Annotated in this window: 110 protein-coding genes (1 of these 110 running past the window's edge); 53 read left to right on the top strand and 57 right to left on the bottom strand. The window is 74.5% G+C overall.

What is annotated here, in order from left to right; translation table 11 throughout:
* Nucleotides 1-264: 264 nt before the first annotated feature.
* Together ACFHW0_RS11660 and ACFHW0_RS11665 are read left to right on the top strand one after the other, a co-directional pair.
* Nucleotides 265-627, top strand: coding sequence for an antibiotic biosynthesis monooxygenase (locus tag ACFHW0_RS11660; RefSeq protein ID WP_416607317.1), 363 nt, complete (start codon nt 265-267; stop codon nt 625-627).
* Nucleotides 628-733: 106 nt separating this feature from the next.
* A complete protein-coding gene (locus ACFHW0_RS11665; protein ID WP_416607318.1) occupies nt 734-1,366 on the top strand; it encodes a DsbA family oxidoreductase in 633 nt (210 codons plus the stop codon).
* Nucleotides 1,367-1,393: 27 nt separating this feature from the next.
* Here ACFHW0_RS11665 and ACFHW0_RS11670 read toward each other — a convergent pair whose 3' ends face one another.
* From ACFHW0_RS11670 to ACFHW0_RS11695, 6 genes are all read right to left on the bottom strand, one after another.
* Nucleotides 1,394-2,023: a transcriptional regulator gene (locus ACFHW0_RS11670; RefSeq protein ID WP_416607319.1), complete on the bottom strand. Its 630-nt coding sequence runs from the start codon at nt 2,021-2,023 to the stop codon at nt 1,394-1,396.
* Between the two features lie 77 nt (nt 2,024-2,100).
* A complete protein-coding gene (locus ACFHW0_RS11675) occupies nt 2,101-3,117 on the bottom strand; it encodes a branched-chain amino acid ABC transporter permease (RefSeq protein ID WP_121395353.1) in 1,017 nt (338 codons plus the stop codon).
* Nucleotides 3,114-3,995 (bottom strand): branched-chain amino acid ABC transporter permease, encoded by an 882-nt coding sequence (locus ACFHW0_RS11680; RefSeq protein ID WP_416607515.1) that lies wholly within the window; start codon nt 3,993-3,995, stop codon nt 3,114-3,116. The genes ACFHW0_RS11675 and ACFHW0_RS11680 overlap by 4 nt, the downstream gene beginning before the upstream one ends.
* Nucleotides 3,992-5,251: an ABC transporter substrate-binding protein gene (locus ACFHW0_RS11685; protein WP_416607320.1), complete on the bottom strand. Its 1,260-nt coding sequence runs from the start codon at nt 5,249-5,251 to the stop codon at nt 3,992-3,994. Before ACFHW0_RS11685 ends, ACFHW0_RS11680 begins: the two co-directional genes overlap by 4 nt.
* 40 nt (nt 5,252-5,291) lie before the next feature.
* Entirely contained in the window at nt 5,292-5,984 is a 693-nt protein-coding gene (locus tag ACFHW0_RS11690; RefSeq protein ID WP_416607321.1) for an ABC transporter ATP-binding protein, read from the bottom strand.
* On the bottom strand, nt 5,971-6,732 hold the full coding sequence (locus tag ACFHW0_RS11695; RefSeq protein ID WP_416607322.1) for an ABC transporter ATP-binding protein: 762 nt from the start codon (nt 6,730-6,732) through the stop codon (nt 5,971-5,973). The genes ACFHW0_RS11690 and ACFHW0_RS11695 overlap by 14 nt, the downstream gene beginning before the upstream one ends.
* Nucleotides 6,733-7,043: 311 nt before the next feature.
* Between ACFHW0_RS11695 and ACFHW0_RS11700 the strand changes: the two genes are divergently transcribed.
* Nucleotides 7,044-7,904: an SPFH domain-containing protein gene (locus ACFHW0_RS11700; protein ID WP_416607323.1), complete on the top strand. Its 861-nt coding sequence runs from the start codon at nt 7,044-7,046 to the stop codon at nt 7,902-7,904.
* Nucleotides 7,905-7,940: 36 nt separating this feature from the next.
* Here the strand turns inward: ACFHW0_RS11700 and ACFHW0_RS11705 are convergent, their stop codons facing one another.
* The 3 genes from ACFHW0_RS11705 to dnaE all read right to left on the bottom strand — a co-directional run bounded on the left by ACFHW0_RS11705 (nt 7,941) and on the right by dnaE (nt 13,502).
* Nucleotides 7,941-8,978: an aminotransferase class V-fold PLP-dependent enzyme gene (locus ACFHW0_RS11705; RefSeq protein ID WP_416607324.1), complete on the bottom strand. Its 1,038-nt coding sequence runs from the start codon at nt 8,976-8,978 to the stop codon at nt 7,941-7,943.
* Between the two features lie 74 nt (nt 8,979-9,052).
* A complete protein-coding gene (locus tag ACFHW0_RS11710; protein WP_416607325.1) occupies nt 9,053-9,964 on the bottom strand; it encodes a hypothetical protein in 912 nt (303 codons plus the stop codon).
* A 7-nt stretch (nt 9,965-9,971) separates the two neighbouring features.
* Nucleotides 9,972-13,502: a DNA polymerase III subunit alpha gene (dnaE, locus tag ACFHW0_RS11715; RefSeq protein WP_416607326.1), complete on the bottom strand. Its 3,531-nt coding sequence runs from the start codon at nt 13,500-13,502 to the stop codon at nt 9,972-9,974.
* A gap of 270 nt (nt 13,503-13,772) precedes the next feature.
* Here dnaE and ACFHW0_RS11720 point away from each other — a divergent pair, with 270 nt between their 5' ends.
* Both ACFHW0_RS11720 and ACFHW0_RS11725 read left to right on the top strand, forming a co-directional pair.
* The gene (locus ACFHW0_RS11720) at nt 13,773-14,333 is read left to right on the top strand and encodes an RNA polymerase sigma factor (protein ID WP_416607327.1); all 561 of its coding nucleotides are present in this window, start codon (nt 13,773-13,775) and stop codon (nt 14,331-14,333) included.
* A gap of 29 nt (nt 14,334-14,362) precedes the next feature.
* Nucleotides 14,363-15,016 (top strand): hypothetical protein, encoded by a 654-nt coding sequence (locus ACFHW0_RS11725; RefSeq protein WP_416607328.1) that lies wholly within the window; start codon nt 14,363-14,365, stop codon nt 15,014-15,016.
* A 9-nt stretch (nt 15,017-15,025) separates the two neighbouring features.
* On the opposite strand, the gene ACFHW0_RS11730 is transcribed toward ACFHW0_RS11725, so the two are convergent.
* Entirely contained in the window at nt 15,026-16,450 is a 1,425-nt protein-coding gene (locus tag ACFHW0_RS11730) for a serine/threonine-protein kinase (protein WP_416607329.1), read from the bottom strand.
* A gap of 194 nt (nt 16,451-16,644) precedes the next feature.
* Here ACFHW0_RS11730 and ACFHW0_RS11735 point away from each other — a divergent pair, with 194 nt between their 5' ends.
* The 7 genes from ACFHW0_RS11735 (at nt 16,645) to ACFHW0_RS11765 (ending at nt 22,873) form a co-directional block, all read left to right on the top strand.
* Complete coding sequence (locus ACFHW0_RS11735) at nt 16,645-17,256, top strand: hypothetical protein (RefSeq protein WP_416607330.1); 612 nt, start codon at nt 16,645-16,647, stop codon at nt 17,254-17,256.
* A 131-nt stretch (nt 17,257-17,387) separates the two neighbouring features.
* Nucleotides 17,388-17,729, top strand: coding sequence for a PadR family transcriptional regulator (locus ACFHW0_RS11740; protein ID WP_089001033.1), 342 nt, complete (start codon nt 17,388-17,390; stop codon nt 17,727-17,729).
* Nucleotides 17,726-18,673 carry a permease prefix domain 1-containing protein gene (locus ACFHW0_RS11745; RefSeq protein WP_416607331.1) on the top strand — a complete coding sequence of 316 codons (948 nt, stop codon included), beginning with the start codon at nt 17,726-17,728 and terminating at the stop codon, nt 18,671-18,673. The genes ACFHW0_RS11740 and ACFHW0_RS11745 overlap by 4 nt, the downstream gene beginning before the upstream one ends.
* Nucleotides 18,674-18,834: 161 nt before the next feature.
* A complete protein-coding gene (locus tag ACFHW0_RS11750) occupies nt 18,835-20,121 on the top strand; it encodes a sensor histidine kinase (RefSeq protein WP_416607332.1) in 1,287 nt (428 codons plus the stop codon).
* 23 nt (nt 20,122-20,144) lie between these two features.
* Nucleotides 20,145-20,837 carry a response regulator gene (locus tag ACFHW0_RS11755; protein ID WP_416607516.1) on the top strand — a complete coding sequence of 231 codons (693 nt, stop codon included), beginning with the start codon at nt 20,145-20,147 and terminating at the stop codon, nt 20,835-20,837.
* A gap of 81 nt (nt 20,838-20,918) precedes the next feature.
* Nucleotides 20,919-21,812, top strand: coding sequence for an ABC transporter ATP-binding protein (locus tag ACFHW0_RS11760; protein WP_416607333.1), 894 nt, complete (start codon nt 20,919-20,921; stop codon nt 21,810-21,812).
* The gene (locus tag ACFHW0_RS11765; RefSeq protein WP_416607334.1) at nt 21,809-22,873 is read left to right on the top strand and encodes an ABC transporter permease; all 1,065 of its coding nucleotides are present in this window, start codon (nt 21,809-21,811) and stop codon (nt 22,871-22,873) included. Before ACFHW0_RS11760 ends, ACFHW0_RS11765 begins: the two co-directional genes overlap by 4 nt.
* 129 nt (nt 22,874-23,002) lie before the next feature.
* On the opposite strand, the gene ACFHW0_RS11770 is transcribed toward ACFHW0_RS11765, so the two are convergent.
* From ACFHW0_RS11770 to pgsA, 8 genes are all read right to left on the bottom strand, one after another.
* Complete coding sequence (locus tag ACFHW0_RS11770; protein WP_416607335.1) at nt 23,003-23,689, bottom strand: DUF402 domain-containing protein; 687 nt, start codon at nt 23,687-23,689, stop codon at nt 23,003-23,005.
* 197 nt (nt 23,690-23,886) lie between these two features.
* Entirely contained in the window at nt 23,887-24,636 is a 750-nt protein-coding gene (locus ACFHW0_RS11775; protein WP_121395380.1) for a YebC/PmpR family DNA-binding transcriptional regulator, read from the bottom strand.
* Between the two features lie 308 nt (nt 24,637-24,944).
* Nucleotides 24,945-25,553: a pyridoxal 5'-phosphate synthase glutaminase subunit PdxT gene (gene pdxT, locus ACFHW0_RS11780; protein ID WP_357876945.1), complete on the bottom strand. Its 609-nt coding sequence runs from the start codon at nt 25,551-25,553 to the stop codon at nt 24,945-24,947.
* Nucleotides 25,554-25,623: 70 nt separating this feature from the next.
* Nucleotides 25,624-26,541, bottom strand: coding sequence for a pyridoxal 5'-phosphate synthase lyase subunit PdxS (pdxS, locus tag ACFHW0_RS11785; RefSeq protein WP_363896040.1), 918 nt, complete (start codon nt 26,539-26,541; stop codon nt 25,624-25,626).
* A gap of 197 nt (nt 26,542-26,738) precedes the next feature.
* A complete protein-coding gene (locus tag ACFHW0_RS11790; protein ID WP_416607517.1) occupies nt 26,739-27,233 on the bottom strand; it encodes a hypothetical protein in 495 nt (164 codons plus the stop codon).
* 12 nt (nt 27,234-27,245) lie between these two features.
* Entirely contained in the window at nt 27,246-28,406 is a 1,161-nt protein-coding gene (locus ACFHW0_RS11795; protein WP_121395392.1) for a glycosyltransferase family 4 protein, read from the bottom strand.
* A gap of 15 nt (nt 28,407-28,421) precedes the next feature.
* A complete protein-coding gene (locus tag ACFHW0_RS11800) occupies nt 28,422-29,354 on the bottom strand; it encodes a phosphatidylinositol mannoside acyltransferase (RefSeq protein ID WP_416607336.1) in 933 nt (310 codons plus the stop codon).
* A gap of 43 nt (nt 29,355-29,397) precedes the next feature.
* Nucleotides 29,398-30,030, bottom strand: coding sequence for a phosphatidylinositol phosphate synthase (gene pgsA, locus ACFHW0_RS11805; protein WP_416607337.1), 633 nt, complete (start codon nt 30,028-30,030; stop codon nt 29,398-29,400).
* A 252-nt stretch (nt 30,031-30,282) separates the two neighbouring features.
* Here pgsA and ACFHW0_RS11810 point away from each other — a divergent pair, with 252 nt between their 5' ends.
* Nucleotides 30,283-32,445, top strand: a complete 2,163-nt coding sequence (locus tag ACFHW0_RS11810; RefSeq protein ID WP_416607338.1) for an elongation factor G-like protein EF-G2 — start codon at nt 30,283-30,285, stop codon at nt 32,443-32,445.
* Nucleotides 32,446-32,654: 209 nt separating this feature from the next.
* Here the strand turns inward: ACFHW0_RS11810 and ACFHW0_RS11815 are convergent, their stop codons facing one another.
* On the bottom strand, nt 32,655-33,713 hold the full coding sequence (locus ACFHW0_RS11815) for an aldo/keto reductase (RefSeq protein WP_416607339.1): 1,059 nt from the start codon (nt 33,711-33,713) through the stop codon (nt 32,655-32,657).
* Between the two features lie 187 nt (nt 33,714-33,900).
* A complete protein-coding gene (locus ACFHW0_RS11820; protein ID WP_199729380.1) occupies nt 33,901-34,413 on the bottom strand; it encodes an HIT family protein in 513 nt (170 codons plus the stop codon).
* A gap of 223 nt (nt 34,414-34,636) precedes the next feature.
* Between ACFHW0_RS11820 and ACFHW0_RS11825 the strand changes: the two genes are divergently transcribed.
* Nucleotides 34,637-35,374, top strand: a complete 738-nt coding sequence (locus ACFHW0_RS11825) for a D-Ala-D-Ala carboxypeptidase family metallohydrolase (RefSeq protein ID WP_416607340.1) — start codon at nt 34,637-34,639, stop codon at nt 35,372-35,374.
* Between the two features lie 54 nt (nt 35,375-35,428).
* Here ACFHW0_RS11825 and thrS read toward each other — a convergent pair whose 3' ends face one another.
* Nucleotides 35,429-37,429: a threonine--tRNA ligase gene (gene thrS / locus ACFHW0_RS11830; protein WP_416607341.1), complete on the bottom strand. Its 2,001-nt coding sequence runs from the start codon at nt 37,427-37,429 to the stop codon at nt 35,429-35,431.
* Nucleotides 37,430-37,694: 265 nt separating this feature from the next.
* Between thrS and ACFHW0_RS11835 the strand changes: the two genes are divergently transcribed.
* Nucleotides 37,695-38,519 carry a YcnI family protein gene (locus tag ACFHW0_RS11835; protein ID WP_416607342.1) on the top strand — a complete coding sequence of 275 codons (825 nt, stop codon included), beginning with the start codon at nt 37,695-37,697 and terminating at the stop codon, nt 38,517-38,519.
* Nucleotides 38,520-38,616: 97 nt separating this feature from the next.
* Here ACFHW0_RS11835 and ACFHW0_RS11840 read toward each other — a convergent pair whose 3' ends face one another.
* Complete coding sequence (locus ACFHW0_RS11840) at nt 38,617-39,531, bottom strand: ADP-ribosylglycohydrolase family protein (protein ID WP_416607343.1); 915 nt, start codon at nt 39,529-39,531, stop codon at nt 38,617-38,619.
* Nucleotides 39,532-39,604: 73 nt separating this feature from the next.
* Between ACFHW0_RS11840 and ACFHW0_RS11845 the strand changes: the two genes are divergently transcribed.
* Nucleotides 39,605-40,294, top strand: coding sequence for a response regulator transcription factor (locus ACFHW0_RS11845; protein WP_416607344.1), 690 nt, complete (start codon nt 39,605-39,607; stop codon nt 40,292-40,294).
* Nucleotides 40,295-40,323: 29 nt separating this feature from the next.
* Complete coding sequence (locus ACFHW0_RS11850; RefSeq protein ID WP_416607345.1) at nt 40,324-41,712, top strand: HAMP domain-containing sensor histidine kinase; 1,389 nt, start codon at nt 40,324-40,326, stop codon at nt 41,710-41,712.
* Between the two features lie 234 nt (nt 41,713-41,946).
* On the opposite strand, the gene ACFHW0_RS11855 is transcribed toward ACFHW0_RS11850, so the two are convergent.
* Complete coding sequence (locus tag ACFHW0_RS11855) at nt 41,947-42,972, bottom strand: adenosine deaminase (protein WP_416607346.1); 1,026 nt, start codon at nt 42,970-42,972, stop codon at nt 41,947-41,949.
* Entirely contained in the window at nt 42,969-43,766 is a 798-nt protein-coding gene (locus tag ACFHW0_RS11860; protein ID WP_416607347.1) for a trans-aconitate 2-methyltransferase, read from the bottom strand. The genes ACFHW0_RS11855 and ACFHW0_RS11860 overlap by 4 nt, the downstream gene beginning before the upstream one ends.
* Before the next feature lie 85 nt (nt 43,767-43,851).
* Between ACFHW0_RS11860 and ACFHW0_RS11865 the strand changes: the two genes are divergently transcribed.
* The gene (locus tag ACFHW0_RS11865; protein WP_416607348.1) at nt 43,852-44,835 is read left to right on the top strand and encodes an aldo/keto reductase; all 984 of its coding nucleotides are present in this window, start codon (nt 43,852-43,854) and stop codon (nt 44,833-44,835) included.
* A gap of 40 nt (nt 44,836-44,875) precedes the next feature.
* A complete protein-coding gene (locus ACFHW0_RS11870) occupies nt 44,876-45,070 on the top strand; it encodes a hypothetical protein (protein WP_416607349.1) in 195 nt (64 codons plus the stop codon).
* Between the two features lie 180 nt (nt 45,071-45,250).
* Here the strand turns inward: ACFHW0_RS11870 and ACFHW0_RS11875 are convergent, their stop codons facing one another.
* The 7 genes from ACFHW0_RS11875 to ACFHW0_RS11905 all read right to left on the bottom strand — a co-directional run bounded on the left by ACFHW0_RS11875 (nt 45,251) and on the right by ACFHW0_RS11905 (nt 49,793).
* Nucleotides 45,251-45,454, bottom strand: a complete 204-nt coding sequence (locus tag ACFHW0_RS11875) for a cold-shock protein (protein WP_007075740.1) — start codon at nt 45,452-45,454, stop codon at nt 45,251-45,253.
* 291 nt (nt 45,455-45,745) lie between these two features.
* On the bottom strand, nt 45,746-46,018 hold the full coding sequence (locus tag ACFHW0_RS11880) for a DUF4235 domain-containing protein (RefSeq protein ID WP_416607350.1): 273 nt from the start codon (nt 46,016-46,018) through the stop codon (nt 45,746-45,748).
* Nucleotides 46,015-46,365, bottom strand: a complete 351-nt coding sequence (locus ACFHW0_RS11885) for a DUF3618 domain-containing protein (RefSeq protein ID WP_416607351.1) — start codon at nt 46,363-46,365, stop codon at nt 46,015-46,017. Before ACFHW0_RS11885 ends, ACFHW0_RS11880 begins: the two co-directional genes overlap by 4 nt.
* Nucleotides 46,362-46,796 (bottom strand): phage holin family protein, encoded by a 435-nt coding sequence (locus ACFHW0_RS11890; protein WP_121395423.1) that lies wholly within the window; start codon nt 46,794-46,796, stop codon nt 46,362-46,364. The genes ACFHW0_RS11885 and ACFHW0_RS11890 overlap by 4 nt, the downstream gene beginning before the upstream one ends.
* Nucleotides 46,797-47,266: 470 nt before the next feature.
* A complete protein-coding gene (locus tag ACFHW0_RS11895) occupies nt 47,267-48,463 on the bottom strand; it encodes a mechanosensitive ion channel family protein (RefSeq protein ID WP_416607352.1) in 1,197 nt (398 codons plus the stop codon).
* 82 nt (nt 48,464-48,545) lie between these two features.
* On the bottom strand, nt 48,546-49,367 hold the full coding sequence (locus tag ACFHW0_RS11900) for a DUF1206 domain-containing protein (protein WP_416607353.1): 822 nt from the start codon (nt 49,365-49,367) through the stop codon (nt 48,546-48,548).
* A 60-nt stretch (nt 49,368-49,427) separates the two neighbouring features.
* Complete coding sequence (locus tag ACFHW0_RS11905) at nt 49,428-49,793, bottom strand: hypothetical protein (RefSeq protein ID WP_416607354.1); 366 nt, start codon at nt 49,791-49,793, stop codon at nt 49,428-49,430.
* Nucleotides 49,794-49,883: 90 nt separating this feature from the next.
* Between ACFHW0_RS11905 and ACFHW0_RS11910 the strand changes: the two genes are divergently transcribed.
* Together ACFHW0_RS11910 and ACFHW0_RS11915 are read left to right on the top strand one after the other, a co-directional pair.
* Nucleotides 49,884-51,110: a cysteine desulfurase-like protein gene (locus ACFHW0_RS11910; protein WP_416607355.1), complete on the top strand. Its 1,227-nt coding sequence runs from the start codon at nt 49,884-49,886 to the stop codon at nt 51,108-51,110.
* The gene (locus ACFHW0_RS11915) at nt 51,107-51,394 is read left to right on the top strand and encodes a GNAT family N-acetyltransferase (RefSeq protein ID WP_416607356.1); all 288 of its coding nucleotides are present in this window, start codon (nt 51,107-51,109) and stop codon (nt 51,392-51,394) included. The genes ACFHW0_RS11910 and ACFHW0_RS11915 overlap by 4 nt, the downstream gene beginning before the upstream one ends.
* A gap of 5 nt (nt 51,395-51,399) precedes the next feature.
* On the opposite strand, the gene ACFHW0_RS11920 is transcribed toward ACFHW0_RS11915, so the two are convergent.
* Complete coding sequence (locus tag ACFHW0_RS11920; protein ID WP_416607357.1) at nt 51,400-52,896, bottom strand: glycoside hydrolase family 3 protein; 1,497 nt, start codon at nt 52,894-52,896, stop codon at nt 51,400-51,402.
* 178 nt (nt 52,897-53,074) lie between these two features.
* Between ACFHW0_RS11920 and ACFHW0_RS11925 the strand changes: the two genes are divergently transcribed.
* The 4 genes from ACFHW0_RS11925 (at nt 53,075) to ACFHW0_RS11940 (ending at nt 56,602) form a co-directional block, all read left to right on the top strand.
* Nucleotides 53,075-53,197, top strand: a complete 123-nt coding sequence (locus tag ACFHW0_RS11925; RefSeq protein WP_255474757.1) for a hypothetical protein — start codon at nt 53,075-53,077, stop codon at nt 53,195-53,197.
* A 96-nt stretch (nt 53,198-53,293) separates the two neighbouring features.
* Nucleotides 53,294-54,244, top strand: a complete 951-nt coding sequence (locus ACFHW0_RS11930) for a TIGR03557 family F420-dependent LLM class oxidoreductase (protein WP_416607358.1) — start codon at nt 53,294-53,296, stop codon at nt 54,242-54,244.
* Nucleotides 54,245-54,400: 156 nt separating this feature from the next.
* The gene (locus tag ACFHW0_RS11935; RefSeq protein WP_416607359.1) at nt 54,401-56,032 is read left to right on the top strand and encodes a RecQ family ATP-dependent DNA helicase; all 1,632 of its coding nucleotides are present in this window, start codon (nt 54,401-54,403) and stop codon (nt 56,030-56,032) included.
* Nucleotides 56,033-56,098: 66 nt separating this feature from the next.
* Nucleotides 56,099-56,602, top strand: a complete 504-nt coding sequence (locus tag ACFHW0_RS11940) for a hypothetical protein (RefSeq protein WP_121395439.1) — start codon at nt 56,099-56,101, stop codon at nt 56,600-56,602.
* A 133-nt stretch (nt 56,603-56,735) separates the two neighbouring features.
* Here the strand turns inward: ACFHW0_RS11940 and ACFHW0_RS11945 are convergent, their stop codons facing one another.
* Together ACFHW0_RS11945 and ACFHW0_RS11950 are read right to left on the bottom strand one after the other, a co-directional pair.
* On the bottom strand, nt 56,736-57,509 hold the full coding sequence (locus tag ACFHW0_RS11945) for an ABC transporter permease (RefSeq protein WP_416607360.1): 774 nt from the start codon (nt 57,507-57,509) through the stop codon (nt 56,736-56,738).
* Nucleotides 57,502-58,467: an ATP-binding cassette domain-containing protein gene (locus tag ACFHW0_RS11950; RefSeq protein ID WP_416607361.1), complete on the bottom strand. Its 966-nt coding sequence runs from the start codon at nt 58,465-58,467 to the stop codon at nt 57,502-57,504. The genes ACFHW0_RS11945 and ACFHW0_RS11950 overlap by 8 nt, the downstream gene beginning before the upstream one ends.
* 100 nt (nt 58,468-58,567) lie before the next feature.
* Here ACFHW0_RS11950 and ACFHW0_RS11955 point away from each other — a divergent pair, with 100 nt between their 5' ends.
* Nucleotides 58,568-59,326, top strand: coding sequence for a TetR/AcrR family transcriptional regulator (locus tag ACFHW0_RS11955; protein WP_416607362.1), 759 nt, complete (start codon nt 58,568-58,570; stop codon nt 59,324-59,326).
* Nucleotides 59,327-59,435: 109 nt separating this feature from the next.
* A complete protein-coding gene (locus ACFHW0_RS11960) occupies nt 59,436-60,416 on the top strand; it encodes a helix-turn-helix domain-containing protein (protein WP_416607363.1) in 981 nt (326 codons plus the stop codon).
* Nucleotides 60,417-60,634: 218 nt separating this feature from the next.
* On the opposite strand, the gene ACFHW0_RS11965 is transcribed toward ACFHW0_RS11960, so the two are convergent.
* Genes ACFHW0_RS11965 through ACFHW0_RS12000 form a run of 8 tightly spaced genes read right to left on the bottom strand, consistent with a single transcriptional unit; the run spans nt 60,635 to nt 69,283 of the window.
* On the bottom strand, nt 60,635-61,618 hold the full coding sequence (locus ACFHW0_RS11965) for a DNA topoisomerase IB (protein WP_416607364.1): 984 nt from the start codon (nt 61,616-61,618) through the stop codon (nt 60,635-60,637).
* Nucleotides 61,602-62,555, bottom strand: coding sequence for a glycosyltransferase family 9 protein (locus tag ACFHW0_RS11970; protein ID WP_416607365.1), 954 nt, complete (start codon nt 62,553-62,555; stop codon nt 61,602-61,604). The genes ACFHW0_RS11965 and ACFHW0_RS11970 overlap by 17 nt, the downstream gene beginning before the upstream one ends.
* Nucleotides 62,552-63,253, bottom strand: coding sequence for an SDR family oxidoreductase (locus ACFHW0_RS11975; protein WP_416607366.1), 702 nt, complete (start codon nt 63,251-63,253; stop codon nt 62,552-62,554). The genes ACFHW0_RS11970 and ACFHW0_RS11975 overlap by 4 nt, the downstream gene beginning before the upstream one ends.
* Entirely contained in the window at nt 63,250-64,827 is a 1,578-nt protein-coding gene (locus ACFHW0_RS11980; protein WP_416607367.1) for a PfkB family carbohydrate kinase, read from the bottom strand. Before ACFHW0_RS11980 ends, ACFHW0_RS11975 begins: the two co-directional genes overlap by 4 nt.
* A gap of 13 nt (nt 64,828-64,840) precedes the next feature.
* Nucleotides 64,841-65,479 carry a D-sedoheptulose-7-phosphate isomerase gene (locus tag ACFHW0_RS11985; RefSeq protein WP_416607518.1) on the bottom strand — a complete coding sequence of 213 codons (639 nt, stop codon included), beginning with the start codon at nt 65,477-65,479 and terminating at the stop codon, nt 64,841-64,843.
* The gene (locus tag ACFHW0_RS11990) at nt 65,476-66,693 is read right to left on the bottom strand and encodes a glycosyltransferase (RefSeq protein WP_416607368.1); all 1,218 of its coding nucleotides are present in this window, start codon (nt 66,691-66,693) and stop codon (nt 65,476-65,478) included. The genes ACFHW0_RS11985 and ACFHW0_RS11990 overlap by 4 nt, the downstream gene beginning before the upstream one ends.
* Nucleotides 66,678-67,655: a glycosyltransferase gene (locus ACFHW0_RS11995; RefSeq protein ID WP_416607369.1), complete on the bottom strand. Its 978-nt coding sequence runs from the start codon at nt 67,653-67,655 to the stop codon at nt 66,678-66,680. The genes ACFHW0_RS11990 and ACFHW0_RS11995 overlap by 16 nt, the downstream gene beginning before the upstream one ends.
* Complete coding sequence (locus ACFHW0_RS12000) at nt 67,652-69,283, bottom strand: HAD-IIIA family hydrolase (RefSeq protein WP_416607370.1); 1,632 nt, start codon at nt 69,281-69,283, stop codon at nt 67,652-67,654. The genes ACFHW0_RS11995 and ACFHW0_RS12000 overlap by 4 nt, the downstream gene beginning before the upstream one ends.
* Before the next feature lie 285 nt (nt 69,284-69,568).
* Between ACFHW0_RS12000 and ACFHW0_RS12005 the strand changes: the two genes are divergently transcribed.
* The 3 genes from ACFHW0_RS12005 (at nt 69,569) to ACFHW0_RS12015 (ending at nt 71,881) form a co-directional block, all read left to right on the top strand.
* Complete coding sequence (locus ACFHW0_RS12005) at nt 69,569-69,997, top strand: SRPBCC family protein (protein WP_416607371.1); 429 nt, start codon at nt 69,569-69,571, stop codon at nt 69,995-69,997.
* Nucleotides 69,994-70,995, top strand: a complete 1,002-nt coding sequence (locus ACFHW0_RS12010) for an SDR family oxidoreductase (RefSeq protein ID WP_416607372.1) — start codon at nt 69,994-69,996, stop codon at nt 70,993-70,995. The genes ACFHW0_RS12005 and ACFHW0_RS12010 overlap by 4 nt, the downstream gene beginning before the upstream one ends.
* 118 nt (nt 70,996-71,113) lie before the next feature.
* A complete protein-coding gene (locus ACFHW0_RS12015) occupies nt 71,114-71,881 on the top strand; it encodes a polyprenol monophosphomannose synthase (RefSeq protein ID WP_357878309.1) in 768 nt (255 codons plus the stop codon).
* Between the two features lie 623 nt (nt 71,882-72,504).
* Here the strand turns inward: ACFHW0_RS12015 and ACFHW0_RS12020 are convergent.
* A complete protein-coding gene (locus tag ACFHW0_RS12020) occupies nt 72,505-74,109 on the bottom strand; it encodes a phytoene desaturase family protein (RefSeq protein WP_416607373.1) in 1,605 nt (534 codons plus the stop codon).
* 70 nt (nt 74,110-74,179) lie between these two features.
* Here ACFHW0_RS12020 and ACFHW0_RS12025 point away from each other — a divergent pair, with 70 nt between their 5' ends.
* Nucleotides 74,180-75,613: an aldehyde dehydrogenase family protein gene (locus ACFHW0_RS12025; RefSeq protein ID WP_416607374.1), complete on the top strand. Its 1,434-nt coding sequence runs from the start codon at nt 74,180-74,182 to the stop codon at nt 75,611-75,613.
* Nucleotides 75,614-75,676: 63 nt separating this feature from the next.
* Here the strand turns inward: ACFHW0_RS12025 and ACFHW0_RS12030 are convergent, their stop codons facing one another.
* Nucleotides 75,677-76,078 (bottom strand): ChaB family protein, encoded by a 402-nt coding sequence (locus tag ACFHW0_RS12030; RefSeq protein ID WP_089001082.1) that lies wholly within the window; start codon nt 76,076-76,078, stop codon nt 75,677-75,679.
* Between the two features lie 160 nt (nt 76,079-76,238).
* On the opposite strand from ACFHW0_RS12030, the gene ACFHW0_RS12035 reads away from it, so the two are divergent.
* The 4 genes from ACFHW0_RS12035 (at nt 76,239) to ACFHW0_RS12050 (ending at nt 78,576) form a co-directional block, all read left to right on the top strand.
* On the top strand, nt 76,239-77,219 hold the full coding sequence (locus ACFHW0_RS12035; protein WP_416607375.1) for a YihY/virulence factor BrkB family protein: 981 nt from the start codon (nt 76,239-76,241) through the stop codon (nt 77,217-77,219).
* A 72-nt stretch (nt 77,220-77,291) separates the two neighbouring features.
* Nucleotides 77,292-77,708 (top strand): DUF2795 domain-containing protein, encoded by a 417-nt coding sequence (locus ACFHW0_RS12040; RefSeq protein WP_132235968.1) that lies wholly within the window; start codon nt 77,292-77,294, stop codon nt 77,706-77,708.
* Between the two features lie 52 nt (nt 77,709-77,760).
* On the top strand, nt 77,761-78,222 hold the full coding sequence (locus ACFHW0_RS12045; protein WP_121395469.1) for an SRPBCC family protein: 462 nt from the start codon (nt 77,761-77,763) through the stop codon (nt 78,220-78,222).
* Between the two features lie 93 nt (nt 78,223-78,315).
* Entirely contained in the window at nt 78,316-78,576 is a 261-nt protein-coding gene (locus ACFHW0_RS12050) for a hypothetical protein (protein WP_089003578.1), read from the top strand.
* A gap of 125 nt (nt 78,577-78,701) precedes the next feature.
* Here the strand turns inward: ACFHW0_RS12050 and ACFHW0_RS12055 are convergent, their stop codons facing one another.
* A complete protein-coding gene (locus ACFHW0_RS12055; protein WP_416607376.1) occupies nt 78,702-79,910 on the bottom strand; it encodes an MFS transporter in 1,209 nt (402 codons plus the stop codon).
* Between the two features lie 154 nt (nt 79,911-80,064).
* On the opposite strand from ACFHW0_RS12055, the gene ACFHW0_RS12060 reads away from it, so the two are divergent.
* Nucleotides 80,065-80,280, top strand: a complete 216-nt coding sequence (locus tag ACFHW0_RS12060) for a hypothetical protein (protein ID WP_416607377.1) — start codon at nt 80,065-80,067, stop codon at nt 80,278-80,280.
* Nucleotides 80,281-80,321: 41 nt separating this feature from the next.
* On the opposite strand, the gene ACFHW0_RS12065 is transcribed toward ACFHW0_RS12060, so the two are convergent.
* Nucleotides 80,322-80,885, bottom strand: coding sequence for a TetR/AcrR family transcriptional regulator (locus ACFHW0_RS12065; RefSeq protein ID WP_416607378.1), 564 nt, complete (start codon nt 80,883-80,885; stop codon nt 80,322-80,324).
* Nucleotides 80,886-80,959: 74 nt separating this feature from the next.
* Between ACFHW0_RS12065 and ACFHW0_RS12070 the strand changes: the two genes are divergently transcribed.
* Nucleotides 80,960-82,729 carry an ABC transporter ATP-binding protein gene (locus tag ACFHW0_RS12070; RefSeq protein WP_416607379.1) on the top strand — a complete coding sequence of 590 codons (1,770 nt, stop codon included), beginning with the start codon at nt 80,960-80,962 and terminating at the stop codon, nt 82,727-82,729.
* Nucleotides 82,730-82,878: 149 nt separating this feature from the next.
* Here the strand turns inward: ACFHW0_RS12070 and ACFHW0_RS12075 are convergent, their stop codons facing one another.
* On the bottom strand, nt 82,879-83,328 hold the full coding sequence (locus ACFHW0_RS12075) for a hypothetical protein (RefSeq protein WP_416607380.1): 450 nt from the start codon (nt 83,326-83,328) through the stop codon (nt 82,879-82,881).
* A 162-nt stretch (nt 83,329-83,490) separates the two neighbouring features.
* Here ACFHW0_RS12075 and ACFHW0_RS12080 point away from each other — a divergent pair, with 162 nt between their 5' ends.
* A complete protein-coding gene (locus ACFHW0_RS12080; RefSeq protein ID WP_416607381.1) occupies nt 83,491-83,868 on the top strand; it encodes a DUF6401 family natural product biosynthesis protein in 378 nt (125 codons plus the stop codon).
* A 138-nt stretch (nt 83,869-84,006) separates the two neighbouring features.
* On the opposite strand, the gene ACFHW0_RS12085 is transcribed toward ACFHW0_RS12080, so the two are convergent.
* Nucleotides 84,007-84,873: a mechanosensitive ion channel family protein gene (locus tag ACFHW0_RS12085; RefSeq protein WP_121395479.1), complete on the bottom strand. Its 867-nt coding sequence runs from the start codon at nt 84,871-84,873 to the stop codon at nt 84,007-84,009.
* A gap of 189 nt (nt 84,874-85,062) precedes the next feature.
* Here ACFHW0_RS12085 and ACFHW0_RS12090 point away from each other — a divergent pair, with 189 nt between their 5' ends.
* The 3 genes from ACFHW0_RS12090 (at nt 85,063) to ACFHW0_RS12100 (ending at nt 89,303) form a co-directional block, all read left to right on the top strand.
* Nucleotides 85,063-87,189, top strand: a complete 2,127-nt coding sequence (locus tag ACFHW0_RS12090; protein WP_416607382.1) for a SpoIIE family protein phosphatase — start codon at nt 85,063-85,065, stop codon at nt 87,187-87,189.
* Nucleotides 87,190-87,230: 41 nt separating this feature from the next.
* On the top strand, nt 87,231-87,908 hold the full coding sequence (locus tag ACFHW0_RS12095; protein ID WP_416607383.1) for an HAD family hydrolase: 678 nt from the start codon (nt 87,231-87,233) through the stop codon (nt 87,906-87,908).
* A 105-nt stretch (nt 87,909-88,013) separates the two neighbouring features.
* A complete protein-coding gene (locus ACFHW0_RS12100; protein WP_416607384.1) occupies nt 88,014-89,303 on the top strand; it encodes a cation:proton antiporter in 1,290 nt (429 codons plus the stop codon).
* 37 nt (nt 89,304-89,340) lie between these two features.
* Here ACFHW0_RS12100 and ACFHW0_RS12105 read toward each other — a convergent pair whose 3' ends face one another.
* Nucleotides 89,341-90,279: an NAD(P)/FAD-dependent oxidoreductase gene (locus tag ACFHW0_RS12105; RefSeq protein WP_416607519.1), complete on the bottom strand. Its 939-nt coding sequence runs from the start codon at nt 90,277-90,279 to the stop codon at nt 89,341-89,343.
* A 165-nt stretch (nt 90,280-90,444) separates the two neighbouring features.
* On the opposite strand from ACFHW0_RS12105, the gene ACFHW0_RS12110 reads away from it, so the two are divergent.
* Nucleotides 90,445-90,660 (top strand): DUF3072 domain-containing protein, encoded by a 216-nt coding sequence (locus tag ACFHW0_RS12110; protein ID WP_089001095.1) that lies wholly within the window; start codon nt 90,445-90,447, stop codon nt 90,658-90,660.
* On the opposite strand, the gene ACFHW0_RS12115 is transcribed toward ACFHW0_RS12110, so the two are convergent.
* Nucleotides 90,654-91,169, bottom strand: a complete 516-nt coding sequence (locus tag ACFHW0_RS12115; protein ID WP_416607385.1) for a metallophosphoesterase family protein — start codon at nt 91,167-91,169, stop codon at nt 90,654-90,656. The two genes, ACFHW0_RS12110 and ACFHW0_RS12115, sit on opposite strands and share 7 nt — an antisense overlap.
* 170 nt (nt 91,170-91,339) lie before the next feature.
* Between ACFHW0_RS12115 and ACFHW0_RS12120 the strand changes: the two genes are divergently transcribed.
* Nucleotides 91,340-92,719 carry a glycoside hydrolase family 6 protein gene (locus ACFHW0_RS12120; protein ID WP_416607386.1) on the top strand — a complete coding sequence of 460 codons (1,380 nt, stop codon included), beginning with the start codon at nt 91,340-91,342 and terminating at the stop codon, nt 92,717-92,719.
* 81 nt (nt 92,720-92,800) lie between these two features.
* On the opposite strand, the gene ACFHW0_RS12125 is transcribed toward ACFHW0_RS12120, so the two are convergent.
* The gene (locus ACFHW0_RS12125) at nt 92,801-93,028 is read right to left on the bottom strand and encodes a hypothetical protein (RefSeq protein ID WP_416607387.1); all 228 of its coding nucleotides are present in this window, start codon (nt 93,026-93,028) and stop codon (nt 92,801-92,803) included.
* Between the two features lie 208 nt (nt 93,029-93,236).
* Between ACFHW0_RS12125 and ACFHW0_RS12130 the strand changes: the two genes are divergently transcribed.
* The 4 genes from ACFHW0_RS12130 to ACFHW0_RS12145 all read left to right on the top strand — a co-directional run bounded on the left by ACFHW0_RS12130 (nt 93,237) and on the right by ACFHW0_RS12145 (nt 96,443).
* Nucleotides 93,237-94,040 (top strand): helix-turn-helix domain-containing protein, encoded by an 804-nt coding sequence (locus ACFHW0_RS12130; RefSeq protein WP_416607388.1) that lies wholly within the window; start codon nt 93,237-93,239, stop codon nt 94,038-94,040.
* A 141-nt stretch (nt 94,041-94,181) separates the two neighbouring features.
* A complete protein-coding gene (locus ACFHW0_RS12135) occupies nt 94,182-94,766 on the top strand; it encodes a general stress protein (RefSeq protein WP_366639114.1) in 585 nt (194 codons plus the stop codon).
* Between the two features lie 197 nt (nt 94,767-94,963).
* Entirely contained in the window at nt 94,964-95,446 is a 483-nt protein-coding gene (locus tag ACFHW0_RS12140) for a MarR family winged helix-turn-helix transcriptional regulator (RefSeq protein ID WP_121395498.1), read from the top strand.
* 10 nt (nt 95,447-95,456) lie between these two features.
* Complete coding sequence (locus ACFHW0_RS12145) at nt 95,457-96,443, top strand: pirin family protein (protein ID WP_416607389.1); 987 nt, start codon at nt 95,457-95,459, stop codon at nt 96,441-96,443.
* 69 nt (nt 96,444-96,512) lie between these two features.
* Here ACFHW0_RS12145 and ACFHW0_RS12150 read toward each other — a convergent pair whose 3' ends face one another.
* Complete coding sequence (locus tag ACFHW0_RS12150) at nt 96,513-96,641, bottom strand: hypothetical protein (protein WP_255421004.1); 129 nt, start codon at nt 96,639-96,641, stop codon at nt 96,513-96,515.
* Between the two features lie 141 nt (nt 96,642-96,782).
* Here ACFHW0_RS12150 and ACFHW0_RS12155 point away from each other — a divergent pair, with 141 nt between their 5' ends.
* Nucleotides 96,783-98,372 (top strand): phospholipase D-like domain-containing protein, encoded by a 1,590-nt coding sequence (locus ACFHW0_RS12155; protein WP_416607390.1) that lies wholly within the window; start codon nt 96,783-96,785, stop codon nt 98,370-98,372.
* A gap of 28 nt (nt 98,373-98,400) precedes the next feature.
* On the opposite strand, the gene ACFHW0_RS12160 is transcribed toward ACFHW0_RS12155, so the two are convergent.
* Nucleotides 98,401-99,132 (bottom strand): hypothetical protein, encoded by a 732-nt coding sequence (locus tag ACFHW0_RS12160; RefSeq protein ID WP_416607391.1) that lies wholly within the window; start codon nt 99,130-99,132, stop codon nt 98,401-98,403.
* Nucleotides 99,133-99,509: 377 nt separating this feature from the next.
* Here ACFHW0_RS12160 and ACFHW0_RS12165 point away from each other — a divergent pair, with 377 nt between their 5' ends.
* Entirely contained in the window at nt 99,510-100,337 is an 828-nt protein-coding gene (locus ACFHW0_RS12165) for a SigB/SigF/SigG family RNA polymerase sigma factor (RefSeq protein ID WP_416607392.1), read from the top strand.
* A 118-nt stretch (nt 100,338-100,455) separates the two neighbouring features.
* Here ACFHW0_RS12165 and ACFHW0_RS12170 read toward each other — a convergent pair whose 3' ends face one another.
* Genes ACFHW0_RS12170 through ACFHW0_RS12180 form a run of 3 tightly spaced genes read right to left on the bottom strand, consistent with a single transcriptional unit; the run spans nt 100,456 to nt 103,235 of the window.
* On the bottom strand, nt 100,456-101,046 hold the full coding sequence (locus ACFHW0_RS12170; protein ID WP_416607393.1) for a GNAT family N-acetyltransferase: 591 nt from the start codon (nt 101,044-101,046) through the stop codon (nt 100,456-100,458).
* The gene (locus tag ACFHW0_RS12175; protein WP_416607394.1) at nt 101,043-102,569 is read right to left on the bottom strand and encodes an APC family permease; all 1,527 of its coding nucleotides are present in this window, start codon (nt 102,567-102,569) and stop codon (nt 101,043-101,045) included. Before ACFHW0_RS12175 ends, ACFHW0_RS12170 begins: the two co-directional genes overlap by 4 nt.
* Nucleotides 102,570-102,608: 39 nt before the next feature.
* Nucleotides 102,609-103,235: a GOLPH3/VPS74 family protein gene (locus ACFHW0_RS12180; protein WP_366639099.1), complete on the bottom strand. Its 627-nt coding sequence runs from the start codon at nt 103,233-103,235 to the stop codon at nt 102,609-102,611.
* 141 nt (nt 103,236-103,376) lie between these two features.
* Between ACFHW0_RS12180 and ACFHW0_RS12185 the strand changes: the two genes are divergently transcribed.
* From ACFHW0_RS12185 to ACFHW0_RS12195, 3 genes are read left to right on the top strand one after another with little or no spacing between them, the layout of a single operon-like run.
* Nucleotides 103,377-104,219, top strand: a complete 843-nt coding sequence (locus tag ACFHW0_RS12185) for a helix-turn-helix domain-containing protein (RefSeq protein WP_416607395.1) — start codon at nt 103,377-103,379, stop codon at nt 104,217-104,219.
* 39 nt (nt 104,220-104,258) lie between these two features.
* Complete coding sequence (locus ACFHW0_RS12190) at nt 104,259-104,459, top strand: DUF397 domain-containing protein (RefSeq protein WP_416607396.1); 201 nt, start codon at nt 104,259-104,261, stop codon at nt 104,457-104,459.
* A 28-nt stretch (nt 104,460-104,487) separates the two neighbouring features.
* Nucleotides 104,488-107,148: an ATP-dependent RNA helicase gene (locus tag ACFHW0_RS12195; protein ID WP_416607520.1), complete on the top strand. Its 2,661-nt coding sequence runs from the start codon at nt 104,488-104,490 to the stop codon at nt 107,146-107,148.
* A gap of 66 nt (nt 107,149-107,214) precedes the next feature.
* Here ACFHW0_RS12195 and ACFHW0_RS12200 read toward each other — a convergent pair whose 3' ends face one another.
* The gene (locus ACFHW0_RS12200) at nt 107,215-107,940 is read right to left on the bottom strand and encodes a PP2C family protein-serine/threonine phosphatase (RefSeq protein ID WP_366639092.1); all 726 of its coding nucleotides are present in this window, start codon (nt 107,938-107,940) and stop codon (nt 107,215-107,217) included.
* Nucleotides 107,941-108,169: 229 nt separating this feature from the next.
* On the opposite strand from ACFHW0_RS12200, the gene ACFHW0_RS12205 reads away from it, so the two are divergent.
* Nucleotides 108,170-110,147, top strand: the 5' portion of a protein-coding gene (locus ACFHW0_RS12205; protein WP_416607397.1) for a glycoside hydrolase family 9 protein. The gene runs 635 nt beyond the window's last position; 1,978 of the gene's 2,613 nt are visible here — the first part of the coding sequence; its start codon is at nt 108,170-108,172; the stop codon falls past the right edge of the window.

Genomic DNA, 110,147 nt, shown 5'->3' on the forward strand with positions numbered 1-110,147 from the left:
CCCGACCACTACGCCCAGTGGGAGCAGCAGGCCGCCGACCTCGTCACCGAGCACTGGAACAACTGACAGCGACACCAGCCGACCGACAACAGCGCACACAGACCTTCCACCACAAGGGGGATCGCCGGCCGGCACCGTTGACTCGGTGCCGGCCGGCGGCACATCCACCGTCTTTCCGCGAAGGGCTTGACTTCAAGTTCGGATGAGGTTCGAGGATGTCAGTCGCGGTCCACGGCCTCTGAAAAGTCCGACACGGGAGCACGCATGAGCCCTGACAGCAGCTTCTACTCGATCATCGACTACACCGTCGACGGACCCGACACCCAGCGGGAACTGGTGGCCGCCTTCGCGGACGTCCAGGAGCGGTGGGTCCGCTTCTATCCCGGCTACCGGTCGGCCCGGTTCCACGTCAGCACTGACGGAACCCGCGTCTACAACATCGTGCGCTGGGCGAGCAGGGCGGACTACGACAACTTCGTGGCGACCTCCGACGCCGAGGGCCGGGCGGCAGCCATCGCCGAGGCGCTGGACGGCCTGTCCGGCAAGGCTGAACCCCGGATGAGCGGCATCCCCACCTACACGGTCGTCCGCGAGATCGGGCCCGGCCCGCAGAAGACCGACGCCTGACCTCCCCGCGTCGACGGCCCACCGACCGGTCGCGGCGCCGCGGGAACCGGATCCGACTCGCCCGAGCCGGCAGCGACCGCAGGTCGTGCCGCACGCGGAGGAACTCATGAAGATCGAGATGTACGCGGACGTGCTGTGCCCCTGGTGCTACATCGGCAAGAGACGCCTCGCCGCCGCCCTGACCGGCGTCCCGGACCGTCACCGGATACAGGTCGTCTGGCGCAGCTACGAGCTCGCCCCGCACGAGGGCAGGACCCCAGGCCGGACGGCGGCCGAGGCCATGGCGGACTGGTGGGCGGACGCGGCGCCCGCCAGGATCGCCCGCATCCGCACCCTCGGCGCGGCCGAGGGCCTGGAACTCAACCTGCACCTCGCGCGACCGGTGAACACGTTCGACGCCCACCGACTGGTTCACCTGGCCGCCGACCGCGGCCTCGCCGACGAGACGATGGAACGGCTGCTGCGCGCCTACCACACCGAGGGACTCGACATCGCCGCCCCGGACACCCTGCGACGGTTGGGCGTCGACGCCGGGCTGGACGTCGCCGACGTCCGCACCCTGCTGGCCGGTGACGCCTACGCGGACCGCGTGCGGGCCGACGAGCGCCGTGCCGTGGAGCGCGGGGTCACCGGCGTCCCCTCGCTGGTGATCGACGGTCGGCCTCCCGTCTCCGGAGTCCAGGCCCCCGATCGGCTCCGCCGCCTGCTCGGCGGCCGTCCGGCCGTACCCGCCGAGTAGCACCGGGGCAGGGACGGCGCGGAACGGTCAGGGCAGGAGCGGCGCGGAGCAGGCGGCGACGGCGGCGGGCAGCGTGGCCAGCCGGGTCGCCGGCGCGCCGAGCGGCTCGATCCAGCCCGGGCCGGCGCCGTACGCCCGGATCGCCGGGAAGTCGCGGGCGAAGCGCACCAGGCGGTACGCGCGCCCGGTGACCGGCGTCTGCGCCCAGACCACGACGATGCGCGGACGGACGCGACGGGCGGCACTGGCCAACGCCGTCCAGGGCAGCGCCGGCCCCAGCAGCAGGCTGCCCCGGGACCGCTCGCGCAGCGCGGCGGCCAGCGCGTGCAGGCCGAGGCAGTGCGTCTCCTGTTCGGCGCCGGCCAGCAGCACGCCGCCGGTGGGCAGCGGACGGCCCGGTACGCGCCGGAACACGTCCAGCCCGACGCGGAGGCCCTCGGCGAGGGCGTGCTCGACCGCGACCTCGATGGCGGTGTGCCCGGACAGCGCGGCCAGCATCGGCACGCAGACCTGTTCCCACAGCGCCGCCGCGCCCCACTCGTCGGCCACCTCGACGACGAGCGCGGCGACCCGGTTGGCGTCGAGGTCCTCGGCGGCCAGCGAGAACTGCTTGCGCGCGGTCTCGACGGCCCCGACCGGCATGGGATCTGTCAGCACCAGACGTACCCCCGGGGTAGACGTTCACTACCCGGGGGTTCGTCGGGAGAGGCGCGCATGGATGCGCCCGGGGGCGACTACCGCCGGCGGGACGCCGCCCAGCGCGTCGCCAGGGCCGCGGCGCTGCCCCAGATGCCGCGCCGGAACACCAGCACGACGAGGACGAAGATCCCGCCGGTGACCAGGCCGATCGCCTCGAACCCGGAGAACGACAGCCAGTCCTCCAGGCGGACCAGGATGCCCGCGCCGAGCACCCCGCCCCAGAGCGTGCCGATGCCGCCGAGCACCACCACGATGACCGCCTTGCCGGAGGTGGTCCAGTGCAGCACGTCGAGGGAGACGAAGCGGTGGCCGACGGCGAACAACCCGCCGCCGAGCCCGGCGATGAAGCCCGACAGCACGAACGCGGTCAGCTTGTAGCGGTGCACCGGGTAGCCGAGCGCGCGGGCGCGGGCCGGGTTGTCGCGGATGCCGACGAGCACCCGTCCGAAGGGCGAGTGCACGATCCGCCAGGCGGCGGCCAGCCCGAGCAGCACGATCGGCAGGATCGCGTAGTAGAAGTAGTAGTCGTCGGTCAGGTCCAGCCCGAACAGCTCGCGGGGCACCCCCTGCAGGCCGTTCTCGCCGCGGGTGACCGAGCGCCACTCGTTGGCGACGTAGTAGACCATCTGCGCGAACGCCAGGGTGACCATGGCGAAGTAGATGCCCGTCCGCTTCACCGCCAGGTAGCCGATCGGCACCGCGAGCACGGCCGCCGCGAGCGCCCCGGCCAGCACCGCCGCCGGGAACGGCAGGCCGAGGTGGATGGCCGTCAACCCGGTGACGTACGCGGAGGCGCCCCAGAACGCGGCGTGCCCGAAGGACATCAGCCCGGTGAAGCCGAGCAGCAGGTCCACGGCGACGGCGAACAGCGCCCAGCAGAGGATGTCCACCGCCACCGCCGGGTAGAGCCCGTTGGGCAGCCAGAACGCCACCAGCAGGCCGACGGCGAGCAGCGCGTACCGGACCCAGCCGGGGGCCCGGGTCACGGCGACCAGCCCGGACCTCGGCGCCGGGCGACCGGCGTCGGTCTCGGTGTCGACGGTGCTCGTCATGCCGGTGCCTCCTCACGGCCGAACAGCCCGGCCGGGCGCCAGAGCAGCACGACGGCCATCACGATGAAGACGATCGTCTGCGACACGATCGGGAAGTCCGACAGGTACGCCTCGCCCCACGCCTGCACGAGGCCGATGCCGAAGCCGGCGGCGACGGAGCCGAAGATCGAGCCCAACCCGCCGATCACCACCACCGCGAAGACCACGATGATCAGGTCGGCGCCCATCAGCGGGTTCACGGCCCGCATCGGCGCGGCGAGCACCCCGGCGAGCCCGGCGAGGCCGATGCCGAAGCCGAAGACCGGGTTGACCCAGCGCCCGACGTCGATGCCGAACGCCCGGGTCAGCTCGGGCCGCTCGGTCGACGCCCGGACCACCATGCCGATCCGGGTGCGGGTGAGCACCCACCAGACGCCGACGCAGACGGCGACCGCGAAGCCGAGGATGAAGACCCGGTAGGTGGGGAAGTCGAAGAGCCCGAAGTCGACCGATCCGCTGAGCGCGGACGGGGTCTCGTACGGGCTGGACTGCACGCCGTAGCGGAGCTTCACCAGGTCCTGGAGGATGAGCGTCAGGCCGAAGGTGAGCAGGAAGTTGTAGAGCGGGTCGAGCCGGGTGAGCCGGTGGATGAAGGCCCGCTCCAGTGCCATGCCCGCCAGGGCCAGCCCCACCGGCATGATCACCAACGCCGCCCAGAACGGCACGCCCGCCTCGGTGAGCAGCACGTACGCGCCGAAGGCGCCCAGCATGTAGAACGCGCCGTGGGCGAAGTTGACCACCCGCAGCATGCCGAAGATGACCGCGAGCCCGAGGGCGAGCAGGGCGTAGAACGCCCCGCTCACCAGCCCGTTGAACGTGTTCTGCAGGAAGCCCGTCACAGCTTGCATTCCGAGGACGGGGCGGCGAACGCCTCGGCCGCCGGGATGGTCTTGAGCACCTTGACGTAGTCCCACGGCTCGGTGACCTCGGACTGCGGCTTCACCTGGGCCAGGTACGCGTCGTGCACGACCCGGTGGTCCTCGGCGCGGATCCTGCCGTTGCGTAGGAAGACGTCCTCGACGGTCTTGCCCTCCAGCGCGTCGACGATGGTGTCGGCGTCGTCGGTGCCGACGGCCTGCGCGGCCTCCAGGTACTGGGTGGCGGCGGAGTAGTTGGCCGCGTGCGCGAAGGAGGGTCGGGTGCCGGTCTCGGACTGGAACCGGTCGGCGAACTCCCGGTTCTTCGCGTCGAAGTTCCAGTACCAGGCGTCGGTGTACGTGGTGCCGGCGAGCGCGGCCGGGGTCAACGAGTGGATGTCGGTGATGAACATCAGGCCGACTGCCAGCCCGACGCCCTTCTCCCGCAGCTTGAACTCGTTGTACTGCTTGACCACGTTGACCAGCTCGGCGCCGGCCTGCATGGTGCCGAGCACCTGCGGCTTCGGGTTGAGCGTCGGCGCCTTGAGCAGGAAGGTGGAGAAGTCGCCGGTGGTGTTCGGGAACGGCGCCCCGTCCTTGCCGACGACCTGCCCGCCGGCGGCGGTGATGGCGGTGGAGAAGCTCTTCTCCATGTCCTGGCCGAAGGCGTAGTTCGGGTAGAGGATGTACCAGTTCTTGCCGACCTGCTCGGTGGTGACCTTGCCCGTTCCGTTGGCCAGCATGTACGTGTCGTACGCGTAGTGGAACGTGTACCTGTTGCAGCTCTTCCCGGTCAGATCGGTGGTCGCGGCGCCGATGTTGAAGTAGAGCTTCTTCTTCTCCTTCGCCACGTCGGCCACCCGCAGCGCCGCCGACGAGGTGGGCACGTCGAGGATCAGGTCGACGCCCTGGCGGTCGTACATCTCCTGGGCCTTGGTGTTGGCGATGTCGGGCTTGTTCTGGTGGTCGGCGGTCTCCACGGTGATGTCCTTCGTCACCGCCTTGTCGCCGTGCTTCGCCTTGAAGTCGGCGATGGCCATCTCGACGGCCTTGACCGAGTTCCTGCCGGACAGCTCGGAGTACGCACCGGACTGGTCGTTCAGCACGCCCAGCACGATCTTGCCGCCGGTCAGCTTCTGGTCCCCGCCCGACTGCGGACCACCGCCGCCGCAGCCCGCGACCAGCACCATCGCCGCCGCCGAAGCGGCGGCCACACCCACCGTCCTACGCATGCCCATCCCTCCACCCCGCGCGCCGCGCGGGTTGTCGAATCGGAATTCAGATGCCGAGGTACGACAGCAGCTCCCGCTCCCGCGAGCGCACCTCTGAGTTGTCCATCGCCTCCACGACGCGTCCCTCGGCCAGCAGGTAGTGCCGGTCGGCGACGCCGGTGGCGAAGTGCAGGTTCTGTTCGACCAGCAGCACGGTCACCCCGTGCTGCTTGGCCTCGCGCAGGAGGTCGCCGACCTGCTGCACGAGCAGCGGCGAGAGCCCTTCGGTCGGTTCGTCGCAGAGCAGCAGCCGGGCGCCCATCCGCAGCACCCGGGCCAGCGCGAGCATCTGCTGCTCGCCGCCGGAGAGCATGGTGGCGGCCGAGTCCCGCCGCTGGTGCAGGGCGGGGAACGCCTCGTACACGCGCTCCAGCGACCACGGGTCGGGCCCGACGGTCGGCGGCAGGGTGAGGTTCTCCGTGACGCTCAGCGTGGCGTAGCTGCCCCGGTCGTCGGGGACCCAGCCGAGCCCCAGCCGCGCCCGCCGGTACGCGGCCAGCTTCCCGACGTCCCGCCCGTCCAGCTCGATCCTGCCGCGCTGGCCGGCGTGCAGCCCCATCACGCAGCGCAGCAGGGTGGACTTGCCGGCGCCGTTGCGCCCGACGAGGGTGACCACCTCGCCGGCGGCGACGTCCAGGCTGACCTCCCGCAGCACCTGCGCCTCGCCGTACCAGGCGGACAGGTTCTCAATGCGCAGCATCGGCGGCTCCCAGGTAGGCGGTGATCACGCGCTCGTCGGCGCGCACCTGCTCGTACGGGCCCTCGACGAGGACCCTGCCGGCCTGCAGGACGGTGACGGTGTCGGCGAGCCGCCCGACGACGCTCATGTTGTGCTCGACCAGCACCACCGTCCGGCCCCGCCGGACGCGCGCGACCAGCTCGACGGTGCGGTCGACGTCCTCCAGGCCCATCCCGGCGGTCGGCTCGTCGAGCAGCAGCACCTTCGGGTCCAGGGCGAGGGCGATGGCCAGCTCCAGCGCCCGCTTGCGCCCGTACGCCAGCGCCTCGGCGGGGGCCTCGGACAGCTCGGCCAGCCCGACCATGTCGAGCAGTTCGCCGGCCCGGTCGGTGTAGCGGCGCATCAGCTTCGCCGAGCGCCAGAACCGCCAGCCCAGCCCGCTCGGGCTCTGCAACGCCAACTCGACGTGCTCCCGCGCGCAGAGCTGCGGGAAGAGGCTGGTGATCTGGAACGACCGGGCCACGCCGAGCCGGGCGACCCGTTCCGGGGGCAGCCCGGTCACGTCGCGGCCGGCCAGCTCGATGCGCCCGCCGGTGGGCCGCAGGAAGCCGGTGAGCAGGTTGAACAGGGTGGTCTTCCCGGCGCCGTTCGGACCGACGAGCGCGTGGACGCTGTCCGCCGCGATGTCGAGGTCGACCCCGTCGACCGCCCGGAAGCCCCGGAAGTCACGGGTCAGCCCACGGGCCGACAGGAGCGCTTGCCCGGCCATCGCCTACTCCTTCGTAGGTCCGGCGACGACCGGATCGGTGACCAGGGTCACATGGCCGTCGTGTGCTGGAAACCTACGGCGGGGTCGTGATGTCGAACTATGTCGATGGCAGCCACATTCCGGGACGCCCGACCGTGCGGGAACTCCACCCCGCCGCCCGGCCACCCGCGCCCGCCGGCATCGACGGCGATGACTGTCGAGCCACGGCGTACCACGTCATGTGCGCGCGCCACGGCCGCGCCCCACGTGCGTCTCGCCTTGACCGGTGCTCCTAGGGTGATGGCCCCCTCCCGCGAAAGGTGCCGAGCGAAATGCCCTTCGGCTTCACTGTTGCGATCATCTTCGCCGTCGGCCTGGCGATCTCCGGCCTGCTGGCGCTCGCCGCCTCGAAGACGTCGACGAAGGGGACCGCCACCCTGGCCGCGGTCGCCTGCCTCGTCGGCGCGGTCGTGTTCACCGTCGGCTCCAGCGCCCACTCCGTGCCGATCCGCTCGGTCGGCATCGTCACCAGCTTCGGCAAGCCGACGGGCAAGGTCACCGGCTCCGGCCTGAAGTGGGTCGCCCCCTGGCAGAAGGTCGGCGAGTGGGACGCCGGCCGGCAGAAGTACGACCACATCGGCGGCGACCACTGCGTCCGGGTCCGCACCGGCACGCTCGCCGACGCCTGCGTCGAGGTGCTCGTCGAGTGGCAGGTCAAGCCGGAGAACGCGCCGAAGCAGTTCATGGACTACAAGGGCGACTTCGACAGCTTCCGGGGCCAGCGGGTGGGCGTGCAGCTCGACAGCGCCGTCAACGACGCCTTCGCCACGTACAACCCGCTGGAGAAGATCGACTCGAACACCGGCAGCCTGAACGTGGACCTGAAGCCCTTCGCCGAGAGCATCAAGACCAGCGCGGAGTCGCGGCTCGCCAGCGACGTCGACATCCTGTCGGTCACGATCACCCGGGTCAACCACGACGACAAGACCGAGGGCAACATCAAGGCCTTCCAGGACAAGCTCGCCCAGACCCGCAACCTGGAGCAGGACCGGAAGAACGCCGCCATCCAGAAGCAGATCACCGAGACCAACGCGAAGGTCGACAAGGTGTCCCGGTGCCTGGAGATCGCCGAACGCAACGGCAGCAACCCCGGCCTCTGCATCAACCCCGGGATCATCACCGGCGCCAAGTGACGGCCGGCCGACCCCGCCCCCGGGCGCGCCCCGGCGTCAGCCGGTGAGCGCGTCCAGGGCGAGGTCGACGTCGTCCTCAGTGGAGTAGACGTGGAAGGACGCCCGCACCCGGCCGGCCCGGACCGCCGCCCGGACGCCGGCCCGCTCCAGGCGCTCCGCCGCGTCGGGCACCTCCACCGCGACGATCGCGCTCTCCCCCGGCGGCCGGCCCAGCCCGGCGAGGAACCGGTTGGCCAGGGCGACGTCGTGCGCGCGCACGGCCGGCACGCCGATCTCGGCGACCAGTTCCAGTGCGGGGGCCGTGCCGACCCAGCTGAACCAGGCCGGCGAGATGTCGAAGCGGCGGGCGTCAGCGGCCAGACGCAGCGGCAGGCCGTAGTAGGAGGCGTGCGGGTCGTCCCCCGCGTACCAGCCGGCGGCGTCGGGGCGCAGCCGCTCCCGCAGCGCGGGCGCCAGGTAGGCGAACGCGGAGCCGCGCGGGGCCATCAGCCACTTGTACGCCCCGACCGCCACCACGTCGGCGAGGCTCCCGTCGAAGGGCAGCCAGCCGCACGCCTGGGTGGCGTCGACCGCGACGAACGCGCCGTGCGCCCGGGCCGCCGCGACCACCTCGGCGTACGGGGCGACCGCGCCGTCGGCCGACTGCACCAGACTGAACGCGACCAGGTCGGTGTCGGCGTCGATCGCGTCGACGAGCCCGGCCAGCGGCACGGTGCGCACCCGCACGCCCCGCTCGGCCTGCACCAGCCACGGGAAGAGGTTGGAGGTGAACTCCACCTCCGGCACCACGACGGTCGCGCCGGCGGGCAGGGCGGCGGCGACCGGGGCCAGCAACTGCGAGACCGTGCTGCCGACCGCGACGTCGGCGACCGGCACCCCGACCAGACCGGCGAAGGCGGCCCGCGACCGCTCGGTGGCCCGGCCCCAGCCCTCCCACGACGTGCGCCCGGCCCGCCAGTCGGCCAACGCCTCCTGCACCGCGTCCCACGCCGGCTCGGGCGGGAGCCCGTAGCTGGCGGTGTTCAGCCAACCCGGCTGCGGCTGCCACAACTTCTGCGCCTGTGTGATCTCCACCCCGCCGACGCTAGCCGCCCGCGCCGCGTACCTCCGATGGCCAATCCCGCGCTCGCGGCCCCCGGCTGGTGCGCTCAGGCCGCCGCCCGCAGGGCGTGCAGACCTCGGCGCACCTCGTCGAGTCCCCGGTCGAGGTCCCAGGAGGCGATCTCGTGCAGCGGATGGCGCTCGCCGAGGAGTCGGACCACCTCCAGGCCGACCAGGTAGCCGCAGCGGCGCGGCAGGTCGCCCCGGTGGGCGCTGTCGCGCGTGAGGAACCAGGCGGCGTACCGGTCGAGGTCGGTGGCGTCCACGTCGGCGGCGATCCGGTCCAGGATCTCCGGCCAGCGGCGCCGGCAGTCGGCGAGCCACTGCCGGTGCGTGGCGCCCATCCAGAGGTACTCGTCGTCCGGTCGTCGCGGGTCCAGCTCGGCCGTCACCCGGGCGGCCAGCCCTTCGGTGAGCAGCGCGTTGGCGACCCCGTGGTCCGGCCAGTCCCGGATGCGGGCCAGCCGGTCGTGCACCACGTGTGCCACCTCGTGCTGGACCAGCAGCCCGTCGTGCTCCGGCTCGCCGAGCCGCTCGACGGCGAGGAACAGGGCGAGCCGGCCCCGGAACTCGTCGGCCCAGCCGTTGGCCTGTTCCAGCCCGACCAGCAGGACGCAGTCGAGCGGGTCCCCGTCGCCCGGCCAGCCCATCGCCCGGCCCACCCCGGCGACGGTGGCGGGCAGCAGTGCGGCCAGCCGCTCCGCGCGCGCGGCGAACACCGCCTCCCGCCCGTGCAGCCGTTCCAGGACACCTTCGAGACCGCTCACCCCGGACCAGTCGCCCCGGCGGTCCAGGGCCGCGTACAGGTCGCGGTGGGGTGCCAGGTAGTGCGTCCGCCACAGCTCCGCCCACCGCTGCCGGGGGACGTGCGCGGCGCGGCGCGCGTACGCCAGGAAGTCCGGCACCAGGTCGCGGACCCGCAGCGGGCTCGCGGCGGCCTCCCCGGCGGGCACGGTCATGCCCCGGTCAGCTCACGTTGGCGGGGCCGAGAACGCTCTTCAGGTCGCCCATCAGCGCGGTGGTGGCCGCCACCCGGAACGGCCCCAGCCGCAGGGTGGTGGTCCGGCCGCCGTTGAGCAGCTTGACGTGCACCTCGGTGTCGCCCGGGTGCAGCACCAGGGTCTCCTTGAGTCGCTCCACCAGCGGCGGGGTGCACCGGTGCACCGGGATGGTCAGGGTGATCGGCTTGTTCGCCGGGTTGCTGCTGACGTCCGGCATGGACATGTCCATCGCCATGATCCGGGGGGTGTCGTCGCGCCGGTCCACCCGGCCCTTGACCACCACGATGGCGTCCTCGGCGATGTACTGCCCGATCACCTCGTAGGTGTTGGGGAAGAAGAGGGTCTCCACGCCGCCGGCGAGGTCCTCCAGGGTGGCCGACGCCCAGGCCCGGCCCTGCTTGGTGACCCGACGCTGCACCCCGGAGAGGATGCCGGCGAGGGTGACCACGGCCCCGTCCGGGACGGTGCCCTCCTCCGACAGGGCGGCGATGGTGCAGTCCGCCGCCGCGCCGAGCACGTGCTCCAGGCCGAAGAGCGGGTGGTCGGAGACGTAGAGGCCGAGCATCTCGCGTTCGAAGGCGAGCTTGTCGCGCTTGTCCCACTCCCCGTCGCCGATCACGGGCATCACCGTGGTGCTGTTGGTCTCCGCGTCGCCGAAGCCGGCGCCGAAGAGGTCGTACTGGCCGACGGCCTCCTTGCGCTTGACGTCGGCGTACGCGTCGATCGCCTCCGCGTGCACGGTGAGCAGCGCCTTGCGGGAGTGCCCGAGCGAGTCGAACGCCCCGGCCTTGATCAGCGATTCGATGGTCTTCTTGTTGCAGACCACGGCGTCGACCTTCGACAGGAAGTCGTAGAAGTCGGCGTACTCGCCCTTCTCGTCCCGGCAGCGCATGATCGCGGCGACGACGTTGGCGCCGACGTTGCGCACCGCGCCGAGGCCGAAGCGGATCTCCTTGCCGACCGGGGTGAACGGCCCCGCGGAGGTGTTCACGTCCGGCGGCAGCACCTGGATGCGCATCCGGCGGCACTCCGACAGGTAGAGCGCCATCTTGTCCTTGTCGTCGCCGACGGACGTGAGCAGCGCCGCCATGTACTCGGCCGGGTAGTGCGCCTTCAGGTACGCGGTCCAGTACGACACCAGCCCGTACGCCGCCGAGTGCGCCTTGTTGAAGGCGTAGCCGGCGAACGGGACCAGCACGTCCCAGACCTTCTGGATCGCCTCGTCGGAGTAGCCGCGCTCCCGGCACCCGTCCCGGAAGGGGATGAACTCCTTGTCGAGGATCTCCTTCTTCTTCTTGCCCATCGCCCGGCGCAGCAGGTCGGCCTGGCCGAGGGTGTAGCCGGCGAGGATCTGCGCGGCGCGCTGCACCTGCTCCTGGTAGACGATCAGGCCGTAGGTGGGCGCGAGGATCTCCCGCAGCGGCTCCTCCAGCTCCGGGTGGATCGGGGTGATCTCCTGGAGGCCGTTCTTGCGCAGCGCGTAGTTGGTGTGCGAGTCCACGCCCATCGGGCCGGGGCGGTACAGCGCGAGGACGGCGGAGATGTCCTCGAAGTTGTCGGGCTTCATCATCCGCAGCAGGGAGCGCATCGGACCGCCGTCGAGCTGGAACACGCCCAGGGTGTCGCCCCGGGCCAGCAGCTCGTACGCGGGCTTGTCGTCCAGCGGCAACGCCAGCAGGTCCAGCTCCTTGCCGTGGTTGAGCTGGATGTTCTTCACCGCGTCGTCGATGATCGTCAGGTTGCGCAGGCCGAGGAAGTCCATCTTCAACAGCCCGAGCGACTCGCACGTCGGGTAGTCGAACTGGGTGATGATGACCCCGTCGGAGTCCCGGCGCATCAGCGGGATGTGGTCGATGATCGGCTCGGCGGACATGATGACGCCGGCGGCGTGCACGCCGGTCTGCCGGATCAGCCCCTCGATGCCCCGGGCGGTGTCGATGACCTTCTTGACGTCCGACTCGGCCTCGTACATGCCCCGGAGCTCGCCGGCCTCGGCGTAGCGGGGGTGCTTGGGGTCGAAGATCCCCTCCAGGGGGATGTCCTTGCCCATCACGGCCGGCGGCATCGCCTTGGTGATCCGGTCGCCGACCGCGTACGGGTAGCCGAGCACCCGGGCCGAGTCCTTGATCGCGGCCTTCGCCTTGATGGTGCCGAAGGTGGCGATCTGGGCGACCTTGTCCTCGCCCCACTTGTCGGTGACGTACTTGATGACCTCGCCGCGCCGACGCTCGTCGAAGTCGATGTCGACATCCGGCATCGAGACGCGCTCGGGGTTGAGGAAGCGCTCGAAGATCAGCCCGTGCTGGATCGGGTCGAGGTCCGTGATGCCCAGCGCGTACGCCACCAGCGAGCCGGCGGCCGAACCACGGCCGGGGCCCACCGCGATGCCCTGGTTCTTGGCCCACTGGATGAAGTCGGCGACCACGAGGAAGTACGACGGGAAGCCCATCTGGGTGATGACGCCCAGCTCGTACTCGGCCTGCCGGACGTGCCCCTCCGGGATGCCGCCGGGGTAGCGCCGGGCCAGCCCGGCGAAGGTCTCCTTGCGGAACCAGGACTCCTCGGTCTCCCCCTCCGGGACGGGGAAGCGGGGCATCAGGTTGTGGAACTCGAACATCCCGGTGGGGTCGACCTTCTCGGCCACCAGCAGGGTGTTGCGGCAGCCCTCCAGCCAGAGGTCGGAGTTGTCGACGGCGCGCATCTCGTCGGCGGACTTGATGTAGTAGCCGCTGCCGTCGAACCGGAACCGGTTCGGGTCGGCGACGTTCGCCGCCGTCTGCACGCAGAGCAGCACGTCGTGCGCCTCGGCCTGGGACTCGTGCGTGTAGTGCGAGTCGTTGGTGACCACCGGCGGGATGTCCAGCTTGCGGGAGATGTCGTGCAGCTCCTGCCGGACCCGGCGCTCGATGCTGATGCCGTGGTCCATGACCTCCAGGAAGTAGTTCTCCTTGCCGAAGATCTCCTGGTAGCGCGCCGCGGCCTTGAGCGCCTCGTCGTACTGGCCCAGGCGCAGCCGGGTCTGCACCTCGCCGGAGGGGCAGCCGGTGGTCGCCATCAACCCGTCGGAGTTCGCGGCGAGCAGCTCCGCGTCCATCCGGGGCCACTTGACGAAGAACCCCTCGGTGTACGACCGGCTGGTGAGCTTGAAGAGGTTGTGCAGGCCGGTCTTGTTCTTCGCCCAGATGGTCATGTGCGTGTAGCCGCCGCTGCCGGAGACGTCGTCGCTCTTCTGCTCCGGCCGGCCCCAGCGCACCCGCTGCTTGTGGAACCGCGACTCGGGCGCCACGTACGCCTCGATGCCGAGGATCGGGGTGACGCCGGCGGCCATCGCCTGCTTGTAGAAGTCGTTCGCGCCGTGCATGTTGCCGTGGTCGGTCATCGCCACCGCCGGCATGCCCTGCCGCTTGACCTCGGCGAAGAGGTCCTTCAGCCGGGCCGCCCCGTCGAGCATCGAGTACTCCGTGTGCACGTGCAGATGCGCGAACGAATCGCCCATGCGTGGCGCCCCCCGGGTCGGATCATGGGATGGTCGAGCTCGGACGGCCTACCCTATCGCCGTCGCGAAACGCGGCTCCAGACGCCGCGCGGACAGGGTCTGGCCGGGGTGGCGGGGATCTCTCCGACCGCCCCGCCGCGCGCCGGCCGCCGGCACTCGCCGGAATCCCGCGACGACTTCCGGCAGTCGGTTCCCGGACTCGTGGCACCCCGTCCGGCGGCGGCGGCCGTATCCTGGGCGGACGGTATCCGGCGAGCATTGGACGACCTGATGCCCCTCCCGGACGGTGTCGAGGAGCTGGTCGAGTCGGCGGCGCGCGGCGATCCCGCGGCGCTCGACGCGCTGCTGGTCGCGGTGCGCCCGGAGGTGCTGCGGCTCTGCGCCCGCGTGCTGCCCCACCGCGAGGACGCCGAGGAGGCGTGCCAGGACGCGCTGCTCGCGCTGGCCCGGGGCATCGGCCGGTTCGAGGGCCGGTCGTCGTTCCACACCTGGCTGTACCGGCTGACGGCCAACCGGGCCCGCTCCACGTACCGCGTGCTGCGGCGGCGCTGGCTGGTGGAGGCCGGCGGCGTGCCACTGCCGGAACCGGTGGACCCGCGCCGGACGAGCGTGGTCGCCGGCACCCGGCTGGACCTGCTCGACGCGCTCGACGCGCTGCGCCCCGAACTCGCCGAGGCGGTGGCCCTGCGCGACGTACTCGGGCTGAGTTACCGGGAGATCGCCGGCCTGCTCGGCCTGCCCGAGGGCACCGTCAAGTCGCGGATCCACGAGGCCCGCCGGCAGCTGCGGCACCGGCTGTCCGGGGAGCCCGCCGGCGAGGGGCGGCGGTGACCGTGCCGGGCCGCCGGCGGAGGGCGGTGGTGACCGCGACGGGCGAACCGCCGGAGAGCGCCGGCGGGGACGACGTCCGCCGGGGCGCGTCGCGCGGCTCGGGCGGCTCACGGTTTCCCGCGCCGCGGCTCGCCAGGATCGCGGTGCTCGCCGTGGCCGTGGCCGTGCCGGTCGCGGGGTGCGGCGGCGGGGACGCGCCCGTCTCGCCGCTGCCCGTGCAGGCGACGGCCTCCCGCTCCCCCGGCCCGACCTCGCCCTCCCCGTCGGCCCTGCCGTCGTCGGCCCTCCCGCCGTCGTCGAGCACGCCGGGTCGTCCGCCGGCCGTCGTCCCCCCGGCCCGTCGGCCCCCGCCGGCTGCGCCCCCGACGACCGCCGCCGGACGTACGCCGACCGCGACGCGGTCGCCGAGCGGGCCGCCCGGCACCTGCTTCGGGGCGGTGCGTCACGACGTGGTGCTGGCCGAGACCGAACTGGCGCTGCTCCCCTCGCTCTGCTTCGCCACCGGCGGGATGCTGCGGATCATCGGCATCGGGCCGGGCGAGGTGACCGTGGACCGGGAGGACCTGGTCTCCCGCAGCTACGAGGCGGGGGTGGTCGACATCCGGTTCGTCCGCCCCGGCACGGTGGACGTGCTGATTCCGCAGGGCGGCACCACGCACACGGTCACCGTGGTGGTGCGGTGACCGGCGGGCTCACCGCACCCGCACCCCGGCCAGCAGGGTGTCGACGAAGTCGGCCCGGCTGCCCGCCGGGGGCGTGACCTGGACGTAGATCAGGCCGGCGCGGCCGGGCGCGAGCCCGGCGGCCTCGACGATCTCGGGCCGGCCCTGCTCGCAGGTGAACCGGGCCACCACCCAGTCGACGCCCGCCTGGCGGGTGCGGCGCACCGGCGTGGCGGCGCACGCCGCGTGCGGACGCTCGGCGACGAATCCCGCAGGGGTGGTCCGGGCGGCGAGGCCGGCCGACAGCCCGACGAAGGCGCCCGGCACGGTCGGGTCGGCCGCCCACCGGTGCGGGTCGGGCGACACCACCAGGGCCGGTTCGAGCCGGCCGTCGTCGCCGTACCGGCCGGCCCAGCCGGTGCCGGCGGCCCGCCAGCCGGGGGGTAGCCGCACCGTCACCGGCCCGCTCGTCCAGCTCGTGGTGTCCCGCCCGCCCGTCGCGCCGTCCCCGGCCGTGGATGCGGCCCCGGCGAGGGCCAGTACGCCCAGTGCCAGCACGCCGAGCCGCCGCCGGGCGACCGGCCGAACCCGTGCGCGCACCCGCCGGGGCGGTGCTCCGACCGGGCCGGCGGGCGGAACGGCGGGTGGGCCGGCGGGCGCGGTGACCGCGTGGCGCAGGGCGGCACGGAAGGCGGCGGCGTCCGGGTACCGGTCGGCGGGTCGGTGCGCGGTGGCCCGCCGCAGGACCGCGACCGCCCCGGCGGGAACGCCCCGGCGCGTCCCGGTCGCCGCGTCGACGTCAGCGTCGCCATCGGCGGCAACGGCGTCGGCGACCGGGCCGAGCAGCCGCAGGCCGAGCCGGCCCAGGCCGTACACGTCGGCGCGGGTGTCGACGACGGCGAGCGGGTCGTCCTGCTCGGGGGCCATGTAGCCGGGGGTGCCGGCCCGGGCGGTGAGACCGGAGGCGGCGGCGAGGGCCTTGGCCAGCCCGAGATCGGCGATCAGCACCCGCTCGCCGTCGGGGCCGGAGCGGAACAGGACGTTGCCGGGGGTCAGGTCGCGGTGCACCACGCCGTGGCGGTGCAGGACGGCGACCCCGGCGGCGATCTCGGCCAGCAGGGCCAGGGCGGCGGTCGGGGGCATCGGGCCGGCCGCCAGCCGGTCGTGCAGGCTGCCGCCGTCGGCCCAGGCCATGACCGAGTACGGCCGGCCGTCGGCCAGCTCGCCGGCGGCGTGGACGCGGATCAGCCGCTCGTCGTCGAGCCGGCGCAGCAGGCGGGCCTCGTCGAGGAAGCGCTCCCGTACGCGCAGGTCGTGGTGCCAGTTCTCGGCCAGCACCTTGATCGCCACCCGGGAGTCGAGCACCGGGTCGTGGCCGAGCCAGACCGTCGCGAACGACCCCGTGCCCAGCAGCCGCTCGATCCGGTAGGGCCCGATCCGCTCCGGACTGGTCACCGCACCACCCCCGACACCGGCACCGCCGGCCGCCGTTCCGCCTCGACAGTAGACGGCGCGCCGGTTCGGCGGCAGCCCTCGGCGGCGCGCCCAAGCCGGCCCGCAGCGCGTGGGTCGGGAACCCGACGAACCGATCCGGTCGGCGGGGAGACCAAGAGGACAAGGACATCCGCACCACCGAGAAGGAGATCCCCGTGCACCGTCTCTCGTACACCCTCGTCACCGCCCTGCTGGCCACGGCCGGGCTCGTGCCGATCGCCCTGGCGGCCCCGGCCGCCGCCGCGCCCGGGCCGGCCGTCGCCGCCGGGCACCCGACCGACCGCCCCGGCGTCGAACCCGGCCCTGCCGCCGCCGGGCGGGACGAGGTCGAGGTCATCAGCGTCCGGGGCGCCGGGCCGTTCCGGATCGGGGCCGACCTGGCACGCCTGTCGGCGGCCGGCCTCATCGACTGGGTGGCGCCCGACTGCGACGGCACGGTCCACACCGGCGTCACCGGGGCCTGGGCGGGGAAGATCCTGCTGACCTTCCTCGACGGGCGGCTGGTGGGGGTGGGCACCGCCGCCGCGCCGCCGCGCACCCCCGCCGGCGCGACGGTGGGCATGTCCTTCGCCGCCCTGGAGGAGATCTACGGCCCGCGGGGCTCGATGGTCCGCAACGACGCGGGCGACGCGTCGGCGTACCTGGTGCGCGTCGGCTCCCGGGTGGAGCTGTTCACCGGTCACCCGATCCGGCCGGGGGTCGGCTATCTCCAGGTCGGACCGGCGTCCGTCGTCGAGCGCGGCTTCCGGGAGGGCCGGTCCTGCTGAGCGACCGACGCACGCGGCGGCGGATCCCTCCGGGGTCCGCCGCCGTCCGTTTCGCCCGAACACACTGATACTGAGAGGCACGATGATGTATCGCTGGACGATAGTGTGTGGCACACAGTATGGTGTGACACATGGTGAGCGATGAGATCCTGCGAACGCACCTCCAGGAGTTGCGTCGGGGCACCGTGGTGGTGGCGAGCCTCGTCGCGCTGCGCCGTCCCGACTACGGCTACGCGTTGCTGCAACGCCTCTCCGACCACGGCTTTCCGGTCGACGCCAACACGCTCTACCCGCTGCTGCGGCGGCTGGAGGAGCAGGGGCTGCTGACCAGCGAGTGGAACACCGAGGAGAGCCGGCCACGCAAGTTCTACCGGACCAGCGAGGAGGGCGAGTCGGTGCTGGGCCGGCTCCTCACCGACCTCGCCACAGTGCAGACCTCCCTGACCGGGCTGATCGAAGGAGCCGACCGATGAACACCCTGACCGACCGATACCTCGCCGCGACCCTGCGCTCGGTGCCGGTCGCGCGCCGCGAGGAGATCGCCACCGAGCTGCGCGCCTCGATCGAGGACATGGTCGAGGGCCGCACGGCCGGCGGGCAGGACGCCGCCGCCGCCGAGCGGGAGGTGCTCACGGAGCTGGGCGACCCGGACAAGCTCGCCGCCCGCTACGCCGACCGCCGGTTGCAGTTGATCGGCCCGGCCTACTACCTGGCCTGGTCGCGGCTGATGAAGCTGCTGCTCAGCTTCATCCCGGCGATGGCCGGCGTGCTGGTCGGCCTGCTGGAGGTCGCCGACGGCGGCGACGCGGGTGAGGGGATCGGCGCCGGCATCTCCACCGCCATCCAGGTGGCGGTCCAGATCGCCTTCTGGGTGACCGTGGTCTTCGCGGTGCTGGAACGCACCAGGACCCCCCTGCACCTGCCCGAGTGGAACGTCGACCAGCTCCCGGAGGACACGGCCGGCCGGCAGATCACCCTGACCGACATCGCCGCCTCGGTCACCTTCCTGGCATTGATCATCATCTACCTGCCGATGCAGCACTTCCGCTCGTTCGTGCCCACCGACGGTGAGAACCTGCCGATCCTCGACCCGGCGCTGTGGAGCTTCTGGCTGCCGTTCCTGATCGCGGTGCTGGTCGCCACCATCGGCCTGGAGATCGCCAAGTACCGGGCCGGGCGCTGGACCTGGCCGCTGGTCGCGGTGAACGCGCTGCTCGACCTGGCGTTCGCGGTGCCGGTGGTCTGGCTGATGTCGACCGACCGGCTGCTCAACCCCGAGTTCGTGGCCCGCTTCGAGTGGCTCGGCGAGGGCGACAACCTGAACCTGGTCGCGACCGCCGTGATCGCCGGCACGGTGCTGGTGACGCTCTGGGACATCCTCGACAGCGCCGTCAAGACGTACCGCAACCGCACCTGATCCCGCCACGGCCACGGCCCGGCGCGCCCCCGCGTGCCGGGCCGTGGCGCGGGCCGACGCCGGCCGACCGACGGGGCCGCAGCGCGCCGGCGGTGGCCGCGGTGCGGTAGCCGGCCGGGTGCCGGACCGGCGGCGGCCTGCGGGATGAGATCCTGACCTGGATGAACAGCGACACCGACGAGGGCTGGCGGCGCCCGGGGCCCACCCCGGAGCAGCGCCGGCTGGACGTCTACATCGGGTTGGCCGCCACCGTCCTGGCGCTGTTCAGCCTGACCCTGGCCCGCAGCGCCGGCGCGTTCCTGCTCGGCCCGCCGCCGTCCGGCCCGGAGCAGATCTTCTGGACCGTCGCGGTGACCCTGCCGCTGATCTGGCGACGCCGGTTCCCCGCCGCCGTCACGCTGGTGGTCTCGGTCGCGTTCATCGCCGCGCAGGCCCGCTCCGCCCCGGAGACGCAGCTCGCCTCGTGGGCGCTGTTCGCCGCCCTCTACACGCTGGGCGCGTGGGGCCGGGACCGGCGACTGTCCCGGCGGCTGCGGGTCGGCGTCATCGCCACCATGTTCCTGTGGCTCGGGATCTACTACGCGACCACCTACACCACCATCCCCGCCGACGCGTTCGCCCGCGCGGTCGGGCCCGTGCCCCCGGTGCTCGCCGCCATGGTGAACGGGGTGCTGGTCAACGGCCTCTACTTCGGGTTCGCGTACTTCTTCGGGGAGACCGCGTGGCTGGCCGCCCGGCGTCAGCACGAGGTGCAGGCGCGGGCCGAGGAGTTGCGCCGTTCGCAGGCCGAGGTCCGCGAGCACGCGGTGGTGGGCGAGCGGGTCCGCATCGCCCGGGAGCTGCACGACGTGGTCGCCCACCACGTGTCGGTGATGGGGGTGCAGGCGGCCGCCGCCCGCCGGGTGTTCGACAAGGACCCGGTCAAGGCCCGCACGGCGCTGAGCGCGATCGAGGAGACCGCCCGCACGGCCGTCGACGAGCTGCGGCGGATGCTCGGCCTGCTCCGCGCCCGCGACGGCGGCCCGGACCGCCCGAACCAGCCGGGGCCCGCCGGGATCGACCAGATCACAACCGTGGTCGCGCGCGCCCGCGAGGCCGGGCTGCGGGCCACCATGGGGGTGTACGGGGACCCGGCCCCGCTGCCGGAGTCGGTCTCGCAGGCCGCGTACCGGGTGGCCCAGGAGGCCGTGACGAACGCGCTCAAGCACGCCGAGGGCGCGACCGCGCTCGACGTGCGGATCCGCTACCTGGCACACGAGGTGGAGGTCGACGTGACCGATGACGGACGGGCCACCCGCCCGGCGAACGCCGACGGGCTCGGCCTGGTCGGGATGCGCGAGCGGGTCGCCACCCACGGCGGCGCGCTGGAGGTCGGCCCGCGCGCCGGCGGCGGCTGGCGCGTACGGGCCCGGTTCCCGCTACCGCTGCCGGTGGGGCGGCCCGCGTGAGCGCCGCGCAGGAGGTGCCCGGGATCGACCGTCCCGTCCGGGTGCTGCTCGCCGACGACCAGCACCTGGTCCGCACCGGCTTCCGGGTCATCCTGGAGGTGGAGGACGACATCGAGGTCGTCGGGGAGGCCGCCGACGGGGAGCGCGCCGCCAGCATGACCCGGGCGCTGCGGCCGGACGTCGTACTGATGGACGTGGAGATGCCCGGGGTCGACGGGCTGGAGGCCACCCGGCGGATCACCGCCGAGGAGGACGGGCCGGGCGGGCCGGCCGTACTGATCCTCACCACGTTCGACCGGGACGACTACCTGTTCGCCGCGCTGCGTGCCGGGGCCAGTGGCTTCCTGCTCAAGAACGGCACCCCGGAGGCCCTGATCGAGGCGATCCGGGTGCTCGCCCGGGGCGACGGCCTGCTCGCCCCGGAACTCACCCGGCGGGTGATCGCCACCTTCGCCCGCCCGGGCGAGCCCGTCACGCCGGGCGGCCCGAGGACGGCTCCGGAGGCGGCGCTGCGGGATCTCACCCCCCGCGAGCGGGAGGTCCTGGTCCTGGTCGCCGGCGGCGCCAGCAACGCCGAGATCGCCGCCGAGCTGCACCTGGGCGAGGCGACGGTGAAGACGCACGTCAGCCGGGTGCTCGCCAAGCTGGGCCTGCGCGACCGGGTGCAGGCGGTGGTCTTCGCGTACGAGCACGGGGTGGTGCGCCCCGGCCGCTGACCTGGCTCCGCCACGAGGGGGACGTCCTGCTCGATCTCGGGACGGACGGCGGGCGGCGGCCGACGATCTAGCGTGGACGCCGTGACCAATGTGCTCCGCCTCGACGGCGTCGACCGCAGCTTCGGCGACCGGCGGGTGCTCCAGAACGTGTCCTTCGACGTGGCCGCCGGCCGGATGACCGGCTTCGTGGGCGGCAACGGCGCCGGCAAGACCACCACCATGCGGATCATCCTCGGGGTGCTCGCCCCGGACGCCGGCGAGATCACCTGGCAGGGAGCGCCGCTGAGCCGGCAGGCCCGCCGACGCTTCGGCTACATGCCGGAGGAACGCGGCCTCTACCCGAAGATGAGCGTCCGGGACCAGGTGGCCTACCTGGGTCGGCTGCACGCAATGAGCGCCGCCGCCGCGCGGCGGAACACGGACGCGTTGCTGGAGCGGGTCGGGCTCGCCGAGCGCGGCGACGACCTGCTGGAGACGCTGTCGCTGGGCAACCAGCAGCGCGCGCAGATCGCCGCCGCCCTGGTGCACGACCCGGAGGTGCTGGTGCTCGACGAGCCGTTCTCCGGGCTCGACCCGTTGGCGGTGGACACGGTCGTGGCGGTCCTGCGGGAACGGGCCGCCGCCGGCGCGCCGGTGCTCTTCTCCAGCCACCAGCTGGACGTCGTCGAGCGGCTCTGCGACGACCTGGTGATCATCGGGGGCGGCGTGATCCGGGCCGCCGGCAGCCGGGAGGAGCTGCGCGCGACGTACACCGTGCCCCGGTACGAGCTGGTGGTGGAGACCGACGCCGGCTGGCTGCGGGACCAGCCGGGGGTGACCCTCGTCGACCTGGACGGCGCGCGCGCCGTGTTCGACCTCGCGCCCGGCACGGACGAGCAGCCGGTGCTGCACGCGGCGCTGGCGCGCGGCCCGGTCCGCGCGTTCCGCCCGGTCAGCCCCTCCCTCACCGAGATCTTCCGAGAGGTCGCCCAGTGAACACCATGCAGGCCACCCGGCTGGTCGCCGCCCGGGAGATCCGGGTCAAGCTGCGCGACCGCACCTTCCTGTTCAGCACCCTGTTCTTCCTGCTGATCGCCGCCGCCGCGACCATCCTGCCGCCGCTGCTCTCCGGCGGCCCGTCGAGCGTGGCGGTGACCGCGGCGGCGGCCGGCCCGCTGCGCGAGGCCGGGCTCCAGGTGCGTACGGTCGCCGACGACCGCGCCGCCGAGCAGGCCGTACGTGACGGCGACGTCGACGCGGCGGTGGTCTCCGGACCGGCGGTGCTCGCCATGGACGAGGCCCCCGACGACGTGGTGGCGGCGCTGAGCACGCAGCCCGCGGTCCGGCTGCTGGACCCCGACGCGGTGGACCCGGTGGTGGCCTTCCTGGTGCCGTTCGCCTTCGCGTTCATCTTCTTCGTCACCTCGCAGACCTTCGGCGTGCAGATCGCGCAGAGCATCGTCGAGGAGAAGCAGACGAGGATCGTGGAGATCCTGGTGGCCGCGGTACCGGTACGGGCGTTGCTGGCGGGCAAGATGATCGCCGGCACGGTGCTGGCCCTCGGGCAGATCGCGCTGGTCGCGCTGGTCGCCCTGGTCGGTGTGCAGTTCGGCGACAGCGGCGGGCTGCTCTCCCTGCTGGCCCCGGCGATCGGCTGGTTCCTGCCGTTCTTCCTGCTCGGCTTCGTGCTGGTCGCGGCCATGTGGGCGGCGGCCGGCGCACTGGTGAACCGCCAGGAGGACATTGCGGGTGTGTCGACGCCGGTGCAGCTCGCGGTCATGCTGCCGTTCTTCGCGGTGATCTTCCTGAACGACAACGCGACGGCCATGCGGGTGCTGTCCTACCTGCCGTTCTCCGCGCCGACGGCGATGCCGTTGCGGCTGTTCACCGGGGACGCGGCCGGCTGGGAGCCGCTGGTGTCCCTGGCCCTGCTGCTGGTCGCGGCCGCCGCGTTCGTGGCCGCCGGGGCCCGGGTGTACGAGGGCTCGCTGCTGCGCACCAACGGCCGCACCTCGGTGCGGACGGCGTGGCGGTCGCGGGAGAAGACGCTGGGCTGAGCGCCGGAGCCGGCGGGCCACCGGCCCGTCGGCGCCGCCGTGGCGCGTGCGGGTCGACGGCGGAGGCCGCGTCGCCGGTCGGCGGCGGACGCCAGCGGCGCGACGCCTCAGGCGCCGGTGGACACGCGGTCAGCGGGAGGGTGGGACCGTGTCCCAGCGGGACGGCGGGACGGCGTCCCAGCCGGACGGCAGGGTCGGCACCGGCCAGGCCGGGTCCGGGCGCCAGGCCGACCAGGCCTCGTCCCACCAGCGCTCCCCCGCGTCGAGCAGGGCGGCGATCCGGTCGCCCTCGGCCCGGATCGCGTCGGCCATCCCCGGGTAGCGCCCCTCGTCGAGGCGCTGGGCGAACAGCTCCACGTCCTTCCAGACGTAGCGGTCGTCGCCGGCGCCCCACCAGAGGTCCAGCTCGTGATCGAGGGTGTCCACCCCGATCGGCGTACGCCGCAACGGCTCCTGGAGGTTGAAGTACCACCCGGCGAAGGCGCGCTGCGGGCCGGCCCAGAAGACGTCCACGGAGTGCGCCTCACCTGGGCGGTGCAGCATGAGCTTGCCGTGCCCGCTCCACGCCCGGTGCCCGGCGGCCTGCCACGGGTGCCGCCCGCACGGGAAGCCGCCGGCCTCGGGAAAGCCGAACTCCGCGCCCGGAGGCAGGTAGAGCACGAGCAGGTCGGGCGAGTCCTCGACGCAGATCGTCGGGCAGCCGAACCACACCTCGCCGCGCAGGATCTCGCGCCGGACCACGACGTCGCCCGGCGCGAACCGGCCACCGTCGCCGACCCGACCACCGCTTCGCCCCGCCCCGCCCGGAAGATCCACTCCCGTAGCCTAGCCAGCGCGGGGCGACACACCCCCGAGCACGAAGCCCGCAGGTCCGGCGAAATCGGTCGTCTTTCGGACAGAACGCGCCGGTTCGGGGCGACGCGCGGGCCACCGCCTCCCGCCGTCGGGCCCCGGTCGTTGCCGGGAAGTCGACGGCGGTCGCGGCGCCGGCCCGCGCACCGGGGACGTCGGGATCAGCCGACGGCCTCCATCACCTCGTCGCTGACGTCGAAGTTCGCGTAGACGTTCTGCACGTCGTCGCAGTCCTCCAGGACGTCGATCAGCTTGAAGATCTTGCGGGCGCCCTCCTCGTCGAGGGGGACGTTGACGCTCGGGATCAGCGACGACTCGGCCGACTCGTACTCGATACCGGCGTCCTGGAGCGCGGTGCGGACGGCGATCAGGTCGGTCGGCTCGCAGACCACCTCGAACGCCTCGCCCAGGTCGTTGACCTCCTCGGCGCCGGCGTCGAGGACCGCCATCATCACGTCGTCCTCGGTCGTCGCGCCCTTGGGGACGATCACCACACCCTTGCGGGAGAACATGTACGACACCGAGCCCGCGTCGGCGAGCGAGCCGCCGTTACGGGTCAGCGCGGTGCGCACCTCGGTCGCCGCGCGGTTGCGGTTGTCGGTGAGGCACTCGATCAGCATCGCCACGCCGTTCGGGCCGTAGCCCTCGTACATGATGGTCTGCCAGTCGGCGCCGCCGGCCTCCAGGCCCGAGCCGCGCTTGACGGCCCGGTCGATGTTGTCGTTGGGGACCGAGTTCTTCTTCGCCTTCTGGATGGCGTCGTAGAGCGTCGGGTTGCCGGCCGGGTCACCGCCGCCGGTCCGCGCGGCGACCTCGACGTTCTTGATCAGCTTGGCGAACATCTTGCCGCGCTTGGCGTCGATGACCGCCTTCTTGTGCTTGGTCGTCGCCCACTTTGAGTGGCCGGACATCTGCTACCTCCGTTGCTACCCGCCGTCTGCATCGACCGACCGCGCACGCCCCGCTCCCGCCGGCGCACGCGGTGGTGCCGGTCAGCCCTGCGCGAAAGCCGTGACGGGCAGCTGGCCCCGCCGAATCTCGGCAATCCTACCGACGCCCGGCGGGTGGCTGTCACGCGCGGCACGGCGTCGGCCCGCCCGAAGCCGCCCGGACAGGGACGACGGGAACGGGCCGGGTGCCTGCACCCCGTCACCGGGCGGACGGCGCGGGCGGGGCCCCTCTCGAGGAGGAGACCCCGCCCGACCTGCCAGGGGACCGCTCAGCGGGCGGCCCGGACCAGCTCCACGAAGTACGCGTGCACCCGCGCGTCGCCGGTCAGCTCCGGGTGGAACGAGGTCGCCAGCAGGTTGCCCTGCCGCACCGCCACGATCCGGCCCGCCGCCGGGCCCTCGGTCACCGTGCCGAGCACCTCGACGCCGTCGCCGACCCGCTCGACCCACGGCGCCCGGATGAAGACCGCGTGGAACGGCCCGCCCTCGACGCCGGTGATCCCCACCGACGCCTCGAACGAGTCGACCTGCCGCCCGAACGCGTTGCGCCGCACGGTCATCTCGATGCCGGCGAAACCGCGCTGGTCGGGGCGGCCGTCGAGGACGTCGCTGGCCAGCATGATCATGCCCGCGCAGGAGCCGTAGACCGGCATGCCGTCGGCGATGCGCTTGTCGATCGGCTCGCGCAGCTCGAAGATGTCGGCGAGCTTGCTGATCGTGGTGGACTCCCCGCCGGGGATGACCAGCCCGTCCACCGCGTCCAGCTCCTGCGCGCGGCGTACCGGGCGGGCGTCGGCGCCGGCCGCCGCCAGGGCGGCGACGTGCTCGCGGACGTCCCCCTGGAGGGCGAGCACACCGATCACGGGTGCGTCGCTCATGTCACCGTTCCTCTCGTCGACCTGCCGCGGTGGCCCCTCCGCCAGCCGGGGCGGGCGGAGGGGCGCTTGCTCACCAGCCGCGCTCGGCCAGGCGGTGCGGCTGCGGGATGTCGTCGACGTTGATGCCGACCATCGCCTCGCCCAGGCCCCGGGAGACCTTCGCCAGCACGTCCGGGTCGTCGTGGAAGGTGGTGGCCTTCACGATCGCGGCGGCCCGCTGCGCGGGGTTGCCGGACTTGAAGATGCCGGAGCCGACGAAGACGCCCTCGGCGCCGAGCTGCATCATCATCGCGGCGTCGGCCGGGGTGGCGATCCCGCCGGCGGTGAACAGCACCACCGGCAGCTTCCCGCTCTCGGCGACCTCCTTGACCAGCTCGTACGGCGCCTGGAGCTCCTTGGCGGCCACGTACAGCTCGTCGGTCGGCAGCGAGCCCAGCCGGCGGATCTCCTGACGGATCTTGCGCATGTGGGTGGTGGCGTTGGAGACGTCGCCGGTGCCGGCCTCGCCCTTGGAGCGGATCATGGCCGCGCCCTCGGTGATCCGGCGCAGGGCCTCGCCGAGGTTGGTCGCCCCGCAGACGAAGGGCACGGTGAAGGCCCACTTGTCGATGTGGTTGGCGTAGTCGGCCGGGGTCAGCACCTCGGACTCGTCGACGTAGTCGACGCCGAGCGACTGGAGGATCTGGGCCTCCACGAAGTGACCGATCCGGGCCTTGGCCATGACCGGGATGGAGACGGCGTTGATGATGCCGTCGATCATGTCGGGGTCGCTCATCCGGGACACCCCGCCCTGGGCACGGATGTCGGCGGGCACCCGCTCGAGCGCCATCACCGCGACGGCGCCGGCGTCCTCGGCGATCTTGGCCTGCTCGGCGTTGACCACGTCCATGATCACGCCGCCCTTGAGCATCTCGGCCATGCCGCGCTTGACGCGGGCGGTGCCGGTGACGGGGCTGGCGCTAGCGTTCTGGGCAGTGGTTTCGGGCACGGGTCATCGCTCCTCGAACGTGCTCGGGGGGTGGCTGCGGAAATGCTACGACGGTCCCAACGCCGATCCGACAGCCAATCAGGCCCACGGTGGCCTGCACTGTGGCAGTCGTCACCGGCCCGCCGACCCGGCCCTCCCCCGGCTGTCCCCCGACGCCCCCGGGGTCACGGGCGCGCGCGCTGTCCGGTTCCGCCCGGTCAGCCGGTGGGGACGTCGGCCGGGACGGTGAGCGTCGGGTCGTCGATGTCGAAGTAGCGCGGCCACGGCCGGCGGCGCCCCATCCGCAACAGGCGCACCAGCGGGCGGCCCCGCGCCGCGCGGGCGTCGCGGACCAGGTCCGTGTGCACCTGGCGGGCCAGGGCGAGCCGCCGGCTGGCGCCGATCACCGCCTCGCAGTCCGGATCCGTCGGGTCCAGCTCCACCGCCCGCAGCTGGCGGGTGAGGTCGTTCTCGGCGGCCTCCCGCTCGTCCGGCTCGGCGTCCAGCGCGATCCGCGCCGCCGCGTACAGCTCGACGCCGTAGCGGCGCTCGGCCAGGACCGCGGCGGCCGCCGCCCGGCGCAGCAGGTGGGCCTCCAGGGCGCGGGCCGCCAGCTCCGCCCGGGCGTGCAGCCGCGCGACCCGCCCGGCGGTCCAGACGAGGTACGCCACGACCAGCCCGACGACCAGGGCCGCGAGCACCACCCACCACATGCGCGACATCGTCTAGTCCAGCCCCACCCATTCGGTGTCCATGACCCGCCCGTCGGTGGCCTCGATCGCCGCCGCGTACACCTCCAGCACCCGCCGGGCGACCACGGGCCAGTCGAAGGTGGCCACCACCTGGTCGCCGCAGGCGGTCAGCGCGGCCCGGGCGCCGGGATCGTCGAGCAGGTCGGCGAGGGCGGTACGCAGCGCGGCCGGGTCCCCGGTCGGGAACAGCCGGCCGGCCCGGCCGCCGTCGAGCACGCGACGGAACGCGTCGAGGTCGCTGGCGACGACGGTCGTGCCCGCCGCGAGCGCCTCGGTGAGGATCATGCCGAAGGACTCGCCGCCGGTGTTCGGCGCCACGTAGAGGTGCACGCTGCGCAACATCCGCGCCTTGTCCTCCTCGGAGACCAGCCCGAGGAAGGTCACCCGGTCGCGCAGGTCGGCCGGGAAGCGCCCGAACAGGTCGTCCGCGTCGCCGGGCCCGGCGACCAGCAGCCGCAGGCCGGGCCGCTGCCGGGCCAGCTCCACGAAGGCGTCCCGCAGGATCGGGAAGCCCTTGCGGGCCTCGGTGAACCGGCCGAGGAACCCGATCGCGCCGTCGCGGCCCGGCGGGCACTCCCCCGGCCAGCCCGGCAGGGGCAGCGCGTGACTGAACTTCGCGACGGCCACCCCGTTCGGGATCTCCACCGCCCCGCCGTCCATGTGCTCGACCTGCACCTTGCGCGCCAGCGCGCTGACGGCGATCCGGGCGGTGATCCGCTCCAGCACGATCTGGAGCACGCCCTGCGCGGCGGCCAGCGCCCGCGACCGGGTCATCGCCGTGTGGAAGGTGGCCACCACCGGGCCCCGGGCGGAGAGCACCGCCAGCAGCGACAGGCTCAGGGTCAGCGGCTCGTGCACGTGCAGCACGTCGAACTCGCCCCGGATGATCCACCGCCGCACCCGCGCCGTGGAGACCGGGCCGAAGGCGATCCGGGCCACCGAGCCGTTGTACGGCAGGGGCAGGGCCCGTCCCGCCGGCACCACGTACGGCGGGAGTGGGGAGTCCTCGTCGGCCGGGGCGAGCACGCTCACCTCGTGCCCGAGCCCGATCAGCGCCTCGGCGAGGTCCATGACGTGGTTCTGCACCCCACCGGGCACGTCGAAGGAGTACGGGCACACGATGCCGATGCGCACGTGCAAACGCCTCCCTTACGCCTGTCCGGCGGCCGGGGAGGGCAGGGCCGCGTCGCCGCCCGTGCCGTGCTGGTCCAGCCACATCCGCTGCAACATGTGCCAGTCTTCCGGATGCCGGGCGACGCCCGCCGCCAGACCGTCGGCGATCCGCTGGGTCAGCGACCGGACCCGCTGGTCGAGCGGGCCCTCCTCCGGGCCGGGCAGCGGCAGCGGTCCCTCGATCGAGGCGCACGCCGCGTCCGGTTCGTACCACATCGAGGCGACGTAGAGCGGCGCTCCGGTGCGCAGCGCGAGCAGGGCCGGGCCGGGGGGCATCCGGGTGCGGTGGCCGAAGAACTCGACCTCCACGCCCCGCGCGGAGAGATCGCGGTCGGCCAGCAGGGGCACCACCGTGCCGGCCCGGACCCGGTCGACCAGCACGTCGAAGGCGTTCCGCTCGCCGCCGTGAGTGGGCAGGATCTCCATGCCCAGGCTCCGGCGGAAGGCGAGGAAGCGCTGGTAGACACCCTCGGGCCGGAGCCGCTCCGCGACGGTGGTGATCGGCCAGCCGGTCGCCGCGACCCAGGCGCCGGCGGCGTCCCAGTTGCCGGCGTGCGGCAGCGCCACCACCGCGCCCCGGCCGGCCGCCACGTCGGCGGCGAGCTTCTCCTCGCCGTCGAGACGGAAGCCGGCCAGGATCTCCGCCCGGCTGAGCGCGGGCAGCCGGAACGCCTCCATCCAGTACCGGGCGTACGAGCGCAGGCCACGCCGGACCAGCTCGTCGAGCTCGGCCTCCGGCAGGTCGGGGCCGACCACCCGGCGCAGGTTCGCGCGCAGTCGGGTCGTACCCCCGCCGCCGCGACGGTGGGCGCGGTCGGCGCCCGCCCGGAACGCCGCCGCCGCGACGGACCGGGGCAGCGCGCGGATCACGCGCCACCCGGCGACGTAGCCGAGCTCGGTGAGGTTCACCGGCGCCGGCCCCCCGCCCGCGGCAGACCCGCGGGTGTCGCGCTCACCCCTGCCCGCCCGGGGTGTGCACCCGCTGGGCCTGGCGGTACACGTGCGCCATCCGCTGGCCCACGGTGAAGATCGACACGGCGGCGAGCAGCCAGAGCGCGATCTCCAGCGCCGGGTCGACGCCGACGCCGGTGAGCAGCCCGCCGACGCCGACGATGAGCAGCCGCTCGGTGCGCTCGGCGATGCCCACGTTGCAGGTCATGCCGAGGCCCTCGGCGCGGGCCTTGACGTAGGAGACCAGCCCGCCCACGGCCAGGCAGAGCAGCGCGGCGGCGACGCCGGAGTACTGGTGCTGGGTGGCCAGCCAGTACGCCACCGCGCCGAAGACGGCGCTGTCGGCGACCCGGTCCATGCTCGAATCGAGGAACGCCCCGAACTTCGTGGCGCCCCCGCTCATCCGGGCCATCGTCCCGTCGAGCAGGTCCGTGAGCGCGAAGAAGGTGACTATCAGGGCCCCGGCGACCAGATGACCGCGGGCACCGAAGCCGAGCGCACCGACGAGCACCCCGAGGGTGCCCGCCACGGTGACCGCGTTGGGAGTTACGCCCGCTCGGAGCAGGCGGCGTGCGACCGGCTCGACGACGCGGGTCATCCCCGCGCGGGCCGACACTTGGAAGATCTTCGCCATGGCGGTCCCACGATAACGGTCCGCGTAGCAGCAGCGGTACGGCCGGTCAGGCGACCCGCGGGGACGGAGCCTTGTGCCGACCCCGGATCGGGTGTGAGATCGGGGCAGGGAAGTGAGCCAGCTCACCCGCCCGCCCGTTGATTACCCGGAATCCGGCACCGCACCGGAGGATGTCGCCGCGGAACCCGACCGGGCCGCTTCCCCGTCGCGCGCGGCGGTCGTCACCCACCACGGCTGAGGGAGGTGCGCCCCATGGCGCAGAAGAGTCAGGAGAAGGGGGCCGCCGGCGGCGTGCCGGTGGTGACCGAGCCCGGCAGGATCCGCAACGTGGTGCTCGTCGGGCACTCCGGAGCGGGCAAGACGACGCTGGTCGAGGCGCTGCTCGCGGCGAGCGGCACGATCGGCCGGGCCGGCGCCGTCGCCGACGGCACGACCGTCTGCGACCACGACCCGGCAGCCGTACGCCAGCAGCGCTCGGTCAGCCTGGCCTGCGCCCCGCTGCTGCACGACGGCATCAAGGTCAACCTGCTCGACACCCCTGGCTACGCCGACTTCGTCGGCGAGTTGCGGGCGGGGCTGCGGGCCGCCGACGCGGCGCTGTTCGTGGTCTCCGCCGTCGACGGGATGGACGCCGCCACCGCGGCCCTCTGGGACGAGTGCGCGGCGGTCGACATGCCCCGGGCGGTCGCCGTGGCCCGGCTGGACCACCCGCGCGCCGACTTCGACGAGGCCGTGGCGCTGTGCCAGCGGGTCTTCGGCGACAACGTGCTCCCGCTCTACCTGCCGATGCTCGGCGACGACGGGATCTCCACGGTCGGCCTGCTCGGCCTGATCACCCGCCGGGTCTTCGACTACACCGCCGGCCTGCCGGCCGAGGTCCGCGAGCCGGACCCGCAGCACCTGCCCGCCATCGTCGAGTCCCGCAACGAGCTGATCGAGGGAATCATCGCCGAGAGCGAGGACGAGTCCCTCATGGACCGCTACCTCTCCGGCGAGGAGATCGGCACCGACGTGCTCGTCGACGACCTGGAGAAGGCGGTCGCCCGCGGCCACTTCTACCCCGTGGTGCCGGTCTGCGCCGAGACCGGCGTGGGGCTGGACGCGCTGCTGGAGGTGCTCTCCGCCGGCTTCCCCTCGCCGCTGGAGCACGAGCTGCCGGCGGTCGCCGGGGTGGACGGCTCCCCACGGCCGCCGCTGACCTGCGACCCGGCCGGCCCGCTGGTCGCCGAGGTGGTCAAGACGACCGTCGACCGGCACGTCGGCCGGGTCTCCCTGGTCCGGGTCTTCTCCGGCACCCTGCGTCCCGAGCAGACCGTGCACGTCTCCGGGCACGGGATGGCCGAGCGCGGCCACCCCGACCATGACGCCGACGAGCGGGTCGGCCACATCTACACGCCGCTGGGCGCGAGCCTGCGCGAGGTGGGCGCCTGCGTGGCCGGCGACATCTGCGCGCTCACCAAGTCGGGCAGCGCGGAGACCGGCGACACCGTCTCCGCCAAGGACGACCCGCTGCTGATCGCCCCCTGGGAGATGCCCGAGCCGCTGCTGCCGGTGGCCGTCGCGGCCCGCAGCCGCGCCGACGAGGACGCCCTCGCGCGCAACCTGGCCCGCCTGGTCGCCGGCGACCCGACCATGCGGCTGGAGCGCAACCCGGAGACCCACCAGCTGGTGCTCTGGTGCATGGGCGAGGCGCACGCCGACGTGGTGCTGGAGCGCCTGCGCGCCGGCGGGGTGGAGCTGGACACCGAGCCCGTCCGGGTCGCGCTGCGCGAGACGCTGACCGTCCCGGCGAGGGGGCACGGCCGGCACGTCAAGCAGTCCGGCGGCCACGGCCAGTACGCCGTCTGCGACATCGAGGTCGAGCCGCTGCCGCCCGGCGCCGGATTCGAGTTCGTCGACCGGGTGGTCGGCGGGGCGGTGCCGCACAACTACGTCCCCTCCGTCGAGAAGGGCGTACGCGCCCAGATGGAGCGCGGCCTGGTCGCCGGCCACCCGGTGGTGGACCTGCGGGTGACCCTCGTCGACGGCAAGGCGCACAGCGTCGACTCCTCCGACGCGGCCTTCCAGACCGCCGGGGCGCTGGCGCTGCGCGACGCCGCCGAGAAGGGCCAGCCGGCGCTGCTGGAGCCGGTCGACGAGGTGGTGGTCCGGGTGCCCGACTCCTCGGTGGGCGCGGTGCTGGGCGACCTGTCCGGCCGGCGGGGCCGGGTGCTCGGCACCGAGGCCGACCCCGAGGCCGAGGGGCGCACCCTGGTCCGCGCCGAGGTACCCGCCACGGAGCTGCTCCGCTACGCGGTCGAGCTGCGCTCGATGACGTCGGGCACCGGCACGTTCCGCCGCCACTTCGTCCGCCACGACCCGATGCCCACCCACCTGGCCGACCAACTCCGCAAGGACCCCCCCACCCACCCCTGACCCCCCACCCCCCTGGCCCCCCACCCCCCTGACCCCCCACCCCACCACCCCGCGAGCTCCCCGGGCCGAGGTCGCCGGGTCGATCATGCAGTTGTGGTGCCCCGCGAAAGGTGCGATCCAGGACAGGGCGCCCACCACGACTGCATGATCGACCCCTCCGGGCCGTGCCCGGGCACGGGGGTGGGCACGGGCAGGGGGTGGGGGGTGGGTCAGGGGCGGGCGGTGGGGAGCATCGGGCTCGGCCAGTAGGGGCGGTCGGCGTCGCGGAGGGCGGCCGACCGCAGCGCGGCCAGCTGGCGCTCCACCTCGGCGAACTGGTCGGCGGGCAGCGGGCCCCGGTGCAGGGCGCCGGCGTTCTCCTCCACCTGGGCCACGGTGCGGCAGCCGGGGATCGGGACCGTACGGTCGCTGCGCGCCCAGAGCCACCCGAGCGCGCCCTGGGCGAGGGTGCGGCCGTCGGCGGTCAACGCCGCCCGTACGGCGGTGACGCGGCGCAGCCACTCCGGCGCCGGCCGGCCGCCCCGGAACCACTCCAGCCAACCGGGGGCGACCCCGCGTACGTCGTCGCGCGGCAGCGTGGAGCCGGCCGTGTACTTGCCGGAGAGCAGCCCCATCCCCAGCGGTCCCCGGTTGACGCTGGCGAGGTCGTACTTGTCGCAGACGGCGAGCAGCTCGGGGGCGTCCCGGAGCACCGACAGCGTGTGCTGCACGGCGGTGGCGTGCCGGGCGTCCCGCCCGAACGCGGCGGCCCGGTCGGGGCGGTCGGTGCTCCAGCCGTACGCCCGGATCAGCCCCTCGGCGACCAGGTCCTCCAGGGTGCCCACGAGCGCCTCGGCGCGCGGCACCGGCAGGTCCGCCAGGTGCAGCTGGTAGAGGTCGATCCGGTCGGTGCCCAACCGGCGCAGCGAGTGTGCGACGGCCTGCCGCAGGTACGCCGGGGAGGGATCCTCGCCGGTGGCCTGGCGGGTGGCCTCGTCGAAGGTGTAGCCCCACTTGGTGGCGATCACGGCCTCGTCGCGCCGGCCGGCCAGCGCCCGGCCGAGCACCCGCTCCCCGTGCCCGGCCCCGTAGGTGTCGGCGGTGTCGAAGAGCGTCACCCCGAGGTCGAGCGCGTGCCGGATCGCGCGGACCGACTCGTCGTCGTCGACGGCGCCCCAGCCCAGCGGCTGGGTGCCCTCGGCCCAGGGGCCGCCGATCGCCCAGCACCCCATGCCGAGGGCGCTGACCTCGATGCCGCTGCGGCCCAACGTCCGCGTCGTCACTGCCATCGCCAGATCGTGCCACCTCGCACCCGGCCCGGGGCGGAAAGTCCACCGACGACACGACCGCGCGCAGCCGCCGACCGCCACGGACGCGGGGAAGGGCCCGGCAGGCGGAGCCGCCCACGTCAGGGGCGCCGGGGAGGGACCCCACGCGGACGAGCCGAACGACCGCCGGGAAGGGCGGGCGGGCCGGTCAGGTCGGCCAGGCCCGGGTGAACAGGTCGCGGGTGTCGGTGAGCAGTTGCGGCAGGACCTTCGTCTGCCCGATCACGGGCATGAAGTTGGCGTCCCCGCCCCAGCGGGGCACCACGTGCTGGTGCAGGTGCGCGGCGATCCCGGCGCCGGCCACGCCGCCCTGGTTCATGCCCAGGTTGAACCCGTGCGCGTTGCTCACCTTGCGTACGACCCGCATGGCGGTCTGGGTGAACGCCGCCAGCTCGGTGGTCTCGGCCAGGTCCAGCTCCGTGTAGTCGGCCACGTGCCGGTAGGGGCAGACCAGCAGGTGCCCGGGGTTGTAGGGATAGAGGTTGAGCACCGCGAACACGTGCTCGCCCCGGGCCACCACCAGGCTCTCCTCCGGCGCCAGCCCGGGGGCCCGGCAGAACGGGCAGCCGGCGGGCCGCTCGTAGCCGCCCTCGGGCCGGTCCTCCCCGGAGATGTAGGTCATCCGGTGCGGAGTCCAGAGCCGCTCCAAACCGTCGGCCATGCCGCTGTCCGTGTGCCGTTCCACCCCAGTCACGCCACCGATCCTACGTTCCCGGCGGCGGGCGCCCCGGACGCCGTACGCCGGTCCGCGCCCGACCCCGACGGCCCCTGGGGCCCGGGTCGCGATCAGGGGGACGGATAGGGGGTGAAAGTTCTTGACGAACTGATGAACATGAATGAAGATTCCATCCACATACATCATCCTCTGTCGATGGGAGCCCATCGTGAGAACCGCATTCCGCCGCTTTGGCCGGGCGCTCGCCGCCTGCGCGCTCGCCGCCTCCACCGCCCTCGTGGGGGTGGTTGCGACCAGCAGCCCCGCGCAGGCGGACGGCTGCTACACATGGGGACGCGTCCTCGCCCAGGGCGCCACCGGCGAGGACGTCCGGCAGCTGCAGATCCGGCTCGCCGGCTACCCCGGCTACAACGCTCAGCTCGCCCTCGACGGCTCGTTCGGCCCGGCCACCCGGTCCGCCGTGATCCGCTTCCAGCAGGCGTACGGCCTGGCCGCGGACGGCATCGCGGGGCCGGCGACCCAGAACCAGCTCTACGCCCTGCAGGACAACGACTGCACCCCGGTCAACTTCACCTACGCCGAGCTGAACCGGTGCAACAGCACCTGGTCCGGCGGCGCGGTCTCCGCGAGCACCGCCCGCTTCAACGCGCTGGTGTCGATGTGGAAGCTCCAGGCCATGCGGAAGGCCCTCGGCAGCGTGTCGATCAACATCAGCAGCGGCTTCCGCAGCTACTCGTGCAACAGCGCGGTCGGCGGCGCCTCCAACAGCCGGCACCTCTACGGCGACGGCGTCGACCTGGTCGGCTCGCCCTCGTTCTGCCGGCTCGCCCAGCAGGCCCGCTACCACGGCTTCGGCAACATCCTCGGCCCCGGCTACCCGGGTCACAACGACCACACCCACGTCGGGGCGGTCGGCGGCTGGTCCGCGCCGAGCTGCGGGATCTGACGACCTGACGACGAAGGCCCCCCGCGGTGCGGGGGGCCTTCGGTGCGTGGTGGGTCAGGCGGCGGACGGGCCGACGTTGGTCCGCGAGCCGACCACGTCGAGCACGTGGGCCACGGCGTCGGCGACCGGCACGCCGTTGCGCTGCGAGCCGTCGCGGTAGCGGAACGAGACGGTGCCGGCGGCCACGTCGTCGTCGCCGGCGATCACCATGAACGGGATCTTCTGCTGCTGGGCGGTGCGGATCTTCTTCTGCATCCGGTCGTCGCCCGCGTCGACCTGGGCGCGGACGCCCTCGGCGCGCAGCGCGGCGACGAAGCCGTGCAGGTAGTCGGTGTGGTCCTCGCGGATCGGGATGCCGACCACCTGCACCGGCGCCAGCCATGCCGGGAACGCGCCCGCGTAGTGCTCGGTGAGCACCCCGAAGAAGCGCTCGATCGAGCCGAAGAGCGCCCGGTGGATCATCACCGGCCGCTGCCGGGTGCCGTCGGCGGCCTGGAACTCCAGCCCGAAGCGCTCCGGCAGGTTGAAGTCGACCTGGATGGTGGACATCTGCCAGGTCCGGCCGATGGCGTCCTTGGCCTGCACCGAGATCTTCGGGCCGTAGAAGGCCGCGCCACCGGGGTCGGGCACGAGGGCCAGCCCGGACTCCTCGGCGGCGGAGCGCAGGGCCTCGGTGGCCCGCTCCCAGTTCTCGTCGGTGCCGACCGACTTCTCCGGGTTGCGGGTGGACAGCTCCAGGTAGAAGTCGTCCAGGCCGTAGTCGCGCAGCAGGTCCAGCACGAACGACAGCAGCGACTTGAGCTCGCCCGCCATCTGCTCCTGCGTGCAGTAGATGTGCGCGTCGTCCTGGGTCATGCCGCGCACGCGGGTCAGGCCGTGCACCACGCCGGACTTCTCGAACCGGTAGACCGAGCCGAACTCGAACAGCCGCAGCGGCAGCTCCCGGTAGGACCGCCCCCGGGACCGGAAGATCAGGTTGTGGAAGGGGCAGTTCATCGGCTTGAGGTAGTAGTTCGCCCCCTCCATCTCCATGGGCGGGTACATGCCGTCGGCGTACCACTGGAGGTGCCCGGAGGTCTCGAAGAGCTGCGCCTTGGTGATGTGCGGGGTGTTGACGAACTCGTAGCCCGCCTCCTCGTGCCGGCGGCGCGAGTAGTTCTCCAGCTCCCGGCGGATGATGCCGCCCTTGGGATGGAACACCGCCAGGCCGGAGCCGATCTCGTCGGGGAAGCTGAACAGGTCCAGGTCCGCGCCGAGCTTGCGGTGGTCGCGCCGCGCGGCCTCCTCCAGCAGCTTCAGGTACGCCTTCAGCTCGTCCCGGGTCGGCCAGGCGGTGCCGTAGACCCGCTGGAGCTGCGGGTTCTTCTCCGACCCGCGCCAGTACGCGGCGGCCGAGCGCATCAGCTTGAACGCGCCGATGAGCCGGGTGTTCGGCAGGTGCGGGCCCCGGCACAGGTCCGACCAGCAGACCTTGTCCTCGTTGGCGGCGAGGTTGTCGTAGATGGTCAGCTCGCCGCCGCCCACCTCCATCACCTCGGAGGTGTCCAGCCCCTCGCCCTTGACGTCGATGAGCTCCAGCTTGAACGGCTCGGCGGCCAGCTCGGCCTTCGCCTCGTCGAGGCTGCCGAAGCGCCGGCGGCGGAACCGCTGGCCGGACTTGACGATCTCCTGCATCCGCTTCTCGAGCTTGCCGAGGTCGTCCGGCTGGAACGGCTTGTCGACGGCGAAGTCGTAGTAGAAGCCGTTCTCGATGGGCGGGCCGATGCCGAGCTTGGCCTCCGGGAAGACGTCCTGCACGGCCTGGGCGAGCACGTGCGCGCAGGAGTGCCGCAGCACGTTGAGCCCGTCCGGCGAGTCGAGGCTGACCGGCTCGACCTCGGTGTCGGCCTGCGGGGCCCAGTCCAGGTCGCGCAGCTGGCCCTGCGGGTCGCGGACCACCACGATCGCCTTCGGGCCGGACGCGGGCAGACCGGCCGCGGCCACCGCGTCGGCCGCCGTGGTCCCGGCGGCGACGACGACGGGGTCGGCCACGGCGGGGGTACGGGGTGCGGACACGGTGACTCCTCCAGCAGACGGCACGGATGACGCCGAACGTTCGGCTCCTGCGATGCTATCGGTCGCCCCCGCCGGCACGGTCGCCGACGCCACCGCCCCCGGGCCCGTGGGATGGGCGCCGCCCCGCCGGCAGCCGGGGAGTGGCCGACGCGTCGGCTCCGGCCGGCGTCCTGGGCCTTGCGTTGAACCTTTCCGTCCCCGTATCCGAACTACCCGGTGTGGCCGGAACCGGTGCCGGCCCCCGTGGAGACGGATGGGACCGACGATGGCGACGATGCACGGTGTGCGCCCCCGGCGCCGGGCCGCGACGGTGGCCGTCCTGGTGGCGGCCGGGGTGCTGAGCTGGTCCGCCCCGGCGTACGCGACCGACGTGACGACCAGCCCGACGCAGGCGCGACAGGGCGGTTCCGTGAAGCTGGAGTTCGTGGTGCCCGACGAGCTGCCGGGCGCCCGCGCCGACCGGATCGAGATCCGGCTGCCGGCCGACGCCCCGATCGCCGAGGTCTATCCGATGTCGGTGCCCGGCTGGGCGCCCCGGATCACCTCCCGCCGGCTCGACCAGCCGGTCGCCGGCATCCACTCGTCCCGGGTCGACGAGGTCGTCAGCGCGGTGACCTGGATCCGGATGCCCGGTACGGCCCCCGGCACGGCCCGGCTCACCCTGTCCATGGGGCCGCTGCCGCAGGCCGACCGGCTCACCTTCGAGGTGGTGCGCACGTACGCCGACGGCACGGTGGTGCGCTGGGCCGGGCCGACCGGGCCCCGCCGGGCGCCGGCGCTCACCCTGCTGCCTCCGGCCCCCGGTGGCGCGGCGGCCGGACAGGGCGGGCACGGCGCCGCCCCGGCAGCCGGCGCCCCGCCCGGCGGGGCCGGCGACGTCCCGGCCGCACGGGCCCGGGCCGCCGGGGTGCCGGCGGGCGGCGACGCCCCGGCCGGCGGGAGCGCGGACGCGATGCTGGCCGCCGGGCTGCTCGCCGGCCTCGGCGGGGGCGCGGCGATCGGCTGGCTGGTCAGCCGCTGGCGCCGCCGCGAGCCGGCCGAACCGGTCGACCTGTCGGTGCTGCGGGAGGACCCCTCCCCAACGCGCTGACCCGGCCGCCAGCCGTCACCCGGCACGCCCGCCAGCCCCTGCCGGGGTGGGGCCGCCGGGCGGGCCGGTCGCCGCCCGCTGAGCGCGGCGCGCGGGGTCAGCCGGCCCAGTCCGGCAGGGGCTCGCGGGCGGCCAGCCAGTCGGTCGGCACCCCGCCCGGGGTCCCGACGCCCGTGTGCGCGGCCACCACCGCCCCGACGATCGCGGCGGTGGTGTCGACGTCCCCGCCGGCCTCGACGCAGGCGCGCACCGCCGCCGGGTAGTCGTCCAGGTGCACGGCGGCCACCCAGCAGGTGAAGGCGACGGTGTCCTGGGCGGTGACCCGGGAGCCGTTGCCGAGCACGTCGGCGGCCTCGGCGACCGACCGGTCGAGCAGGCCGGCGGCCCGGCGCACGCCCCCGTGCACCTCCGTGGCCGGGTCCAGGGCGGCGGTGACGCCGGCCAGCAGCCGGTCCGGGGCGGGCCGGTGGCCGTCGAGGCGGGCGCGGGCGGCCAGCGACGCGGCCACCGCGACCGCGCCGGCGACGCCCTCCGGGTGGGCGTGGGTCACCTCGGCCGACGCCCGGGCCTGCGTCGCCGCCCGCGCGGTGGAGTCGGCGTACCACGCGCCCAGCGGGCCGACCCGCATCGCCGCGCCGTTGCCGCAGGAGCCCTGGCCGTCGAAGGCCGAGGCGGCCGCGACCGGCCACGGCGTGCCGGTGCGGATCAGCCGCAGGATGGTCACCGCGCCCGGCCCGTACCCCCGGTAGGGCTCGCAGCGCTCGGCGAAGGCCGCGGCGAGCGCGTCCCGGTCGATCCGGCCGGTCTCGGCGAGGGCGGCGACCACCGAGCAGGCCATCTCGGTGTCGTCGGTCCACTGCCACGGCGGTGGGGGCAGCTTCCCGGCGGCCAGGTCGGCCGGGTGCCGGCCGGGAACGAAGAACTGTGAGCCGAGCGCGTCGCCGACCGACAGGCCGGCGAGCGAGTCCCGCGCCAGCGCGAGGCGGGTGTCGGGAAAGAGCGTGAAGGACATCGTTGTACCAGCTTGCCCTGTTGCCGCGTGCGCCGCAACGCGGTCGACTTGCCACCGCGAGTACGGTCTTGCTGTGGCCACCGTGCTCCTGGTCGAAGACGATCACGTCGTACGCGGCGCGATGCTGCGATCCCTCGCCGACCGGGGGCACGCCGTGCACGCCGTCGGCACGGCGCTGGACGCGCTGCGCCGGGTGGCGGCCGAGACCCCCGACCTCGTGGTGCTCGACCTCGGGCTGCCCGACCTCGACGGCTCGGACGCGCTGCGGATGCTGCGCGGCATCACCGACGTGCCGATCATCATCGCCACCGCCCGCGACGACGAGCAGTCCGTGGTGCGGCTGTTGCGCGCCGGGGCCGACGACTACATGGTCAAGCCGTTCACCGGCGCGCACCTCGACGCGCGGATCACCACCGTGCTGCGCCGGGCCGGGCGGGCCAGCCGGACGGTGCAGCCGGCCGTGCACTGCGTCGGCGGGCTGCGGGTGGACGTCGGCGAGCGCAGCGCCCACCTCGACGGCGAGCCGCTGGCACTGACCCGCAAGGAATTCGACCTGCTGGCCTATCTCGCCGCACGACCAGGCCGGGTAGTGTCCCGCCGGGAACTTCTGGAGGAGGTATGGCGGCAGCCATCGGTCGGCGAGGACCAGACCATCGACGTTCACCTGTACTGGCTGCGCCGCAAAATGGGCGAGTCCGCGGCGAAGCCCCGCTACCTGCGCACCGTGCGGGGGGTCGGCTTCCGGCTGGTGGCGCCGGACTGAGGCCGTCGCTGGCCCTGCTCACGGCCGGCATGTGCGCCCTGGTGGCGCTGGCGTTCCTCGTCCCGCTCGCCCTCGGTCTCGGGGACCGGGCGCGCGAGGAGGCCATCGCGGACGCCGCCCGGCGCAGCGCGCTGGTGACCGGCGCCCTCACCGTCAGCACCGACCCCGCCGTGGTGCAGCGGGTCGTGGCGGCCAGCGGCGACGACCCGGCCACCCGGCCGGTCGTGCGCGGGCTGGGGATGGACGAGTCGTCGGCCAGGGCCGACGCCGGGACCCTGGAGCGCGCGCGGGCCGAGCGGCGCTCCGTGGTCGTCGACGTCGAGGGCGGCGTGCTCCGGCTGGACCCGGTGGTGCTCGGCGACACCACGGCCGTGGTCGAGGTCTTCGTGCCCGAGTCGGCGCTGGGCGGCAACAGCCGGTGGCTGCTGCTGCTCGGGGTGGCCGCCGCACTGGTGGGCGCGGCGGTGCTGGTGGTGGACCGGGTCGCCGCCCGCGCGGTCGACTCGGCCCGGGGCCTGGTCCGGGCGGCGCTCGCGATCGGCGACGGCGACCAGGGCGTACGCGTCGACCCGAGCGGCCCTCGGGAGCTGGCCGAGGCGGGGCACGCCTTCAACCGGATGGCCGACCGGCTGGACGCGGCCCGCACCGACGAGCGGGAGTTGGTCGCCGACCTGTCGCACCGGCTGCGTACCCCGCTGACGGTGCTGCGGCTGGACGCGGAGGCGCTGGAGTCCGACGACACCAGCGTGGGCTCGTTCAGCGAGGCGGAGCTGGACCGGCGGCGCGGCATCCGCCGGATCCGGCAGGCGATCGTCACCCTCGAGGGCGAGATCGACGTGCTGATCAAGACCACCCGCAAGGCCGTCGCGCACGAGGCCGGGCCGGCGGAGTGCGACGTCAGCGAGGTGGTCCGGGACCGGATGGTGTTCTGGGCCGCCCTGGCCGGCGACCAGAACCGGCCGCACCGGGTCAGCGGCGCCCAGCTGCGCATCCCGGCACCGGTTCCCCGGGCCGAGCTGGCGGCCGCGCTGGACGCGGTGATCGGCAACGTCTTCCGCTACACCCCGCAGGGCACCGCGTTCGAGGTGGCGGTCTCCCGCCGCGACGGATACGTGGCCATCCGGATCGACGACGCCGGCCCGGGGATCGCCAACCCGGACCGGGCGCTGCGGCGGGGCGCCAGCGACCAGGGCTCGACCGGGCTGGGGCTGGACATCGCCAAGCGGGTGGCGTTGCAGGCGAACGGCTCGGTCAGCATCGACCGGGCCCGGCTGGGCGGGGCGAGCGTGGTCATGCTGCTCACCGACCCGGAGGCGACGCCCCGGCAGGTCAGCCGGTTCGGCCTGGTCGGCCGGATGGCGCGGGAGCAGAAGACCGGCAGCCGTCGCTGGCCCCGGCAGCGGCCCACCGACGGCTGAGCCGCGGCCGGGGCGGGTGCCCCGGATCGGCGGCCGGTTGTGGGGCGGCGCAAGTCTTCCTTAGATCGGGGTTAACCACGGTGCCGGAGCGGTCCGGCGCTGACAGGATCGAATCCGAACCCATCAGTTCCACCGGTCAATGCCTCGGGGCACCCCACCGGCCGGTGGAACCGGGCGCGCGGCGGGAGACTCGGTCCCCCCACACCTCCTCCCGCCGCGCGCCGCCCCCTCCGCTCAGCGGGTGGCGGCGACCAGGTGGGCGTCGATCTCGGCGGTGATCCGCCGCTTGCCGGCCGGATCCAGGAACGAGGCGGTCACCGCGTCGCGGGCCAGGGCGGCCAGCCCCTCGGGACCCACGTCGAGCAGCCGTGCCGCGATGGCGTACTCGTCGTCGAGGGTGGTGCCGAACATCGGCGGGTCGTCGGAGTTGATGGTGACCAGCAGGCCGGCGTCGACCAACTGCCGCAGCGGGTGCTCCTCGATGCTGGCGACCGCGCGGGTACGCACGTTGGAAGTCGGGCAGACCTCCATGCCGATCCGGTGCTCGGCGAGATACGCCAGCAGCTCCGGGTCCCGCGCGGCGGAGATGCCGTGCCCGATCCGCTCCGCGCCGAGGTCGCGCAGCGCGTCCCAGACGGTCTCGGGGCCGGTGGTCTCGCCGGCGTGCGGCACCGAACGCAGCCCGGCCGCCCGGGCCCGGTCGAAGTACGGCTTGAACTGCGGCCGGGGCACCCCGATCTCGGGGCCGCCGAGGCCGAAGCTGATCAGCCCGTCCGGGCGCTCCTCCAGCGAGATGCGCAGCGTCTCCTCGGCCGCCGCCAGGCCGGCCTCGCCGGGGATGTCGAAGCACCAGCGCAGCTCGATGCCGAAGTCCGCCTCGGCCCGCTTGCGGGCGTCCTCGATCGCCTCGCAGAACGCGGGCGCGGGGATCCCCCGGTGCACGTGCGAGTAGGGCGTGACGGTCAGCTCGGCGTAGCGGACTTGCTGGCGGGCCAGCTCGCGGGCGACCTCGTGGGTGAGCAGCCAGACGTCCTCGGGGTCGCGGATGAGGTCCACGACGCTCAGGTAGACCTCGATGAAGTGCGCGAAGTCGCGGAAGGCGAAGTAGTCGGCGAGCGCGGCCGGGTCGGCGGGCACGGGGCTGCGGCCCTCGTGGCGGGCGGCCAGCTCGGCGACGATCCGGGGCGAGGCGGAGCCGACGTGGTGCACGTGCAGCTCCACCTTGGGCAGTCCGGCGATGAAGGTTTGCAGGTCGGTCACTGGTTCTCCTCTGCGCGGGCGCCGGTGCGGGCGACGAAGAAGACGCGGCGGAACGGGAAGCGCACCTGACCGTGCCGCACCGGGTACGCCTCGGCGAGGCGTACGCCCAGCTCGGCCCGGAAGTCGGACCAGCCGGCGGCGTCCAGGGCCGCGCGGACCGGCCGGAGCGCGGTCCCCTCCAGCCAGGTCAGCACGGGGTGGTCGGCGTCGGCGCGGGCCGGCAGCAGGTGCACGTAGGTAGTCTCCCAGGCGTCCACCGCGCAGCCGGCACCGGTCAACAGGTCGGCGTAGCCGAGGGCGGTGTCGTCGGCCGGGGGGCGGCGCAGCAGCCCGGCGACGTCGGCACGCCACGCCGGCCGGTCGGCGACCTCGCGCAACGCCCGGTGCGAGGGGGCGTCGAAGTTGCCCGGCACCTGCACGGCCAGCCAGGCCCCGGCGGGCAGTTCCCGGGCCCAGCGGGTGAGCAGCTCCCGGTGGCCGGGCACCCACTGGAGCACGGCGTTGCTGACCACGACGTCCACGTCGGGTTCCGGCTGCCAGTGCCGGACGTCGCCGACGGCGAAGGAGACCCCGGGGGCGACGGCGGCGGCCCGCGCGATCATCTCCGGCGAGGAGTCGAGGCCGGCGACCCGGCTGTCCGGCCACCGCGCGGCGAGCGTGGCGGTCAGGTTGCCCGGGCCGCAGCCGAGGTCGACCACCGCGCGCGGGCGCTCGGCGTGGACCCGGGCGAGCAGGTCGTGGAAGGGCCGGGAGCGCTCGTCGCCGTAGCGCAGGTACGTCGTCGGATCCCACATCACTGCCTCCCAAACCGTACGTCCGTCTTGTTTCACCGTACGGCCCGTCGCGCGACCCGACAAGCCGATCACTAGGCTCAGTCCCATGGAGCAGCGCACCTTCCCCCGGCTGGGGCGGCGCGTCGGGGTGATCGGGCTGGGCGCCTGGCAGCTCGGCGCGGACTGGGGCACGGTCAGCGAGGCCGACGCCACCGCCGTACTGACCGCCGCCGTCGAGTCGGGGGTCACCTTCCTCGACACGGCGGACGTCTACGGCGACGGGCGCAGCGAGCAGCTCATCGGGCGGTTCCTGCGCAGCCGGCCCGACGCCGCGCTGACGGTCGCCACCAAGATGGGCCGCCGCGTCGCGCAGACGCCCGAGGCGTACACCCTGGCGCAGTTCCGCGAGTGGACCGACCGGTCCCGGCGCCACCTCGGCACAGACACCCTCGATCTGGTGCAGCTGCACTGCCCGCCCACCGCCGTCTTCGCCGACGACGCCGTCTTCGACGCGCTGGACACCCTGGTCGCCGAGGAACGCGTCGCCGGCTACGGGGTGAGCGTGGAGACCTGCGACCAGGCGCTCACCGCCATCGCCCGGCCTGGGGTGGCCAGCGTCCAGATCATCCTCAACGCGCTGCGGCACAAGCCCCTCGACCGGGTGCTCCCGGCCGCTGCCGCCGCCGGGGTCGGCATCATCGCCCGCGTCCCGCTGGCCAGCGGGCTGCTCTCCGGCCGGTACGACGAGCACACCACCTTCGCGGCCGACGACCACCGCAGCTACAACCGGCACGGCGAGGCGTTCGACGTCGGCGAGACCTTCTCCGGTGTCGACTTCGCGCTGGGCCTGGCCGCCGTACGCCGGTTGGCGCCGCTGGTCGGCGACGGGCGCACGATGGCCCAGTTCGCGCTGCGCTGGGTCGTCGACCAGCCCGGCGTCACCGTGGTCATCCCCGGCGCCCGCGACGCCGCCCAGGCCCGGGGCAACGCCGCCGTGGCCGACCAGGCGCCGCTCTCTGGACGGGAGCTGGCGGCGGTGGCGGAGGTCTACGACGAGCTGGTCCGGCCGCGGGTGCACGACCGGTGGTGACCCGGGCGGCCGGGACGGGGATCGACGGAGGGAAAACGCGATGAAGGGCTGGCTGCCGCTCACCCTCGGCCTGCTCGCCGTGGTCGGCGGTGCGGTGTGGACGGTGCAGGGCCTCGGCTACGTCGAGGGCAGCGTGATGACCGACCAGCGGATCTGGGCCGTGCTGGGGCCCCTCGTCGTCCTCGCGGGGCTGGTCGCGCTCTGGTTCGGGCTGCGCGTCCGCAGGCGCCGCTGAGCGCCGTCGGCGGGCCCCCGCCTCTCGCCGCCCCCCGGCAGCCCGCCCCCGGTCTCACGCACCGCCACGGCGGCCGGCGTCGTGGACGCGGAAAGCCCCGCATCCTGGGCGGGATACGGGGCTTCGCTGTGATCCGGGCGCCGGATCACCCACTGGCCGGCGGCTGCCGACCGGCACTGCTCAGATGGGGCGGACCTGCTCGGCCTGCGGACCCTTCTGACCCTGGGCGATCTCGAACTCCACCCGCTGGTTCTCCTCCAGCGTGCGGTAGCCGCTGGTCTGGATGGCCGAGAAGTGGACGAACACGTCAGCACCCCCGCCGTCGACGGTGATGAAGCCGAAGCCCTTGTCTGCGTTGAACCACTTCACGGTTCCCTGCGCCATGTGTATCTCCTTCTAAAACTGGCGGCCGAGCACGCCGTGCGGCCGATTGGCCGTTTTCGAGCAGCGGTGCCTGAGGCGGCCCCCACGAAGGAGACTTCACTCAACCCACGCCATCTCTCAACAGCGTGGAACAGCAAACCACGTAGCGAAAACTCTGCACAGCCTACCGGACGAAATTCTTCGACATGTGACCTGACGGATGCCGAAGATCCGCTGGGTGGGCCCTTGCACGCGTGCGAAAAGACCCCCGCGCCGTCGCGACGACGCGGGGGCCTTCGGCGTTGTCCGGTGTCAGTCCGGCCAGCTTCCGGTGAACCGGCGTACGCCCACCGCGCCACCCCGGTCGACGGCGGCCCGGACGACCGAGAAGATCGCGCCCTGCAACGCCGCCGCCGCCAGGACCTCGCCCCAGCCGCGGTCCTCGTCGGTGGCGCTGGGCGCCTCGCCGTCGCCCGCCGTCATCTTCCACACCTGCCGGAAGATCGCGCCCGCGACCGCACCGGCGGCGATGCCCATCAGCACGCCGACCGGCTTGTACGCGGCCTTTCCGATGCCCCTGCTCACCGCTGCCTCCCCCGAACGATCATCAACACGATCACGGCCGCCACCGCGCCGGCCGCGAGGGCGACGAACGGCGTCGGGTTACGCCGTACGACGGCACCCTTCTCCTGCGCCTGCCCCCGCGCGAGCTGCGCCTTCTCCGCCGCCTGCCCGCGCACCCGGGCCACGGTCTGCGCCGCCTGGTCCCGCACCCGCTCCTTCGCCTGATCGGCGGAGGACCTCAGCCGCGCCTTGACGTCGGCCTTGGCCGCCAACGCCTCCATCGTCTCGCCCAACTCGACCCGGGTCCGCCGGATCTCCTCCCGCAGCGCCTCGGTGTCGCCGCTGCCCCGGCCGTTGCCCGTCGTCATGCCCGTCCCCTGTCCTTCACGGCGGCGGCGACCGTGTCCACGTCCGCCCGGACGCTACGGACCGCGGCCTCCGGCACCGGCGGGACCGCCTGGCTGACCTGCTTCTTGCCCACCAGGGCCAGTACGCCGGCCATCGCGAAGAGCACCACCGCGACGATCAGGGCCGCCGCCCAGGCCGGAAGCACCAGGTCGAGCAGCAGGATCGCGGTGGCGACCAGGGCACCGAGGCCGTAGAGCGCCAGCGCCCCGCCACCGCCGAAGAGACCGATGCCGATACCGGCGTGCTTGCCCTTCTGGGTCAGCTCCGCCCGGGCCAGGGCCAGTTCGTCCCGGACCAGGCGGGAGACCTGCTCCGTGGCCCGCTGCACCAGCTCGGCGGTGGACGGCTCGCTCCCGGTACGGGATGTGCGGGCGTTCGCCACGTCAGCCATGCTGTCCTCCTTTCATCATCACCGCGCTGTATGCCCGGAGTCGCCGCCCGCCAATCCTTCGCCCGGCGGTCGGTGGGCCCGGACCGCCGCGCCCCGAGCCACCGCACGGCGCGGAAGAAGATGCAGAAGCGTCGCGCAGCGGTTCCCGCCACACGCCCGGTCAAACTTCCCGAGCCAACCCACTCCGCCCGACCACCCCACGAGGCACCACCCCGCCCACACCTCCAACGCCCCGACCCCCCACAGGTCACGACCCACCCCGGCCGCCCCGCCCCGCCCCGCCCCGCGCCGCGCCGGCCGCGCCGATCATGCAGTTGTGGTGCCCCGCAAAAGACGCATTGACGGCGTACCGCCCACCACAACTCCATGATCGGCCGAGCGGGGGGGTGGGGTGGGGACGGGGAAGCCCCCCGGCGGGCGGACGGCCGGAGGGCTCCCAGGGGCGCGGGTGGGGCGGGTGGGGCGGGTGGTCAGCGGCGGGCTTCGGCGGGCTCGTCGGGGCCGACGAAGGCCTCGCTGCGGGCGTCGCCGTCGTCACTGCCGCCGAAGACCCGGGCGTCGTCGGGCAGCTCGGCGTCGGTGCGTCGGTTCACCGGCCGGCGGGGTCGCACCCACTGCCACGCCAGGTTGCTCTCCGCGTCCCCGATCTCGGTACGCATCCGGGGCATGGCCGTCGGCCGGTGGTCCCGGATCCAGGCCACCAGGTGCTCGCGCACCAGGCAGCGCAGGTCCCACAGGCTGCCGGCGTCGGCGGCGCTCACCAGGGCGCGCACCTTCACCGTCCCGCCGGTCGCGTCGGTCACCTGGAGTACGCAGACCCGGCCGTCCCACAGGTCGGTGCCCTCGACGAGCCGGCGCAGCTCCTCCCGCATGGCCTGCACCGGGATCGCCCAGTCGACGTCGAACTCGGCGGTGCCCAGCACCGCCGCCTCGGTGCGGGTCCAGTTCTGGAACGGCTTGCTGGTGAAGTACGAGGTCGGCAGGATCAGCCGCCGGTCGTCCCAGATCTGCACGACCACGTAGCTGAGCGTCAACTCCTCGACGCGGCCCCACTCCCCCTCGACCACCACGACGTCGTCGAGGCGGACCGCGTCGCTGAAGGCGAGCTGGAGACCCGCGAAGACGTTGCCCAGCAGGCTCTGCGCGGCCAGCGCGGCGACCACACCGACCACACCGGCGCTGGTCAGCACGCCGGCGCCGATGCCGCGTACGGCCGGGAAGGTCATCAGCATCACGCCGACCGCCAGCACGACGATCACCGCGATCGTCAGCCGGCGCAGCATGACCACCTGGGTACGCACCCGGCGCGCGTGCCGGTTGTCCGGCACGTCCACCCGGAACCGGGCCAGTGCGGTGTCCTCCGCGACGACGAGCAGCGAGGCGACCAGCCAGGCGACGCTGGCGATCACGCTGAGCACCAGCAGGTGCAGCAGCACCTGCCGCCACTGGTCGCCGACCGCGTAGCCGGTGCTGAACCGCACGGCGAACTGGACGGCGACGACGGTGGCGGCGACCTGGATCGACCGGTGCGCGTGGTCGGTGAGCTCGGTCAACAGCAGTGAGCGCCGACCGACCCGCCGGATCACACGGTGCGCGACCTCGACCGCGAACAGGGCGATCGCCGCCGCGGCGAGCGCGGCGACGATCGTTCCGAGGTAGCTCTGCACAGGTTCTTTCCTCCTCCTGGCGCCGGGCACGTGCTTCGGGCAAAGGCCCAATAATGCCCGGCGACGCCGGAATCGACCAGGCTCAGACCTTCCGATACCGGGACTGGAGGAAGCAGAAGACGCCGAAGGCGGCGATACCGAGCGCCACCAGGGTGAGCAGGATCTGGCCGTACGCCTGGTCGCGCAGCGTGCGCAGCGCCGCGTCGAGACCGCGGGCCTTCTCCGGGTCGTAGTTGACGGCCGCCAGGATGATCAGCAGGCCGGAGATGCCGTACGCGACGCCCTTGGAGACGTAGCCGGCCATGCCCAGCCGGCGGGTGAGCTGGCGCGTCTTCGCGTTCATCTCACCGGTCTTGAGGTGCTTCTCGAAGCGCTTGATCAGACCGTAGATCACCAGGCCGACGCCGATCGCGGCGAGCACGAGCCCGGCCAGGCCGACCAGCCAGCGGCCACCGGAGGACTCCATGGCCCTGCCGGTCAGCGCCTCCTGCTGGTCGGCGCTGTTGGAGCCGGCGTCCCTGAAGACCTTGAAGGCCGTCCAGGCGAAGTAGAGGTAGACGACGGTCCGCCCCGCCGAGGCGAGCCGCTCCCAGATCCGCTCCTTGCCGCGCTCGGCGCGGTGCCCGACGGCCGCCTCCAGCGCCTGCCAGATCGCCATGGCGAGCAGGCCGACCGCGGTGGCGACGACGAGGAACTTGCCCAGCGGCTGCGCGGCGAGGGTGCGCAGCGCGCCGGACTGGTCGCCGTCGGCGGCGGGCTTGCCGAACGCGATCTGCAACGCCAGCCAGGCGAACAGCAGGTGCACGATGCCGTAGCCGATGAAACCGACTCTGGCCAACAGTTCGAGCCACCTGCTGTTCGCCGTGCGGGAGGCGGTGGCTTCGGCGTTCCGGGTGAGTGACATGGCGCCACAATCACCGAATACGAAGATTTCCAAACCTCGGCCACCGCCGCCCCGGTCGGGTCAGTTGCCCGGGTTCCTCGACACCCTGATCTTGACCTCCTGGTCGGTGACGCTGTCGAGCGTCACCGCGAAGCCGGCGACCTCGGTGGCCTGCTGGCCCGTCGTGAGCGACAACTGCTCGCCGGCGACCTCGACGGTCACCTGGTCGCCCTGCGCGCCGATGAGCTTGGCCTCCACGCCGAGGATGGTGGCGCTGGCGTCCACGCCCCGGTCGAAGGTGACGGTGCAGGCGTCCAGGCCGCAGTCGGTGCTGGCGCCCTCGGAGCTGCAGCCGGCGAGCACGGCGACGCCGAGCGCCAGGCCGGCCAACAGGCCGGCGGCCCGGCGGGTGGGGGTCAGCGGGAAGTCAACACGTCGGTTCGTCACCCCGCCAAGGGTACGAGACATCGGCCACTGTGGCAGCGCGTGATCATCCGCGCAGGTGAGGCGCCCGCGGCAGGGGCTAGGGTCCCGGGCATGCCGTTCGACATCGCCCGCACCCGGGCCGCCTACCCCGCCCTCGCCGAGGGCTTCGTCCACCTCGACGGCGCCGGGGGCACCCAGACCGCCGGCGGAGTCGTCGAGGCGGTCGCCGCCGCCATGCGCGCGGCGGTGGGCAACCGCAGCGCCGCCTTCGCGCCCGGCCGGCGCTCGCTGGAGATGGTGGCCGCCGCCCGCTCGGCCGTGGCCGACCTGCTCGGCACCGAACCCGACGGGGTGGTGCTGGGGCCGAGCGCGACCGCGCTGACGTACACCCTGGCCCGGACCCTGGGTGCGCGGTGGCGGCCCGGCGACGAGGTGGTGGTCTCCCGGCTCGACCACGACGCGAACGTGCGCCCCTGGGTGCAGGCCGCCGAGGCGGCCGGCGCGACGGTGCGCTGGGCCGAGTTCGACCGGGACACCGCGGAGCTGCCGGCGGCCCGCTACGCGGAGCTGGTCGGCGAGCGGACCCGGCTGGTCGCGGTGACCGCGGGCAGCAACGCGACCGGCACCGTCCCGGACGTGGCGGCGATCGCCGCGACCGCGCACGCCGCCGGCGCGCTGGTCTGCGTCGACGGGGTGCACTCGGTGCCGCACGGGCCCACCGACGTCGCCGCGCTGGGCGCCGACTTCCTGGTCACCAGCGCGTACAAGTGGTCGGGGCCGCACCTGGCCGCGATGGTGGCCGCCCCGGCGACGTGGGAGGGGCTGCGCCCGGCGAAGCTGCTGCCGTCCTCCGACGCGGTGCCGGACCGCTTCGAGTACGGCACCCCGAGCTTCCCCCTGCTGGCCGGCGTCGCCGCCGCCGTGGACCACCTGGCCGGGCTGGACCCGACGGCCGTCGGAAGTCGGCGCGAGCGGCTGCTCGCCGGGCTGAGCGCCGCGCGGGCGTACGAGGAGTCGCTGCTTCAGCGGCTGCTCGCCGGGCTCGCCGCGCTGCCCGGGGTCACCGTGCTCGGCTCCCCCGCCCGGCGCTGCCCGACGGTGTCCTTCCGGCTGGACGGGCTCTCCCCGCAGCGCACCCAGGAGGAGCTGGGCGCGGCCGGCCTCTGCCTCTCCGCCGGCGACTACTACGCGTACGAGTACTTCCAGGTGATGGGGCTGCGGGACAGCGGCGGGGCGGTGCGCGCCAGCCTCTACCACTACAACACGGTCGACGAGGTGGACCGGTTGCTCGGCGAACTGGACCGGCTCGCCGGCCGCGGGGGCAGAATGGCCGGGTGAGCACCCTGGTCGAGGACAATCCCGCCAAGCACCGGTTCGAGATCCTGGTCGACGACGCGCTGGCCGGGTTCACCGCGTACCTGCCGCGCGGCGAGGTGCTGGTCTTCACCCACACCCAGGTCGACCCGAGGTTCCAGAACATGGGCGTCGGCGCGGCGCTGGTCCGGGGCACCCTCGACCAGCTCCGCGAGCGCGGCACGACGGTGGTGCCGCGCTGCCCGTTCGTCGCGGCCTTCATCGGCCGCCACCCCGAGTACGCCGACCTGGTCACCACCGAGGCGTAACCCCGTCAGCGGCCCGTCAGCAGCCCGACTGCGGCGTGGGCGGCGGCGCGGGTGGCGCCGTGGGTCGCGACGTGGACCGCGCCGGTGACCAGCTCGGGCACGCCCAGCTCGACCACGACCGCGTCCGGGCGCGCGGCCAGCGCACGGCTCACCGACGCCCGCATCCAGTCGTGCCGGTGCAGGTCGCGCACCACCAGCACCACGCACCGGCCGGCCGCCCCGGCGGTCGGGTCGGCGGGCACGTCGGCCTCGGCGTAGCGGACGGTGGTGGTGCCGGCGAGCTGGTCGGCCAGGGGGGCGGCGAGCCCCCACGGGGTCTCCGGACCGATCGCGATGTTGCGCGGCGGCTCGAACTCGACCACGTGGGCGGGGCCGGCCAGCGGCAGCGCGCCGACGCCGGCGGGCGCGGTGGTGACGCGTAGCGCCCGGCGGGCGGCGGCCAGCCCGACGGCCGAGCCGGCGGCGGTCGGGCGGGGCCGGGGCGGCCGTTCGGCCCGGGCGGCCACGGTCCAGGCGGCGAGCTGCCCCACCCGCTTGGCCGCCTCGGCGAGGCGTTCCTCGGGCAGGTCGCCGGCGACGACCGCGGCGACGATGGCGTCCCGCAGCAGCCGGGCCGATCCCTCGTCGGCGCGCTCCCCGCCGACGCAGATCGCGTCGGCGCCGGCGGCGAGGGCACGCACCGCCGCGCCCGCGAAGCCGTACCGGTCGGCGACCGCCCGCATCTCCACCGCGTCGGTGACCACGACGCCGGAGAAGCCCAGCTCGTCGCGGAGCAGCCCGCCCAGGATCCGGCTGCTGAGGGTGGCCGGCAGCTCCGGGTCCAGCGCCGGCACCAGCAGGTGGCCGGTCATCACCGCCTGCACCCCGGCGGCCACGGCGGCCCGGAAGGGGGCCAGCTCCACGGCGTCGAGGCGGGGCCGGTCGGCGGCGATCCGGGGCAGGTCGTGGTGCGAGTCGACCTGGGTGTCGCCGTGCCCGGGGAAGTGCTTGGCGCAGGCGGCGACCCCGCCCGCCTGGAGGCCGCGCACCCAGGCGGCGGTGTGCCGGGCGACCAGCGCCGGCTCGGCGCCGAAGGCGCGTACGCCGATCACCGGGTTGCCCGGGTTGGAGTTGACGTCGGCGTCGGGGGCGTAGTTGAGGGTGATCCCCAGCGCGGCGAGGTCGGCACCCAGGTCGCGGGCGACCTCCTCGGTCAGCGCCGGGTCGTCCACCGCGCCGAGGGCGAAGTTGCCGGGCCGGGAGCTGCCCCGGGCGGACTCGATGCGGGTCACGTCGCCGGCCTCCTCGTCGATGGCGACGACGACGTCGGGGCGCTCGGCGCGCAGGGTGGCGGTGAGGGCGGCCACCTGCTCCGGGTGGACCACGTTGCGGGCGAAGAGCACCACGGAGCCGAGGCCCTCGCCGAGCCAGCGGCAGATCCAGGGTGGCGGCGTGGTGCCGACGAATCCCGGTTGCAGGACGGCGGCGGCCAGGGCCGTCAGGCTCCCGGCGGGGGCGCTCACGCCGGCCCGCCCGCGTGGTGGCTGATGTGTCGCTCGCTCATGCGGTCGTCGTACCCCCGTCTTCTCCGCGCCCGGCGGCCCGCCACCGGCGGCGGTGCTGACATGGTCACACCGTGCGAGGAAATAGTCAATAAACCTTACAGTTGCCCTCGGGCGCGGAGCTGGGGACAGTTCGGGGATGGATCCCCTGCTGCTGGCCGACGCGACGAGCCCGGCCGACATCCCCGGCGTACGCCTGCTCGGCCTGGTCGTCGGCGGCCTGTTGCTGCTCGCCGCGATCCGCGCGATGTTCCGGCGCTGAGCGCGCCGCGTCCCGGCGCCGGCGCCCGGGATTCGGCGGCGGCGACCGGGGTACCGCCTGCCTCGTTGGACCGGTACGACACCGCGAGGGGGAACCATGAGGATCGGCTACTTTCTGTCCACCGAGGAGTACACGCCGGCCGAGCTGCTGGAGCAGGCGCGCGGCGCGGAGCGGGCCGGCTTCGAGGCGCTCTGGATCTCCGACCACTACCACCCGTGGACCGACGCGCAGGGGCAGAGCCCCTTCGTCTGGTCGGTGATCGGCGCGCTCAGCCAGGTCTGCCAGCTCCCGGTCACCACCGCCGTGACCTGCCCGACCGTGCGCATCCACCCGGCCGTCGTGGCGCAGGCGGCGGCCACCAGCGCGGTCATGCACTCCGGTCGGTTCGTGCTCGGGGTGGGCAGCGGCGAGGCGCTCAACGAGCACATCCTCGGCGACGCCTGGCCGCAGACCGACGTCCGGCTGGAGATGCTCCAGGAGGCCGTCGAGGTGATGCGCGAGCTGTGGCGGGGCGGCTTCGTCAACCACCACGGCAAGCACTACACCGTCGAGCACGCCCGGATCTACACGCTGCCGGACACTCCCCCGCCGGTCTACGTCTCGGGCTTCGGCCCCAAGGCGGTCGACCTGGCGGCCCGCATCGGCGACGGCTTCGTCAACACCTCGCCCGACGCGGAGCTGGTCCGGCGGTTCCGGGAGGGCGGCGGTGGCGACAAGCCGTGCCAGGCCGGCTTCAAGGCGGCGTACGCGCAGACCGAGGAGGAGGGGATGCGGATCGCGTACGAGCGCTGGCCGAACGCCGGGGTGCCCGGCGAGCTGTCCCAGGTGCTGCCGTCGCCGCGACACTTCGAGCAGGCCGCCGAACTGGTCCGCCCGGAGATGATGAAGGACGCGTTCGTCTGCGGTCGGGACGTCGACGGGCACCTGGCGAAGATCGAGGAGTACGCCAAGGCCGGCTTCGACGAGGTCTACGTGGCCAACACCGGCCCGAACTGGCAGGGCCTGCTCGACCTCTACCAGCGCGAGGTCTTCCCCCGCGTGCGCTGACCGCGACGTCTGTCGGGGCGCCCGGGCCGTGGCCGGGCGCCCGGCGGACTCCGGCGGGTTGCCCGGGAGCCCCGGCGTTCGGCGCCGGAAGGAGCGGACCAGGTCACGTCGGGCGGCGGTTTCGCCGCTGATCAAGGCGGGTACCTCCGGCCCTCGATGAAACTGTCCACGCACTCCACGACACTGCGCCGCGCGGCCAAGAGCCTCTTCGGCTGGACGGCGCTGCGGCCCCACCAGTTGGCCGCCATGCGGGCGGTCATGAAGCGCCGCGACGCCCTGGTGGTGCTGCCCACCGGCGCCGGCAAGTCGGCGATCTACCAGATCCCGGCCAGCCTGATCCCCGGCCCGACCGTGGTGATCTCGCCGCTGCTCGCCCTGCAACAGGACCAGATCGCGGCGCTCAACGAGCGGCAGCGACCCGAGCTGCGCGCGGTGCGGATCAGCTCGGACGAGTCGGCCGCCCAGCAGGCGGAGGCGATCGCCGAGATCCGCGACGGGCGCGCGGAGTTCCTCTTCATCACCCCGGAGCAGCTCGCCAACCCCGACCGGATGGCCGAGGTGAAGTCGCTGAAGCCGGCGCTGGTGGCGATCGACGAGGCACACTGCATCTCCGCCTGGGGGCACGACTTCCGCCCCGACTACCTGGCGCTCGGCCACCTCATCGACGGCATCGGCCGGCCGCCCGTGGTGGCGCTGACCGCCACCGCCTCCCCGCCCGTACGCGACGACATCATCGCCCGGCTGCGGCTGACCGAGCCCGAGGTGGTGGTCTCGGGGCTGGACCGGCCGAACCTGTTCCTCGAGGTGGCACACTGCCCGACGGAGGACTACCGGTGGCGGCGGCTGATCGCCCTGCTGCGCGACGACACCCGGCCCGGCATCATCTACGTGCCCACCCGGCGCTCCGCCGAGGAGCTGTCGGCCCGGCTCACCGACGCCGGCTTCCCGGCCCAGTACTACCACGGCGGGATGGCGGCCGGGGCCCGCGCCGAACTGCACGAGGCGTTCCTCGCCGACCAGGTGCCGATCATGGTGGCGACCTCGGCCTTCGGCATGGGCATCGACAAGCCGAACATCGCCTGGGTGGTCCACATGGCGCTGCCGGACTCGCCGGACAGCTACTTCCAGGAGATCGGGCGGGCCGGCCGCGACGGCGCCCCGGCCCGGGTGCTGCTGCTGTGGCAGGCCGAGGACGTCGGGCTGCAACGCTTCTTCAGCGGCGGCCTGCCGGACGCCGACGAGCTGCGCGACCTGTCCGCGTTGCTGCGTAAGAAGGCACGGAACAAGAAGGAGCTGCGCGAGGTCACCGGGCTCGGCCCGCGCAAGCTCGGCCAGTACCTCGCCCTGCTGGAGCAGGTCGGCGCGGCCGAACCGAGGGCGAAGCAGCGTACCGGCGCCCCCCGCTACTCCCCCGCCCCCGTGGACGCCGCCGCGGCGGCCCTGGCGGAGGCCGAGCGGCAGCAGACCGTGACCCGGTCGCGTACCGACATGATGCGGGCCTTCGCCGAGACCACCGCCTGCCGGGGGCAGACGCTGCTGGCCTACTTCGGCGAGCAGATGACCCAGGTCTGCGGGCACTGCGACAACTGCCACGCCGGCACCAGCACCCCCGACGACGGCGCGGTCGGGCCCTTCCCCGTGCACAGCCAGGTCCGGCACCCGGAGTGGGGGCACGGCCTGGTGCTGAGCTACGAGGAGGACCGGATGACGGTTCTCTTCGACGAGGTGGGGTACAAGACGCTGTCCGTCAGCGTGGTGTCCGAACAGGGCCTGCTGACCCTCGACTAGCCTGAGCCGGGCACCGCTGGCGGGGCCGTGGACGACGAGCGACAACAGTGCGGAAGGGGCGTTGCCGTGATCGAGCAGCCGGCGTACACCGGATTCGGTTTCTCCGACGAGGAGTGGGGGCTGCTGGTCGGCCTGCCCCAGTCGGTGCTGACCGCGGCGAGCGCCGCCGAGTCCGACGGCACCCGGCGCACCATGGCCGAGAACGCCGCCGGGCTGGAGACCATCGCCGCCGGCCGGGAGTCGGCCAGCCCGCTGGTCGCGGCCGTGGCCGGCGAGATCGTCACCCGGGTGGGCGACCCGGAGGCCGGCGAGGAGATGCCGGTCATCGCGCCGTCCGACCCGCGCGCCTACCTGGAGGACGTACTGGGCCGGGCCAGGGAGGCGGCGGCGCTGCTGGCCGCCCGGACGGACGAGGGCGAGGCCGGTGCGTACAAGCACTGGCTGGTGGACATCGCCGAGCAGGTGGTGGGCGCGGCGTCCAGCGGCGGCATCCTGGGCCTCGGCGGGGACGTCGTCAGCGACTCGGAGCGCCGCTTCCGCGACCGGCTCTCCCAGGTCCTCAACGACTGACGCGACGACGACGGCGGCACCGGACGGGGTCCGGTGCCGCCGTCGCGCGTTCCGTCGCGGGTGAGCGCCCGTGCCGGTGGCCGGTGGCGGCCGGCGCGGTCTGCCCGTGGCGGTCAGGCCACGCGGCTGGCGGTCAGGCCACGCGGCGGCGGAACAGCACGGCGGCCAGCAGCACCGAGACCGCCAGGATGCCCAGGCACCAGGCCACCGCCAGGGCCGGGGCGGTGCCCGTCGGGGTGCCCAGCAGCAGGGCCCGCAGCGTCTCGATGACGGGCGTGACGGGCTGGTGGTCGGCGAAGCCGTGGATCCAGCTCGGCATCGTCTCCACCGGCACGAACGCGCTGCTCGGATAGGGCAGGAACATCGCCAGGAAGGTGAAGCCGCTGGCGGCCTCCGGGGTGCGGGCCAGCAGGCCGATGGCCGCCGACAGCCAGGACACCGCGAGCAGGAAGAGCAGCAGCACCCCGAACGCGGCCAGCCAGCGCAGCGGCGTGACGACCGGGCGGAAGCCGATGCCGACGGCGATGGCCAGCACCAGCACCGTGGAGACGGTGTTGCGGGCGATGCTGGCGGCGACGTGCCCGCCGAGGATCGCGGTGGCGCTGACGTCCATCGTGCGGAACCGCTCGATGACCCCGTTGGTCAGGTCGGTGCTCACGCTGACGGCGGTGGTCGCCGCGCCGAAACTGGCGCAGAGCAGCAGGACGCCGGGCACGACGTAGGTGACGTACCGGGTGCCGGTGTCGATCGCGCCGCCGAACAGGTAGACGAAGAGCAGCATCAGCAGCACCGGCAGCAGCAGCGACGTGAGCAGCGCGTCGACGTTGCGGCGGGACAGCCGTACGCAGCGCGCCACCATGACGAGGGTCTCGCCGGCACGGGTCGGTCGCAGGGTCAGCTCAGACACCGGCCGCCTCCCGCCCGACGGTCACCGGGTCGCCGGTGAGGGTGAGGAAGACGTCGTCCAGGGTCGCCTCGCGGACGGTGAACCGGGTGAGCCCCTGCCGGTCGGGGTCTACCTCGTCGAGCAGGTGGCGGATCTCCGGCGCGCCGCCGTCGGTGGCGACCGCCAACTCCAGCCGGGCCGGATCGCGGTGCGTGACCCGCCCGCCGAGGCGGTGCGCCGCCTCGGCGAAGCTGCGCGCGTCCCGCAGCGTCAGCTCCAGCCGGTGGGCGCCGAACCGGCGCTTGAGGTCGTCCGCGCTCCCCTCGGCGACCAGCCGGCCCCCGTGCAGCACCGCGACCCGGTCGGCGAGCCGGTCGGCCTCCTCCAGGTACTGCGTGGTGAGCAGCACCGTCACCCCGGCACCGGCCAGCTCGGCGACCACCTCCCACAGCCCCTGCCGGCTGCGCGGGTCGAGGCCGGTGGTCGGCTCGTCGAGGAAGATCACGGACGGCTCGCCGACCAGGCTGGCCGCGAGGTCGAGGCGGCGGCGCATCCCGCCGGAGTAGGTCACCACCCGCCGCCCACTGGCGGCGACCAGGTCGAAGCGCTCCAGCAGGTCCGTGGCGCGCCGCCGGGCGGCGGCCGGAGCCAGCCCGGCCAGCCGGGCCATCATGTGCAGGTTCTCCGCCCCCGTCTGCTGGTCGTCGAGCGCCGCGTGCTGGCCGGCGAGGCTGATCGTCCGCCGGACGCGGCTCCGGTCGCGGACCACGTCGTGGCCCTCCACGCGGGCCACGCCCCCGTCGGGCGTGGTGAGCGTGGCCAGGATCCGGACCGTCGTGGTCTTGCCCGCCCCGTTGGGGCCGAGCAGGGCGTGCACGCTGCCCCGGGCGACCCGCATGGTCAGGCCGTCGAGCACCGCCACCCCGCCGTAGGACTTGCGTAGGTCGACGATCTCCACCGCCGCGACTGTTGTCCCCATCGCCCCTCACCCTCCATCTTCTGCGTACGTCGTACGCCGTTCTGCGTGCACCATACGCAGAAGCTAGGATGGCGGTCAACACCGCGTACCGGGGGTGAGGATGAGCGACGCCGACGTCGAGCTGCCGGAGAGCATCGAGCTCGCCTGGGGCCTGCGGGAACGGCCCGGCAAGGGGCCCCGCCGCAGCCTCACCATGCGGCAGCTGGTGGCCGCCGGCATCCGGGTGGCCGAGGCCGACGGGCTGGCGGCGGTGTCGATGAGCCGGGTCGCCGGCGAGCTGGGCGTGGCGACCATGTCGCTCTACCGCTACGTCTCCGCCAAGAGCGACCTGCTGGACCTCATGGCCGACGTCGCGTACGGGGACCCGCCCGCGCCACGCGGCCCGGACGAGGGCTGGCGGCCGGCGCTCGCCCGCTGGGCGCTGGCCAACGTGACGGCCATCCACCGCCACCCGTGGATCCGGCAGATCCCGATCAGCGGCCCGCCGTTGGGCCCGAACCAGGTGCGCTGGATGGAGCAGGGGCTGGCCGCCCTGCGCGGCACCGGCCTGCGCGGCATCGAGCGGCTGTCGACCATCATGCTGGTCAGCGGGTACGCCCGGAACTGGGCCACGCTCACCGCCGACCTCGACGAGGCCGCGGCGCGCGAACAGATCGACCCCGACGACGCCGGGGCACGGTACTGGCACCAGCTCGCCCGACTGACCCGCCACGGCGCCTATCCGGCGATCCGGGAGCTGCTGGCGGAGAGCGCCGAGGGACAGCAGGACGAGGTGTTCGACACGGAGTGGCAGTTCGGCCTCGACCGGATCCTCGACGGCGTCGAGGCGCTGATCCGCGGCCGGACCGCCACGGACTGAGCCGACCCCCGGCCGTCGCCCCCGGCTCCGCCGACCGGAAGCGTCCTGGGCGGTCCCGGCGCCCACGATGGACAATGGCCACCGGACCGGCGCGAGGACGGGGGAGCGGATGCTTCGGCGGATCACCGTCGACACCGAACAGGTGCCGGCGGCCGAACGCTTCGACATGTGGCTCGACCTCGTGGCGCGTACGGCCTCGCCGCTGCGGATCCGCACGGAGCACGCGCACGACTTCGCCGCCCGGGCGGAGATCGTCGAACTCGGCCCGATCCAGGTGGTCAACTACCGGTACCCGTCGCTGGAGGGCGTCCGGACGCCGAGGCTGGGGCGCGAGTCGGCCCCGGAGATCTACACGCTGGCGCTCACCGTCGACGGCGACGGCGCGGCCAGCCAGGCCGGCCGGAGCAGCGTGCTCGGGCCGCAGGAGTTCATCTTCTACGACGGGTCGCGGCCGCACGGGGTCCGGCACATCGGCGACGACGGCGGCCGCGAGCCGGCCCGGTCCGTCGTGGCGATCATCCCGCACGCCGCGTTGCCGCTGCCGCCGGACCGGCTGGCGCCCCTGCTCGGCGGCCGGATGTCGGGCACCGAGGGGATCGGCGCGCTGCTGGCCCAGTTCCTCCTCCAGATCGCCCACCACTCCGAGCAGTACCACGCCGCCGACGCCGCCCGGCTCGGCGCCGTCGGGCTCGACCTGGCGTCCACCATGCTCGGACGGCACCTCGTGGCCGAGGACGCCGTGCCGACCGAGGTCCGCCGGCGCGCGCTCGTCGCCCAGGCGCGGGCGTACATCCAGCGGCACCTCGGGGACGCGACGCTGAGCCCGCAGGTCGTGGCGGACGCGCACCACGTCTCGCTGCGTACGCTGCACCGGCTCTTCGAGGCCGAGGAGTCGACGGTCGCGTCGTACATCCGCGAGCTGCGGCTGGCGCGGTGCCGGCACGACCTCGCCGACCCCGGTCTGCGCGGCCAGCCGATCCAGGCGATCGCGGCCCGCTGGGGCTTCCCCGACAAGGCGCACTTCAGCCGGGTCTTCCGCAAGGCGCACGGCGTCGGGCCGCAGTCCTGGCGGGCCGCCCAGGCGGAATGAGCGGCACGGGAAGTCAACTCGGCGGCATCCACGGTCAACCCGGTCGGGGCAGACTGGCACCGAGGTGGCCGATCCCGCCCCGCCACGGCACCGGTCGGGATCGGACCGCCGACGAAGGCCGGTGGCGTGCCGCCCGCCGCCACGGGGGAGGCGGGCGGCCGCCCGGTGACCCGGCCCGGCCCCAGCGCCCCTCGCCGAGGACCGGCGCCGGGGCCGCGTCAGGCGTCCTCCAGCAGTTCGAGCACGATCCGCTCGGCCTTCTCGCGGGGCGTCGCGGGGTCCACCGGGGCCACCACGCCGTCGTGGAAGAGGTCGACCACGCGCGGGTCGACGTAGGACGTGCGGGCCACGGTGGCGGTGTTGCCGAGCAGCTCCGCGACGTCGCGCATCACCGCCGCGACCGCCCGCTTGCGGGCGGTCGCCGAGCGCGGCGGGCCCGCCGTCGCCAGTTCGGTCGCCGCCAGCACCGTGGCGTGCCAGGTGCGGAAGTCCTTCGCCGTCATCTCCCCGCCGCTGGCGTCCCGCAGGTACTCGTTGACCTCGTCGCTGCGCACGTCGCGCCAGTCCGCGCCGTCCCGGTAGCCGAACAACCGGTCGGCCGAGCGGCGCTGGCGGCGCAGGTTGACCAGCACCCGGCACAGCTCCGGATCCTCGATGCGACGCACCTGCTCGATGCCGCCCTTCGCGGGGAACTCGAACACCACGCAGCCGCCCCGGGACCGGGCGTGCTCGGGGCGCAGCGTCGAGACCCCGAACGTCGGGTCGTCGCCGGCCGCGTACTGGTCGCTGCCGACCCGGAACATCCCCATGTCCAGCAGCCGGGTCACCGTCGCCAGCACCCGGTCGCGGTGCAGCCCCCGGCCGGACAGGTCCCGCCCGACCCGCTCGCGCAGCACCGGCAGCCGGCGGGCCACCTCGAGCACGTGGTCGAACTTCGCCTCGTCGCGCTTCTGGCGCCACTTCGGGTGGTAGAGGTACTGCTTGCGCCCGGCCGCGTCGATGCCGGTGGCCTGGATGTGCCCGTTCGGGTACGGACAGATCCACACGTCCCGCCAGGCCGGCGGGATCACCAGCGCGCGCAGCCGGCCCAGCCGGTCGGGGTCGCGGACCGGTTGCCCGGACGGGTCCAGGAAGAGCCAGCCCCGACCGCGCCGGCGTCGCCCGTACCCCGGCCCGCCCGGATCACTACGCCGCAACCGCACCGGAGCCACGCACCGCCCGTTCCACCTCGTCCACGGCGGTCACCACGTCGTCGACACCGATGCCCGCCAACGTCGGGTGGCTTCCTACCCCGTCCCACCGGGGCCAGTCCCCCGCGCCCGCCCACAGCGCCCGGTGCCGGGGCCGGTCCGGCGGCGGACCCCACAGCGCCGGGGGGACCGGGCCGAAGAGCACCACCGACGGGGTGCGGTAGCCGGTCGCGAGGTGCGCGACGCCCGTGTCCCCGCTGACCACCAGCCGGGCGTACGCCACCAGCGCGGCCAGCCGGCCCAGGTCCGTCCGGCCGGCCAGCACCGCGTCGGCGGGCAGCCCCGCGGCGTCCGCGATCCGCTGCGCCGTGGCCCGCTCGTCGGGGCTGCCGGTGAGCACCACCCGGTGCCCCCGGGCGGCCAGTTCCCGGGCCAGCGCGGCGAAGCGTCCGGGCGGCCAGCGCTTCGCGGGGATCTTGGAGCCGGGGTGCAGCACGGTCGCGCCGGCCGGGGCGCCGCCGGAGGGCGGGCGCCGCAGGTCCAGGTCGGTGCGGTCGGCGGGGATGCCGTACCAGTCGAGGAGCCGGCACCAGCGGTCGACCTCGTGTTCGTCGTCGCGCCATTTCGGCCCGTCGTGGTGGCCCGCCCGCGGGCTGGCGTAGGCGAGCAGCCGGCCGGGGCGGGCGCCGGTGAGCAGGCGGTGCGACTCGGGGCCCCGGCCGTGCAGGTTCACGGCGACGTGCGGCGTCCGCAGGGCCGGGTCGGGGCGACCGAGCCCGTCCGTGGGCACCAGCCGGTCGACGCCGCCCACCAGGTCGACCAGCGGCGCCAGCCAGCCGGGGGCCGCCAGGACGAGGTCCCGGTCGGGGTGGGCCGCGCGCAGGGCGCGCAGGGCCGGCACGGCGGTGGCGAGGTCGCCGACGCCGAGGGCGCGCAGGGCGAGGATCACGGGTAGGAGGTCTCCTGGTCGGCGCAGACGACCATCTCGCGGACGGCGCAGCCGGCGGGTTGGGACAGCGCGAACATGACGGCGGCGGCGGTGTCGGCGGGGTCGTTCAGGACGGCGTCGGGACCGGGCCGGTACGCGGCGTCGCGGTCGTCGAAGAAGGCCGTGCGCATGCCGCCCGGAACGAGCAGCGTGACGCCGACCCTGCCGGCGAGTTCGGCGGCGAGGGCCCGGGTGAAGCCGACGACCCCGAACTTCGCGGCGCAGTAGGCGGTCGCGTCGGCGACCGCCTTGACCCCCAGCGTGGAGGCGACGGTGACGATGCTCCCCCGGGAGGTCTCCAGGAAGGGCAGGGCGGCCCGCACCACGGCCGCCGTGGCGAGCAGGTCCACGGCCACGATCCGGTCCCAGGTCTCGCCGGGCACGTCCGCCAGCTTCCCGGGCACGTCCATCCCCGCCGCGGTCACCACCGCGTCCAGCCCGCCCGAGCGCTCGGCGAGCTGCCGGGTGGCGGCCTCGGCGGCGCGGGTGTCGGCCAGGTCGCACTCCACCCACGGCACCCCGTCGGCGGGCGCCTGCCGGTCCAGCACCAGCGGTCGACCGCCGGCCCGGGCCACGGCCGCGACCACGGCGGCACCCAGGCCGCTCGATCCGCCGGTGACCAGCACGGTCCGCCCCGCGCCGGGCGGCCCGCCGCTCATCGGGTGCCCTCCGCCGTGCTCGGCCCCGCGGCGGGCCGGCCGGAGCGCGCCCGTGGGCGCTCGCCGCCGGAGGGCGCCGAGGCTCCACCGGGGGCGGGGCCGGGTGGCGGCGCACAGGTCGGTGGCACGGTGCCGGTGAGCGGCGGCCCGACCGCGACGGCGGTACCGGTCGACCGGGCGGTGGCGATCAGCCCGGTCGTGGAGCGGCCGTCCAGGTACGGCACCACCACGGCGTTGCCGCCCCAGCGGCGCAGGACCTCCGCCTCGGGCAGAGCGGGCTCGCCGCCGTCGCCGGCGTAGTCGCCACCCTTCACCCAGACGTCCGGCCGCAGCCACGACAGCGCCGCGTGCGGGGTGGCCTCGTCGAAGATCATGACCGCGTCGACGCAGCTCAGCGCCGCGAGCAGCCGGGCCCGGTCGCCCTGCGGGATCACCGGGCGGTCCGCGCCCTTCAGCCCCGTCACGCTCGCGTCGGAGTTGAGGCAGACCACCAGGCAGTCGCCGAGCTGCCGGGCGGCCTGCAACGTCGCCACGTGCCCGGCGTGCAGCAGGTCGAAGCAGCCGCCGGTGGCCACCACCGTCCCGCCGGACGCGCGTACCGCCGACACCACGCCGGCGGCCGCGGCCACGCCGACGCGCTCGCCGCCGGGGCCGGAGACCGCCGGCGGCAGCGGACGCACCGGCCGCGGCAGCGCCGTCGCCACTCCCCCGCCGGCCACGTACGCCGACGCCTCGGCGACCGCCTCCTGAACCGCCTCCGAGACCAGCGCCCCCCGGGCCAGGGCGAGGCCGGCGGTGGCCGCGAACCGGTCACCGGCCCCGCAGGTGTCCCCCTCGGCGGTGGCCGGGGCGGGCACCACCATCGGCGTCGCGCCGGCGTGGCAGAGCAGCGCGCCGTCCCCGCCCAGGGTCACCGCGACCGCGCCGGCGCGCCAGCGCTGGCGCAGCCCCTGCGCGCCCCGCGCCGCCGTCGCCAGCCGGGTCGCCCCCGGCGCGACGGTGACCAGCTCCCGCACCTCGGACTCGTTGGGCGTCACCAGGTGCACCCCCGGGACGGCCGCCGGCCCCCGCGGGTGCGGGTCCCAGACCACCGGCGCCCGGGTCGCGGCGAGGGCCGCCCGCAGCGCGGGCTGCCGGGCGACGCCCCGGCCGTAGTCGCTGACCAGCACGGCGGAGGCCCGGGCGATCACCCGCAACACCGCCTCGGACGGCTCGCCCGGCGTAGCGGCCGCCCCGCCCCGGTCGTGGCGCAGCAGCACCCGGCCCCGGGCGCGCAGCCGGACCTTCTCCGGCGTGCCGCCACGCAGCCCGAGGGGATACACCTGCACGCCCGCGTCGGTGAGCAGCGAGGCGAGCCGGGCACCTCCCGCGTCGTCCGCCAACGCGGTCACCAGCACCACCTCGGCGCCCTGCGCGGCGGCGAACACCGCGGCCAGCCCGGCGCCACCGGGCCGGTCGACGTGCGCGGTCTCGTCCAGCACCGGCACGGGCGAGTCCGGGCAGAGCCGGTTCACCACCCCCTCGACGTCCCGGTCCAGCAGGGTGTCACCGACCACCACGACGGGTCCCCTCACGCTTCCCCCCTCATCACGCCTGGACCTGCTGACCTGCGCCGCCGTCGAGCACCACCTCGACCCCGGTCCGTACGGGCGCGGCGGGCAGCGCCCGCTCGACGTACTCGCAGAGGAGGTGGCTGGTCACGAGATGGAGTTCCTGGACGACCTGGCTGTCGGGTGAGCCGACGGCGAGGACGTCGTGGCACAGCTCCGCCAGGGGGTTGGGGGCGGGACCGGTGAGGGCCCAGCAGGTGAGTCCGCCGTCGCGGCCGGCACGGGCGGCGGCGAGCAGGTTGGCGCTGGTGCCGCTGGTCGACAGCAGCAACAGGACGTCGCCGTGGCGGCCGTGGGCGCGTACCTGGCGGGCGAAGACCTCGTCGTAGCCGTAGTCGTTGCCGATGGCGGTCAGCGCGGAGGTCTCCGCGTGCAGCGCGATGGCGGACAGGGGCTGACGGTCGTCGCGGAGCTTCCCGACGAGTTCGGCGGTGAGGTGCTGGGCCTCGGCGGCGCTGCCGCCGTTGCCGGCGACCAGCAGCCGGCCGCCGTCGACCAGCCGACGCGCGAGGGCCTCGCCCCACCGGGCCAGCAGCGTCTCGTGCGCCCGGAAGGGCACCAGCGCCGCCGCCAGGTTCGTCAGGTGCGTGTCCAGCGGCGTGGGCGCCACCATCAGGCCACCACCCGGGTCGGCCGGCGGACCGCCGCCACGTCGCCGTAGACCTCCACCAGCCGCTCCGCGGTGGCCGCCCAGGAGTACCGGCGCCGGGCCCGTTCCCGGGCCGCCGTCGCGTACGCGAAGCGGCGGATCCGGTCGTCGAGCAGCCCCTGGATGGCGGCGCCCAGCGCACGGGGGTCCCGGGCCGGCACGAGGTCGCCGGTGACGCCCTCGACCACGGTGTCCTTGATCCCGCCGACGGCGGTGCCCACCACGGGCACACCGCACGCCATCGCCTCCAGCGGGGTGAGCCCGAACGGCTCGTACCAGGGGGCGGCCACCAGGACGTCGGCCGAGCGGTACCAGCGGCCCATCTCCTCGCGGGGCACCGCGCCGACCAGCCGCACCCGGTCGGCCACCCCGCAGCTGACCGCCAGGGCGCGCAGCCGGCGGGCGTACGGGTCGGTCTCCAGCAGGCCGGCGGGCGGGCCGCCGACCACCACGCACTCGGCCTCGGGCACGTACGTCATCGCCCGGACGACGGTCTGGAAGCCCTTGCGCTCGACCAGCCGGCCGACGGTCAGGATCCGCGGCCGGCCGTCCTCCCGCTCGGCGGTCGGCCCGAGCGGGGCGAAGGTGCCCAGGTTGACCCCGGACGGCACGACCGTCATCCGGGACCGGGGCACGCCCATCCGGACCAGCTCGCCGACCTCGTCCCGGCACTGGGCGATGACCCGGTCGACGGCCCGGCCCAGCTCCCGCTCGTAGCCGATGCGGCGGGCCGGGCTGGTGTCCTGCACGCCCTGGTGCCGCCGCTTGACCACCCCCAGGGCGTGGTACGTCTGCACGACCGGCACCCCGGTCTGCCGGCTGGCGGCCAGCGCGGCGAGCCCGCTCATCCAGAAGTGCGCGTGGATCACCTCGGGCATCCAGTCGCCGCCCCGCCACCGGTCGACCAGCCAGCGGCTGAACTCCCTCATGTGCGGCAGCAGAGCGTCCTTGGCGACCGGCTCGGCCGGCCCCGCCGGGACGTGCACCACGTCGTAGCCGTCGGCGCTGCGTACCGTGACCGGCAGGTCCACCGCGTCGCGGCGGGTGTAGACCCGCACGTCGTGTCCGGCGGCCGCGAGGGCTGCGGAGAGCTCGGCGACATGCGTGTTCTGACCGCCGGCGTCCTCGCCGCCCAGGATGGCGAGCGGGCTGGCGTGCTCCGAGATCATCGCGATGCGCATACTTCCTCCTCCAGCAGCCGGTCCCAGTCGGCGAGGAAACGGTCGAGGCCGTAGCGGTCCCGGGCGGCGACGCGGGCCCGTTCCCCCGCCCGGCGCGCCTCCGCCGGTTCGTCGACGAACCGGCGGGCGGCGTCGAGCAGGGTGTCGAGCCGGGTGGACAGCGCCCCCGCCCCGGGTGGCACCGCCATCGCCGCCTCGGTGGCGGCCAGCGCGACCACCGGCATCCCGATGGACATCGCCTCGATCAGGCTCAGCCCCAGCGAGGTCCACCGGCACAGGTGCAGGTACGCCCGCCGCCGCCCCAGCTCGGCGTGCATCCGGTGCTGGGGGACGTCGTCGTGGCTGGCCAGCCGGTCCGCCGGCAGGCCCAGGTGCTCGGCCAGCCCGGCCACCTTCATGCCGAAGACGTCCAGCGGGGCGATCTCGGCGAAGCGGGGCAGCAGGTCGGTGCCGGTGACCCGCCAGCGGCGTACCGGCTCGTTGATCACCACCGCGAGCCGGTCGAGTTCGCCGGTGTACTCGGCGGCGGGGGTGACGATGCCGTGGTCGACCACCGTCGTGCGGGTGGTGCCGGTGTCCCAGAACAGCTCGTTGAACCCGGTGACGTGGGCGATGAGCAGGTCGTCGCGGTCGGCCATGGGGTGCCGGCTGTCGGGCACGTCGCCGTCCTTGGGCGTGTTGTGCTCGACGTAGACGGCCGGGACGTCGCGGCCGGGCCGCCGGCCGAGCCACTGCTCGGCGAGGTCGATCTCCTCGGGGCGTTGCAGGACGACCAGGTCCACGTCCGCGGTGCGCAGCTGCTCGGGGGTCACCTCGACGGCCGTGTCGGGCCACGGGTAGGTGCGGGCGCGGCCGAGGCCGTACGGGTCCCGGTCCGGGGTGACGGGCACCAGGTACCGGTGCTTGCCGTGCACGAACGACGTGGTCCAGGAGCCGTGCACATGCCACAGGAGCAGGTTCATCGGCCACTCCCGCCGGTGCGGACCCCCGCCGGCACGCCGCCTGCCCGGCCGGCGACGGGCGGTGCCGGCCGGACCGGTGGGGCCACCCCGAGCAGCCGCAACCCGTCGAGCACCTGCCCGGGTTCGACGCCGCTGAGGCAGGGGTGCCCGGGCACCGGGCAGCGCGCGGCGCGGGTGTCCCGGCAGGCCGCCTCCGCGTCGCCGAGCCGCACCGTGGGCACCCGCCACGGCCCCCACTGCCCGAACGGGACCGTGGGGGCGAACAGGCTGACCACCGGCACCCCGTGGGCGGCGGCGAGGTGGGCGGGGCCGGTGTTGCCGACCACGACCGCGCCGGCGCCGGCGACCGTCGCGGCCAGCCCGGCGAGGGAGGTCCGCCCGCCCAGGTCGACGGCGACGTCGCCGGCCACCCGCGCGGTCAGCTCCTGCTCGTCGGGGCCGCCGGTGACCACCACCCGGTGGCCGGCGGCCGTCAGGGCGCGGGCGATGCGCGCGGCCAGCTCCGGCGGGCAGCCGCGGGCCTGCGCCGCCGAGCCGGGGTGCAGCACCACGTAGCCGGGCGCGCCGACCTCCGGCGGCGGCGCCTGCGCCGGACGCAGGCGCAGGGCGGGTCCGTCGTGGTCGCCGAGGGTGAAGCCGGCGGCGGCGGCGAGCGAGAGCGCGCGCTCCGGTTCGGGTACGCCGGCCGGCACCCGGTGCCGGACGTCGAGCAGGCTGCCCGGGTAGTCGTCGCTGATGGCGCTCACGCGTCGGACCCCGGCCAGGCGCAGCAGCAGGGCCAGGGGCAGGGGCGACTGGTGGAAGCTGGTGAAGACGACCGCCTCGTCGGCGTTCACGGCGGCCAGCCGGTCGGCGAGCTGACGCATGTCGGCGGGGTCGACGGGGTCGGGCACGGGATCGATCCACGGCAGCCGGTGTTCGACGATCTCGTCGACGCCGGGCAGGAGTTCCGCCGCGGCGCGTCCCCGGGGCCCGCACAGCAACACCACCCGTTCGGCGGCGGCGGCGACGGCGCGGATGGCCGGCCCGGTCACCAGCACGTCCCCCGCCGAGTCGGCGCGTACCACCAGCACCGTCCCCGCCCGCCCCCGCCAGGCTCCCCGCGCCGTGGCCGGGCCGACCGCCGCCTGGCGACGCAGGATCTCCGCCACCGCCGCCGGCAGGTCGGGGGCGACCTGTGGCGCGGCGGCCACCTCCTGCGGGCGGGTCACCGGCGTGGGCACCAGGATCCCCGACGCGCCCGCGGCCGACGCCGCGACCATGTCCCGGCCGATGTCCCCCACCAGCACGCACCGCGACGGCACGGTGCCCAGCTCCCGCGCCGCGGCGTGCACCAGCCCGGGGGCCGGCTTGCGGCACCCGCATCCGTCGCCGTCGTCGTGCGGGCACACCAGCCAGGCGTCGAACGGCCCCAGCAGCCGCTCGACCCGGGCGTGCACCGCCCGCATCTGCGCCTCGGTGAACAATCCGCGGGCCAGGCCGGACTGGTTCGTGACCACCGCAAGCCGCAGGCCCGCCGTCCGCAACCGGTCCAGGGCGGCCCGTGCCCCCGGCACCGGCCGCACCTTCTCGGGATCGCCGTTGTACGGCACGTCCTCGATCAGCGTGCCGTCGCGGTCCAGCAGCACCGCGTCGAACAGGACGGGCCCGGACGCGGCCCCGTCAGCGCCGGCAAAAACCCGGGCTGACCTGCGCTGATCCGGCTCCACCTGGTCCTGTCGCACAGCCGGCGGGTTCCCGGCGCCCCGGGGAGTAAACGTCGTCTTGACCGCGCCCGCCGCGTCGTACGCCGGCGGCGTCGACACGCCGGCCCGCAGGTGCCGTTACCCGTCGCCCGGGAGAAGCTAACCCGCTGGCACCGTTAGCCCCGCCCACACCCGGGGTATGGGAGCGCAGTGGCGATTGTGGAGAAAGTGATCGAAGCTTCCCCGGAGCAGGTCTGGGCGGTGCTGGCGGACGGGTGGACGTACAGCGACTGGGTGGTCGGCACGGTGCACGTCCGCGACGTGGACGACGCCTGGCCCCGGGTGGGCAGCCAGTTGCACCACAAGGCCGGACCGTGGCCGTTCTCCCTGCACGACTCCTCGACGGTGCTGACCTGCGAGCCGCCGCGCCGGTTGGTCATCCGCGCCGGCCTCTGGCCGGCCGGGGAGGCCCTCGTGGTGTTCACCCTCGAAGCGGTCGGCACGGGCGCGACCCGCGTACGCATCGGCGAGGACTTCGCCGCCGGCCCGCTGCGCTGGGTGCGCAACAAGGTCAACGACCTGGTGCTGCACCAGCGCAACAAGGAGACCCTGACCCGGCTGGCCGACATCGCCGTGCGCCAGAAGGCGGACCGATGACGCAGACCGTGGTGGTCACCGGGGCGAGCGCCGGCGTGGGACGGGCGGTCGCCCGCCGGTACGCCGAGCGCGGCGCCCGGCTCGCGCTGCTCGCCCGCGGCGAGGCCGGGTTGGCCGCGGCGGAGCGCGACTGCCGGGAGCTGGGCGCCTCGGAGGTGCGCACCTACCGGGTGGACGTGGCCGACGCGGGGGCGGTGCTGCGGGCCGCCGACGACGTGGTGCACCGCTTCGACGGCATCGACGTGTGGGTGAACAACGCGATGGTCTCGGTCTTCGCCCCGGCCTGGGAGATCCCGGCCACCGAGTTCCGGCGCGTCACCGAGGTCAACTACCTCGGCACCGTGCACGGCACCCTCGCGGCGCTGCGGCACATGCGCGCCCGTGGCCGGGGCGCGATCGTGCAGGTCGGCTCCGCGCTGGCCTACCGCGGGATCCCGTTGCAGTCGGCGTACTGCGCGAGCAAGCACGCCGTCCAGGGCTTCAACGACTCCCTGCGGGCGGAGCTGCTGCACGACTGTCCGGGTGTGAAGCTGTCGATGGTGCAGCTACCGGCGATCAACACCCCGCAGTTCTCCTGGGTACGCACCCGGCTGCCCCGGCACCCCCAGCCCGTACCGCCGATCTTCGCACCCGAGGTGGCCGCGCGGGCGATCGTCTGGGCGGCCGACCACGGGCCGCGCGAGCTGAACGTGGGCGGACCGACCTGGCGGGCCCGGCTCGGCGACATCGTCGCGCCCGGCCTGCTCGACCGGAAGCTGGCACGCGACGGCTACGACAGCCAGCAGACCGAGACCCCGATCGACCCGGCCGCCTGGCGGGACAACCTGGACCGTCCCGGGGACGACGAACGGGACCGGGGCGCGGAGGGCGTGTTCACCGACCGGGCCCGTGGCCACTCGGCCGCCCTGTGGATCGGTACGCACAAGCCGGCCGTCTCCGGCGTCGCCCTGGCCGGTCTGGCGGTGGCCCTCACCGCGCTGGCCCGTCGCCTGCGCTGACCCGACATTCGTCCTCGTCGGGGGCGAAGACGGGGCGGTAGGGGTGGCCTTTTCGACCCGGATGTGGCAACTGGCTACGCTCTCAGGGAGCCCTGTCCGCCGACCGAGGATGTCCGACATGATCGAACCCGTGCAGTTGCCCGTGCCGTGGCGGGACGCACGCCTGACCGTCGTGGTTCCCACCTACAACGAGGCGGGCAACCTCCCGGTGCTGGTCGAGCGGCTGCTGGCCCTGCCGCTGCCGGGCCTGAAGATCCTGGTCGCCGACGACAACTCGCCGGACGGGACGGGTGAGGTGGCGGACAAGCTGGCCATCGAGCACCCCGACCGGGTCGAGGTGGTGCACCGGGCCGGCAAGGAGGGCCTCGGCCGGGCCTACGTGGACGGCATCGGGCGCGCCCTCGACGGCGGCGCGGAGTACGTGGCGCAGATGGACGCCGACCTGTCGCACCCGCCGGAGGCGCTGCCGGGCATGCTCGGCGCCCTGCTCTCCACCCAGGCCGGCGTGGTGATCGGCTCCCGGTACGTGCCGGGCGGCGAACTGGACGAGAACTGGCCGCTCTACCGGCGGGCGCTCAGCGGCTGGGCCAACCTCTACGTGCACACGTTGCTGCGGGTCCGCATCCGCGACCTCACCGCCGGCTTCAAGATCTGGCGGGCGGACGCGCTGCGCGACATCGGCCTGGAGCGGGTGCAGTCCAACGGCTACAGCTTCCAGGTGGAGATGCACTACCTGGCCACCAAGCTGGGGCACACCATCCTGGAGGTGCCGATCCGCTTCGAGGAGCGGCGCGACGGCGCCTCCAAGATGACCACCGCGACCAAGATCGAAAGCGCGCTGATGCCCTTCAAGCTGCGCAGCAAGCACCGCAACATCGAGCGCTGACCCGGCCGATCCCCGCCCCGCCCCGCCCCGCCCCGCCCACGTCCTGCGTCTGCCCTGCCCCGGTCCGGTTCAGCGGGCCGCGCCCGGGGCGGCGCGCGAGCGACGGCCGGGCGGGGGCGCGGTCGGGCGGGAGCGGCGGCCCGGCCGGGGGCGCAGCCGAGCGGGAGCGGCGGGTGGGCTGGCGGGCGGAGCGCCGGGCGAGCGAAGGACCTTGAGCTTGGGCCGCGCCGCCGCACGGCACGTGTGATCACCTGGCAGGCGATTGCGCAGCGTAGTCCTCACCGCCTGTGACCGTTCGTGCTGCCCTCGGATTCCCGCTCTCCGCCCTTTGCTTTGCAGCCACGGGCGCACCACGTCGCTGACCTGGGGCTATCCCGCAACCGTGCGGCGGGCCAGCCCATCCGCCGCTACCCAGAGCCACCGTTGCGTATATGGCTGCAGAGCAAAGGGCGCGAGGAGCGACCCGCGCGGCCAACGTTCACCTCACTGTGCGTGAAGAGCCCCGCCCAACGCATCCGCCGTCGGGCACGCGCCCGTCCGGTGCCCCCGCAGGCAGGAGCACTGCCGTCCGACCTCCGGCGTCCGACCTCCGGCGCAGGCTTGCCGTCTTCGCCGTGCTGGCGTCAGCGGTAGACCGCGCGGTGCGCGGCGTCGATTCCGGCCGCGTACAGCGGGCCGGTGAGGGCGCGGTCGCGGGCCAGGGCGGCGCGGGCGGCGTTCGCGCCGGGCGCGCCGTGCACCCCGCCGCCCGGGTGCGCCGACGCGCTGGCCAGGAACAGCCGGTCGACCGGGGTGTCCGCGCGGCCCAGGCCGGGGATCGGGCGCAGGAACAACTGCTGGTACGCGGCGGCGGTGCCGCCGCCGAGCGCGCCGCCGACGAGGCTCGGGTCGCCCGCCTCCAGGTCGGCCGGCCCGGCCACGTGCCGCCCCACGATCAGGCTGCGGAAGCCCGGCGCGGCCTCCTCCAGCACCTGCTCCATCCGCTCGACGTGCGCGGCGATGTCCTCGGCCCGCCACTGCCGGCGGAACGGCAGGTGGGTGTACGACCAGAGCGACTCGGTGCCCGGCGGCGAGTGGCTCGGGTCTGCCACCGACATCTGCCCCAGCAGCAGGAACGGGTCGCGCGGGATCTCCTTCCGGGCCAGCGCGGCGGAGTAGCTGGTGAGGCCGTCCAGGTCCGCGCCCAGGTGCACGGTGCCGGCGGTGGCGACCGCCCGGTTGGTCCACGGCACGGGGGCCGACAGCGCCCAGTCCACCTTGAGCGTCGAGCCGTCCCAGCGGAAGTGCGCCAGGTCCTCCACGAGCCGGGGCGGCAGGACCGCCGCGCCGACCAGGTCCAGGTAGAGGGCGGGCGCGGGGACGTCGGCGAGCACCGCGCGGCGGGCCCGCCAGAGGGCGCCGCCGACGGTACGCACGCCCATCGCCCGGCCGCGCGCGGTCAGCACCCGGTCCACCTCGGCGCCGTAGAGAATCCGGCCGCCGCGCTCGGTCAGCCGGGCCACCAGCGCGTCGGTGATCTTCTGCGCGCCGCCGTCGGGCACCGGCCAGCCGACCTGCTGGCCGAGCATGGCGAGCAGCCAGCCGTACACGCCCGAACCGGCCTCCTCTGGCGACAGGTCGGTGTGCAGGGCGCAGCCGGCCAGCAGCACCGGGCCTCCCTCGCCCTCGAAGAGTTCGTCGCCGAGCTTGCGGACCGGCACCACCAGCCGCCGGGCCAGCCGCAGCGCCCCCGACACCCGCAGGCGGCGCAGCAGGGTCAGGCCCCCGCGCACCGGCGGGAACGGCGTGGTGATGGCCTCCAGCATCGGCTCGGCCACCTGGCGCCAGTCGTCGTACGCGTGCAGCCAGCGCTTGCCGTCGCCCGGCGCGAACGCCTCCAGCGAGGCCGCCGTGGCCTCCGGGTCGCGGTTGAGCACCGCCGCCCGGCCGTCGGGCATCAGGTGGGCCAGCACGTCCGGGGAGTGCCGCCAGCGCAGCCCGTACCGTTCGAGCCCCAACCCGCGCAGCACCGGCGAGGCGTAGCCGAGGGGATAGAAGGAGCTGTAGAGGTCGCTCAGGTAGCCGGGGGCCGTCACCTCGGCGGAGCGCACCGCCCCGCCCGGCGTGGCCGTGGCCTCCAGCACCAGCACGTCCCAGCCGGCGTCGGCCAGGAGATTGGCGGCGACCAGGCCGTTGTGGCCTGCTCCCACGATGACGGCGTCCGCGCTCTCCGCGCCGGGCGAACTCATCCGATCCGCCTACCCGGCCAGCAACCGGGCGAAACGCGTTTGCCGCGCCGGGGCCGGGGCATGCACTGCCATGTACACGGTTGCGCAGCTCATAGGCGGAGTGTGGGGCGCGGGCGGCGAGGGTGGCGAGTTGGTCGTACACGATCCGGCCGACGGCTCCCCGGTCAGCTCGGCGCCGGTGGCGACGGCCGACGAGGTCGGCAAGGCGGTGGAGGCGACGCGCGGCGTCGCGGCGGAGTGGGCGGCGACCGCCCCCGCGGACCGGGCGGCGGCCCTGCACCGGGCGGCGGACGCGGTGGCGGCGGCGGCCGACGACCTGGCCCGGGCGACGACGGCCGAGATGGGCAAAACCCTGTCGGACGCCCGGGGCGGTGTGGAGGCGGGGATCGGCACGCTGCGACAGTACGCGGAGCTGGCCCCGGTGCGTGGCGGACGGACCCTGCACGGCGGCACGCACGCCCTCGACTTCATGACGCCGCAGCCGCGCGGGGTGGTCGCCGCGATCACCCCGTGGAACGACCCGGTGGCGGTGTCCTGCGGGCTGCTCGGCGCGGCCCTGGTCACCGGCAACGTGGTGCTGCACAAGCCGAGCGAGCGCGCCCCGGCGACCGGCTGGCTGCTGGCGAAGGCGCTCGACTCCGCGCTGCCGCCCGGGGTGCTGTCGCTGCTGACCGGGGGCCCGGAGGTCGGCGCCGCGCTGGCCGCGCAGGAGGTGGACGTCGTCGCCCACGTCGGCTCCACCGCCACCGGGCGGGCCATCGCGGCCGCGGCGGCGCGGACCGGGGCGAAGGTGCTGCTGGAGAACGGCGGCAGCGACCCGCTCGTCGTGGACGGCGACGTCGACCCGGTGTGGGCGGCCGGGCAGGCGGCCCTCGGCGCGTTCGCCAACGCGGGGCAGATCTGCGTCGCGGTGGAGCGGATCTACGTGCACCGGGACGTCGCGGAGGACTTCACGCAGGCGCTGGTGGAGCGGGCCACGCAGTTGCGGACGGGTCCGGGCGGCGACCCGCGTACCGAGCTGGGGCCGCTGGTGGACCGGCGGCACCGCGACCACGTGCACGGGCAGGTGACCGCGGCGGTGGCCGAGGGCGCGCGGATCCGCACCGGCGGCACGCTGCCCGACGGACCGGGGGCCTTCTACCCGGCGACCGTGCTCACCGACTGCCGGCACGACATGACGGTGGTACGCGAGGAGACGTTCGGGCCGGTCGCCGCGATCGTCGCCGTCGACTCGTTCTCCGAGGCGCTGCGGTGCGCCGCGGACTCCCCGTACGGGCTGGCCGCGACGGTGCTGACCGGATCGATGAGTCACGCCCAGCGCGCCTGGCGGGAACTGCCGGTGGGCACCGTGAAGGTCAACGCCGTGTTCGGCGGGGCGCCCGGCGGTGCCGCGCACCCGCGCCGGGGCAGCGGGCACGGTTTCGGCTACGGGCCGGAACTGCTGGACGAGTTCACCGCGACGAAGGCGGTGCACATCGAGGCGCCCGGCGGCGGCCACTGGTGACGCACGCGCAGAGGCTGTCCGCTGGGCGCGGACAGCCTCTGCGTCGCGTACCCGGTGGCGGCCTCAGCGGCCGCGGGCCTTGGCGGTCTGGCGGTTGTTCGCCTTCTCGATGGCCTTGACCAGTTCCGGCTTCGTCATGGTCGAACGGCCGGGCACGTCCAGCTTGCGGGCCACCTTCATCAGGTGGTCCTTGGTGGCGTTGGCGTCCACTCCGCCGGCCGTGGGCGCGCGGCGCTCCGGCCCGCCGCCGGCCGCCTGGCGGTCGCTCGGCCCCTTGCGGCCCTTGGGCTCCCAGTGGTCGCCCACCTTCTCGAACTCGTGCTTGACGGCGGCGAAGGCGGTGCGGTGCGCCCGCTCCCCCTCGCCGTACGTCTCCACGGCCGAGTCGTGCGTCTTCTCCCAGGTGCGCTGCGCCTTCTTGGGGGAGCGTCGCAGCGTGCTGGGCAGTACCTCGCGCCCGGGCATCTCGTCCTCCTCCGCGTCGATGGGTTCTCCTTGACCGTTCCCCCGCCTCCGGTCGGCAAACCGGGAGGTCGGGTTTGTCGATTTCCGGCCAGGGGTACCGGCGGGCCAGGCGAAGCCGGATGCACCGGGTCATCCGGCGGCCGGGGCGCAGGGAGCGGGCATGACGACGACGGAACCCGGCGCGGTGCTCACCGGGCAGCGGCGACCGCGGCTCCCCCGCCGGGTACGGCAGCTGAGCTGGTCGACCTGGCGCGGGGTGCTGGTGCGCAGCGTGCGCAACTTCGTCAAGGACAACTGCGCGGACTGGGCCGCCGCGCTGACCTACTACGGGGTGCTCGCGCTCTTCCCGTCCACGATCGTGGTGGTCGCCCTGGTCGGGCTGGTGTCCAACGGCGAGCAGACGGTCGACACCGTGCTGGACCTGGCCCGGGACATGGGCGCCGGCTCGGTGGTGGCGAACGAGGGCTTCGTCGGCGTGGTCCGGGGCGTGGTCGACCAGAACGACTCGGCCAGCGTGCTGCTGAGCTTCGGTCTGCTCGGTGCGCTCTGGTCGGCCTCCGGCTTCATCGGGGCGTTCACCCGGGCCTCCAACGCCGTCTACGGGGTGGAGGAGGGGCGGCCGGTCTGGAAGCTGCGGCCCATGCAGATCGGCCTGGCGGCGATCTCGCTGGTGCTGCTGGCGGTCGTCGCCACCGGGCTGATCGTCAGCGGGCCGGTCACCGACGCGGTGGGCGACCTGATCAACGCCGGCGGGCTGGCGCGTACGGTGTGGAGCGTCGCCAAGTGGCCGGTGCTCGCGTTGATCGTGATGGTGCTGCTGAGCCTGCTGTTCTGGATCGCGCCGAACGTCCGGCAGCCGCGGTTCCGCTGGCTCACCCCGGGCGGCGCGGTCGCCCTGCTCGCCTGGGCCCTCGCCTCCTTCGGCTTCGGCCTCTACGTGGCCAACTTCGGCTCGTACGACGCCACCTACGGCAGTCTCGGGGCCGTGATCGCGTTCCTGGTCTGGCTCTACCTGTCCAACTCGGCGCTGATGCTCGGCGTGCAGATCAACGCGGAACTCCAGCGCGGCCGGGTGCTCCAGGCCGGCGGGCCGGACGCCGACGAGCCGGTCCTGCCCCCGAAGACACCTGCCACCACGTGACCCGCGCGGGTTTACCGGTCGCGCCGCCGGCCCGCCCGTTTACCGCGGGTGCCACCGGGTAGCGCAGAAGGCATGGAACGTGGCAGCAGCAAGCACGGACCGAGGGTCGACGAGCAGATGAGCCGGGAGGTCAGCGGCCTCGTGCAGGGGCCGGGGACCGGCGGCTCGCGGGTCGACGAGTCCCGTGTGCCGGAGCCGGCGGGTGAGGACCAGCCGGAGCCGACCACGGCCCCGGCCGGCGAACTGCGTACGGGCGCGCCCAAGGGGATGAGCTCCGAGGACGTCGAGCGACGCAGCCGGCTCGGCCGGTTCATCACGATGGCCGCCCTGCCCGGTGACCGGGAGACGCTGATCGCCAACGCGCGGGACAACGAGGCGCCGGCGGACATCGTCGCCGAACTGGAGCGGCTGCCCGAGGGCACCCGCTACCAGACGATCTCCGAGGTGTGGGCGGCGCTCGGCCACAAGAACGAGACGACGCGCTGGTGACCGGATCCCCGCACGATCCGACCCGTCACCGGCGGACGAAGGAGGATGCCTTATGAGTGGCGTTACCGAACACGTGGACGTCTCCGTCCCGGTGCGCACCGCGTACGACCAGTGGACCCAGTTCGAGGACTTCCCCCACTTCATGGAGGGGGTCCAGGAGGTCCGGCAGCTGACGGACACGATGACCCACTGGACGGTCGAGATCGCCGGGGTGAAGCGGGAGTTCGACGCCGAGATCACCGAGCAGCTCCCGGACGAGCGGGTCGCCTGGCGCTCCACGGGCGGCACCCAGCAGGCCGGCGTGGTGACCTTCCACCGGCTGGACCCGGACACCACCCGGGTCACGCTCCAGCTCGAGTTCGAACCGCACGGCGTGGTCGAGCAGGCCGGCGACAAGCTCGGCATCGTCGACCGGCGTGCGAAGGGCGACCTGGAGCGGTTCAAGCAGTTCATCGAGCGGCGCGGTCAGGAGACCGGCGCCTGGCGCGGCAAGGTCGACCGTCCGCAGCCCTGATTCCCCGCCCCCGGGTGTGAACCTCCGATGGCCGCCGGTCGCCCCGGCGGCCATCGTCGTTTGCGGGCACCGGGCCGGGGTACCGCGACTGGTATGACGGACGACGACAAGGTGTGGCGGGACGAGGAACGGACTCCGCTGCGGGAACTGGACCGGGCCGTCGCGCGGTCGACCCTGGACGGCCAGGCCGACGACGTGACGGGGAACGACGCCGGCGAGGAGGCGGCCTTCGGGCACGGCCCCGAGGCGGTGGACCGGGGCGGGCAGGCCGCCGGTGCGGGCCGGGAGCCGACCGACCCGGACCGCGCCTACCGGCCCTCGACGACCGGCCGGACCGGACCGGACACGATGTGAACCGCACGGCGCGGCGGGCGGACCCGGTTGGGTCCGCCCGCCGCGCCGCTCGACGCCACGGTCCGACCGCCCGGCGGCAGCCCGGGCGCTGAGGAGCCGGCCGCCGCGACGACGTGCCGGACCGCTCAGCGGGGCGTCGGGGCCGGCCGGCGGGTGCCGGCCGCGTGCAGGACGATCAGGCCCAGCGCGAGCACGACGAGCGCCGGCCCCAGCAGCTCGACCGAGGTGTTGCCCAGCAGCACCCCGATGCCGGCGGGCACCAGCGCGCCGCCCAGCCCGGCCGCGGCGATCTGGAGCCCGATGGTCCGGTCCGCGTGCGCCGCGCCGACCCGCTCGGCGGTGGTGAGGGTGAGCAGCGGGAAGACCGGGGCGGCGGCGAAGCCGACGACGAACAGCCCGGCCACCGCGACCCAGGCCGGTGCGGGCAGCGCGACCAGGACCGCGCCGACCGCCATCCCGACCAGGCTGCCCCGCAGCACCACCGCCGCGCCCAGCCGTTCGGCCACCACGCCCTGCACCACGCGCCCGACGAACAGGCTCCCCCAGTAGCCCGAGACGCAGACGCCGGCGACGGCAGCGCCGAGGCCCCGCCCCTCGGTCAGCAGCAGGAACGCCCAGAGCCCGGCGGCCACCTCGATGGCCACGTAGACGGCGAAGGCCGACGCGCCGAGCCAGACCGCCGGCAGGCGCAGCGTCTCGCGTACCCGCGTGACGGCCGGTGGGGCCACGGTCGCCTCCCCGGCGGCGGACCCGGCGGGCCTGCGGGCCGGGGCGCGGTCCCGCCACGCGCGCACGGTCAGCGCGAACGCGGCGGCCAGCGCGAGCTGGGCCCCCGCCACCAGGCCGTAGCCCCAGCGCCAGGAGAGTCCGGCGCTGAGCGCACCGGTCATGATCAACGGCCCGAGCGCCACGCCGAGGCCGAAGAACGCGTGCATCCAGTTCATGTGCCGGGGGCCGAAGGCGCCGGCCGCGTACGCGTTCAGGCCGGAGTCGATAGCGCCGGAGCCCAGGCCGAGCACCAGCGCGCAGCCCACCATCAGCACGAGCCCCGGGGTCAGCGCGTAACCGGTGAGCGCGAGGCTGGCCAGCAGCGTGCTGCCGGCGAGCAGCCAGCCGACGCCGAGCCGGGCCAGCGTGAAGCCGGCCAGCACGCTGGAGGTCAGGTAGCCGGCGGTGCCCGCGGTGAGCACGAGGCCGACGGCCTCGGTGGGTACGCCGAAGTCGGCCCGGATCGAGGGCCAGCCCACCCCGATCAGGCCGTCGGGCAGGCCGAGGCTGACGAAGGCGAGGTAGGCCAGCAGGAGCAGCGAGGCGCGGGGCCGGACGGTGGACACGGAGGACCATCCTGCCCCCCGCCGACGGCGACGCCGCGCGGCCTCCCCCGCTGGGACGAGGATTACAATCCGGACGGTCGAGGAAACGGACAGCTCATCCAGAATCGGCCGTTCGGCTGACGGCAAGCCCCGGGTCGCGCGCAAGACTTTCGGGATGCATCAGGGCTCCGGCATCCTCTCCACGCGTCAGCGCCGCCTGGCATGGCTCGGCTTTCTCCTCGCCGCGCTCCAGGCTCCCGTCTCCGCCAAGCTGGTCTCGGACGACTCCTGGTTGTTCAGCCTCTGCGTCGCGCTGATGGTGGCGACCGTGATCATCGCCGACGACGCGGCCCGGCGCCGCCCCCCGGCGGACGCCCGCTCGATGGACTGACGCGGCCGCCGGCGCGACGACATCCCGCCGCGCCGGCCGGCTCAGTCCGGCTTGACCGCGATCGCGCCGTCGACGGTACGCAGGATCAGGCGCAGCACCTCGTGCCGGGAGGCACCGGTCTCGGCCAGGTAGGCCCAACCGGCGTACAACTGGGACCAGATCAGGCTCTGCACCCACCCCTCCGGCAGCTCCGGGTCGATGGTGCCGTCGCGGTGCCCACGTTCGACCATCGCGACGAAGTCGGGGTCGCATCCGCCGTCGCCGGAACCGGCACCGGTCTCCGGCTCGGTGAAGATCAGCGAGAGCAGGCTGCCGAGGTCGAAGTACTCCTGGCAGAGCCGGCGCACGGCCGACGCACCGGTGCCCTCGGCCATCCGCGCCTGGGCGGTCGCCCGGTCGAGCCGGGCCCTGGCCTCGACGCCGACCGCCCCGAACAGGTCGGCGCGCTCGGCGAAGTAGCGGTGCAGCGTCGTACGCCCCACGTCGGCGGCGGCGGCGATGTCGCCCAGGGAGGCGGCGGGATTGCGCCCCCACACCTCGATCGCCGCGTCGACGATGGCCTGGCGGGTCCGGGCGCGACTGCCGGACACCTGCTGGTCGGTCACGTCGGCGAGGATACCAACACCTCGTTTCGGAATACTGATTGACCGGACTGGAACATCGATGTTCCATTCAGGGCATGACTTCTTCCATCCGGGCGCTCCCCCGGCTGCGCACGCTCGCCTCGTTCCTCGTTCCGCACCGGCGGACGATGCTCCTCGGCCTCGTGCTGGGGCTCGCCGCCAACGCGGCCGGGCTCGCGACGCCGATGGTCACCAAGTGGGTCCTGGACACGCTCGGCGCCGGCGAGTCGATGGCCCGCCCGATCGGTGTCCTGCTGGCGCTCGTCGTCGTCGGCGCGGCCGTCTCGCTGTGGCAGTGGCGGCTGCTCGGGACGCTCGCCGAGCACGTCGTGCTCGACGCGCGGGCCGCGATCGTCCGGCGCTACTTCCGGGCCCGCGTCGACGACCTGCGCCGGCGATCCACCGGCGAACTGGTCACCCGGGCCACCTCCGACACCCAACTGCTGCGCGAGGCGTCCGGCAGCATCGTCGGCCTGGTCAACGCCGGCATCGCCCTGGTCGGCACGCTCGTGCTGATGGGGGTGCTCGACTCCTTCCTGCTGGGCTGCACCCTGGCCGCCGTGCTGGTCGTCGCGGCGATCATGGGCGCGCTGATGCCCCGCATCGCCAAGGCGCAGGCCGCCGCGCAGGAGTCGACGGGCGCGCTGGGCGGCGCGCTGGAGGGGGCGCTGCGCGCGATCCGTACGGTCAAGGCCAGCCGGGCCGAGGCCCGGTTGACCGAGCGGATCCTCGCCGACGCCCGGCAGGCGGCGGCGCACAGCGTACGGGCCGCGCGGGTGACCGCCTCGGTCTGGACGATCGCCTGGACGGGGATCCAGCTCGCGGTGATCGCGATCCTGGGCATCGGCGCCTGGCGGGCCGAGCACGACCTGCTGGAGATCTCCAGCCTGATCGCCTTCCTGCTGTACACGTTCCAGCTGATGGGGCCGATCACCGAGCTGACCCAGAACACCACGGCGTTGCAGGCGGGGATCGCGGCGGCGGGACGGATCCGTGAGGTCGAGACCATCGCGACCGAGCCGGCGGGCCCGGCACCCGCCCCGGCGGACCGCGCGTCGACGCCCGACGCGGAGCAGCCGGTGCTCGTGTTCCGCGGGGTCACCGCCCGGTACGGGCCGGAGGCGCCGCCGGCGGTGCGGGACATCGACCTGGCCGTGCCCCGGCGGGGGCACACCGCGATCGTGGGGCCCTCGGGGGCCGGCAAGACCACGCTCTTCTCGCTGATCCTGCGCTTCCTCGAGCCCGAGCGGGGGCAACTGCTGCTCGACGGCCGCCCGTACGCGGCCCACGGGCACGACCAGGTACGGGCCCGGCTGGCGTACGTCGAGCAGGAGACGCCGGTGGTGCCCGGCACCATCCGCGACAACCTGCGGTTCACCCACCCCGACGCCACGGAGGAGGAGATCCGGGCGGTGCTGCGCGCCGTCCGGCTCGACGACAAGATCGACTCGTTGCCGGAGGGACTGGACACGTCGCTGTCGTCGACGGAGGTGTCCGGCGGGCAGCGCCAGCGCATCGCCCTGGCCCGGGCCATGCTGCGTACCCCCGACGTGCTGCTGCTCGACGAGGCGACCGCGCAGGTCGACGGGCTGACCGAGGCGGCGTTGCAGGAGTGCGTCCGGCAGCGCGCGGCGGCCGGCGCCGTGCTGACCATCGCGCACCGGCTCTCCACGGTGCTCGACGCCGACCGGATCGTGGTGATGGAGCACGGCCGGATCCGGGCCCAGGGCACCCACTCCGAGCTGCTGGCCGGCGACGACCTCTACCGCCGCCTGGTCGAGGCGCTGCGCATCGCGGCCGAGGAGCGCCCGGTCGCGGCGCACTGACCCGCACGCCGTCGCGGCGGGCCGGCACACGCCGTCGCGGCGCGCCGGCACACGCCGTCGCGGCGCGCCGGCACACGCCGTCGCGGCGCGCCGATCATGCGCCGTCGCGGCGGGCCGCCCGGCCCGTGCACGGCGGGGCGCCCCGCCGGCTAGCCCTCGCCGGCGGGGCGCGCCTCGTGCCCGGGTCGGCCCCGGCTGCGCCGCCGCTCCTTCATCTCCGCCTCGTAGAGGTGCCGGCGACCGCCGACCAGTTCCTCCCGGGCGGCCCGGTCCAGGTCGCGGAAGAGGGTGTAGTAGTTGTCGTCGAAGTCCTCGACGATCTGGAACGTCCACCGCCCGGCGATGACGTTGCGGCCCAGCAGGTCGGTGTCGATGCGGTCGGCGATCCGGTCGTGCCCGGCGGCGCGGAACATCTCCACGGCGTCGTCGAGCATCAGGTCGGCGTGCCCCACGAGCTGGTGCAGCGAGTAGAGGTGACCGCGGACCCGCTCGACGCACTCCAGGGCCTCGCTCAGCTTGCCCAGCGCCGCCACCGTCTCGTCGCTGACCCCGGCGGGCCTGCGGTGCCGCTCGTCCGGCCCGTCCTCGTGTCGTCCCATCCGTTCCTCCAGGTTTCGGCTGTGCCCGTCCGGGCGGTTCTCCTCCTGCCCCACCCGCGTCGGGTCAATCCCCGCGCCGCCCGCTGACCGTTCGGGGGAGGGTCAAAAACCCGCCGACCGGCCGAGGCCGACCCTGGTCACGGCCGGATAGCCTCGGTCACCATGCGTGTGCCGTTCACCCGGGTCGAGGCCCGTTCCGCCGCCAGTTCGGCGCGAGCCACCCTCGCCCTCCTGTCCGCCTCGGTCGGCGCCGAAGGGTTGGCCGCCGCCGCCGCGCGTCCGGGCCTGCTCGCCCTGGTCGACCAGCACGCCGCGGCGGTGCGGGAGAGCCTGGACGGCGACCGCCGGCCGCTGAGCGCCGCCGCGCTCGCCGGCTACGCGGAGGGCGTCCGCGCCGCCGCTCTGGAGCACGGCTGGCAGCCGCCGGCGGCGCCGGTGGACTGGTCCGCGCCGGACTGGCTGCTCACCCGGCTGCTCGCGGTCTGCGCGCTGACCCGCTCGCTCGGGGCCCCGGCGACCGCTGCGCTCCCGCTGGTCTGAACCGACGCCCCTCAAGGCCACGCCGGCCGGGCATCCCGCTGGTCTGAACCGACGCTCCAGGAGGCCGCGCCGGCCGGACACGCCGGAGGGGCGCCCGCACGTCCGCGGACACCCCTCCCCGTCCCGCTCACCGCCCGGTCAACGGCGGAACTGCTGGGTCTCGTCGCCCACGTTGCCCGACTGGTACGTGCCGCGCCCGCCAGCCGTCGCGGACTGCTGCCCGCGGGGCATGACCTCGGTGCGCTCGGCCGCCGTCCGGTCGGCCATCTGCCGGCCGACGTCGGTCTGACCGGCCTCCCGGGCCCGGCGGTGCTCCTGTACCGCCCGCGACTCCTCGGCCATCCGGTTCAGCCAGCCTTCCCAGCGGTTCTGCATCGGCCGCACCAGACCACCACCGACGCCGATGATCAGGATGCCGGCCACGGTGGCGAGCACCGCGATCAGCACCGGCGTGGTCACCGTGGTGGCGATGCCGACCTGGTTCAGTGCGGCGATCACACCCAGTGCGAGGATGAAGACCGCCACCAGGTCGGCCAGGATCTTGCCGTACGCGAGCCCGCCCAGCGCCCCGGTGACCAGATCCCGGACGGCGTTGGCGATCGCGGCGGCCACGACCACGATGACGATCGCCACGAAGGCGCGTGGCAGCCAGGCGACCACGCCGCTGATCAGGTCACTGATCGCGTTGGGTCCCCACACCCCGAAGGCGAACTGCAGGGTGAACAGCAGCACGGCGTAGTACGCCAGCTTCGCCAGGATGTCACTGGCGTCGTACTTCGTGCGTTCCAGCGCGCGCTTGATGCCGCCCCGTTCCACCGCCCTGTCGAAGCCGACCCGTTCCAGCGCCGCGTCCACGATCTTGAGCACGGCCCTGGCGATGAGCCATCCGACCACGAGGATCGCGATGAACGCGATGGCCCGCGGTATGAACAGCAGCACCGACCTCCACATGTCGGCCACGGCGTCGCCGATGTCGACCTGCCTGACCGCGAGGCTTTCCGGCATGATGTCCCTCCTGTCGCATGGACTGCGCCGCGCGCTTACCCGGTCACCGACGCCGCACGCCGTCCCGGTCCCCGAGTTTTTCCCGACATGTCCCCGCAGAAGGGTCGTCACCTGCCCGAACGTCCGGCCCCGACGACGCGCGGGGCATGATCGGAAACAGCCGACGGACCCTCCGGCTAGGCTGCGCTCATGCCAGGAACGGTCGGACGGGTCCCGAACCCACCAGCCCCGGTCTCGGGTACACCCTCCGCGTCGGGCATGGCGGCCACCGTCCCGCGCCACGACTGGGGTGGCACCCCGCTCGGCCCGTGGCGGACGTGGGACCCGGCGGTCCGGGCCGCCACCGAGTTGCTCCTCGCCTCGCCCGTACCGATGGCCCTCACGCTGGGCGACGAGCACCTGCTCGTCTACAACGACGCGTACGCGGAGCTGATCGGCGACCGGCACCCCGACGCGGTGGGCCGGCCGGCGGCCCAGGTGTTCGCGGAGTCCTGGCCGCTGCCCGGCGTCGGCGACGCCATCGCGCACACCTACCGCTCCGGGGAGCCGTTCCTGGAGAAGGAGACCACCCTCCCGCTGCACCGCCGTCCCGGCCTGGTCGAGCAGTCGGTCTTCACCCGGGGCTACTCCCCCGTGCGCGACAGCGCCGGGCGGATCGTCGGCGTGCTGACCGTGGCCGCGGAGACCACCCAGGTCACCCAGCAGTTGCAGAGCCTCAGCGACTTCGCCGCGGCGCTCGCCGGCACCCTCACCCTGGACGACGTGGCCCGGGTCGCGCTGCGCTACGCGATCACCGCGTTCGACGCCGACCGGGTCTCGTTCGCCGTCGACGAGGGCGGCGGCGGTTGGCGGATGGTCCGGCGCATCCGCGGCGAGCTGATGGACGAGGCCGACGAGCGCCTCCCCCCGCTGTGGCGGCGCGTCCCGCCGGACTGGCTGGGGCCGGTGGTGGCCGCCGCCCGCAGCGGCGTGCCGCACTTCGTCGACGACGGCCAGCCACTGCGGGAGATCGCGGTGGACCGGCACGACCAGAAGGTCCGTTCGCTCGCGGCGGTGCCGCTGCGGGCGTCGGTGGTGCGCGGCGGGCTGACGGTCGGCTACCAGGTCCCGCACGTCTGGTCGGCCGCGCGGCGCGCGCTGCTGGCCGCCTCGGCCGAGCTGGTGGGTCAGGCCGCCGAACGGGCCCGCCGGTTCGAGACCCAGCACGGCACGGCCCAACTGCTGCAACGCAGCATGCTGCCGGAGCACCTGCCCGACCTGCCCCGCATGCGGATCGCCGCCCGCTACGACCCGGGCGTCGACGGCAACGCCGCCGGCGGGGACTTCTACGACGCCTTCCTGTTGCCCGACGGCGGCCTGGGGATCGTGCTCGGCGACGTCGCCGGCCACGACGTGCAGGCCGCGGCCCGGATGGGTCAGGTCCGTGCGGCGCTGCGGGCGCTGGCGTTGACCGACCCCCGCCCGGACGCCGTGCTGGCCGGGCTCGACCGGCTGGTCACCAGCCTGGGCGCCGAGGGCGACACGCACGAGCTCTTCGTGACGGTGGTCTTCGGGGTCGTCGACGCCGACCGGCAGCGGCTCACCCTGGCCAGCGCCGGTCACCCCGCCCCGCTGGTCCGCCGGTGCGCCCCGGACGGCGACCCGGTCGCCGAATACCTGGACGTGCCCGCGGGCGCCCCGCTGGGCCTGGGCTGCCGGCCGCCCACCGTCACGGTGCCCTTCGCCCCCGGCGACACGCTGCTGCTGTTCAGCGACGGTGTGGTGGAGCGGCGCTGGCAGGACCTGACGGCCGGCCTGGACGCCCTGGCCGTCGCCGTGGCCGGCGCGGGCAGCGGCGACCCGCGCGCGCTGTGCGCGGTGGCCACCGCGGCGGTGCCCGGCGCCACCGAGGACGACGTCGCGGTGCTGGCGGTGGAGCACGCGCTGCGGCCGTCCCGGTCGACGAGCATGGAGGTGCCGGCCGAGCCGACCGCGCCGAGCCGGGTACGGCACTGGATGACCGCGCAGCTCACGGAGTGGCAGGTGCCCGAGTCGATCATCGGCGCGGCGGTGCTCTGCACCAGCGAGCTGACCACCAACGCCCTGCTGCACGCGGGCACCGCCGCCCGGGTGGAGATCGACCTCAGCCCGGAGCGGCTGCTGGTGTCGGTCGCCGACTCGGGCACCCGGGGCACGGTGACCCGCGCCCAGACCGACACGCTCAGCAGCCGGGGTCGGGGGCTGGGGCTGATCGAGGAGCTGAGCGACGCCTGGGGGACGGACCCGACCGTACGCGGCTCGACGGTGTGGTTCGAGATCCTGATCCCGTCCGGGTGAGCCGTGGCGTCAGCCCGGCCCGGACGGGGTAGGAGGACCGTATGCCCACCGACAAGCCCACCGGTGTCCTCTTCGACGTGGACGGCACCCTGGTCGACACCACCTACCTGCACACCGTGAGCTGGTGGGAGGCGCTGCGCCAGACAGACCGGCCCGTACCCATGGCGACGATCCACCGCGCCATCGGGATGGGCTCGGACAAGCTGCTCGACCATCTGCTCGGCCCGGAGCGCGACCGGAGCGCGGACCAGAAGCTGCGCGACGCCCACGACACCCTCTTCGCCGAGTACTGGGAGCGCCTCGTCCCGCTGCCCCGCGCCGCCGACCTGCTGCGGTCCTGCGCGGAGCGGGGGCTGCGGGTGGTGCTGGCCACCTCCGCCGCCGAGCACGAGGTGGCCGCGCTGCGCCGGGCGCTGGCCGCCGACGACGTGATCCACACCGTCACCTGCTCGGCCGACGCGAAGGAGAGCAAGCCGGCGCCGGACATCCTGGTCGCCGCGCTGGAGCAGTCCGGGCTCGCCGCCGAACGCGTGGTCTTCGTCGGCGACTCGGTGTGGGACGTCGCCGCCGCCGGCGAGTTGGACATCCCCTGCGTCGGCCTGACCTGCGGCGGCACCAGTCGGGGCGAGCTGGCCGGGGCCGGCGCGGTGGCCGTCTACGAGGACCCGGCCGCGCTGCTCGCCGCGCTCGACGACTCGCCGGTCACCCGGGCGAGGTGACCGGCGCCGGCTCCGTCGCTCCGAACAGGAATACGAGAAGTCTTCCGGGGGCAAGGACTTGCACCACCTGCCCGCACGCCGTGGGCGAGGCGGAGAGGTGGGGTCGTGGAGCCGGTAGACGTGGCGTTCGCGGTGGTCGGTCTGGGTGCGCTGCTGGCGGGGATCCTGCCCCGCGTGCTCGAACGTCGGCCACTGTCCATGCCGATCGCTTTCCTGGGGCTGGGCATGGTGGTCTTCCTTCTCCCCGTCGGGCTGCCGGACCCTGATCCGCTCGCCTACCCGGAGATCGCCACCCACCTCACCGAGATCGGCGTCATCGTCGCGCTGATGGGCGCCGGGCTGAAGATCGACCGGCCGTTGAGCTGGGCCCGCTGGTCGTCGACCTGGCGACTGCTGGCCATCGCCATGCCGCTGTGCATCGCGGCGGTGGCGCTGCTCGGCTGGTGGTGGGCCGGGCTGGTGCCGGCCGCCGCGCTGCTGCTGGGCGCGGCCCTCGCCCCGACCGATCCGGTGCTCGCCGCCGACGTGCAGGTCGGCGAGCCCAGCGATGTCGAGGACTCCGAGGACGAGGTCCGCTTCGCCCTCACCTCCGAGGCCGGGCTGAACGACGGGCTGGCCTTCCCCTTCGTGTACGCGGCCATCGCCATCGCCACCACCAGCCTCGCCCCCGGCGACTGGCTGGGCCGCTGGCTCGGCGTGGACCTGTTCTGGAAGGTGGCGGCCGGGGTGGCGGGCGGGTGGCTGGTCGGGTGGCTGCTCGGCAAGCTGTTCTTCCGGGCCCCGAGCAAGCTGCGGCTGGCCCGGCACTCGGAGGGCTTCCTCGCGCTCGCCGCGACCTTCCTCGCGTACGGGCTGGTGGAGGTCGTGGGCGGGTACGGCTTCCTGGCGGTCTTCGTGGCCGCGCGGGCGATCCGGGCCGCCGAACGCACCCACGAGTTCCACTCGGTGCTGCACGGTTTCGCCGAGCAGGTCGAGCGGCTGCTCACCGTGCTGTTGCTGCTGCTCTTCGGCGGCGCCGTGGTGGGTGGCCTGCTGGGCCCGCTGACCTGGCCGGCCGCCGCGGTCGGGCTGGCGCTGGTCTTCGTGGTCCGCCCGCTGGTCGGCTGGCTGTCGCTGCGGGGGGCGCCCGGCCGGCCGGCCGAGCACTGGGTCATCGCCCTGTTCGGCATCCGGGGCGTCGGCTCGTTCTTCTACCTGGCGTACGCGACGACGAAGGCCGACTTCCCCCAGGCGGATCTGCTCTGGGCGACCGTCGGCCTCGTGGTGATCGTCTCGGTGGTGGTGCACGGCATCGCGGCGACCCCGGTGATGCAACTGCTGGACCGGGCCGGCGAACGCACCTCCGACCCGTCGGAACGCCGCCGCGCCGGCGAGCCCGTCACCACCGGGGGTTGACCGCCCGGCCCGCCGGCACGGAGGGGCCCCTTCCTGGTCACCCGCGCAGGCGGGTGACCAGGGCGCGGCCGAGGTCTCGACCGGAGAGCCAGGCGCTCTGCACCCTGGGCCTGCCGAAGGCGTCGCCGGCCAGCCCGACGCCGTCGGCGTCGAGGTGGTACGTCCCACCGGGGCCGGCGGTCGGCTTCGCGTACGTCCAGCGGTGCACGTGCACGTGCTCCGCCGCTTCGGGCAGCCCCAGCAGGTCCCGGACGGCCTCCTCGATCGCCGGCCCGGCCCCGGTGGGCTGGGCGAGGTGGCCGGCGGCGAACTCGGGCGTGGTGTGGGCGACCAGCACCGGCGCGTCGTCACCGCGGCGGTCGCCGTCGTCGCAGACGAGGTTCAGCAGCGGGTGGTCGTTGACGAAGGCGCCCCGGAAGGTCGTCCACCGCCGGGCCGGGAAACGCAGCACCCCGGCCAGGGACGGCGACCAGCGTTGGTCCTGCGTGGCCCGGGTGGCGGCGGCGAGGGCCGGGTCGAGCAGCAGGGCCGCCTGCGGCCCCGGCATGGCGAGCGCCACCGCCTCGCAGGGCCGCCCGTCCACCACCGGTCCGGGCTCGACGCCGAGCACGAGCCGGTTCACGGTCACCGGCAGCTCCCGGGCCAGGTGCTCCACCAGCGAGCGCAGCCCCCGGGTGGCCGCCCAGCGCATCGGGCCGGGCACCTCACGCCGCCCGTCGGCGCCGTACGCGACGAAGGTGTCGGTCCACTCGCGGGCCAGGCCGGCCGACCGCCACCCCTCGGCCACCTCGGCGAAGTCCGGATCGCTGACGGTGAGGTACGCGGCGCCGGTGTCGGCCGGACGGCCGTCGAAGCGGCGGCTGGCCATCCGGCCGCCGGCCACCCGGGCGCGCTCGCGGATCTCCACCGGGATGCCGGCGCGGGCCAGTTCCGTGGCGCACGCCACTCCGGCGATGCCCGCGCCGACCACCACCACACCCACCCGCTCCGCCGCAGTCATCCGGTGATCGTAGGCGCGCCCGCGTCGCCCGGGCGGCCGGAGACACACCGGGCGCGTCCGGGGCGGACGACGCGCCGGGGAGCCGCATGGATCGGTGCCGCACGGGGTATTGGCACGTCTGTTCGAAGGAAGGTGGAGACCATGACGGACCGCACCAGCAGCCAGGCCAACCCGCAGGGCGCCATCAAGGACCCGGACGAGTGGGTCACCGGCGAGGAGCCGCCGACCGCCGCCCAGGAGTCCTACCTGGCGACCCTTGCCCGGGAGGCCGGCGAGGAGCCGCCGGAGGGCCTGACCAAGGCCGAGGCATCCAAGCGGATCGACCAGCTCCAGGAGGAGACCGGCCGCGGTCAGTGACCGGGCGGGCGGCGCGGTGGCAGGCGGTGCAGCTCGACCTCGTCGAGCCGTCCCGCCGCCACCCGCGCCGTCAGGTACGTGGCGTGGGGCTGGGCCCGCCGGTCGGTGGGCGAGCCCGGGTTGAGCAGCCGCAGTCCGCCCGGGGCGACCGTGTCCCAGGGAATGTGCGAGTGGCCGAAGACCAGCACGTCGGTGTCGGGGAAGCGGGCCGCGCAGCGGCTCTCCCGCCCGGCCTTCGGGCCGGTCTCGTGCACGACGGCGACGCGCAGCCCGTCGAGGTCCACGCGGGCGACCTCCGGCAGCCGGGCGCGCAGCGCCGGCCCGTCGTTGTTGCCGTACACCCCGACGAGGCGGCGGGCCCGGGCGGCCAGGGCGTCCAGCAGCGACTCGTCGACCCAGTCCCCGGCGTGCAGCACGATGTCGGCGGCGTCGACCGCCGCCCAGAGCGGCTCCGGCAGGTCCCTGGCCCGCTTCGGCACGTGGGTGTCGGCGATGATCACCAGGCGCATCCCGCCATTCTCCCCGCGGACCGCGCCCCGCGGTCGGCACGACGGCCCGGACAGGCCGGAAAGTCGCCGGTCGCGACGCGGGCTCTTCACATCGGCGCAATCAGCACGTAGTTTGACGGCGATGCATGGGAGCGCTTCCAGCGGTGCTCCTCGATGGAATGGGAGATCCCGTGAGAAGCAGACCCGCACTCGCCGCGCTGAGCGCCGCGGCGGCGCTCAGCGTCGCCGCCACCGTCGCCGTCGGCATCGTCCGAGCTCCCGCCGCGGTCGCCGCCGACTCGGCGTTCTACGTCGACCCGGCGACGGCCGCCGCCGCCTGGGTCGCCGCGAACCCCGGCGACCCCCGGGCCGCCGTCATCTCCGACCGGATCGCCAACGTCCCCCAGGGCCGGTGGTTCACCCGGACCAACACCTCGACCGTACGCTCCGAGGTCGACGCCCTGGTCGGCGCGGCGGCGGCCGCCGGCAGGGTGCCGATCCTGGTCGTCTACAACATCCCGAACCGGGACTGCAGCGGGGCGAGCGGCGGCGGCGCGCCCGACCACGCCACCTACCGGCAGTGGGTCGACCAGGTCGCGGCCGGTCTGGCCGGGCGGCCGGCGACCATCGTCCTGGAACCCGACGTGCTGCCGCTGATGACGAGCTGCCAGAACGCGGCCCAACAGGCCGAGACGAAGGCCTCCATGGCGTACGCCGGCAAGAAGCTCAAGGCGGGCTCGGCCGCCGCGAAGGTCTACTTCGACACCGGGCACTCGGCGTGGCTCTCCCCCGGCGAGGCCGCCTCCCGCCTGCTCGGCGCGGACATCGCCAACAGCGCGGACGGCATCTCGCTCAACGTCTCCAACTACCGGCGCACCGCCGACGAGGTGGCCTACGCCAAGGCCGTGATCGCGGCGACCGGCGTGTCGCGACTCAAGGCGGTCGTCGACACCAGCCGCAACGGCAACGGGCCGGCCGGCTCCGAGTGGTGCGACCCCGCCGGGCGGGCGATCGGCACCCCGAGCACCACCGCCACCGGCGACCCGGCGATCGACGCGTACCTCTGGGTGAAGCTGCCCGGCGAGGCCGACGGCTGCATCGCGCCGGCCGGACAGTTCGTGCCGCAGCGGGCGTACGACCTGGCCGTGGCCGCCGGTCCGGCCCCGACCACCGCCCCGCCGACGACGACGCCCCCGACCACCGCCCCGCCGACCACCGCCCCGCCCACGACGCCCCCGCCGACCACTCCCCCGCCGACCGGCGGCTGCGCGGTGTCGTACACCCCGAACTCGTGGTCCGGCGGCTTCACCGCCGAGCTGCGGGTGACCAACCACGGCGCCGCGCTGACCGGCTGGACCCTCACGTTCGCCCCCGGCGCCGGGGTCCGGCTGACCAACGGGTGGAACGGCGACTGGACCCAGTCGGGCGAGCGGATCACCGTGCGCAACGCCGCCTGGAACGCCGGCCTGCCCGCGGGCGGCACGGTCTCGGTCGGCTTCCAGGGCACCTGGCCGGGCGGCGTTCTGCCCACCCCGACCGGGTTCACCCTCAACGGCACCGCCTGCTCCTGACCCCGTGCGCCCGGGTCGTGCCGCGCCCGCGCGGGCGCGGCACGACCCGGGCGTCCCCGGGGCGGGCGGTCGACGCCCGCATCACCTGCCCCGCGCGACGGCGCGCCCGCCGCGCCACCTGGCGGCGTACGGCAGCACGAACAGGTACAGACCGGTGAACATGAGCAGGACGAGCGGCAGTAGCGGCACGTAGGACACCCAGACGACGGGCTCCTCCCGCGCCAGGGCGACGAAGGTGACGACGACCGTCACCGTGAAGACGATGGCCAGCCAGCGGTGGATCTGCCGGATCCACGTGTTCCACCTCAACGAAAACCTCCTCCGAAGGTGAGCTACCCGAACCCCGGCGACCTGGGGGTACGGCGTCCATGACCGCGACGCTAGGCGCAGTGCGGCGACCGATGCTTCTCGATTCCTGACCGGTCGCCCCGCCGGTACCGCCCCGCCCGGCGGCCCCGCCGCCACGTCGCCGACACGGTGGACGCGAATGGCGGACGGGCCCGCCTAGGATCGGCGCGTGAGCGTGGCGGTGGAGCAACGGCGGGCGCCGGTCGGGCTGCTGCTGCGGCAGTGGCGCAGGCGGCGCGGGCTCAGCCAGCTCGCCCTCGCGGTCGAGGCGGAGGTCTCGACCCGGCATCTCAGCTTCGTGGAGACCGGGCGCTCGGTGCCGAGCCGGGAGATGGTCCTGCGGTTGGCCGAGCATCTCGACGTGCCGCTGCGCGACCGCAACCGGCTGCTGCTGGCCGCCGGGTACGCCCCGGTCTACTCCCAGGCCCCGCTGGACTCCCCCGAGCTGCGACGGGTCCTCGACGCGGTACGCCGGGTCCTGCGGGCACACGAGCCGTACCCGGCCGTCGCGGTGGACCGGCGCTGGAACCTGGTCGCCGGCAACGCCGCCCTGCCGTTGCTCACGGAGGGCGTCGCCGGGCACCTGCTCCGGCCGCCGGCCAACGCGCTGCGGCTGACGCTGCACCCCGAGGGCATGGCGCCCCGGATCGCCAACCTCGCCGAGTGGCGGGCCCACCTGCTCGGCCGGCTGCGCCGGCACCTGGGACTGACCGCCGACGCCGAGCTGACCGCGCTCCACGACGAGCTGCGCGGCTACCCCGGCGGACCGGCCGAGCCGGATGCCGTCCTGCCCCGCGCCGGGGACGTCGTCGTGCCCCTGCGACTACGTCACCCGGGCGGCGAGCTGGCCTTCCTCAGCACCGTCTCGACCTTCGGCACCCCGCTGGACGTGACGGTCGAGGAACTCTCCATCGAGTCCTTCTTCCCGGCCGACGAGGCCACCGACGCGTACCTGCGCGCCGCCGCCCGCTGAGCGGCTCACCGCCGCCGGTGCGCGCCCGGCTGCCCGGGGCCATCGTGTGCCTCGTGCGGCCCCGTAACCGGCATCCGCTCCGGTGGCGGCGTTACCCGTCGGCAGCGGTGGGAACGCGGGCGGTCGACGAAGGAGGAGCCCATGACCAACCCGTCGAGCCCCACCTCGGCATGGCGGCCCGGGATGCCGGGCGGCGACACCCTCCCGTCCGGTCCCGCCGGCCGGCCGACCGCCCCCGGCCACGACGGCCACGGCCCGGAGACCGGTCCGCCCACCGTGACGATCGGGTCGTACCCGGACTATCCGTCCGCCCAGCGGGTCGTCGACTACCTGGCGGACAACCGGTTCCCGGTCGAACACAGCGCCATCGTCGGCACGAACCTCACCCTGGTCGAGACCGTGCTCGGGCGGATGACGACGGGGCGGGCGGCCCTGGCGGGCGCCGGCACGGGTGCCTGGTTCGGACTCTTCATCGGGCTGCTGTTCGGCATCTTCACCGCCGGCAACTGGATCGCGGTGATCCTGGTCGGGCTGGTCGTCGGCGCGATCTGGGGAGCGGTGTTCGGCGCGGTGGCGCACGCGATGACCGGCGGGCGGCGCGACTTCACCTCGGCCAGCTCGCTGCGCGCCGGCCAGTACGCGGTGATCGTCGACGCGCAGTTCGCCGAGCAGGCCCGTCAGCTGCTCGGCCGGATGCACATGGCGGCCCCACCGCCCGCCCGCTGAGGTCTCCGCCGGGGTCGTCCGCCGGTCGTGTCCGCCGGGGCCCGTCGTCAGGCCCCGGCGGCCCTCGCGGCGCCCCGGAGCTCCCGAGCTCCGGAGCTCCGGGGAACCTCCTTCAAAGCTGAAGGGCGTAGTCGCCCCGGAGGTGAGCGCCCTCACGGACGACTAGTTAAATTTTGAAAGAGTGCTACTGTCGTGGCGTGACCGAGAGCCTGGACAGTGCCCGACTCGCCGCCTGGCGCGCCTACATCGAGGCCAGCCAGCGGCTCTACACGCGGTTGGAGGACGACCTGCGCGCCGACAGCGCGCTCAGCTTCGCCGACTACCACGTGCTCGTCCTGCTCTCCGAGGCTCCGGGCCAGCGGCTGCGGATGGGCGAGCTGGCGAGCCGCCTGGTCTTCTCGCCCAGCCGGCTGACGTACCAGATCACCACCATGCAGCGGCGCGGCCTGGTCGCCCGGGAGTCCTGTCCCGACGACCGTCGCGGCAGCGAGGCCGTGCTCACCGCCGCCGGGCTGCTGGCCCTGCGCGAGGCCGCCCCGCACCACCTGCGGTCGGTGCGCGCCCACCTGATGGACGACCTCGACGACGCCGAGGTCGCCTGCCTCACCCGGATCTTCGAGCGACTCGGCCGGCGCCTGCGCGCGGACCGCGACGCGTCGACCGCCCACCCGCACAGCTGAGGAGCCCCCGATGCCCGCCATCACCGTCGACAACGTGCTCGTCCTGCCCCGCCTGCCCAGGCTCGACGAGTCCACCGCGTTCCGCCCGGTCCGCCGGCTGACCACCGCGCCCAGCGGCTACGAGGGCGAGGGCTTCCCGGTCCGCCGGGCGTTCGCCGGCGTGCCGGTGGCCGAGCTGGACCCGTTCATCCACCTGGACCAGATGGGCGAGGTGGACTACGCCCCGGGCGAGCCGAAGGGCACGGCCTGGCACCCGCACCGCGGCTTCGAGACGGTGACCTACATGATCGACGGGATCATGGACCACCAGGACTCGCAGGGCGGCGGCGGCACGATCACCAACGGCGACACCCAGTGGATGACGGCCGCGAGCGGCCTGCTGCACATCGAGGCACCGCCGGAGCACCTCGTCGTCAGCGGCGGGCTGTTCCACGGCACCCAGCTCTGGGTCAACCTGCCCCGGGCGGCGAAGATGAACCCACCCCGCTACCAGGACATCCGCGGCCGGGAGGCGGCCCTGCTGACCACGCCGGACGGCGGCGCGCTGATCCGGGTGATCGCCGGGGAGATCGCCGGGCACCGGGGGCCGGGCTCCACCCACACCCCGATCACCATCACCCACGTGACGGTGCAGCCGGGCGCCCGCGTCGACCTGCCGTGGCGACCGGACTTCAACGCCCTGGTCTACGTGCTGGGTGGGCGGGGCACGGTGGGCACCGACGGGCGGCCGGTGCACACGGGCCAGCTCGCCGTGCACGGCGCGGGCGACGCGCTGACCTTCGCCGCGGACGCCAGCCAGGACGGCCACACCCCGACGCTGGACCTCTACATCATGGGCGGCGAGCCGATCCGGGAGCCGGTGGCGCACTACGGCCCGTTCGTCATGAACACCCGCGACGAGCTGCTCCAGGCGTTCGAGGACTTCAAGGCAGGCCGGCTCGGTGTCGTCCCCGCCGAGCGGCTGCCGCACACCGACGGCCCGGCCCCCAGGCCTTGAGCCCACGCGCGCCGGTGGGCGCCCCCCGGCACGGCCGGGTGGCGCCCACCGGCGCGTCGGGACGCGGCGTCAGGAGACGGCGAAGATGCCCGCGACTCCAAGGATCACCATGAGCAACACCGTCACCAGCGCACCCCGCTCGCTCTCGACCGCCGGCTCGCGGTACTCGGTCACAGGGTTCGTCGTCTCGCCGGGCATGGTGTTGCCTCCTCGGTGTTCGCGTCGTGATCGGGCGGAGGTCGGGGGTCGCCCGACCGGTCACCGGAGTGCCGGCCGGGATGCGGACCCGCGACCTGGGTCCTACCGTGAGGACGTTGTCGACCTCGGGGGGCTGGAACGGTGGCACCGCGCAACTGGTTCCTGAGCGCAGCCGAACGCGCCAACCCGGTGTCAGAGTTACCCGTCTGGAGCAGCGGAAACCTTGCCGAGCCGTTAATTCACGGTGCCGCGTACTTCGACCGGCTGGTCGACGAGGTGGAGGCGCTGGAGGCCGGCGACCACCTCTTCTTCACCGACTGGCGCGGCGACCCGGACCAGCGGTTGCGCCCGGACGGGCCGACCGTGGCGCAGCTCTTCGCGCGGGCCGCGCAGCGGGGCGTGGTGGTCAAGGGCCTCGTCTGGCGCTCCCACCTCGACGTCCTGGCCTACAGCGAGGCGGAGAACCGCACCCTGAGCGAGACGGTCTCCGCCGCCGGCGGCGAGGTGCTGCTCGACCAGCGGGTCCGTCGGGGCGGCTCGCACCACCAGAAGCTGGTGGTGCTGCGGCACCCCGCCGCACCGGAACGGGACGTCGCCTTCGCCGGCGGGATCGACCTGTGCCACAGCCGGCGCGACGACGCCGCGCACCGGGGAGACCCGCAGGCGGTGCAGATGTCCGCCCGCTACGGGGACCACCCGCCCTGGCACGACGTGCAGCTCGCGGTGCGGGGGCCGGTGGTGGGCGCGCTGGACACCACCTTCCGGGAGCGGTGGACCGACCCGATGCCGCTGGACTCGGAGAACCCCCTCGCCTACCTGCGGGACCGGCTGCGCGGCGCGGACCTACGGCCCGACCCGCTGCCGCCGCAGCCGGCCGACCCGCCACCCTGCGGCCCGCACCACGTCCAGGTGCTGCGCACCTACCCGGCCGTCCGGCCCCGCTACTCCTTCGCCCCCGACGGCGAGCGCACGGTGGCCCGCGGCTACACCAAGGCGGTCCGGCGGGCCCGGCGGCTGATCTACCTGGAGGACCAGTACCTGTGGTCCACCGAGGTGGCCGACCTGTTCGCCCGGGCGCTGCGGGAAAACCCCGACCTGCACCTGGTCGCCGTGGTGCCCCGGTTCCCGGACGTGGACGGCCGGCTGGCGCTGCCGCCCAACACGGTCGGCCGCGAGCAGGCGCTGTCGCTCTGCGAGCGGGCGGCCCCGGAGCGGGTGCACGTCTTCGACGTGGAGAACCACGCCGGCGATCCGGTGTACGTGCACGCCAAGGTGTGCGTGGTCGACGACGTGTGGGCCAGCGTGGGCAGCGACAACTTCAACCGCCGGTCCTGGACGCACGACAGCGAGCTGTCCTGCGCGGTGCTCGACGACACCCGCGACGACCGGGCGCCGACCGACCCGGCCGGCCTCGGCGACGGCGCCCGGGTCTTCGCCCGCGAGCTGCGGCTGCGGCTGTGGCGCGAGCACCTGGACCGCGACCCCGAGGGCGGCGAGGACGCCGACCTGATCGACCCGGCCGACGCCGTGGCGGCGGTCACCGCCGCCGCCGACGCGCTGCGACGCTGGTACGACGCCGGGCAGGCCGGCCCCCGGCCGCCGGGCCGGCTGCTGCCGCACCGGGCCGAACGGCTGCCCTGGTACACCCGGGCCTGGGCGCTGCCGGCGTACCGGCTGGTCTACGACCCGGACGGTCGGCCGCTGCGGGCCCGCCGGGCGGGCACGTGGTGAGCGTCCGGGCCCGGTGCGGGGCGGAACCTCAGGCGGGCACGAAGAGGGCGTCGGGCCGGCTGCGGGCGGGCACGGCCTCGTCGGCGTCGGCGGGGTGCACCGTCAGCCCTCCGGGGTAGGCGAACGAGGCGCGCGGGGAGTAGAAGCCGAACCCGATCGTCAGCGGGTTCTCCGGGCGGAGCGCGTAGATCGGGTGGGTCGGCTCCAGGAACTCCACCGACTCGATCACGAAGGGGTCGACCGGTTCGGCGACGTACGGGTAGACGGCGCTGAGCAACTGCCCGTCCCGGGCCGTGAAGTAGCGGTGGTGGCCGCTGCTGATCGCCCGGCCCGTCTCGCCCACCTGGCAGCGGGCCCGGATCACCGGTACGCCGTCGATCTCCGTCTCGGCGACGATCTCCCCGTCGTGGCGCTCGATGCGGGTCCGGCCCGCGACGGCGGGCGCCCCCCGCGCGGTGGCGTAGGCGCGGACCCGCTCGCTACAGGTCACGTAGTGCGTCCACCAGCCGCCGGGGTTGACCCCGCCCGGCGCGTCCACCCCGGCCAGCGCCACCCCGAGGTAGGTCAGCGAGTACGCGCCGAAGCCGGAGGTCTGGCTCTCGTCGTCGACGACGTACTGGTTCATGAAGACCAGCCGGTCGGCCGACGGGCGCAGCCCTGCCGGGACCAGCGCCGCGACCGCGTCCGGGTCCGCCGGCAGCCAGCCGAAGAAGAGCGTGCGGCTGCTGACGACGAGATGGGGGGCGGCGGGGTCGAGCACGGCACCTCCGGAAGGGGGCAGGTACCCGCACGCTACGGCCCGTCCCGTGGACGGGACAACGACGGAAAGCCGACATTGGGCGCCGGTCATCCGGGGGGACGGTGACCGCTCGGCCGGCCGGTCCGGGCCGCCCGGATGGGGCGTCGTCGATGTCCGGCGGGGCCGGCTGACCGTACGCCCGACGTAAGCCGGCCCACAATCCGAGGAGGATTCGCCCCATTCATTCCTTCCGTGCCGGAAAAATTACTTAAGTACATCGTACTTTCGGCTAGATTTCGGCGGACCGATCGGGCTAAGGTGACTTCCGAACGTACATCTGAACTTAAACCTAAGCGTCACGTCTTTCATCCGCGGACGAGGTGCAGGGAGGACCACCCATGACCGCGCCAACGATCAGCGAACCGGCGACCACGACAGCGCCGAGCGCCACCCAGAAGCTCGACCCGCGTGCGCTCACCGACAGCGCCGCGGACCTGCTCAACGCGATGGCCGCGTTGCCGGCCGGCCACCCGTCCCGCGCCGCCCTGCGCGACAGGGCGATCGAGGCCTGGCTGCCGCTCGCCAACCACCTCGCCCACCGCTACAGCGGCCGGGGCGAGCCCACCGACGACCTGGCCCAGACCGCCGCCGTCGGCCTGATCAAGGCGATCGACAAGTTCGACCCGTCCCGCGGCGTCGACTTCGCCGGTTACGCGATCCCCACCATCATCGGTGAGCTCAAGCGGCACTTCCGCGACCGCACCTGGGACATCCGCGTCCCGCGCCGGCTCCAGGAGCTGCGGCTGGCCATCTCCGACGCCAACAGCTCGCTGCTGCAGACCCTGGGCCGGTCGCCCACGGTGGCCGACATCGCCGCCCACCTCAAGCTCACCGAGGAAGAGGTGCTGGAGGGCCTGGAGGGTGCCCGCGCCTACAACGCGGTCTCGCTCTCCACCCCGACCGGCGACGGCGACCGCGCGACCGAGCTGGGCGACATGCTCGGCGGCGTGGACGGCGAGTTCGAGCTTGCCGAGCTGCGGGTCGCCCTCGGCCCGGCGCTGGCCACGCTCGACGAGCGGGAGCAGAAGATCCTCACGCTGCGGTTCTACGGCAACCTGACGCAGTCGCAGATCGCCGAGCAGATCGGCGTCTCGCAGATGCACGTCTCCCGGCTGCTGGCCCGCGCGCTGACCAAGCTGCGGGGGCAGCTCGACGGCACGTACTAGGGGTGGTGGGCGATGGCCGGGCCGGCGGGCCCGGCCATCGCCGTGTCCGGTGCGGACGCGTCACCACGGACGTCCGGCGCCCGGCCGCCCTCCCGACGGGTGGCCCGGGCGCCGTCGTTCAGCGGGCGGGCTCCCGCCACATCGGCCAGAACGGCGTGCCGTCGGGCAGGTGGAAGGGCTCGGCGACCCGGTAGCCGTGCCGCGCGTAGAGGTCGCGGCCGGTCTCGCTCGCCGCCTCCAGGTAACCGGGCACCCCCTCGGCGTCGAGGACGGCGTGGTGGTGCCGCAGCAGCGCGCTGCCCAGCCCCTGCCCCTGCCGGTCCGGAGCGACGGCGAGGAAGGCCAGGTGGTGGTGGTCCGCGTGCGGGTGGTGGGTCTCGAAGAGCTTGTCCAGGTGCGCGAACCGGTCGGTCCACTCCCCGCACGCCGCGGCCAGCCGGGCGTCGTAGTCCTCCGGCGGCGGGGCCGGGTCGCCCACCGACGGGAACCAGACCGCCACCCCCGCCCGGTCCGCGGTCGCGTGGACGAGGCCGTACCGCATCGCGTGGTCCACCAGGATCGCGAAGTTGCCCGCCAGCACGGACTGCCGCCGCCCGGCGTCGGGCACGAGCCACCGGGGCGCGTCGAGGGCCATGAACGCCTCGGCGATCCGGCCGGCCACCAGCGACGTCTCCCGCGGCCCGAGCCGCTCGACCCGCACCTCGCTCACCGCGGCGCCGCCGTCCCGCTCGGGACCGGCCCGCCGACGTGCCCGGCCGCCGGCACCGTCACCGCCACGCTCTCGGCGCCGAGACCGATCCGGGCGTACGTGTCGGGGCGGCTGCCGCGCAGCACCAGCGCCCACAGCAGGCCGAGCAGCGCGGCGACCGGGTAGACCGCCGGGACCGCCCAGCGCAGGGTCGAGTCCGGGGCCACCCCGAGCAGGTCGGCGAAGTTGACCACCGCCAGCATGACGATCACGGCCAGGGCCACGGCGGCGAGGCCGGGGGCCACCGCGCGACGCCACAGCGTCTCGTCCACCCCGCTGCGGGCGAAGAAGGCGATCACCGCGACCGAGGTGGTGGCGATCAGCAGCAGTACCCCGAAGCCGCCGGCGGTGCCGACCCAGTAGAACAGCTGCACCACCGGGTCCCAGCCGTTGAGCGCGTAGAGCACGATCACCACCAGGCCGAGCGCGCTCTGCGCGAGGGAGGCGGCCCGGGGCGATCCGGTACGCGGCGAGGTCTGCCCGAACACGGCCGGCAGCACCCGCTCCCGGCCGAGCGCGAACGTGTACCGGGCGGTGGTGTTGTGGAAGGAGATCATCGCGGCGAGCACCGAGGTCAGGAAGAGCGCCTGGCCGATGGTGACGGCGGTGCCACCGAGGTGTGCCTCGGCCAGGTTGAAGATCAGCCCGATGCTCTGCTCGCCCGCCTCGGCGGCGATCCGGTCCGGCCCGACGGCGACGGTCATGCTCCACGACGACAGCGCGTAGATCCCCGCGATGATGGCGATCGAGAGGTAGGTCGCCAACCGCACCGTCCGCCGCGGGTCCTTGCTCTCCTCGCTGAACACCACGGCGGACTCGAAGCCCACGAAGCCCAGGATGGCCAGCACCAGCACCGCGCCGGCGCCGGGTACGACGAGGTTCTCCGGTGACAGGGCGGCGAAGCTGACGTTCCCGCCGGCCGGGTGGGTCAGCTGCCCGAGGTCGAAGACGACGATCACCACCATCTCGGCGACCAGCAGCGCCGCCAGCACCAGGCCGTTGAGGTCGATGCGGAGCAGACCGAGCACGCCGACCGTCGCCCAGGCGACCAGCGCCACCACCCACCACGCCGGGGCCACCCCGAACAGGCGGCCCAGCACCGGCTCCGCGGCGGCGCCGATGGTGCCGTAGAGCCCCACCTGGAGGGCGTTGTACGCGATCAGCGCGACCCAGGCGGCACCGACGCCGGCCGGACGGCCCAGCCCACGGGCGACGTAGGCGTAGAACGCGCCGGCGTTGGCCATCCGCCGGGCCATCGCCACGTACCCGATGGAGAAGAGGGCGAGCACCGCGGCCACCGTCAGGAAGGCCAGCGGGATGCCGAGCACCCCGACGACCCCGTAGCCGGTGGTGACCACGCCGGCCACGACGGTCAGCGGGGCGGCGGCGGAGAGGACGAAGAAGATCACCGACGGCACGCCGAGCCGGCCGCGGGCCAGGGCCTCGGAGACGTTGCTCGGTCGGCCGAGCGTTGGTGTCGACATACGCGGACTCCGGTTCGAGGGGGGAGGGGTGGAGGGGCGTCAGCCGACGCCGCGCAGCACGGCGGCGCCGACCGCGGCCTCGGTGTGCGCCACGAGTTCCCGCAGCGGCGGGGGCAGCGCCGGGATGAGCACGCCCAGCCGGTGGTGCGCCCGAGGGCCGGCGCTCCACAGCACCTCGCGGCTCAGGCCGGCGGCGACGACCAGACCCAGCAGCGTCCCGTCGGGCACGCTCGGCGGTTCCGGCCGGTCGAGCAGGGCGCGCAGCCGGGTGGCCGGCCAGGCCACCGCGTTGAGGTCGATCGGCAGGTAGCTGACGGTGGTGCGGAGCAGCCGCCGGCTCTCCTGCCGGCGCAGCACCCCCGCCCTGACCAGCCGCTCCCCCACCGAGGTGGTGGCGGTCTGCGCCAGGAAGCTCAGCCAGGTACGCACCGGGTGCTGCTGCGTCTCGCCGACCAACTGGTCCAGCACGGTGTGCGCGAGCGCGTCCGCCGGCGGGCGTCGGTCGACCACCGTGACCAGCCCGGCGGAGACGGTGACGTGTCCACGCAGGACCAGTTCACCGAGCAGCCCTCCGGCGAGGCCCAGGCCGGTCGCCGTCGGGTGCAGCTTCGCCTTGCCCCGACTGTCGTTGTGGGTGATCAGGAAGAACTCGTCGGCGATGAGCAACCGGTCCTCCCGCGCGGGTTGTCCACAGTGATCGCAACCGGGCAAGGATGCACCGGCCGTGACTGCAACGCAACTCCCGTTTATGGAAGTTGCACTCCGTGCTTGCGCGACCTGCGGATCTTGCCGTGACAGACTCGGAGGGTGACCGCGAGCCCCACCGTCCGCCGCCGCCGCATCGCCCGGGAACTCCGCCAGTTGCGCGAGCGCGCGGGCATGACCCTGGATGTCGCCGCCCGGCAACTGGACATGTCCAAGAGCAACCTGTCCCGCATCGAGAACGCCCAGATCGGCATCAAGCCGCGCGACGTCCGGGCCGCGCTGGCCCTGTACGAGGTGACCGGGACGGACGCCGAGGCGCTCATCGAGATCGCCCGCGGGGCGCAGCAGCGCGGCTGGTGGCAGAAGTACAGCGACGTCCTGCCGGAGTGGTTCGAGTTCTACGTCGGACTGGAGGCGGAGGCGGCGAGCCTGCGCACGTACGAGGCCGAGGCGGTGCCCGGGCTGTTGCAGACCGAGGCGTACGCGCGGGAGGTCTTCCGGCGCACCGCGGGCGAGGACGGGATCGAGCGCAAGGTCGCCGCGCGGCTGCACCGGCAGAACGTGCTGCACCGCGACAATCCGGTCGAGTTGTCCGTGGTGCTCAACGAGGCGGTGCTCTGCCGCCCGGTCGGCGGCAACGCCGTGATGGCCGATCAGATGGCCCATCTCGCGAAGGTCTCTCAACTACCGAACGTGACCCTCCAGGTACTTCCGTTCTCGGCCGGCGGGCACCCGGCGATGAACGCCCCGTACGTCGTGCTGACGTTCGCCGATGCCGCCGACGCCGCCGTGGTTTACCTGGAAAACCTCACGATGGGGCTGGCTCTGGAGGAGGTCGGCCAGGTGCGCGGGTATAGCCTTGTGCACGAGGAGATGTGCCGGATGGCACTCGGTCCGGAGGCGTCCCTGACCCGCCTGACGGAAGCTTCTCGTCACTTTGCGTGACCGTTGACGCGGCGCGCCGGCACAGACGGGGGTACCGCGATGACCGCGTTCGACCTGACCCGGGCGCAGTGGCGCATCAGCAGCCGCAGCGTGGGCAACGGCAACTGCGTGGAGGTCGCCTCAACCGGGGACCGGGTCGCCGTCCGGGACAGCAAGGACCGTCCCGGCCCCGTACTGGCCTTCCCGGCGTCGGCCTGGCGCGCCTTCGTCACCGGCGTCGACGGGGTACGCCCCGACTGAGCCACTCCCGGCGGTGCGAGACTGGGCCGTGCTCTCGGACGTGCCCCTCGACCTGCCCGTACGGCCGGTGCTGCCGGAACTGGTCGCGGCGCTGCGCGGCGCCGGCGCCGGGGTGCTGGTCGCCCCGCCCGGGACCGGCAAGACGACCCTCGCCCCACTGGCCGTGGCCGACGAGGTCTCCGGCCGCGTGCTGGTCGCCCAGCCGCGCCGGGTGGCGGCCCGCGCGGCGGCGCGCCGGATGGCCGCGCTGCTCGGCGAGCCGCTCGGCGAGCGGATCGGGTACGCCGTGCGCGGCGAGCGGCGCAGCGGACCGCGGACCCGCGTCGAGGTGGTCACCACCGGGCTGCTGGTGCGGCGGCTGCACCGCGATCCCGAGCTGGCCGGCACCGGCGCCGTGCTGCTCGACGAGTGCCACGAGCGGCAGCTCGACGCCGACCTGGCGCTCGCGTTCGCGGTGGAGGCCCGGGCCGCGCTGCGTCCCGACCTGTGGCTGCTGGCGATGTCGGCCACCCCGGAGGCGGACCGCTTCGCCGCGCTGCTCGGCGGCGGGGGCGCTGCCGCGCCGATCGTCCGGGCGTCCTCGGCCCTGCACCCGGTGACCCGGATCTGGGCGCCGCCGCCCCGGCCGGTGGCCGCGCCGGGGGCCGGCCCGGTCGACCGGGGCCTGCTCGACCACGTCGCGGCGACGGTGCGCCGGGCGCTGCGCGAGCGCGACGGGGACGTGCTGGTCTTCCTGCCCGGGGCCGGCGAGATCGGCGCCGTCGCGGGCCGGCTGGCCGACCTGCGCGACGCGGTCGCCGTCCTGCCGCTGCACGGCCGGCAGCGCGGCGCCGACCAGGACGCGGCGCTGCGCCCGGCCGACCGGCGGCGGGTGGTGCTGGCGACGGCGGTCGCGGAGAGCAGCCTGACCGTGCCGGGCGTCCGGGTGGTGGTGGACGCCGGGCTGTCCCGGGTCGCCCGGATGGACCTGGCCCGGGGCCTCGGCGCCCTGGTCACCGTCGGCGTGTCCCGGGCGGCGGCCACCCAGCGCGCCGGCCGCGCGGGCCGGGAGGCGCCCGGGCACGTCTACCGCTGCTGGTCGGCGGCCACCCACGAACGGCTGGCCGCGCAGCCGAAGCCGGAGATCGCCACCGCCGACCTGACCGGCTTCGCCCTGGAGCTGGCCGCCTGGGGGTCACCGGACGGCGCCGGGCTGGCCCTGCCCGACCCGCCCCCGGCGGCGTCGATGGCGGTGGCCCGCGACACCCTCACCACGCTCGGCGCGCTCGACGCGGACGGCCGGATCACCGACCGGGGCCGGGCGATCGCCGCGGTCGGCGCGCATCCCCGGCTGGCCCGGGCGCTGCTCGACGGGGCCGGCCGGGTGGGAGCGGACCGGGCGGCGGAGGTCGTGGCGGTGCTCGCCGAGGACTCCGCCGCCGGGCCGGGCGACGACCTGACCGCCGCCTGGCGCCGGCTGCGCGCGGGCACGGACCCGGGTGCCACCGCCCGCTGGCGCGCGGAGGTACGCCGACTGCGCGCCGCCCTGCCCGACGCTCCCGCGCAGCGGCCCGACCGGGCACGCCCGCCCCACGGCTCCGGCGCGGCGACGGCGGCCGGCACCGGCCGGACGCGGCCGACCCGGCACTCGGCCGACGACCCGCCCGCCGTGCACCCGCCGGGGCGCGACCACCTGGACCCGGCCGGGGACGCGGAACGGGGCCGGCTGACCGACGACCTGGCCACCGGGCTGCTGGTCGGGCTCGCCCACCCGGAGCGGCTGGCTCGGGTGCGGCGGCCGGGCGGCTCGGCGTACCTGATGAGCGGCGGGACCGCTGCGGAGCTGGCGCCCGGGTCGGGGCTGGCCGGCGCCGACTGGCTGGCGGTCGCGGTGGCGGACCGCTCCCCCGGCGCCCCGACCGCCCGGGTGCGGCTGGCCACCCCGCTCGACGAGGCGACCGCCCGGGAGGCGGGCGGGCCGCTGCTACGCACCGAGCGGGAGGTCCGCTGGGCCGGCGAGGACGTGGTGGCCCGGGAGGTGCTGCGGCTGGGGGCGATCAAGCTGGTCGAGCGGCCACTCGCCCGGCCGGACCCGGCGGAGGTGGCGCAGGCCCTGCTGACCGGCCTGCGTCGTACCGGCCTCGGCCTGCTGACCTGGACCCCGGCGGCGCGGGCGTTGCGCGAGCGGCTGGCGTTCTGCCGGCAGTCGCTCGGCGGCGACTGGCCCGACGTGGGCGACGAGGCGCTGCTCGCCCACGCGCCCACCTGGCTGGGCCCGGAGCTGGCCCGCGCCCGCCGCCGCGCCGACCTGGCCCGGGTCGACGTGGCCGGGGCGCTGCGCCGGCTGCTGCCGTGGGCGCTGGCGGCCCGGCTGGACGAGGTGGCGCCGGAGCGGATCGCGGTGCCGAGCGGATCGCGGATCCGGCTCGACTACGCCGACCCGGCGGCGCCGGTGCTCGCGGTGAAGCTCCAGGAGACCTTCGGCTGGCGGGACGCGCCGCGGATCGCCGACGGCCGGGTGCCGGTGCTGCTGCACCTGCTCTCGCCGGCCGGGCGGCCGGTGGCGGTCACCGCCGACCTGGCCTCCTTCTGGCGCACCGGCTATCCGCAGGTACGGGGGGAGCTGCGCGGGCGCTACCCGCGCCACCCGTGGCCGGAGGACCCGACCACGGCCCCGCCCACCCGGCACGCCACCCCGCGCCGCCGCTGAGCGGGCTCATGTCGTCGCCACGAGGCTCCAGGGCGCTGAACCGGCTGGTTCGCTCGCGACGCTCGCTCACTCCTCCACGACGTCGGCGACGACCACCGTGACGTTGTCCGGCCCGCCGGCCCGCAGCGCCAGGTCGATCAGCCGGCGGGCGCAGTCCGCGCGGTCGGGGTGCTCGGCGAGCACCTCGGCGAGGGTGTCCGGACGCACGACGTTGGACAGCCCGTCGCTGCACAGCAGCCAGCGGTCCCCGGCCCAGGGCACCATCGTCGCGTACGCCGGGGAGACCTCCTCGCCCTGCAACGCCTGGGTGACCACGGCCCGACGGGGGTGGCTGCTGGCCTGGTCGGCGGTGATCACCCCCTGGTCGACGAGCATCTGCACGAACGTGTCGTCCCGGGTGATCTGCTTGAGCACGCCTTCGCGGAACAGGTAGGCGCGGGAGTCGCCGACGTGGGCGAGGGCCAGGCAGCTGCCCGTCCGGGCGAAGAGCAGGGCGGTCAGCGTGGTGCCCATGCCCTGCCGCTCCGGATCCTCGGCGACCGCCTGGTGGATCCGCGCGGTGGCCAGCTGGATGCCGCTCTGCAGTGCGGCCACCAACGCGTGCTCCGGGGTCTCCACGTCCAGCGGAGCGACCGCCTCGATGGCGATCGCGCTGGCCAGGTCGCCGGCCGCCATCCCGCCCATGCCGTCGGCGACGGCGACGAGCCAGGTGCCGGCGTGCAGGGCGTCCTGGTTCCCACTGCGGATCAGCCCACGGTCGCTCGTTCCCACGGAACGCAGCTTCAGGGTCATGGGTGGCAGCCTGCCAGGCGGAGGGCTCGGTTGTCTCTAGGAGATCGAGACCTCGGCGCGTCGCGCGGCGAATCTCACTGTCCCGGGGGTCCCGCCGGGCGGTTCCGGACCATCCAGCCGGATCGATTGACAGGGTGCCGGAGGCACTGGAACCATCGACTCGACCTGGGAGCGCTCCCAGGTCGCCACCGCCGCCCCCGTCCCCGCAGTCGTCCGGAAGGAACCACCCGTGACGCCATCCCGACGTCGCCTCGCGCTGCTCGCGACCGCGACCACCCTCGCCCTGACCGGAGCCACCGCCGGCACGGCCCACGCCGAACCGCCCCCCGACGCCCCCGAACAGATCGACAACGGCGACTTCAGCGCGGGCGTGTCCCCCTGGTTCTCCTACGGCACCGGCCCGCTCGGGGTCACCGACGGCCGGCTCTGCACCACCGTGCCCGGCGGCCTGGCCAACCCGTGGGACGCCGGCATCGGCCAGGACGGCGTGCCGCTGGTCGCCGGGGCCGAGTACACGCTCGGCTTCGACATCTCCGCCACCCCCGGCACCGCCGTCAAGGCGGTCCTGCAACTGGGCACCGCCCCCTACACCACGTACGCCAGCGTCGACGCCGCCGCCGGCGGCACCGCCCAGCGGTTCGAGAAGACGTTCACGGTCGCCGAGGGCAACCCGGCCGCCCAACTGATCTTCCAGGTCGGCGGCGGCGCGGCCGAGCAGACCGTCTGCCTGGACGACGTCTCGCTGCGCGGCGGCGACCCGCCGGAGCCGTACGTGCCCGACACCGGGCCGCGGGTGCGGGTGAACCAGGTCGGCTACCTGCCCGGCGGGCCGAAGAACGCCACCGTGGTGACGTCGGCGACCGACGCCCTGCCCTGGCAGCTCCGCTCCGCCGCCGGCACGGTCCTGGCCAGCGGCAGCACCACCCCGCGCGGCGTCGACGCCGCCTCCGGGCAGAACGTGCAGACGCTCGACTTCTCGTCGTACCGGACCCCGGGCGCGGGGCTGACCCTCACCGTCGACGGGGAGACCAGCCACCCCTTCGACATCTCGGGCACCCTCTACGACCGGCTGCGCGCCGACTCCCTCCAGTTCTTCTACGCCCAGCGCAGCGGCATCGCCATCGACGGCGACCTGATCGGCGCCGAGTACGCCCGCCCGGCCGGGCACCTCGGCGTGGCGCCCAACAAGGGCGACACCTCCGTGCCCTGCCAGCCGGGCGTCTGCGACTACTCGCTGGACGTGCGCGGCGGCTGGTACGACGCCGGCGACCACGGCAAGTACGTGGTCAACGGCGGCATCGCCACCTACCAGCTGCTGAACACCTTCGAGCGGACCCGCACGGCCGCCACCGCCGGGCACGGCGCGGCCCTCGGCGACAGCACGCTGCGGGTGCCCGAGCGCGGCAACGGCGTGCCGGACGTGCTCGACGAGGCCCGCTGGGAGCTGGAGTTCCTGCTGCGCATGCAGGTGCCGGCCGGCAATCCGCTCGCCGGGATGGCCCACCACAAGATCCACGACCGGAACTGGACCGGGCTGCCGCTCGCCCCGCACGACGACCCCGAGCAGCGCGAGTTGCACCCGCCGTCCACCGCCGCCACCCTCAACCTGGCCGCCGTCGCCGCCCAGTGCGCGCGGCTCTTCGCCCCCTACGACGCGGCCTTCGCGAAGCGCTGCGGCACGGCGGCGAAGACGGCATACGCCGCCGCCAAGGCCAACCCGACGCGGTACGCCAGCCCGACCGACAGCACCGGCGGCGGGGCGTACGACGACACGAACGTCACCGACGAGTTCTACTGGGCCGCCGTCGAGCTCTACCTGAGCACCGGGGAGCAGCCGTACCTGGCGGACCTGACCGCCTCGCCGCACCACACCGGGGACGTGTTCGACCCGCGCGGCTTCGGCTGGCAGGGCGTCGCCGCGCTGGGCCGGCTCGACCTGGCCACCGTGCCGAACGGGCTGCCGGCCGCCGACCTGGCCCGCGTCCGCGCCTCGGTGACCGCCGCCGCCGACGCCCACCTCGCCGAGGCGGGCCGGCAGGCGTACGGGCTGCCGATGCCCGGGGACGCGGGCAGCTACTTCTGGGGCGGCAACAGCAACATCATCAACAACGCGATCGTGCTGGCCACCGCCTTCGACCTCACCCGGGACGCGAAGTACCGCGACGGCGCGGTGCAGGCGATGGACTACGTCCTCGGCCGCAACGCCC

This window comes from Micromonospora sp. LOL_025 (assembly GCF_048060285.1).
Taxonomy (GTDB): Bacteria; Actinomycetota; Actinomycetes; order Mycobacteriales; family Micromonosporaceae; genus Micromonospora.

What these genes read in the sequence shown, in the direction of transcription:
- ACFHW0_RS12035 (WP_416607375.1), top strand. Translation starts at nt 76,239, where the DNA reads ATGACGACGACGGAACCCGGCGCGGTGCTCACCGGGCAGCGGCGACCG.
- ACFHW0_RS11815 (WP_416607339.1), bottom strand. Translation starts at nt 33,713, where the DNA reads ATGGCAGTGACGACGCGGACGTTGGGCCGCAGCGGCATCGAGGTCAGC.
- ACFHW0_RS11790 (WP_416607517.1), bottom strand. Translation starts at nt 27,233, where the DNA reads ATGTGGTGGGTGGTGCTCGCGGCCCTGGTCGTCGGGCTGGTCGTGGCG.
- ACFHW0_RS12040 (WP_132235968.1), top strand. Translation starts at nt 77,292, where the DNA reads ATGGAACGTGGCAGCAGCAAGCACGGACCGAGGGTCGACGAGCAGATG.
- ACFHW0_RS11810 (WP_416607338.1), top strand. Translation starts at nt 30,283, where the DNA reads ATGGCGCAGAAGAGTCAGGAGAAGGGGGCCGCCGGCGGCGTGCCGGTG.
- ACFHW0_RS11930 (WP_416607358.1), top strand. Translation starts at nt 53,294, where the DNA reads ATGAGGATCGGCTACTTTCTGTCCACCGAGGAGTACACGCCGGCCGAG.
- pgsA (WP_416607337.1), bottom strand. Translation starts at nt 30,030, where the DNA reads ATGGCGAAGATCTTCCAAGTGTCGGCCCGCGCGGGGATGACCCGCGTC.
- dnaE (WP_416607326.1), bottom strand. Translation starts at nt 13,502, where the DNA reads ATGGGCGATTCGTTCGCGCATCTGCACGTGCACACGGAGTACTCGATG.
- ACFHW0_RS11870 (WP_416607349.1), top strand. Translation starts at nt 44,876, where the DNA reads ATGAAGGGCTGGCTGCCGCTCACCCTCGGCCTGCTCGCCGTGGTCGGC.
- ACFHW0_RS11935 (WP_416607359.1), top strand. Translation starts at nt 54,401, where the DNA reads ATGAAACTGTCCACGCACTCCACGACACTGCGCCGCGCGGCCAAGAGC.
- ACFHW0_RS11665 (WP_416607318.1), top strand. Translation starts at nt 734, where the DNA reads ATGAAGATCGAGATGTACGCGGACGTGCTGTGCCCCTGGTGCTACATC.
- ACFHW0_RS11775 (WP_121395380.1), bottom strand. Translation starts at nt 24,636, where the DNA reads ATGTCCGGCCACTCAAAGTGGGCGACGACCAAGCACAAGAAGGCGGTC.
- ACFHW0_RS11840 (WP_416607343.1), bottom strand. Translation starts at nt 39,531, where the DNA reads ATGTCCTTCACGCTCTTTCCCGACACCCGCCTCGCGCTGGCGCGGGAC.
- ACFHW0_RS11960 (WP_416607363.1), top strand. Translation starts at nt 59,436, where the DNA reads ATGCTTCGGCGGATCACCGTCGACACCGAACAGGTGCCGGCGGCCGAA.
- ACFHW0_RS12200 (WP_366639092.1), bottom strand. Translation starts at nt 107,940, where the DNA reads ATGACCCTGAAGCTGCGTTCCGTGGGAACGAGCGACCGTGGGCTGATC.
- ACFHW0_RS12110 (WP_089001095.1), top strand. Translation starts at nt 90,445, where the DNA reads ATGACGGACCGCACCAGCAGCCAGGCCAACCCGCAGGGCGCCATCAAG.
- ACFHW0_RS11860 (WP_416607347.1), bottom strand. Translation starts at nt 43,766, where the DNA reads ATGTGGGATCCGACGACGTACCTGCGCTACGGCGACGAGCGCTCCCGG.
- ACFHW0_RS12050 (WP_089003578.1), top strand. Translation starts at nt 78,316, where the DNA reads ATGACGGACGACGACAAGGTGTGGCGGGACGAGGAACGGACTCCGCTG.
- ACFHW0_RS12070 (WP_416607379.1), top strand. Translation starts at nt 80,960, where the DNA reads ATGACTTCTTCCATCCGGGCGCTCCCCCGGCTGCGCACGCTCGCCTCG.
- ACFHW0_RS12075 (WP_416607380.1), bottom strand. Translation starts at nt 83,328, where the DNA reads ATGGGACGACACGAGGACGGGCCGGACGAGCGGCACCGCAGGCCCGCC.
- ACFHW0_RS11720 (WP_416607327.1), top strand. Translation starts at nt 13,773, where the DNA reads ATGCCCCTCCCGGACGGTGTCGAGGAGCTGGTCGAGTCGGCGGCGCGC.
- ACFHW0_RS11820 (WP_199729380.1), bottom strand. Translation starts at nt 34,413, where the DNA reads ATGGCCGACGGTTTGGAGCGGCTCTGGACTCCGCACCGGATGACCTAC.
- ACFHW0_RS11925 (WP_255474757.1), top strand. Translation starts at nt 53,075, where the DNA reads ATGGATCCCCTGCTGCTGGCCGACGCGACGAGCCCGGCCGACATCCCC.
- ACFHW0_RS12175 (WP_416607394.1), bottom strand. Translation starts at nt 102,569, where the DNA reads ATGTCGACACCAACGCTCGGCCGACCGAGCAACGTCTCCGAGGCCCTG.
- ACFHW0_RS11890 (WP_121395423.1), bottom strand. Translation starts at nt 46,796, where the DNA reads ATGGCTGACGTGGCGAACGCCCGCACATCCCGTACCGGGAGCGAGCCG.
- ACFHW0_RS12085 (WP_121395479.1), bottom strand. Translation starts at nt 84,873, where the DNA reads ATGCCGGAAAGCCTCGCGGTCAGGCAGGTCGACATCGGCGACGCCGTG.
- ACFHW0_RS11875 (WP_007075740.1), bottom strand. Translation starts at nt 45,454, where the DNA reads ATGGCGCAGGGAACCGTGAAGTGGTTCAACGCAGACAAGGGCTTCGGC.
- ACFHW0_RS12150 (WP_255421004.1), bottom strand. Translation starts at nt 96,641, where the DNA reads ATGCCCGGCGAGACGACGAACCCTGTGACCGAGTACCGCGAGCCGGCG.
- ACFHW0_RS11990 (WP_416607368.1), bottom strand. Translation starts at nt 66,693, where the DNA reads ATGCGCATCGCGATGATCTCGGAGCACGCCAGCCCGCTCGCCATCCTG.
- ACFHW0_RS11750 (WP_416607332.1), top strand. Translation starts at nt 18,835, where the DNA reads ATGAACAGCGACACCGACGAGGGCTGGCGGCGCCCGGGGCCCACCCCG.
- ACFHW0_RS11745 (WP_416607331.1), top strand. Translation starts at nt 17,726, where the DNA reads ATGAACACCCTGACCGACCGATACCTCGCCGCGACCCTGCGCTCGGTG.
- ACFHW0_RS12080 (WP_416607381.1), top strand. Translation starts at nt 83,491, where the DNA reads ATGCGTGTGCCGTTCACCCGGGTCGAGGCCCGTTCCGCCGCCAGTTCG.
- ACFHW0_RS11910 (WP_416607355.1), top strand. Translation starts at nt 49,884, where the DNA reads ATGCCGTTCGACATCGCCCGCACCCGGGCCGCCTACCCCGCCCTCGCC.
- ACFHW0_RS11700 (WP_416607323.1), top strand. Translation starts at nt 7,044, where the DNA reads ATGCCCTTCGGCTTCACTGTTGCGATCATCTTCGCCGTCGGCCTGGCG.
- ACFHW0_RS12090 (WP_416607382.1), top strand. Translation starts at nt 85,063, where the DNA reads ATGCCAGGAACGGTCGGACGGGTCCCGAACCCACCAGCCCCGGTCTCG.
- ACFHW0_RS11710 (WP_416607325.1), bottom strand. Translation starts at nt 9,964, where the DNA reads ATGACCGTGCCCGCCGGGGAGGCCGCCGCGAGCCCGCTGCGGGTCCGC.
- ACFHW0_RS11695 (WP_416607322.1), bottom strand. Translation starts at nt 6,732, where the DNA reads ATGGCCGGGCAAGCGCTCCTGTCGGCCCGTGGGCTGACCCGTGACTTC.
- ACFHW0_RS11950 (WP_416607361.1), bottom strand. Translation starts at nt 58,467, where the DNA reads ATGGGGACAACAGTCGCGGCGGTGGAGATCGTCGACCTACGCAAGTCC.
- ACFHW0_RS11685 (WP_416607320.1), bottom strand. Translation starts at nt 5,251, where the DNA reads ATGGGCATGCGTAGGACGGTGGGTGTGGCCGCCGCTTCGGCGGCGGCG.
- ACFHW0_RS12030 (WP_089001082.1), bottom strand. Translation starts at nt 76,078, where the DNA reads ATGCCCGGGCGCGAGGTACTGCCCAGCACGCTGCGACGCTCCCCCAAG.
- ACFHW0_RS12015 (WP_357878309.1), top strand. Translation starts at nt 71,114, where the DNA reads ATGATCGAACCCGTGCAGTTGCCCGTGCCGTGGCGGGACGCACGCCTG.
- ACFHW0_RS12010 (WP_416607372.1), top strand. Translation starts at nt 69,994, where the DNA reads ATGACGCAGACCGTGGTGGTCACCGGGGCGAGCGCCGGCGTGGGACGG.
- ACFHW0_RS12025 (WP_416607374.1), top strand. Translation starts at nt 74,180, where the DNA reads ATGTACACGGTTGCGCAGCTCATAGGCGGAGTGTGGGGCGCGGGCGGC.
- pdxT (WP_357876945.1), bottom strand. Translation starts at nt 25,553, where the DNA reads ATGAGCGACGCACCCGTGATCGGTGTGCTCGCCCTCCAGGGGGACGTC.
- ACFHW0_RS11660 (WP_416607317.1), top strand. Translation starts at nt 265, where the DNA reads ATGAGCCCTGACAGCAGCTTCTACTCGATCATCGACTACACCGTCGAC.
- ACFHW0_RS11675 (WP_121395353.1), bottom strand. Translation starts at nt 3,117, where the DNA reads ATGACGAGCACCGTCGACACCGAGACCGACGCCGGTCGCCCGGCGCCG.
- ACFHW0_RS11975 (WP_416607366.1), bottom strand. Translation starts at nt 63,253, where the DNA reads ATGAGCGGCGGGCCGCCCGGCGCGGGGCGGACCGTGCTGGTCACCGGC.
- ACFHW0_RS12020 (WP_416607373.1), bottom strand. Translation starts at nt 74,109, where the DNA reads ATGAGTTCGCCCGGCGCGGAGAGCGCGGACGCCGTCATCGTGGGAGCA.
- ACFHW0_RS12060 (WP_416607377.1), top strand. Translation starts at nt 80,065, where the DNA reads ATGCATCAGGGCTCCGGCATCCTCTCCACGCGTCAGCGCCGCCTGGCA.
- ACFHW0_RS12115 (WP_416607385.1), bottom strand. Translation starts at nt 91,169, where the DNA reads ATGCGCCTGGTGATCATCGCCGACACCCACGTGCCGAAGCGGGCCAGG.
- ACFHW0_RS11900 (WP_416607353.1), bottom strand. Translation starts at nt 49,367, where the DNA reads ATGTCACTCACCCGGAACGCCGAAGCCACCGCCTCCCGCACGGCGAAC.
- ACFHW0_RS11885 (WP_416607351.1), bottom strand. Translation starts at nt 46,365, where the DNA reads ATGACGACGGGCAACGGCCGGGGCAGCGGCGACACCGAGGCGCTGCGG.
- ACFHW0_RS12045 (WP_121395469.1), top strand. Translation starts at nt 77,761, where the DNA reads ATGAGTGGCGTTACCGAACACGTGGACGTCTCCGTCCCGGTGCGCACC.
- ACFHW0_RS11835 (WP_416607342.1), top strand. Translation starts at nt 37,695, where the DNA reads ATGGCGACGATGCACGGTGTGCGCCCCCGGCGCCGGGCCGCGACGGTG.
- ACFHW0_RS11690 (WP_416607321.1), bottom strand. Translation starts at nt 5,984, where the DNA reads ATGCTGCGCATTGAGAACCTGTCCGCCTGGTACGGCGAGGCGCAGGTG.
- ACFHW0_RS11955 (WP_416607362.1), top strand. Translation starts at nt 58,568, where the DNA reads ATGAGCGACGCCGACGTCGAGCTGCCGGAGAGCATCGAGCTCGCCTGG.
- ACFHW0_RS12095 (WP_416607383.1), top strand. Translation starts at nt 87,231, where the DNA reads ATGCCCACCGACAAGCCCACCGGTGTCCTCTTCGACGTGGACGGCACC.
- ACFHW0_RS11865 (WP_416607348.1), top strand. Translation starts at nt 43,852, where the DNA reads ATGGAGCAGCGCACCTTCCCCCGGCTGGGGCGGCGCGTCGGGGTGATC.
- ACFHW0_RS12190 (WP_416607396.1), top strand. Translation starts at nt 104,259, where the DNA reads ATGACCGCGTTCGACCTGACCCGGGCGCAGTGGCGCATCAGCAGCCGC.
- ACFHW0_RS11740 (WP_089001033.1), top strand. Translation starts at nt 17,388, where the DNA reads ATGGTGAGCGATGAGATCCTGCGAACGCACCTCCAGGAGTTGCGTCGG.
- ACFHW0_RS12135 (WP_366639114.1), top strand. Translation starts at nt 94,182, where the DNA reads ATGACCAACCCGTCGAGCCCCACCTCGGCATGGCGGCCCGGGATGCCG.
- ACFHW0_RS11850 (WP_416607345.1), top strand. Translation starts at nt 40,324, where the DNA reads ATGTGCGCCCTGGTGGCGCTGGCGTTCCTCGTCCCGCTCGCCCTCGGT.
- ACFHW0_RS12145 (WP_416607389.1), top strand. Translation starts at nt 95,457, where the DNA reads ATGCCCGCCATCACCGTCGACAACGTGCTCGTCCTGCCCCGCCTGCCC.
- ACFHW0_RS12165 (WP_416607392.1), top strand. Translation starts at nt 99,510, where the DNA reads ATGACCGCGCCAACGATCAGCGAACCGGCGACCACGACAGCGCCGAGC.
- ACFHW0_RS11995 (WP_416607369.1), bottom strand. Translation starts at nt 67,655, where the DNA reads ATGAACCTGCTCCTGTGGCATGTGCACGGCTCCTGGACCACGTCGTTC.